Source organism: Hydrocarboniphaga sp. FW305-C-57 (assembly GCF_058783045.1).
In genome coordinates, this window is record NZ_JBYSYG010000004.1 from 1 (window position 1) to 112885 (window position 112885).

A 112885-nucleotide genomic window follows, 5' to 3' on the forward strand; every position below is an offset into this window, starting at 1 on the left:
TTGCTTATTCTGTTAAAGATCAGGGCTTTAGCTTCGCTTCAAACCGCGTCGCCGTCACCAGGGAGGCGCATTCTACGCAACTCCCGAAACCCGTCAACAACGTTTTTTGCGCTATTTATCAAATCTATGATTTATAAGGATTTATATATTCAAAAAGATCATTGCGCAGGTTGAAAGGCGGCGCCGTGCGTTTGGGGCGGGCAAAAAAGCAGCAGGTACCGCATGCCGGCTCGCTCGGGCGCACAATGACTATCTATATAGAGCCGCCAGCAGAGGAGAAGCCATGTCAGCGGACCCTTTCTTCACCGTCATCGGCCACCGTGGTGCTCGCGGGCATGCTCCCGAGAACACTTTGCTCGCGATCGACACGGGCATCCGGCTCGGTTCGCACATGGTCGAGATCGACGTGCAGCTGCACTCGGGCGAGTTGCTCGTCATTCACGATCTGCGCGTCGATCGCACGACCAACGGGCACGGACGAGTCGACGCCCTTTCCCTGGCGGAGCTGCGCGCCCTGGATGCGGGTCAGGGCCAGCGCATTCCGACGCTCGGCGAAGTGCTCGATCTCGTCGAAGGCCGGGTTCCGGTCAACATCGAGCTCAAGACCGGCGCCGGCACGGCCGCAGCGGTCGCCGCTCATCTGCTCGAGCGCCTGGAAGCCGATGCGACACCCGAGCAGTTCCTGGTCTCGTCCTTCCATCTGCCGGAGCTCTACGAGTTCCGCCAGCTATTGCCCCAGGTGCCGATCGGGGCGCTGCTCTGCGGTGTGCCGCTCGACTGGGCGGCCTGCGCGGCGGAGCTGCAGGCCGAATGCGTGAACCTGTCCGACGAGTTCGTCGACGAGCGCCTGGTTGCCGACATCAAGAACCAGGGACGGCGTGTCTACGTCTATACGGTCAACGAGCCGGAAGACATGCTTCGCTTGCGCGCCTTGGGCGTCGACGGGATCTTCACCGATTATCCGGACAGGGCTCTCGCGCTCATCGCGCAATGAATGAACCCAGGCTCGCCATGTAACGAGCCTGTCACGGCCACTCTCTCTACTGAGCGAGCGCTGCCCCTCAAAATGAATGCCATGGACGCTCCCTCCAAACTCGAATTCCAAGCCACCGATCTCTTCATCAACCGCGAGCTGTCGCTGCTCGAGTTCAACCAGCGCGTGCTCGAACAGGCCAAGGACGAGAGCGTTCCGCTACTCGAGCGGTTGAAGTTCCTGTGCATCTCGAGCTCGAACCTCGACGAATTCTTCGAGATTCGCGTCGCCGGCCTCATGCAGATGGCGGAAGCCGGCGGCACCGTGCAGCGCGGACCGGACGGCATTTCGCCTCAGGAAGCGCTCGGCGCCATCAGCACGCGCGCGCACACGCTCGTCGACGAGCAATACCGCGTCTTCAACGACGTGCTCGTGCCCGCGCTCGACAAGGAGCGCATCCGCTTTCTGCGCCGCTCGGAATGGACGCCCGAGCAGGAAGCCTGGCTGCGCCAGTACTTCAACACCGAGCTGCTGCCGGTACTGTCGCCGATCGGGCTCGATCCGGCGCATCCGTTTCCGCGCCTGCTCAACAAGTCGCTTAATTTCATTGTCTCGCTGTCGGGCAAGGACGCGTTCGGCCGCAACATCCAGTTCGCGATCGTGCAGGCGCCGCGCGCCCTGCCGCGCCTGATCCAGTTGCCGAAGGACTTGCCGGGCAGCGGGCCGCACGACTTCGCGTTCCTGTCCTCGGTGATTCACGCCTACGTCGACGACGCGTTTCCGGGCATGCAGGCGACGGGCTGCTATCAGTTCCGCGTCACGCGCAATTCGGATCTGTTCGTCGACGAGGAAGAAGCCACCGATCTCGCCGAGGCGCTCGAAGACGAGCTGTCGCAGCGCCAGTGGGGCGACACCGTGCGGCTCGAGGTGGCCGACAACTGCCCCGAGCCGCTGTGGACTTATCTCATGAAGGAGACGCAGCTCACGCCGGCCGACGTCTATCAGGTCAACGGCCCGGTGAATCTCATGCGCCTGATGGCGATTCCGGACCAGGTCGATCGGCCCGAACTCAAGTACACGCCATTCACGCCGCGCGTGCCGAAGGCGCTCACGGGCGATCTGTTCGCCGCGGTTCGCGAGCGCGATCATCTGCTGCATCACCCTTACGATTCGTTCACGCCGGTGCTCGAGCTGCTGCGCCAGGCCGCGCGCGATCCGAAGGTGCTCGCGATCAAGCAGACGCTGTATCGCACCGGCGCGAAGTCACCGGTCGTCGAAGCGCTCATGGAAGCGGCGCGCAACGGCAAGGAAGTCACCGTCGTCGTCGAGTTGCGCGCGCGATTCGACGAAGCCGATAACCTGAGCCTTGCCGAGAAGCTCGAAGAAGTCGGCGCGCACATCGTCTACGGCGTGGTCGGCTACAAGACACACGCGAAGATGTGCCTGATCGTGCGCCGCGAAGAAGCCACCGGCGGCAAGACACCGGGCCTGCGCTATTACGCCCACCTGGGCACCGGCAACTACCATCCGCGCACGGCGCGCATGTACACCGACTACGGCCTGTTCACGTCGGATCAGGAAGTCTGCCGCGACGTACATGCGGTGTTTTTGCAGCTCACGAGCCTCGGCCGCATCGGCAAGCTGCATTGCCTGCTGCAATCGCCGTTCACGCTGTTCGAGCAGATGATGGCGCGCATCGATCGCGAGATCGAGAATGCGAGGAAGGGCAAGCCCGCGCGGCTCATCGCCAAGATGAATTCGCTGGTCGAAGCCGAGATGATCAAGAAGCTCTACGAGGCTTCGCAGGCTGGCGTGCAGATCGACCTGATCGTGCGTGCGATGTGTTCCGTACGACCGGGCGTGCCGGGGCTATCGGAAAACATCCGCGTGCGATCGGTGATCGGGCGCTTCCTCGAACATCACCGCGTGTTCTATTTCCACAACGACGGCACCGGCGAGATCCTGCTGTCGAGCGCGGACTGGATGGAGCGCAACCTGTATCGGCGCGTCGAGATCGCGTTTCCGATTCGCGACAAGAAGCTGCGTGCGAAGGTGTTCGGACAGCTCGAAGCCTATCTGGCCGACAGCGCGCAGAGCTGGCTGCTGCAGTCGAACGGACAGTACGTTCGTGCGCTGCCAGCGAAGAATCAGGAAGCCGGCAAGCCGGTGCAGCTGCAGTTTCTTGAGGACAGCTGAGTGGAAGTCGCGCATCCTCGATAACGAAAAAGCCCCGCCAAAAGTGCGGGGCTTTTTTGCAGCATCGACCAACGCCGTTCGGTGCAACCCGCCGCATCGCTTGCGATGCGGCGGCCAAACGGTGCGCCGTATTTATTCCTTGTGAGCTTCGCTCACAAGGAATAATACATGTCGAACTCGATCGGATGCGTCGTCATGCGGAAACGCGTGACTTCCTGCATCTTGAGTTCGATGTAGGCGTCGATCAGATCGTCGGTGAACACGCCGCCCTTGGTCAGGAACGCGCGGTTCTTGTCGAGCGCTTCGAGCGCCATGTCGAGGCTGTGGCAGACGCGCGGGATCAGCGCATCTTCTTCCGGCGGCAGATGGTAGAGATCCTTGTCCGACGGATCGCCGGGGTGGATCTTGTTTTCGATGCCGTCGAGGCCGGCCATCATCATCGCCGCGAAGGCGAAGTACGGGTTGGCGGTCGAGTCGGGGAAGCGCACTTCGATGCGGCGGCCCTTCGGGTTCGCGACGTACGGAATGCGGATCGAGGCCGAGCGGTTGCGGGCCGAGTAGGCCAGCATGACCGGCGCTTCGAAGCCCGGAACCAGGCGCTTGTAGCTGTTGGTGCCCGGGTTGGTGAAGGCGTTGAGCGTCTTGGCGTGCTTGAGGATGCCGCCGATGTAGTACAGCGCGGTTTCGGACAGGCCGCCGTAACCGTCGCCCGAGAACAGGTTCTTGCCGTTCAGCGACAGCGACTGGTGCACGTGCATGCCGGAGCCGTTGTCACCGACGATCGGCTTGGGCATGAAGGTGGCCGTCTTGCCGAACGAGTGAGCCACGTTCTGCACGACGTACTTGAGCTTGAGGACGTCGTCGGCCTTCTGCAGCAGGGTGCCGAACTTGACGCCGATTTCGCACTGGCCGGCCGTGGCCACTTCGTGGTGGTGCACTTCGACCGACATGCCCACTTCTTCGAGCGTGTCGCACATGGCCGAGCGGATGTCCTGCAGCGCGTCGACCGGCGGGACGGGGAAGTAACCACCCTTCACGCCAGGACGGTGGCCGGTGTTGCCGGTTTCATAGACCTTGCCGGAGTTCCACGCCGCGTTCTCGGCGTCGATCTCGACGAAGCAGCCCTTCATGCCCGAATCCCAGCGGATCGAGTCGAAGATGAAGAATTCGTTTTCGGGGCCGAAGTAGGCGGTGTCGGCGATGCCGGTCGAGGCCAGATAGGCCTGGGCGCGCTTGGCAAGCGAGCGCGGGTCGCGCGAGTAGCCCTGCATGGTGGCCGGCTCGATGACGTCGCAGGTGATGACCAGCGTCGGCGTTTCGAAGAACGGATCGATGAAGACGGTGCTCGGGTCCGGCATCAGGATCATGTCGGACTCGTTGATGCCCTTCCAGCCGGCGATCGACGAACCGTCGAACATCTTGCCGTCGGTGAACACGGACTCGTCGACGGTCGAAGCCGGCACGGTCACGTGCTGCTCCTTACCGCGCGTGTCGCAGAAGCGGAAGTCAACGTACTTCACGCTCTTTTCGGAAATTAGTTTCAGTACTTCTTTACCCGAAGACATGTCTTCTCCTGCAAGGGTCGGGGGTGGATTTGAATGGGCCGCTGCGGGAGCCCCCTGCCCCGGTTCGGCGGGGCAGAGCGCAGCACGTTCTATGCCAGAGAAATCATCTAAGCATAGGGCGTAGCCGCAAGGGGCAGTCAGTGTGCAGTCAGCTTGACGGGCTGACAACCTCGGTGCCATTGCCGGCCAGCGTCGCCTTCACCGCCGCCTGGTAAGCGGCATTGAGGCCGTCGCGCGTGGACAGGGTGAGGTTCAGGTCGCGCAGCAGGCCGTCGCCGACGCCGTAGATCCAGGCATGCACGGTGAGCGGCTGGCCGCGCTCCCAGGCGCTCTGGACGACGTCGGACTGGCAGACGTTGATGACCTGCTCGAGAACGTTGAGCTCGCAAAGCCGGTCGTGGCGCTTCGGCAGCTCGGCGATCACGCTGAGCTGGTCGATATACATGTCCTGCACGTCGCGCACGTGGTAAAGCCAGTTCTCGACGAGGCCGAGCCCGCGGGCGCCCTCGACGACCGCGCGCACGCCGGCGCAGCCGTAGTGGCCGACGACCATGATGTGCTCGACCTTGAGCACGTCGACCGCGAACTGGATGACCGACTGCGCGTTGAAATCGCTATGGACGACGAGGTTGGCGACGTTGCGATGGACGAATACTTCGCCGGGCGGCAGGCCGAGGATTTCGTTGGCCGGCACGCGGGCGTCGGCGCAGCCGATCCACAGATACTTCGGCGCGTGCTGGGCGGCCAGCTTGTTGAAGTAATCCGGGTCTTCCTTGAGCCGGGCTTCACGCCAGTGGCGGTTGCTGGCGAACAGATCGTCGAGGTCGTTCATGGGCTCCGATCATAGCCGCAGCCGATGACGATCCGCTCCGGTATGGAATGCCCAGTCGCTATACTCCGCGGCCCCGCTGCACGCCACTTTCCGTCATGACCTTCCAAGACCTGATCCTCAAGCTGCAGACCTTCTGGGCCAGCCACGGCTGCACGATCGTCCAGCCGCTGGACATGGAGGTCGGCGCCGGCACCTTCCATTGGGCAACCTTCCTGCGCGCCCTCGGCCCCGAAGCCTGGAGCACCGCCTACGTGCAGCCGAGCCGCCGCCCGACCGACGGCCGCTATGGCGAGAACCCGAACCGCCTGCAGCACTACTACCAGTTCCAGGTGCTCATGAAGCCGAGCCCGCCGAACATCCAGCAGCTGTACCTGGACTCGCTGAAAGTCCTGGGCTTCGACCCGCTCGTGCATGACATCCGCTTCGTCGAGGACAACTGGGAATCGCCCACGCTCGGCGCCTGGGGCCTGGGCTGGGAGGTCTGGCTCAACGGCATGGAAGTCACCCAGTTCACCTACTTCCAGCAGGTCGGCGGCATCGAGTGCAAGCCGGTGTCGGGCGAAATCACCTACGGCCTCGAGCGCCTGGCGATGTACATCCAGGGCGTCGAGAGCGTCTACGACCTGGTCTGGTCGCGTGACCCCAAGACCGGCCGCGAGGTCACCTACGGCGACGTCTACCATCAGAACGAAGTCGAGCAGAGCACCTACAACTTCGAGCACGCCGACACCGCGACCCTGTTCGATCGCTTCACCAAGGCCGAGGCCGAGGCCCAGCGCCTGCTGGCCCTGCCGACGCCGCTGCCGCTGCCGGCCTACGAACGGACGATCCAGGCCAGCCACACTTTCAACCTGCTCGACGCGCGCGGCGCGATCAGCGTGACCGAGCGCGCGAGCTACATCCTGCGCGTGCGCACGCTGGCCCGCGGCTGCGCCGAGGCCTATTACAACTCGCGCGCCCGCATCGCCGGCTTCGCGCCGCTGCCGGCCGGCAAGGCCGCTTGAACCGCCTCTCGTACTTCAACAGCGGTTCAGCGAAACTCACGTCTGATCGCCTAGCCTCGGTTCGGCCGCTCCAATAGTCTCACACAATCGTTCAATAATTTAAGATCAATTTTATTTAACATTGGACGCGCATTATCGTGGGCGCACACCTCGCCACTTTTGCCAGGAGAAACCAATGTCGAACGATGCCAAGTGCCCCTTTTCCGGTTCCGCCGCGGGCGGCTCCAGCCCCAAGCCGGCGGTCCGTACCAACAAGGACTGGTGGCCGAATTCCCTCGATCTGAGCATCCTCAACACGCCGTCCGCCGGTCCGGAATCGGCTGATTCGGCCGGCTACGCCAAGGCCTTCAAGTCGCTCGACCTCGACGCCGTCGTCAAGGATCTGCATGCGCTGATGACCGATTCGCAGGACTGGTGGCCGGCCGACTACGGTCACTACGGCCCGCTGTTCATCCGCATGGCCTGGCACTCGGCCGGCACCTACCGCATCCACGACGGCCGCGGCGGCGCCTCGGCCGGCGAACAACGCTTCGCCCCGCTCAACAGCTGGCCGGACAACGGCAACCTCGACAAGGCACGTCGCCTGCTCTGGCCGATCAAGCAGAAATACGGCAGCAAGCTGTCCTGGGCCGACCTGATGATCCTGGCCGGCAACGTCGCGCTCGAATCGATGGGCTTCAAGACCTTCGGCTTCGGCGGCGGCCGTGCCGACGTCTGGGAGCCGCGCTTCACCAACTGGGGCGCCGAAACCGAATGGCTCGCCACGAGCGACAAGGCCAACAGCCGCTACTCGGGCGATCGCGTGCTCGAAAACCCGCTCGGCGCGGTGCAGATGGGCCTGATCTACGTGAACCCGGAAGGCCCGGATGGCAAGCCCGACCCGGTGGCCTCGGGCCGCGACATCCGCGACACCTTCGGCCGCATGGCGATGGACGACGAAGAGACCGTCGCGCTGGTCGCCGGCGGCCACACCTTCGGCAAGGCGCACGGCGCCGGTGACCCGAAGCTCGTCGGCGCCGAACCCGAGGGCGCGAACATCGAGCAGATGGGCCTGGGCTGGGCCAATACGTTCGAGTCCGGCATCGGCGGCCACACCACCACGAGTGGCATCGAAGGCGCCTGGAAGCCGAATCCGACGACCTGGGACAACGGCTACTTCGAAACCCTGTTCGGCTACGAGTGGGAGCTCACCAAGAGCCCGGCCGGCGCGCATCAGTGGAAGCCCAAGGGCGATGCCGGCGCCGGCACTGTGGTCGACGCGCACGACCCCAGCAAGCGCCACCAGCCGATGATGACCACGGCCGACCTCGCGCTGCGCTTCGACCCCGTCTACGAAAAGATTTCGCGCGATTTCATGGCCAACCCGGCCAAGTTCGCCGATGCCTTCGCGCGCGCCTGGTTCAAGCTCACGCATCGCGACATGGGCCCGAAGGTCCGCTACCTCGGCAAACTCGTGCCGAAGGAAGACCTGATCTGGCAGGACCCGGTGCCGGCCGTGAACCACGCGCTGGTCGACGCCGGCGACATCGCGACGCTCAAGACCAAACTGCTCGAATCGGGCCTGTCGCCCTCGCAACTCGTCAACACCGCCTGGGCCTCGGCCTCGACCTTCCGCGGCTCGGACCTGCGCGGCGGCGCCAACGGGGCGCGCATTCGCCTGGCCCCGCAAAAGGACTGGGAGGTCAACCAACCGGCCGAACTCGCGAAGATTCTCGGCACGCTCGAAGGCGTCCAGAAAGCCTTCAACGCGAGTGCCACCGGCGGCAAGCAGATCTCGCTGGCCGACCTGATCGTGCTCGGCGGCGCTGCCGGCATCGAGGCGGCCGCGAAGAAGGCCGGCCATGACGTGAAGGTGCCGTTCACGCCGGGCCGCACCGACGCCTCGGCCGAGCAGACCGACGCCGAGTCCTTCGCCGTGCTCGAGCCGGTGGTCGACGGCTTCCGCAACTACGTGCGCAAGGGCCTCGAAACCTCGGTGTCCGAGAAGCTCATCGACAAGGCCAGCCTGCTCAAGCTCAACACGGCCGAAATGACCGTGCTGGTCGGCGGCCTGCGCGCCCTCGACGCCAATGCGGGGCAGTCGAAGAACGGCGTCTTCACCAAGCGCCCGGGCTCGCTGACGAACGATTTCTTCGTCAACCTGCTCGACATGCGCACGGTCTGGAAGCCGACCGACAAGGACCCGCACCTGTTCGAAGGCCGCGACCGCAAGAGCGGCGAGCTGCGCTGGACCGCGACGATCGCCGACCTCGTGTTCGGCTCCAACGCCCAGCTGCGCGCGATCGCCGAGGTCTACGCCAGCGACGACAGCCAGGGCGCTTTCGTGAAGGACTTCGTGAGCGCCTGGAACAAGGTGATGGAGCTCGATCGCTTCGATCTGCGGGCGTAAGGCCGCCGTTCCCCCTCTCCCTCCGGGAGAGGGTCGGGGTGAGGGATTCTCCGTGATCGTTGAGCTTCGCTATCACTGCGAATCCCTCATCCGTCGCTACGCGACCCTTCTCCCGGAGGGCGAAGGGAAATGCGAGGTCCGCCGACGCCACAGTTGGCGCTGCCCGGTCGATCACCGACAATTGCGCCCCCTTTGATTCTGGTTTCACCGCATGCCGCTCGACCTGCTGTTCGAACTCGGCGCCGAAGACCTGCCGGCCCGCTTCGTCGCCCCCCTTTCCAAGGCGCTCACCGACGGCATCGCGGGCGGCCTGGCTCGTCGTGGCGTCGGCGTCGGCGCGGTCGAAAGCTTCGCTACCCCGCGCCGGCTCGCAGTGCTGATCCACGAGGTCGGCGCGCGCCAGCCCGACCAGCTGCAGGAGCGCTCGGGCCCGGCGCTCGCCGCCGCCTACAAGGACGGCAAGCCGACGCCGGCGGCGCTCGGTTTCGCGCGCTCCTGCGGTGTCGAGATCGAGGCCATCGGCGAGAAGGACGGCAAGCTGCACTTCTCCAGGACCCAGCCCGGCCAACCGACCGCCGAGCTGCTGCCGGCGATCTTCGAGGAGACGCTCAAGCAGATGGACGAGCTGGTACCCAAGCGCATGCGCTGGGGTTCGGGCACCGAGACCTTCGTACGCCCGGTGCAGTGGCTGCTGTGCCTGCTCGGCGGCGACGTGGTGCCGTTGAGCCGCTTCGGCCTCGAATCGGGCCGCATCAGCTACGGCCACCGCTTCCACGCGCCGGCCGCGATCGCGCTGTCGGAGCCGCGCGATTACGAAGCGGCGCTGCGCAAGGCCCACGTCTGGGCCGATTTCGCTTCGCGCCGCGACAACATCCGCAAGCAGATCGAATCCAAGGCCGCCCAGCTCGGCGGCCACGCGCGCATCACCGAGGACCTGCTCGACGAAGTCACCGCGCTCGTCGAATGGCCCGTCGTCATCGCGGGCGACATGGAACAGCGCTTCATGCGCCTGCCGCCCGAGGTCATCGTCTCGACGGTCGAGACCAACCAGCGCTATTTCACGCTGTTTTCGGACGCAGCCAACACTCAGTTGCTGCCGTTCTTCATCACGATCGCCAACATCGAATCGTCCGACGTCGGCCAGGTGATCGCCGGCAACGAGCGCGTGGTGCGCCCGCGCCTGACCGATGCGCTGTTCTTTTACGAGCAGGATCTCAAGCAGCCGCTGTCGGCCTATGTCGAGAAGCTCGCGAACGTGACCTTCCAGAAGGAGCTCGGCAGCATCGCCGAGAAGTCCGCGCGCGTGAGTAAGCTCGCGCAGAAGATCGCCTCGCTCGTCGACGCCTCGCTCGTCGCCGACGTCGGCCGCGCTGCCGACCTGGCCAAGGCCGATCTCGTCACCAAAGTCGTCTTCGAATTCCCCGAGCTGCAAGGCCTCATGGGCGGCTACTACGCGAGCGCCGGTGGCGAGCCGCAGGCCGTGGCGACCGCGATTCGCGAACACTACCTGCCGACCCAGCAAGGCACGCCGATTCCGTCGACGCGTGAAGGGCAGATCGTCGCGCTCGCCGACAAACTCGACACGCTGGCCGGCATCTTCGCGATCGGCCAGAAGCCGACCGCGAGCAAGGACCCGTTCGCGCTGCGCCGGGCCGCGCTCGGCGCGCTGCGCATCCTCGTCGAAGGCGAGCTCGACCTCGATCTGCAGGATCTGATCGAGCAGGCGCTGATCGCCCAGCCGGCCGGCACCCGCGCCGAAGCGACGATCGACGATCTGTGGCTATTTTGTGTTGCCCGCTTTGAGTCCCTGCTATCCGATCGACTGTGGGACGCCTCCAAGCAGCTCGACGCGAAACATGCATCGAGACTTCCAGACAGCCCTTCAGGAGTCACCGTTGATCTTCGCGACTGGCCTGTCGCCGAAATTCAACAGGCAGTGCTGGCGACCGGCAGCACCGTCCCACTCGATATCGATCGCAGAGCAAGAGCGGTCTATTTCTTCTTGCAGAAGGACGAGGCGAAGTCGCTAACAGCCGCCGACAAGCGCGCACGCAACATCCTGCGCCAAGCCGGCGACACGCCGACCGCGATCAAGCCCGAGCGCTTCGAAGTGCCGGCCGAACACGCGCTGTTCGAAACCCTGCATCGCGTCGAAGCCGCGCTCGCCCCGCTGCGGGCGGCGCGCGACTACGGCGCCATGCTCAGCGAACTCGCCACGCTCAAGCAGCCGGTCGACGCCTTCTTCGACGCGGTGATGGTGATGGCCGAAGACGCGCAGGTGCGCAGCAACCGCCTGGGGCTGCTGGCAAAACTCGATGCGCTGTGCCGCGAGGTCGCGGACCTGTCGCTGCTGCCGGGCTGATCGGACTCGACCGGCGATGAAGTTCGTTTTTCTCGATCGAGACGGCGTCATCAACGAGGACTCCGACGACTACATCAAGTCGGTGGCCGAGTGGCGGCCGATTCCGGGCAGCATCGAGGCCATCGCCAGGCTCTCGCAGGCCGGCTGGCGCATCTACATCGCCAGCAACCAGTCCGCGATCGGACGCGGCTACATGGATTTCGACGCCCTGTTCGCGATCCACGACCGGCTGCAGAAGCTCTGCGCCGAACTCGGCGGGCGCATCGACGGCATCGAATTCGCGCCCGAGCACCCGGACCATGCGAGCGAGATGCGCAAGCCCAATCCGGGCATGCTGCGCGACCTCGCCAAGCGGCTGCAGATCAAGCTCGACGAGGTCTACTTCGTGGGCGACAGCTATTCGGACATCCAGGCTGCGCAGGCAGCCGGCGCAAGCCCTGTTCTGGTGCGAACCGGCAATGGGCGGCGCACCGAAAGCAGCCATGCCATCGAGGGCGTACCGGTGTACGACGACTTGGCGCAGTTTGCGGCCATCTTGCTGGCCGGCTGACGGCGCACCAAATTAGCGCATTCCGCAGGCCGCGTAGTCCTCGCGCCGACGCTCGATCTCCACGCCGACGTCCTGCACCGGAATCGCGCCGGGCTTGTGGATGACCAGGCGAAGCTTCATCAGCAGCGGAAAGTCCTTGTACAGCGTGCGCGCGAGCTTCTCGGCCAGGGCTTCGAGCAGCGCTGGCCGGTATTCGGTGGCCACCTTCTCGACGGTGGCCTGGATCGCCGAGTAGTCGAGCGCGTCGCGCACGTGGTCGCTCGCGGCGGCGGCATTGAAATCGGTGCCGAGGTCGAGATCGAAGACCAGCGGACGCATGAGCCCGCGCTCCCAGTCGTGCACGCCGATGATGGTTTCGACCTTGAGGCCGCGAATGAAGACGGTGTCCATCTCAAGCTCCCACGGATACGGCAGATGACGAGGCTGACGGCGGGCGCAGCGATTCGAGCGGCCAGCGCGCGGTGGTGAACAGCTTGCCGGCGGCCGGCCGGGCTTCGGCCAGGCGGGCCCAGCCGGCGTAGGCGATCATCGCTGCGTTGTCGGTACAGAAGGCCGGGCGCGGAAAGAACAGGCCCGCGCCACGACGCCCGGCGAGTTCGGCGAGCCGGGCGCGCAGGCGCTGGTTGGCGCCGACGCCGCCCGCGACGACCAGCGCCGCATGGCCGGTCTGCTGCAGGGCGCGATCGCACTTGATCGCCAGGGTTTCGGTGACGGCCTCTTCGAAGCCGCGCGCAATGTCGGCCTTGTCCTGCTCGCTCGCGTCGGCCGGCAGCGCGGTCAGCACCGCGGTCTTGAGCCCGCTGAAGCTGAAATCGAGGCCCGGACGATCGGTCATCGGGCGCGGGAACTTGTAGCGCCCGGGCGTACCGCCTTCGGCGAGCCGGGCCAGGTGCGGACCGCCCGGATACGGCAGGCCCATCATCTTGGCGGTCTTGTCGAAAGCCTCGCCGACCGCGTCGTCGAGGCTTTCGCCGAGCAGCGTGTAGCGTCCGACGCCTTCGACCGACACGAGCAAGGTGTGCCCGCCCGACACCAGCAACGCGACGAACGGGAATTCGGGCTTCGGGTCTTCGAGCATCGGCGCGAGCAGATGCCCTTCCATGTGGTGGACCGGGATCAGCGGCAAATCGTGCGCGAGCGCGATGCCGGCGGCGACCGAGGCGCCGACCATGAGCGCCCCGATCAGCCCCGGTCCGGCCGTGTAGGCCACGCCCGAGAGATCGGAGAATTGCAGGTTCGCCTGCGCCAGGGCCTCGCGCAGCAGGGCGTTGACGCGGCGAATGTGATCGCGCGAAGCGAGTTCGGGCACCACGCCGCCGTATTGCGCATGCAGCGCGATCTGCGAATGCAGCGTGTGCGACAGCAATCCGCGCTCGCCGTCGTAGAGGGCAGCGGCGGTTTCGTCGCAGGAGGTTTCGAGGGCCAGGACAGGCATGGGGCGCGTATTGTGCCCATCGCCGCGGCGGCCGGCGAGCCGCGATCCACCCGCAGGGCTTTGCATTGCGCGCGGCTCGCGCATAAAATCGCCGCCCCTTTGGGCCCAGCCCTGTGTCAAGAGCGAGCTTCACCTTATGCCGACTGTCCGCGTCCGCGAAAACGAACCCTTCGAAGTTGCCCTGCGCCGCTTCAAGCGCACCTGTGAAAAGGCCGGTGTGCTGACCGACGTGCGCAAGCACGAGTTCTTCGAGAAGCCGAGCCAGGAGCGCAAGCGCAAGCGCGCTGCCGCCGTGAAGCGCCAGCTCAAGAAGGTTTCGCGCGACGTCACCCGCCGTCAGCGCCTGTATTAAGGCCTGACCCGCGTGAAGGGCCCCGCGCCGAGCGCGCGGGTTCCTCGATCGGCAGCCGCATTCGCCTTCTCGGCTCGGGCTGCATCCCTTCACGTTACGGAGTTTCCGATGTCCGATCTCAAGACTCGCGTCCTCGATGACGTGAAAGTGGCCATGCGCGCGGGCGAAAAAGATCGCCTGTCGGTGCTGCGCATGCTCAGCTCCGAGCTCAAGAACCGCGAAGTCATCGACGCGATCGAGGTCACCGACGCCGTGGTCACGGCCACCGTCGAGAAGATGGTCAAGCAGCGTCGCGACGCCGAAAGCCAGTTCCGCAACGGCAACCGGCCGGACCTCGCCGACAAGGAAGCCGCGGAGATCGCGGTTCTGATGGGCTACCTGCCGCAGCAGCTGTTCGAGGCCGAAGTGCTCGCCCTGATCGACCAGGCGATCGCCGAGACCGGCGCCGTCGGCGGCAAGGACATCGGCAAGGTCATGGGCTGGATCAAGCCCAAGGTCGCCGGCAAGACCGACATGGGCAAGCTGTCGGGCCTGATCAAGGCCAAGCTCGGCTGATCGCATATCCGGCGCCCAGGCGCCGGACTACACTCGCCCCGTGTCCGGGCGCATACCTCAAAATTTCATTCACGACCTCCTCGCGCGAACCGATATCGTCGAGGTGATCGGCTCGCGCCTGGAACTCAAGCGCGCGGGCCGTGAATACAAGGCGCTGTCGCCGTTCAGCAACGAGAAGTCGCCCTCGTTCTTCGTCTCGCCGACCAAGCAGTTCTTCCATTGCTTCTCCTCGGGCAAGCACGGCAACGCCGTCGGCTTCCTGATGGAGTACGACCGCCTGACCTTCGTCGAGGCGGTCGAGGAACTCGCCAAGCGCGCCGGCCTGGAAGTGCCGCGCGAAGGCGGCGGGGCTTTCGAACGTCTGGTGCTCGACGGCCCGCTCGACGCGATGGCCGCGGCCGAGCGCTTCTTCCGCGAACAGTTGCGCAAGCATCAGCCGGCGGTCGACTACCTCAAACAGCGCGGCGTCTCGGGCGATACCGCGAAAGTCTTCGGCATCGGCTACGCGCCGGAGAGCTGGGACGCGCTGACGCGTTTCTTCAGCGATCCCAAGCACGCGATCGAGGCCGGGCTGCTGATCCAGAAGGACGGCGGAGGTTGCTACGACCGCTTCCGCAACCGCGTGATGTTCCCGATCCGCGACACGCGCGGTCGCGTGATCGCCTTCGGCGGGCGCACGCTCGGAGGCGATCCGGCCAAGTACCTCAACTCGCCCGAAACGCCGCTGTTCCACAAGGGCCGCAACCTGTTCGGGCTCTACGAGGCCAAGCAGTCGACCAAGGCCGAGCTGCCGCAGCTGCTCGTGGTCGAGGGCTACATGGACGTGGTGATGCTGGCCCAGCATGGCATTCGCGAAGTGGTCGCCACGCTCGGCACCGCGACCACGCGCGATCACCTCGCGCTGCTCTACAAGTCCACGCGCAAAGTGGTGTTCTGCTTCGACGGCGATCGCGCCGGCCGCTCGGCCGCCTGGCGCGCGCTCGAACAGGCGCTGCCCGAGGTGCACGGCGACCGCGAGTGCGTGTTCATGTTCCTGCCCGAAGGCCACGATCCGGACACGCTGGTTCAGGAAATCGGCGCCGAGGCGTTTCGCGAGCGCATCGGGCAGGCGCAGACGCTCAGCGCCTTCCTGCTCGGCGAGCTGTCCAAGCAGACCAACCTCGGCACGCTCGATGGCCGCGCCAAGCTCGCCTCGCTCGCCAAGCCGCATCTCGACAAGCTGCGTCCGGGCCCGCTGCAGACGCTGATGATCGACGAGCTCGCCCGGCTCACGCGGCTGCGGCGCGAAGACCTGCAGGTAGCCACGCCGGCATCCGCGGAACAGGCGCCCGCGGCCTACGCGGCTTCGCGCAAATCGGCTCCGCCGCGCCTCGAAGCCGGTGGCACCCGCCCGGTGCGCAGGGCCTTGCAATTGCTGCTCGAGCGCCCAGATATGGCCGATAGCGTCGACCAGCTCGAATTGCTGGCCAGCGCGGATGTCCACGGCATCGCCGCCCTGGTCGAGGCCCTGGATTTCTTCCACGAGAACCAGGGCGCGAATGCCGGGCAGCTGCTCGAGTACTGGCGCGGAACCTCCAAGGCGACGGCGCTCGAACAGCTCATGCGGCAGGAGGTACAGCTCGATGACGCCGCGATCGAACGCGAATTCACCGACGTGATCCACCATTTGCGCCGCCGCGCGCTCAAAACGCGGCGCGACCACCTGCTCGCCGAAGCGCAGATTCGCTCGCTCAGCACGGCGGAGCTCGCCGAAGCCTCCGAACTGACGCGCCAACTTTCGAGCCGCCCTGCGGTCTAAGCCCACCTGTTGACACAAGATGCTGGCCTTATATCAGCATCGTCCAGTAAAATACGCAGTTCTCCGCCCAGTGCAACGGGCCGAGGCCTGCCCCGATACGAGCACCTGAATGAGCAATAGCGCCGAGAAGCAATCCCAGATCAAGGTTTTGATCGCCCTGGGCAAGGAAAAGGGCTATCTGACCTACGCCGAGGTCTCGGATCATCTGCCGGAAGTCGTCGATTCGGAGCAGATCGACGACGTCATCAGCATGATCCAGACCATGGGCATCCAGGTGCACGATGAAGCGCCGGATGAGGAGAGCCAGCTGTTCTCCGAGCCCGCCGTCGTCGCCTCGGCTGAAGAAGAGGAAGACGCCGCCGAGGAAGCCGCCGCCGCGCTTGCCGCGAGCGACGATCAGTTCGGCCGCACGACCGATCCGGTGCGCATGTACATGCGCGAGATGGGCAGTGTCGAACTGCTCGACCGCGAAGGTGAAATCCGCATCGCCAAGCGCATCGAGGAGGGCCTGAACGAAGCCCTCTACGCGATGGCGATCTACCCCGAAACCGTGAAGATCCTGCTCGACGCCTACGCTTCCGTGGGCGAGGGCAAGCGCCGCCTGGCCGAAGTGATCACCGGCTTCTTCGATCCGAACGCCGAGCCGGTCGCCGAAGCGCCGCCGCCGCCGGTCGAGGAGGAAGAGGAAGAAGAGGAAGAAGACGAGAACGCGGGCGGCGACGAGGAAGAGGAGGCCGTTGACACCGGTCCCGATCCGGAAGAGGCGCGCCTGAAGTTCGAAGAGCTGCAGGGCCTCTACGACACCGCCTGGAAAGCGCTCCAGAAGACCGGCGCCGACGACAAGAAGACGCTCGGCAAGCGCGAAGCGGTCGCCGACCTCATCATGACCTTCAAGCTGTCGCCGAAGATCGTCGACGAGATCAACCGCAACCTGCGCAACAAGATCGAGAACATCCGCGAGATCGAGCGCAGCGTCATGCGCATCTGCGTGATCGACGCGGGCATGTCGCGCGAGGAATTCCTCGGCAAGTACAAGGGCACCAAGCCTGACGATCACGATTGGCTCGAGAAGTCGATCCGCGCCAAGCGCAAGTACTCGGCCACGCTCGCCACGCGCCGCGACGAGATCGTCGAACTGCTCGGCCAGCTGACCAAGATCGAGAACGAATTCCTGATCGCGGTCGACGAGATCAAGGACATCAACCGCCGCATGAACGTCGGCGAGGCCAAGGCCCGCCGCGCGAAGAAGGAGATGGTCGAGGCCAACCTGCGCCTGGTCATCTCGATCGCCAAGAAGTACACGAATCGCGGCCTGCAGTTCCTCGACCTGATCCAGGAAGGCAACATCGGCCTCATGAAGGCGGTCGACAAGTTCGAATACCGCCGCGGCTACAAGTTCTCGACGTATGCGACCTGGTGGATTCGCCAGGCGATCACGCGCAGCATCGCCGATCAGGCGCGCACCATCCGCATCCCGGTGCACATGATCGAGACGATCAACAAGCTCAACCGCATCAGCCGCCAGATGCTGCAGGAAATGGGTCGCGAGCCCACGCCCGAAGAGCTGGCGGTGAAGATGGAGATGCCCGAGGACAAGATCCGCAAGGTCTTGAAGATCGCCAAGGAACCGATCTCGATGGAAACGCCGATCGGCGACGACGAGGACAGCCACCTCGGCGATTTCATCGAGGACACCGCCGCGGTGTCGCCGCTCGAATCGGCCACCTCGTCGAGCCTCGCCGAGGCCACGCACCAGATTCTCGCGAGCCTCACGCCGCGCGAAGCCAAGGTGCTGCGCATGCGCTTCGGCATCGACATGAACACCGACCACACGCTCGAGGAAGTCGGCAAGCAGTTCGACGTCACGCGCGAGCGCATCCGCCAGATAGAGGCCAAGGCCCTGCGCAAGCTGCGTCACCCGAGCCGCGCGAACTACCTGCGCAGCTTCCTCGACGAGTAGGGCTGCAGCCGCCGCAGGCCGCAAGTTCGGCCCCGGATGCCGGTGCCGCGAGTCGGCTCAACGAAAAAGCCCCGCCGAAGCGGGGCTTTTTCGTTGCTGCGATGCGAGAAGGCCCGAGCCTCAGAAGCTGAAACGAGCGCCCAGGCGAGCCTCGTCGAGGCGCACGTCCGGATTGTTGCCGCCCGCGAGGCTGGTGTAGCGATAGTCGGCGAAGATCGAGAAATGCTTGACGATCTCGACCGCGCCGCCGGCCGTGACTTCGAGGCCATCGACGTCGCCGATGTCGACGTAGCCGATCTCGGTCATCAGCGTGAGCTTGTCGTTGAGCACCTTGCCCTGGGCGCCGAGATGACCGCCCCAGCCTTCGGACTTGTCCTTGTCGGACTCCACCGAGCCGAACGGTCCGGGCAGTTCGACGCGAACCTTGGATTCGAAGCCGATGTATTCGCCATAGGTGTAGAACGGCGTTTCGGGAAAGCGGAAGCCCAGGCCGCCGCGATACTGCTCGGTGCGCAGCTCGGCAGCGCCGTCGCCGCCCAGGAAGCCGCCGTCGACGCCGATGTCGTCGAACTTGTTCTTCTCGTATTCACCGCTCAGGAAGAACAGGTCGGAAAGGCCAAACTTGCCCTTCACGCCCCAACCATCGCCGTCATCGAAATCCAGCGCGTCGTCGCCGCTGCCGATCTTGGCCGACGAGAACGGAATCCAGTAGCCGTCCAGATCGGCGGCCGCCTGAGCAGCGGTGAAGGGCACGGCGACCAGCGCCGATGCCGCGATGAGGGAAAGGCGAAACTTCCTGAGGCTTTGCATTGATCTCTCCTTATGAGGGGCATCCGGTCGCCTGTGACGTCTTGCTTGACTGGTGGCGACGGCTGCGGAGGATGAGACCGGGGCGCTGAACTCGGGCTGTATGTTCCGCAAACGAAAAGCCCCGGAAAATCCGGGGCTTCTCGATACTTCTTGATGCGGGAAACACTCTCTTTTAGAAGAGCACCCGTACACCGACGCGAACGTCCTGGAAAGTGAAATCCTGGTCGCCGAAGCCGGTGTCGGCGCTCAGGTTGCTCTGACGGAAATCGAGGAAGGCGCCGATGTTCGGCGTGAAGTCCACCGAAGCGCCGATCAGGAATTCCAGGCCGTCGATGTCGTAGTTGTCGTCGTCCTCGAGCCAGAGATAGCCGACCTGCCCGTAGATGTTCACCGACGGGGCGATCGGAAACACCAGGCGTCCGTGCACGCCGAGGCCATCGGCTTCCGAACCATCGAGGTCGATGTTGGCGTACTCACCGTAGACCGCGAACGTGCCGGTCGCCAGCGGCGTCTGCCAGCCTCCGCCGAGGCGCAACTGGTCGACGTCCCAATCGGAATCATCGAGCGTGACCGACTGGTATTCGCCGTTAAGGAAGAAATTCGATCCCAGCGGGACCATGCCCTTGACGCCGAAACCATCGCCGTCGTCGTCCCCCACACCGTCGATGTCCAAGTTGCTCGACGGGATGTAATACGCATCGACGTGCCCCTGCTCATTGGCCTGGGCGAGCGCCGGCACCGCCAATGGAGCAGCAAGCGCAGCCAGCATCAGCAGCTTTTTAGCTTTCATCCTAGTAATCTCCTGGGTAAATTCCTTGCGCCGATGAGGCCCGCTGAAAGCAGCGGTTCAGTCGGCCGCAGCCGTTTATCAAATCGAAACCCGCTGCCAAATGAACGTGCAGCACGCGGTCGATGCGGAGAGCGACATGGACTTTGCCGATCACGGTTCGCCTCGGGGTTTGCTGCGCAGCCCGTTTTGCCGTCCCCTCGCGACGAGCGCCAGCGCATGAAGACCATCGCGCTCTACAACATCAAGGGCGGCGTCGGGAAATCGGCCGGAGCGGTCAACCTCGCCTACTTCGCGGCCGCCAGCGGCTTGCGCACGGTGGTCTGGGATCTCGATTCGCAAGCCGCATCGAGCTGGTATCTGCACGGCGATGGCCAGGCCGCCAAGGCCAAGAGCGTGCTCGCGGGCGACACGCCACTCGGCCGGCTCGTGCGGCCCACGCCTTATGAAAAACTCTCGGTGATCCCGGCCGAGTTCAGTTACCGCTACTTCGACATCCTGCTCAAGAAGGTCGAGCCCCCGCGCGAGGCCTTCAAGCGCCTGCTCAAGCCGTTCTCCGAGCAGTATTCGCTCGCGGTGCTCGACTGCCCGCCCGCGCTGTCGCACCTGGCCGACAACGTCTTCACCGCGGCCGACCTGATCCTGGTTCCGGTGGTGCCGACGCACCTGTCGCTGCGCGCCTACGAACAGCTGCGCGAATATTTCCAGCAGGAAGGCTTTCCGCTGCGCAAGCTCATGCCGTTCTATTCGATGGCCGATCGCCGGCGCTCGCTGCATCGCGAGCTCATCGAGCAGCCGCCCGAGCTCATGAAGGGCATGGCGCAGTCGGTGATTCCGTATTCGTCGATGGTCGAGCGCATGGGCGAGCATCGCGCCCCGCTCGCGGCGTATGCGCCGAGCGATGATTACGCATTGAACGCATATGCCGAGCTCTGGCTCGAAGTCAGCGCGGCGCTGAAGCTGTAGGGCGGGGTCGAGAGCCGCCCTACGACCGCTAAATCTCGGCCGCGTCGGCCAAGTCGCTGAGCCGGGCGACACGCTCGGCGAGCGCTTCGGCGGTTGCGGCCGTCACCGTCGCATGCCCGACCTTGCGCTTGGGCTTGGCGGCCTTGTCGTAGAAGTGCACGTGCACGCCTTCGATCGCGGCCAGCGCGGCGGTGTCGGGCGCCGAGCCGATGAAATTCACCATCGCCGAATGCCCGCGCGCGGCGGTCGAACCGAGCGGCAGGCCGGCGACCGCGCGCAGATGGTTCTCGAACTGCGAGCAGACCGCGCCCTCGATGCTCCAGTGCCCGGAGTTGTGCACGCGCGGGGCGATTTCGTTGGCGAACAGCTGGCCGTCGGCGACGAAGAATTCGAAGGCCAGCACGCCGACGTAATCGAGCTTCTCGATCACCCGGCGCGCGTAATCCTCGGCCTGGGCTTGCAGCGGATCGGCAAGCTGCGGCGTCGACAGGCGCAGGATGCCATCGCGATGGCGGTTCTCGACGACCGGGTAGAACGCCAGCTCGCCCGCGCGGCCGCGCACGGCAAGGCAGGAGATTTCGCGCTCGAACGGCACGAAGGCTTCGAGGATCAGCGGCTGGGCGCCGAGCTGGGCCCAGGCGGCGTCGAGATCCTCGGGCTTGCGCAGCACCGCCTGACCCTTGCCGTCGTAGCCCATGCGGCGCGTCTTGAGCACCGCGGGCAGGCCGGTGATGCGCACGGCCATGTCGAGCGCCTCGCGCGTCGCCACCGGCAGGTAGCGCGGCACTGGAATGCCGAGGTCGTCGAACAGCTTCTTCTCGTTGAGCCGATCCTGCGCGGTCGCGAGCGCCTGCGGCGGCGGATACAGCGGCCGGCGCGCGGCGACGAACTCGGCCGTATGCGCGGGCACGTTCTCGAACTCGAAGGTGGCGACGTCGCAGCGCTCGCAGAAACCCTGCAGCGCGGTTTCGTCGAGGTACTGCGCCTGCAGGGTCTCGCCGAGCGCGGCGGCGCAGGCGTCTTCGGCCGGATCGACGAAGACGAAGCGCATGGCCAGCGGGTATCCCGCCAATGCAAGCATCCGGCCCAGCTGGCCGGCTCCGAGGATGCCGATCTTCATGAGGTTTCTTTCGACGTCAGGCCAACGGCGGCAGGCTCAGCGGCGCATCGTCGAGCACCTTGCTCGTCTGCTGGGCGCGGAAGTCTTCGAGCCGGGTGGCGAGGGCCGCGTCATGCGTGGCGAGCATGCTCGCGGCGAGCAGGCCGGCGTTGGTGGCCCCGGCGACGCCGATGGCCAGGGTTCCGACCGGAATGCCGGCCGGCATCTGCACGATCGAGAGCAGCGAATCGAGACCGTTGAAGGCCTTGGACTGCACCGGCACGCCGAGCACCGGCAGGCGCGTCTTGGCGGCGCACATGCCCGGCAGATGGGCGGCTCCGCCGGCACCCGCGATGATCACCTGCAGGCCGCGCGCGACCGCACTTTCGGCGTAGTCGAACAGCAGGTCGGGGGTGCGATGCGCCGAAACGACCTTGGCCTCGTACGGAATGCCGAGGTTCTCGAGGACGCGGACCGCATGCGCCATGGTCTCCCAATCGGAACGGGAACCCATGATCACGCCCACCAGCGGCGCTTCGGTTTTGATAGAGGAGGTCATGGCCGGCTTGGCAGCCCCGGCTGGAGAAAAGAGCCGGGGATTATTGCATCGCCGGATCACGGCTTCCAGCCGGGACGGCTTCGGGTCGGCTTTTCTTCCCTCTCCTGCCAGGAGAGAGACCGAGGGTGAGGGCTCGCCGCGCTAGCCCAGCCCTCTCCCGGAGGGAGAGGGAGTTGGAGAAGCCTACGGCGCCAGGTCGAACTCGGCGTTGACGCTCGCGCGGACGCGGATTTCGCCGGTACTGATGCCCATTTCGGCGTTGCCGTCGGCGGCCTGGACGCGCATCGCCATCGCCTTGACCATCGGCACCGGCGGCGAGGAGCCGTTCTCGGCGATGCTGCGCAGGCCGCCGAGCTTCACGCCGAGCGTGCTCGCAAGCAGCGCGGCCTTGGCCTGGGCGTCCTTGGCGGCCGCGGCGAGCGCCTGGTTCTCGAGGTCCTTGGCCTTGGACGATTCGAGCTGCGGCGGCTGCACCTGGTTCACACCCGCCTTGGTCCCGGCGAGCAGGAAGGCACCGAGCTTGTCGAGGCTCGTGATGCGCACTTCGATGTCGCGGCTCACGCGGTAACCGGTCAGCTGGTTGCGGCGCTCCTTCTCGTCCCAGACGTATTCGGGCTGGATGCTCACGCCCGTGGTGGTGATCTGCTCGTCCTTGGCACCGAGCTTCTTGGCCTCGGCCAGGTACGCGCGCACGACCTTGTTGACCTCGGCCTCGGCGGTGGCGACGTCGGCGCTGAGCTGGGTCACGCCGAGCTGCAGGCGCGCGCGATCGGGCACCGCGGAGACTTCACCGTCGCCGCTCACGGCGACGAAGCGCGGGCGCTCGGGCGGCGGCGGCAAGCCGGTCGCCTGGGCCAGCGCGCCGGCACTGAAGCTGGCGAGCAGGGTTCCGAGCAGCAGGCTCTTCATCGGGAATTTCATCGAGGGTTTCAGCGGAGTGCTCATGGCGCGTTTCGTTGCAGTCTTCATTTTTTCAGGACAGTCCTTTGTTCTTCGATTGACCGGTGATGCCGGGGCGATGTTCCCCGATCACCTTGACCGGATCGCCATCATGCAAAGTCTCGGCGCCGCGAACCACCACGGCCTCCTGCGGGCTCAGCGGACCTTCGACGGCGACCCATTCGCCCTGCGCCGAGCCGGTCTTCACGGGCACGCGCGCGGCCTTGCCCGAGCGCACCACGTAGACCGACAGGCCGTCCTCGCGTATCACCACGGCGTCGCGCGGCACCGCGAGCTTCTGCTGCGGCGACTCCAGCGGCAGCACCACCTGCAAGCTGCGGCCGACCGCGAAGCCGGCCTCCTGCTGCGGCAGGTCGATCAGGGCTTCGAAGCTCTGCGTGCGCGCATCGCCGACCGGCACGATCGCCCGGACCTGGCCCGCGACCGCGCGATCGGGCGCCAGTTGCACTTGCACCGAGCTGCCCGGCTGGATAGCGCGCACGTGCCGCAGCGGCAGGAACAGGCGCAGTTCGAGGTGCTCGGTGTCCTGCAGGCGGGCGATCACGTCGCCGCGATTGATCTCCTCGCCCTCGCGGCGCAGGCGCTCGGCGATCACGCCCGCGAACGGGGCGCGCACCTCGGCGCGGGCCAGCCGATCGTCGGTCTGGCGCAGGGTCGCGCGGGCGATTTCGAGATCGCTCTTGGCAAGGTCGCGCGTGTTCTCGGCCTGGTCGAGCTGGTAGCGGCTGACCGCGGTGCCCGAGGCACGCAGGCGTTCGAGCTCGCGCTCGGCCTGGCGCAGCGCGATTTCGCTGCGCGTGAGCCGCGCGCCCTGCTCGGCGCGCTGCAGCCGGATTTCGCCGGTATCGAGCCGGGCGATCACCTCGCCCTTCTTCACCGCGGTTCCGGGCTCGGCAACCCAGGCCAGCGGCCCGCTGGTGCCGGCCGCCATCTCGGCGCCCGAGCGCGACTGCACCTGGCCGGTCGCGGTGATCGACGGCGCGATGTCGCGCAAGGTCGCCGAGGCGGTTTCGACCGCCGAAGCCGGGCGCTCGGGCTGCGCGTGGGCGCTCGCCACAACACACAGCGCGAGACCGATCAGGGTTTTCTTCATGCAGCGCACTCCACCGGCCGGGCGCGGCCGATCGACGAAAGAGAAGGGGATGTTCATGCGCCGAGCACCTCGGCCTCGGCGGCCACCGGCTCGCGCGCCGGATGCCGCGCTTCGCCGAGCCGCAGCAGCGCCGGCATCAGGTACCAGGTGAACACGGTGCCGACGATCATGCCGCCCGAGACCACCGCGGCCAGGCCGCGATAGATCTTCGAGCCCAGGCCCGGCATCAGGATCAGCGGGGCCATGCCGAGCACGGCGGTCAGCGTCGACAGCACGATGGGCCGGGCGCGCGTTTCGAGCGCCTCGCGAACCGCGTCGATGCGCGCCATGCCGGCGTGTTCGCGCGCGCGCGTCTGGTCGACGAGCAGGATCGCCGCGTTGACAACCAGGCCGAGCAGGATGATGAAGCCGATCATCGTCAGCAGGTCCATGGCCTGGAAATCGAACACGCCGATCAGCCGCAGCGAGGCGACGCCGCCCGCGATCGAGACCGGAATCACGAGCATCACGAGCAGCGCGTCCCAGAGGCTGCGGAACAGCGCGCCCATCAGCGCGCAGAGCATCAGCAGGGCGAGCGCGAAGTTGGTCGCCATCGAACCGAGCGCGAGCTGCAGCTCGTTGGCCTTGCCGCCGTAGCTGAGCTGGATGCTCGGGCTCATGGTCTCGCGCAGCTGCGGCTCGACCCTGGCCTGCAGGATCGCCACCGCCTCGTCGAGCGTCATGGTGTCGGGCGGCTCGAAGTTCACCGACACCGTGCGCCGACCGTTGAAGCGCGCGAGCTGCGCCGGGCCGACCGTCTGGCTGATCTGCGCGAGCTCGCCGACGAGCTGGATGCCCGCGCCGGGCGTGGCGATCGGCAGCTCGGCGAGTTCTTCGGGCGTGTGCCAGTCCTGGCTGCGCACGATGATGTCGAGCCGCTCGTTGCCGTCGAAGTATTCGCCGGCCCAGAGCCCGCCCGTGAATGCGCGCAGGGCGCTCGACACACTGCTGCGATCGAGCCCGGCGCGCGAGACGCGCCATTCGTTGGGCCTGATCTGCAGCTCGGGCTGGTCGAGCTGCAAGGCCGGCAGGCTCTGCGGGAAGGTGCCCGGAATCGCCTCGGGGATCAGCCGCTCGGCGACGCGCGCGGCCTCCATGAGCGCATCGAGGTCGGGCCCTTGCAGGAACAGCTCGATGTTGCGCGCGTTGCTGCCGTCGAGATTGAACAGCGAGCCCTGGCTCGCGAACACGCGCACGTCGGGCAGGTCGACCAGGATCTTGTTGCGCAGCAGCTCGACGACGTCCTTGGTCTGGCGCGGATCGGCCGCGTAGGCGACGACCAGGCCACCGCCGCCGTTCCCCCAGGCCGAGAAGTTGTAGTACTTGATGCCCGGCTCGGCCTTGCCTTCGAGGTGCGGACGCAGGCGCTCGATGACCTTGGGCGCGATTTCGTGGCGCACGGTTTCGATGTTGCCACCCGGCGGCGTGCGGAAGTTGCCCCAGACGTTGTCGGTCTGCGCCACCGGCAGATAATCCGGCTTGGGCGCCGCGAACCAGCAGAACAGCAGGCAGCCCGGCACCAGCACGCCGATCCAGGCCATGCGCAGGGCCGTCGAGCCGGTCGCGCGCATCGCGCTGTGCGCCATCGCCTTCCACCAGTGCTCGTGCTGGTCGGCCGGAATCTGGCGCGCGAGCGCCCAGCGGTTGGCGGCCGGGATCACCGTCATCGCCACGAACAGCGAGGCCGCGTGGCTCACGCTCATGGTAATCGCCAGGTCCTTGAACAGCTGGCCTTCGAGCCCCTGCATGAACAGCACGGGCAGGAAGATCGCCACACTCGTGAGCATCGAGGCGAACAGCGCCGGAATGACTTCCTGCGTGCCCTCGATGGTCGCGTCCCAGGCGTTTTTGCCCTGCTGCAGGAAGCGGATGATGTTGCCCTGCACGATCAGCGCGGCGTCGGTGACGATGCCGGTGGAGAAGGCCAGGCCGGCCAGCGAAATGACGTTGAGGCTACGCCCGAGCAGATGCAGCGTGATGACCGCGAAGGCCAGCGACAGTGGAATCGTGGCCCCGATCACGAGCAGCGCGCGCGGCCCGCGCAGGAAGTACCAGAGCCCGCCGACCGCGAGCAGGATGCCGACCACGAGCGACTCCTGCACGAAGCCGATCGCCCGGTGCACGTAGATGCTCGCGTCCCAGGACAGGTCGGCGATGAGCTTTTCGCGCGCGAGCGGCCCGGCGTTGAGCTCGGCCAGCGCCTCCTTGACGCCGTCGAGCACGGTGACGATGTTCGCGGTCGAGTTGCGCTGGATCGTCAGGTAATAGCCCGGCACGCCGTTGCGGAACGAGAAGGCCTGCTGGTCCTGCAGGCCGACGCCGACATCGGCGACGTCGCGCAGGTACAAGGGCCGCTCGCCGTTCCAGCTCACGATCAGATTGCCGAGGTCGGCGATCGGCTCGCGCCCGGTCACGCGCACGGTGAACTGGCGGCGACCCATGTTGACGAAGCCGGCCGAGGTGTCGCGCGCCGCGATCACGGTGCTCGCGAGCTGCTGCGGGGTGATGCCGAGCGCCGCGAGCCGGTGCGCGTCGAAGCGGATCTGCACCTCGCTCGGACGCCCGCCCTCGAGATTGATCTGGCTCACGCCCTCGACGCGCGACAGCCGCGGCTCGACGACTTCCTCCATGAGCTTCTGGTACGCGGCCGCCATGTCGGCGGTGTCGTTGCCGGGCAGCGGACGCACGAGGATCGAGGCCGCGTTCTCGCGGTTCCACGGCGCGCCGTCGAACACCTGCGGCTCGTCGGCGTCGGGCGGCAGCGGCGGCAGGGTGTTGATGCGCGAGACCACGTCGAGCATCACGCGCGTCATGTCGGTGCCGATCTCGAAGGTCAGCGACACCCCGCCGCCGCCGCGATTGATCTGCGAGCGCATCTCGGTCATGCCCGACAGCCCGCGCATGGCCTCCTCGATCGGCTCGACGAGCGCCTCCTCGACCTCGCTCGGCGCGGCCTCGCGCCAGTTCACGCTGATCCAGATCTGCGGGTTCTTGGTGTCGGGCAGCAGCTGCACGGGCAGCCGCGTCAGCGACAGCAGGCCGAACAGCAGCACGATCAACGCCGCCGCGGCGATCGCGGCCGGATTGCGGGCCGAGAATCGTGTCGTTTTCATGGTCTCCCCTCGTCCCGTCCCTCTGCGGGCCCCAAGCTGCGCCTTGGATGCGACTCGGACCCCGGGGGTTTAAACTCGGTTCCCTGGCACCATCTTTCCCGGTGCCGTCCGGCGCCATTGGGCACCGGCGATTCGATCGCGAAAGCAGCAGGTTCCATGTCCGATTCCAACGAAACCGTCGCCCTCACCCGCGACGTGGTCGCCATCCTGATTCCCGCCGGAACCAAGGTCGAGCTGCCCGAAGGTGCCAGCGCCGAGATCACCCAGGCGCTCGGCGGCAGCTTCACGGTTCAGGTCCAGGGCCATCTGTTCCGCATCAACGGTGCGGACGCCGACGCGCTCGGCAAGGAAGTGCTGCGCGGCCCCGAAGTGGCCGACGATGCCTCCGACGAGGAACTCGAAAAAGCCGTCTGGGCCCAGCTCAAGACCTGCTACGACCCCGAGATTCCGATCAACATCGTCGAGCTCGGCCTGGTCTACGAATGCCGGCTCGAGCCGCTCGACGCGAGCAATCGCAAGGCCTACATCCGCATGACGCTGACCGCGCCGGGCTGCGGCATGGGCGAGATCCTCGTCAACGACGTCAAGACCAAGACGCTCGAAGTGCCGCGTGTCACCGAGGCCGACGTCGAACTGACCTTCGATCCGCCGTGGAGCCGCGACATGATGTCGGAATCGGCCCAGCTGCTGACCGGCATGTACTGAGTTCCACCGACTTCACCGCCGCGCTCACGGGAGAGAGCCACGATGTCCGACACCGTCACGCGGGGCATACGCATCGTGGTCAGGCCGCAGTACGTGGCCGAGCAGTCGCAGCCCGAGCGCGCGCATTTCTTCTTCGCGTATCACATCACCATCCGCAACGAGGGCAGCGTCGCGGCCCAGCTGCAATCGCGGCACTGGATCATCACCGACGGCGAAGGCCGCGCCGAGGAAGTGCGCGGCCCGGGCGTGGTCGGCCAGCAGCCCCGGCTCGCGCCCGGCGAGCAGTTCCAGTACACCAGCGCCTGTCCGCTGACGACGCCCGTCGGCACCATGCACGGCAGCTTCCACATGGTTCCCGAGGATGGCGAGCCGTTCGAGGCGCTGATTGCCCCGTTCCGTCTCGCGGTGCCGCGGATTCTCAATTGAGAGCGGCTGCCCGGCTGCCGAGCGCAGCAGCCCCCTCTCATTCCCGCCGGAGCGGGAATGGGGTTTCGACGCATCAGCCGCCGTTGATGACGCCGCAGGCGATCCGCCCGCCCGAATTACCGGCCGGCTGGCTCTGGTAATCGTCGGGCCCTTCGTGCACGACCACAGCCTTGCCGATCACGTCCTTGGCGCCGCCGGTGCCGATTTCGAGGCCTGGAAGCGTCACGCCGACTTCGGCGTTGCCGCTGTCGTCGGCCTTCACGTTCGGCGCGTCACCGGCGTGATGCGGGCCCTGGGCGACGTTGCCGTGGGGCTGCTGATCGGGGTTCAGGTGACCGCCCGCGCTGCTTGCGTCCGGCGCACTGCAATCGCCTTTCTCGTGCACGTGGAAGCCATGCTCGGCGCCCGGCTTGAGGCCCGACAGCGAGCCGCTGACCTTCACGCCGCCGTCGCCGGCCTCGAACTTGAGCGTGCCCTGCGCGGTCTTGCCCTCGGTCGGGGACAGCGTGGCGGTGGCCGAGGAGGCGCTGGTCGGCGCGTTGGTCGACATGCCGGCCGCCGGCGAAGCGGAGGTCACGGACGGGGTTTCCTGCTTGCAGGCCGACAGCGCGATGGCGGCGGCGAACGGCAGCAGGCTCAAGCGGTGGACGATCTTCATGGCGACTCCTGGGTCGATGTTCGGCGAGCGTCAGTTAAGACAAGCGCTGTGACGCACGCCTGAACCGTGGCCGGTAAACTTCCCCGATGAACGATTTCTCCGCTGTCGCGCATCTGGTCGATTCACTCAACGATGCGCAGAAACAGGCCGTCACCGCCCCACCCGAGCATCGCCTGGTGCTCGCGGGCGCCGGCTCCGGCAAGACGCGCGTGCTCGTGCATCGCATCGCCTGGCTCATCGCGGTCGAAGATGTCTCACCGCTGTCGATCCTCGCGGTCACCTTCACGAACAAGGCCGCGAACGAAATGCGCGGACGCATCGAGCAGCTGCTGACCACACCCGTGCGCCAGCTCTGGGTCGGCACCTTCCACGGCATCGCGCATCGCATGCTGCGACTGCACTGGAAGGAGGCGAAGCTGCGGCAGGATTTCCAGATCCTCGACGCCGACGATCAGCAGCGCCTGGTCAAGCGCCTGATCAAGCAGCTCGACCTGCCGGACGACCAGTGGCCGCACAAGATGGTCACCCACTGGATCAATTCGCAGAAGGAAGAAGGCCGTCGTCCGCATCACTTCGACGACCTCGGCGATTTCACGCAGCGCGCGCTCGTGCGCGTCTACACCGCCTACCAGCAGCAATGCGAAGCACAGGGCGTGGTCGATTTCGCCGAGCTGCTGCTGCGCGCCTACGAACTCTGCCGCGACAACGCCGAGATTCTCGCGCACTACCGGCGCAAGTTCCGCCATGTGCTCGTCGACGAATTCCAGGATACGAACACGCTGCAGTATCTCTGGCTCAAGCTGCTCGTCGGTGATCGCGGCGTGCTGTTCGCGGTCGGCGACGACGATCAGTCGGTCTACGGCTGGCGCGGCGCCAAGATCGAGAACATGCTGCGGCTCGAACGCGACCTGCGCGGCTGCGAGATCGTGCGCCTGGAACAGAACTATCGCTCGACCGGCACCATTCTCAAGGCCGCGAACGGGCTCATCGAGCGCAACAATGGACGTCTCGGCAAGAACCTCTGGACCGAGGGCTCCGAAGGCGCGCCGATCTCGCTCTACGCCGCGTTCAACGAGTACGACGAGGCCGAGTTCGTCGTCAATCGCATCAAGGATTACATCAACGGGCCGCATCGCTATTCGGACCTCGCGATCCTGTATCGCTCGAACGCGCAGTCGCGCGTGCTCGAAGAAATGCTGATCCGCGCGCGCCTGCCGTATCGCATCTACGGCGGCCTGCGCTTCTTCGAGCGCATGGAAGTGAAGGACGCATTGGCCTGGCTGCGGCTCATGCGCAACCGCGACGACGACATCAGCTTCGAGCGCGCACTCGCCACGCCTTCGCATGGCGTCGGCGCGACGAGCGTCGAAAAGCTGCGCGCCGCCGCGCGCGAATCGGGCACTTCGCTGTGGGCGACGGCCGTGCGCGAACCGGCGCTGGTCGGCCGCTCGGCCGGCGCGCTCAACAAGTTCGTCAACAAGGTCGAATCGATCGCCACGCAGACCGCCGACATGGCGCTCGGCAAGCTCATCGACGTGGTCGTCGCCAACAGCGGGCTGCGCGAGCACTACCAGAAGGAGAAAGGCGAACAGGCCGAGGGCCGGCTCGAGAACCTCGACGAAATCGTCAGCGCCGCGCGCAGCTTCGAGAAGCCCACGCCCGAGCAGGAGGAAGAAGGCATCGATCCGCTGTCGGCCTTCCTCGCGCACGCGGCGCTCGAGGCCGGCGAGGGCCAGGCCGCGGCCGGCGAGGATTCCGTGCAACTCATGACCCTGCATGCGGCCAAGGGCCTCGAATTCCCGATCGTGTTCATGGTCGGCATGGAGAACGGACTGTTCCCGTCGATGCGCGCGGTCGAGGAAGGCAATCTCGAGGAAGAGCGCCGGCTCTGCTACGTCGGCATCACGCGCGCGCGCCAGCAGCTGTACCTGAGCTACGCCGAGATCCGGCGCCTGCATGGCGTCGAACAGGTGGCGATGCCGTCGCAGTTCCTGAAGGAGATTCCGCCCGAATGCGTGATGGAAACGCGCCCGCGCGCGGGCGTGCTGCGGCCGCCGAGTTTCGGCGCCGGGCGTGAGTCTTCGCGCTACGGCGGTGGCGGTTATGGCGGCGGCAGCTCCTACGGTGGATCGTCGAGCGGCAGCGGCTATTCCGCGCCGATCCGTCGCAGCGCAGCGATCGCGGTGCCGAACTACGGCGGCTTCAAGCTCGGCCAGCGCGTCATGCACGACAAGTTCGGCGAAGGCACGATCCTGTCGTTCGAAGGCGAGGGCGAGAAGGCGCAGGTCGAAATCCGCTTCCGCCATTCGGGCGTCAAGCGGCTCGTGCTCGGCCTCGCCAAGCTGCAAGCAGTCTAGCGCTGGCGCGATCGAGATGTCGCAGGAAGCCATCGTCGCGATCGTCGTCGCGATCGCGCTGATCGTCGGGCCGCTGGCGACGCTGCGTGCGCTGTCGAGACGCGCGGCGGCGCAGACGCCGAAGTTGCGCAGCGAACTCGAAGTCAATCTCGAAACCGAATTGCGGACCCAGCTTCCAGTGCTCGCGCAACTCACGCCCGAGCTGCGGCAACGTCATGCCGAACGCGTGCGCGCCTTTCTAGCGAGCAAGCGCTTCATTGGTTGCGACGATTTGGAAGTGACCGACGAGATGAAGCTCGTCGTCGCCGGTCTCGCCTGCCTGCTCGTGCTGCGAGCGGATGCGCAGCTGTTTCCCGCGGTGAAAGCGGTGCTGCTGTATCCCGCCGCGTTTCTCGTGCCGGTGAACGAACCCGACGAATTCGGCCTCGTCGATGACGAGCCGCAGGAGCGCATCGGCGAATCCTGGCACGGCGATCGCGTAATCCTGTCGTGGCAAGACGTGCAGGCCGCGCTCGCGGGTGATGGCGTCAACGTGGTCGTGCACGAGTTCGCGCATCAGCTCGACGACGAATCGCCGTTCGAAGGCGCGCCGAATCTGCCGAACTATGAGCGCTGGTCACGCGTGATGCAGCGCGAATTCGAACGCCTGCAACGCCATCGCCGGCCGCCCGTGCTCGATCCCTACGGCGCCGAGAGTCCCGCGGAGTTTTTCGGCGTCGCGACCGAAGCCTTCATCCAGCGCGGAGCCGATCTCGCGCAGCATCACGCGGAGCTCTACGAGCTGCTGCGCGATTACTACGGCTACGAAACGCGAGACTGGGTTTGGAGTCCGTAAACCCTACGGAGCCGGCGCCGGTTCGACCAGCACCTCGTACTGGTCCACATCGACCAGCACCTGCTTGAGGAACATCACGACCGCGTTGTTGTAGACGTCGCGATTGGCCTTCTTGGCGAAGCCGTGGCCTTCGTCCTTGGCCATCAGGTACCAGACCGTGCCGCCGTTGTTCGCGCGGATGGTCTTGACCATCTGCTCGGCCTCGCTGCGCGGCACGCGCGGATCGTTGGCACCCTGCACGATGAACATCGGCCGGGTGATGCGCGCAGCGTTCGTGAGCGGCGAAATCGACTCGAGGAAGCTGCGCATTTCGGGGTCGCTCTCGTCGCCATATTCGGCGCGCCGCAGATCGCGCCGATAGTCCTGCGTGTTGCTCAGAAAGCTCACGAAGTTGCTGATGCCGACGATATCGATGCCACCGCGCAGGCGATCGTTGAAATGCGTCATCGAGGCCAGCGTCATGTAGCCACCGTAGGAACCGCCCATGACCGCGACGCGGCGCGCATCGAGCTCGGGCTGCCGGGCGATCCAGTCGAGCAGCGCGCCGATGTCGCGCACCGAATCCTCGCGCTTGCAGCCGTTGTCGAGCTCCAGATAACGCTTGCCGTAGCCCGACGAGCCGCGCACGTTCGGCACCAGCACGCTGATGCCGAGCTCGCGCGCGTAGAACTCGATCAGCGGGTTGAAGGTCGGCAGCGCCTGCGCCTCCGGCCCGCCGTGAATCTGGATCAGCACCGGGCGCGGGCCTTCGCCGACACCGCGGTAGTAGAAGGCCGGAACGCGCAGATCGTCGAAGCTGTTGAAGTGCACGAGCTCGGGTTCGATGAAGCGGCTCGCGTCGAGTCCGCCGGTTTCGCTGCGCGTCCAGCGCTTGAGCGCCTTGCTGCCGATCTCGAACGAGAACACGTCGGTCGGGCTGCGCGCGCTGTTGAAGCTGAAAGCCAGCTGCCTGCCCTTGGGATCGAAGCTCAGGCCGTGAACCACGCCGATCGGCAGCTTCGGCACCGGCACGAGCTTGCCGGTCTTGAGGTTCATCACGCGCAATTCGCTGATGCCATCGGCGTTGACGATGTAGGCGAGGTAGCTGCCGCGACGCGAAATCTCGAGGCCTTCGACGTCCCACTCGATCTTGTCGGTCAGCACGCGCGCAGCGTTGCCGTCGAGCTTCTCGTAGCGCAGGCGCTGGAAATCCGAGGCCTCGTCGGACACCGTGTAGACGCCGCGGCCATCGCGCGAAAAGCGGGCGTTGGTGAAGCTCACGGGCTCGGCGGTCTCGTGGAAGCGCGTGAGCGCCGGCAGGCCTTCTTCGTCGATCTTGCCGAGATCGGCGATGTAGAGCTCGCTCTGGTTGATCGAGATGTAGTGCAGCAGCAACAGGCGCCGGTCGTCCGGCGAGAAGTCGAGCGGAGCCCAGGCGCCTTCGCGCTGGCTCACACGCTGCAGGGGCCTGCCGTCGAGATGGCCGATGACGACGTCGGTGTCGCGACCGTTGCGGCGCGTGGTCGAGTAGGCGAACACATCGCCCTTGTTCGACCACAGCACGTCGGTGTTGCGCGAACGTCCGTCGCTGACGAGCCTGTAGTCGCCGGTCGCCAGGTCGAAGTTGTATATCTGGTAGAACTCGTCGCCGCCGCTGTCCTTGGTGAACAGGAAGCTGCGCCCGTCCGGCGCCGGCACGGCCGACGACACCGGCTCGGCGAAGAAAGTGAGCTGCGAGCGCATGCCTTCCGGCTTGGCGACGCGATGCACCTGCGCGGTGTCGCCGAAGCGCGTGCTGATCAGCAGGCCGTCTTCGGCGCGGCCGAGCCAGCCGGCGAGCACGGCCGAGCGCGTCTGCTGATAGCGATAGGTGCGATCGGCGATTTCGTCGGGCACCGGCGGCAGGTCTTCGAGCACCAGGTTGCCGCGCTCGATGCGCTCCACTGCGTCATGCGCATCCTTTGCCGCGAAAGCCGGCACCGCGACGAATGCACTCGTCAGGCCCAGCAGCAGCCCCCAAATCCCTTTGCTCATCGCACCCGCCCCCGGCGCTACGAACCTTCGCCCGAGCTGTGCGCTTGGGCGAAGGTTCCATTTGTGTGTTTGCTACTTCACCCGCACGAGCATTCCGCTGATGCCATTGGACTCGAGCTGGGCCAGCGTGTCGCGAGCCTTGGCTTCGTCCTTCACCGGACCGACGCGCACGCGGTAGTAGGTGTCGCGATTGTCGATCGTCACTTTCTCGATGCGCGATTCCACGCCGATCAGCGCGAGCGCGGCCTTCTGGCGCTCGGCTTCAGCCTCGGACTTGTACGAGGCCACCTGGATGATGAAGGTGTCGCTGCCGGGCTGCGCCTTCACGGCGCCCGGCGCGTTCGCGGCGGTGCTCGAACCGGGCGTCGCGGCGTTCGCGGGCGGAGGCGCCGCGCCCGGCCGCGTCTTGCCGTCGGCCTGGCTCGGAACCAGCACTTCCTGGCTCGGCAGCAGTTCATAGAACGTGAAGCGCGACTTTTCCTTCGGCGGCACCGCGATCTTGTCGTCCTTGTCGGCCGGCTTTTCGGCCTGCGACTTCGCCCTGGCCTTGGCTGCGGCGGCCTTGCGATCAGCGATGTCCTCGATCTCGTTGGGCTTGAAGCGCTTGCCGTTGACGAGCTCCGACGCGGTTTCCGGATCGCCCACGTCGAGCGAGGCGGAGGTTCCGCGCAGCGGCGTTTCGGTGGGCCGCGAGATGTAGACGAACACCGCGATCGCCAGCCCCACCGACAGTCCGACGAAGGCCCAGACCCAGCCCGGCAGGCCGCCACCGCCGGACGGCTTGCCGCGCGAGGACTTCCTGTTGCGCGCAGCGTAGTCGCGCGAGGCCATTTACATCTGCTCCGGGGCGCTCACGCCGAGCAGGGCGAGGCCGTTCTGCAGCACCTGCCGCGTCGCCGCCACGAGCGCGAGGCGCGCCTGCGTGAGCTTCGCGTCGTCGACGAGGAAGCGGATGCGCTGGCCCGAAGCATCGATCGCGTTGTAATAGCTGTGCAGCAGGTCGGCCAGATCGCGCAGGTAGAAGGCGATGGCGTGCGGAGCCGATTGCTCGGCGGCATTGGTGACGGTTTCGGGGAACTTGGCGAGATGCGTCAGCAGCTCCTTTTCAGGCGCTTCGGTCAGCAGCGACAGGTGCGCGCTGCTTGCGGCCACATCGAAGGCCACGCCGCGCTCGGCGGCCTGGCGGAACACCGAGCAGATGCGCGCATGCGCGTACTGGATGTAATAGACCGGGTTCTCGTCGGACTTGGACTTGGCGAGGTCGATGTCGAAGGTCAGCTGCGAGTCCGCTTTGCGCGCGATCAGGAAGTAACGCGTCGCATCGCGGCCCACTTCATCGATCAGATCACGCAGCGTCACGTAGCTGCCCGCGCGCTTGGAGATCTTCACCTCTTCGCCGCCGCGCATGACCGTGACCATCTGGTGCAGCACATAGTCCGGCCAGCCCTTCGGAATGCCGACATTCAATGCCTGCAGGCCGGCCCGCACGCGCGTGATGGTGCTGTGATGATCGGCGCCCTGCTCGTTGACCACGCGCTTGTAGCCACGATTCCACTTGACGTGGTGATAGGCGACGTCGGGCACGAAGTAGGTGTAACCGCCTTCGGTCTTGCGCATGACGCGGTCCTTGTCGTCACCGAAGTCGGTCGTGCGCAGCCACAGCGCGCCACCTTCCTCGAAGGTGTGACCGCTCGCGATCAGCGCCTTGACGGTCTCTTCGACCTTGCCCTCGCTGTAGAGCGAAGATTCGAGGTAATAGACGTCGAACTTGACGTCGAACGCCTTCAAGTCGGCGTCCTGCTCGCGGCGCAGATAGGCGACCGCGAAATCGCGAATCGCATCGACGTCGTCCGCGTCGGCCTTGCCCTTCACCTCGCGATCGTCGGCGGTGACGGTTTCGCCGTTCATGTAGGCGCGCGCGACGTCGGCGATGTACTGGCCGCGATAGCCGTCGGCCGGCCAGCCTGCGTCGTCGGGCGTCAGGCCCTTCACGCGTGCGAGCACCGAAGCCGCGAGATTGCTGATCTGCGCGCCCGCGTCGTTGTAGTAGAACTCGCGCGTGACCTCGTAGCCGACCGCCTCGTAGAGCCGCGCGAGCACGTCGCCGACCGCCGCGCCGCGGCCGTGGCCGACGTGCAGCGGGCCGGTCGGGTTGGCCGAGACGAACTCGACCATGAGCTTGCCGCGGCTCGCGCCCTCGCTGCGGCCGTACGCCGCGCCGGCCGCGATGATGTCGCTGACGATGGCCTGGAAGGCATCGGCCGCCAGCGTGAAGTTGATGAAGCCCGGCCCGGCGATCTCGACCTTGGCGACGCGGCTGGATGGCGGCAGCGCCTTGATCAGAGCCTCGGCGACGGCCCGCGGCGGCTTGCCGAGCGGCTTGGCGAGCAGCATCGCGAGGTTGCTCGCGAAATCGCCGTGCCGGGCGTCCTTGGTCGCCTCGATCTGGAAGGTCGAGGGCAGGGCAGCCTGAGACTGCGCTTCGGCCAGCACGGTCGTCGCCGCCTGGCTCATGAGGGACTGCAAATGGGCTTTCATCGGAAGAAACGGTCGGAACACACGACCCGGGAGTCGCAAGGGCACCAGTTTACCCGCCGCCCGGCACAGTCGCGAAAGCAAGCAATACCCTCTCCCTCCGGGAGGAGGGTTAGGGTGAGGGATTCGCCGTGATGGCCAAGCTTCGCTCCTGCGGACGGTCCCTCACCCGATGGGAGAGAGATGCACAAGCCGCTCCCTTGAAAGTCCCCTAGGATGCCGGGATGATTCCTCCGATCCTCATCATCGGCTGCGGCGACATCGGCCAGCGCGTCGGCGCCCGGCTGCTCGCCGACGGCCAGGCCGTGCGCGGGCAGGTGCGCAGCGAGACCAGTGCGGCGGCGCTCACGGCGGCCGGCATCGAACCCTTGCAGCGCGATCTCGACGAACCCGCCATCGACGACGGCGCCGATCAGGTCTACTGGTTCGCCCCGCCGCCGGCGAGCGGCGCCGGCGACCCGCGCCTGCGCGGCTGGCTCGCGGCGAACCGGCCCCGGCGCATCGTCTACATCAGCACCAGCGGCGTCTATGGCGACTGCGAGGGCCGCTGGATCGACGAGCGCGAGCCGCTCAAGCCGCAGAGCGATCGCGGCCGCCGTCGGCTCGATGCCGAACGCGCGCTCGCCGAACACGCGGCCGCGCACGGCACCGAAACCGTGATCCTGCGCGTGCCCGGAATCTACGGCCCCGGCCGCCTGCCGATCGCGCGCCTGCAAGCCGGCCACGCGGTGATCGACGAGCGCGAAAGCCCGCCGACCAACCGCATCCACGCCGACGATCTCGCGAGCGTCGCGGTCGCCGCAATGCGGCGCGGCGTGTCGGGCGCGGCCTACAACGTCAGCGACGGCTCGCCGACGACGATGACCGACTACTTCTGCCGCTGCGCCGCCCTGCTGGGCCTGCCCGAGCCCCGGCGCGTGAGTCTCGAAGAGGCTAACCGCACGTTCACACCGGCCATGCTTTCTTTCCTCGAGGAATCCAAGCGGCTCGTCACCGATCGCATGCGCCGCGAACTCGGCGTGACACCGCGTTATCCTGACCTGGCGACTGGTCTTCCGAGCTGTCTCTAGCCCGTCGCGCACACTTCCATCGCTCAAGAAAAAGGAGTCACTCGCATGAGCCTGGCGGCAGAATTCAAGAAGTTCGCAATGCGCGGCAACGTCATCGACCTCGCGGTCGGTGTGGTGATCGGCGCGGCCTTCGGCAAGATCGTGTCCTCGCTCGTCGCGGACGTGGTGATGCCTCCCCTGGGACTTCTGATCGGCAACGTGAACTTCTCCGACCTGGGCATCACGCTCCGGGAGGCCGTCGGCGATTCGCCCGCGGTGGTGCTGGCTTACGGCAAGTTCGTGCAGAACGTGTTCGACTTCCTGATCGTCGCGGCCGCCATCTTCGCGCTCGTGAAGGGCATCAACGCGCTCAAGCAGCCCGAGCCGCCGCCGCCCGAGGCCACGCCGGCCCCGCCCGAGACGCCGCCCGACGTGAAGCTGCTCGCCGAAATCCGCGACCTCCTCAAGGCTCAGCAGCACCCGCCGGCCTGAGCCGAGCAGCGCCGCTGTGGACCGCGACCCTCGCGTCTACTTCGCGGCCGAACGCACGCTGCTGGCCTGGATCCGGACCGGCATCGCGATCATCGGCCTGGGCTTCGTCGTCGCCCGCTTCGGTTTGTTCCTGCGCCTGCTCGGCGGTGCCACCGTGCAGGCGCAGCACTCCCACGGAGCCTCCTTGCTACTCGGCGTCGCGCTGACGCTCGCTGGCGCGCTCGCGATCTTCGCGGCGCTGCTGCAGCATCGGCAGTTCACGGCGACACTGCCGCCGCATGATCTGCCGGCCCGATACCAGCGCTCGGTCGCGTCGCTGCTCGCGCTGGTGCTCGGCTGCCTGGGCGTGGGACTCGCCATTTACCTGCTGCTCGACAGCCCACATGGAGCGGCGTTGATGCAGACGACCAGCCCTGCTGGCGGAATAGGTAATTTCCCCTAGCGCAGGCTTGGGCTAGACTTCGCCCCGTTTGCCTGCTGAACGCCGCGTGAGCGATTGCCGCAGCGCAAAACCACTAATTCAAAATTGGTCGAAGGGGAGCGTCTTAAATGCCGGTCAAAATCGCCGTGCTGAAGGAAACCCGCCCGAACGAGCGCCGCGTGGCCCTGGTGCCGGTCGTTGCGGACAAGCTCGCGAAGCTGGGCGCGGAGCTGCACATGCAGTCGGGAGCGGGCACCGCGGTGAAACTCGCCGACGCCGCCTACAAGAACGTGACGTTCGCCGCCAACCCGCAGGGTCTGGTTTCCGACGCCGACATCGTGCTGTCGGTGCAGCCGCCTTCGCTCGAAGTCATCAATGCAATGAAGGAAGGCAGCATCCTGCTGTCCTTCGTCTACGCGCACAAGGAAGTCGAAATCACCAAGGCGCTGCGCGACCGCAAGATCACGGCCTTCGCGATGGAACTGGTTCCGCGCATCACGCGCGCGCAGGCGATGGACGCGCTGTCCTCGCAGGCCGCGCTGGCTGGCTACTACGGCGTGCTGCTGGGCTCGATCAACATCGCCCGCATGATGCCGATGACGACCTTCGCGACGGGCTCGATCCGTCCAGGCACGATCCTGGTCATGGGCGCCGGCGTCGCCGGCCTGTCCGCCATCGCCACCGCGCGCCGCATCGGCGCCAAGGTCGAAGGCTACGACGTGCGTCCGGAAGTGAAGGAGCAGGTCGAATCGCTCGGCGCCAAGTTCATCGACACCGGTGTCGACGCGCGCGGCACCGGCGGTTATGCGCGTGAGCTCACGCAGGAAGAGAAGGACAAGATCGCGTCCGTCGTCACCAAGCATATCCAGGCGGCCGACATCATCATCACCACGGCCTCGATTCCGGGCCGTCCGTCGCCCAAGCTCATCACCAAGGCGCAGATCGACGGCATGAAGTCGGGCTCGGTGATCATCGACCTCGCGTCCGAAGGCGGCGGCAACACCGAAGCCACGGTGCCGGGCGAAACTGTGCAGGTCGGCCAGACGACCATCGTCGGTCCGCTCAACGTGCCTTCGCTGCTCGGCGAGCACGCCTCGGAGCTCTACGCGAAGAACCAGTACAACCTGATCGAGCTGTTCCTGAAGGACAAGGCGATCAGCATCGACTGGAACGACGAGGTGCTCGCCAAGAGCTGCCTCACGCACGCGGGCGAAATCAAGAACGAAGCCGCTGCCAAAGCGGTTGCCGGCTAATAAAGCTAAGGGGAGCGCGTCATGCTGACCGGTTTCATTGCGCTGTACATCTTCATGCTCGCAGCCTTCACGGGCTACGAGATCATCGGCCGCGTGCCGTCGATCCTGCACACGCCGCTGATGTCGGGTTCGAACTTCGTGCACGGCATCGTCGTGGTCGGCGCGCTGTACGCGCTGCTCAACGCCACCTCCGTCACCGAGCAGGTGATCGGTTTCGTCGGCGTGCTGCTCGGCGCGGGTAACGCGGCCGGCGGCTACGTGGTGACCGAGCGCATGCTGCAGATGTTCAAGTCGTCGGACAAGAAGAAGGCCTGATCGACATGAACGCTCTTTCCACGGCAACTCTGATCATCGACGCGGCGTTCCTCGCGGCGGCGTTTCTCTTCATCTACGGCCTCAAGCGCATGTCCTCGCCGGTCACGGCGGCTTCGGGCATTCGCGTCGCCGGTCTCGGCATGCTCGTCGCGGTGCTCGCGAGCTTCCTCTACGTGTTCGGCGTCTCCGAAGCGGCCAAGCCGCATCTGACCGTCAACGTCATCCTCGGTGCGGTCGCGCTCGTGCTGGGCCTCGGTTGGGCCTGGACCAGTGGCAAGAAGGTCGAAATGACCGCAATGCCGCAGATGGTCGCGCTCTACAACGGCATGGGCGGTGGCGCGGCAGCGGCGATCGGTGCGGTGGAGCTGTTCCGCACGAGCGCGGAGCACAGCACGATTCCGCTGGTCGTCACCATCATCGGCTCGCTGATCGGCGCGATCTCGCTGTCGGGTTCGCTGATCGCCTGGGCCAAGCTCGATGGCCGCGTGAACGGCACCTGGCGCTTCACGGGCCTGCAGCTCATGAACGGCACGGTGTTCTTCGCCACGCTCGCGCTGGGCCTGTACATCGCGCTCATCGCGCACGGCCACGCGCCGGTCTGGATGACCGCCGCGTTCTTCGTGCTCGCGCTGGTCTTCGGCGTGCTCATGACGATGCCGATCGGCGGCGCCGACATGCCCGTCGTGATCTCGCTGTACAACGCCTTCACGGGTCTGGCCGTGGGCTTCGAAGGCTTCGTGCTGCAGAACCCGTCGCTGATGATCGCGGGCATGGTGGTCGGCTCGGCCGGTACGCTGCTGACGCTGCTGATGGCCAAGGCGATGAACCGCTCGGTGAGCAACGTGATCTTCTCGAACTTCGGCGCCGCGGGCGACGAACAGCAGGGCGAGATCAAGGGCTCGATGAAGCCGGTCGATGCGGGCGACGCCGGCATCAACATGCGCTATGCGAGCAAGGTCATCATCGCGCCGGGCTACGGCCTGGCCGTCGCGCAGGCGCAGCACAAGCTGTTCGAGTTCGTGAAGCTCATCCAGGATCAGGGCGTGGAAGTGAAGTTCGCGATCCACCCGGTCGCGGGCCGCATGCCCGGTCACATGAACGTGCTGCTCGCCGAAGCCGGCGTGCCCTACGACATCATCTACGACATGGAAGACATCAACGGCGAGTTCAAGGAAGCCGACGTCGCCATCGTGATCGGCGCCAACGACACCGTGAACCCGGCCGCGCGCATCAACAAGAGCAGCCCGATCTACGGCATGCCGATCCTCAACGTCGACCAGGCCAAGCAGGTCTACGTCGTCAAGCGCGGCCAGGGCAAGGGCTACTCGGGCGTCGAGAACGAGCTGTTCTTCGCCGACAACACCAACATGGTCTACGGCGACGCGCAGAAGGTCATGGTGCAGATGATCCAGGCCGTCAAATCACTGGACGGCGGCGGGCACTGATTCGCCGAAGGGCATCGTGCCGCAAACGAAAAAGCCGCCGAAAGGCGGCTTTTTCGTGGGCCCGGTTCAGCGGCCCATACCCAACGCCTACACGCTTTCGAGCGGTGCGGACGCCACCGGCTCGGCGACGACGGGCCGCGCCGGAACGAAGCTCGACAAGGCGATCGGCGCGATCTGCATGTGCTGATCGTAGAACGCCTTCACCTGGCTGTCGGCTTCCTGGCGGCTGAGCGCATGACGCAGCTGCACCAGACCGGCGAGCACGTTGACGTCGCCATTGCTTCGGCTCAGTTCGGTGGCGTGCACCTTGCTCCAGGTGGTGCCGGCGATGCCGAGCACGGTCTTCCACTTGGCGACGCGCGCCTGCGCGATTGCATCGGCGTGCGCGCGCAGCTGGCTCTTGGTCGGCGAGCCGGGTGCGCGACGCACTTTAGGCGTGTCGTTGAGCAGCGGCTTACGGTTGTTCTTGGGTCTCATGCGGAAATCTCCTGGCTGAGAATGGATCGCGGCCATGCCGCGTACAAATCGGCGGCGCGTCGCATCGCGCCACCACTACGGCTGCCGGCAATCAGACCGGGCGAATCTTGGTGGCCTGCATGCCCTTGGGGCCGCGCGCTTCGACGTATTCGACGCGCTGGCCTTCGGCGAGCGACTTGAAGCCGTCGCCGACGATTTCCTTGAAGTGCGCGAACAGGTCTTCGCCGCCGTTGGCCGGCGTGATGAAGCCGAAGCCCTTGGCGTCGTTGAACCACTTGACGGTGCCGGTGAGGGTATTGCTCATGTGATGTGTTCCTGATGAAGAGAGACGGGCAGACCGCCCGCAGGGCGCAAACGGTCAAGGAACGCATCTGGAATTTCGCGCCGAAGAACCGCCGTGGCGCCAACTAGCTGAATACACTGCCTGATACTTGCGCGGGAGACGGTACGCGCATTTGGCCGGTCTGTCGAACCGATGCCCTGCGATCCAGGCCCGCGCGCCGCGATCCGACGCCAGCACAGGGCCTGCAAATCACCCCGACGAGGTCTTTTCGTGCGTCCGTCGGCGACGGCGGTTTTTACGGTAATCAGCGCGAGGCCAGCGCCACCGCCATGCCGGTGATCTTGCCGAACAGGCCATTCACCTTGCTCAGCTTCTGCTTGGCGAAATGGCCGATCAATCCCGAGCGCAACGCCGCCGTGCCGGCTGCCCTTACAGCCCGTCGTATGCCATCACCGGCACCGCATAGCGGGCGCTGAGTTCGCCATCGTTCTGCTCGAAATCGCGGCGCAGGCCTTCGTGCTCGTTGCGCAGGTAGTCGTACTCGCGCTCGAGGTCGCGCCGGGCCCGCCGTTCGAGCAACTGGGGAGGCGGCGGTGGCGGTTGCGGGTTCTTGCGCATCAGCGCGACGTAATCACGCGCGCGCTGGTCGTCGTCGGCGAGGATGCGGCCGATGTCGTCCAGGCGCGAGCGGCGCTGGTTCAGCGCGGCGAGCAGATCGGCCACATGACGGCCGTCCTGGTAGGCCGGACGGAAGCGGGCATCGAGATCGGCCGGGCAGACATCGCCGTAGCTACCGCCACGGCGGCCGATGTCGTAGCCGTTCGCAGCCGTGCAATAAACGCCGAGCCCCTGCGTGTAGCCGATCTTCCAGCCGGTTTCGTCGGAGCCGATGCCGTGCTCGGCGCAGGCCAGCCGCTCCTCTTCGTAACGCGCGGGCGAGCGACCGTTGACCCCGCTCTGATAGCCGATCTGCTGCCAGTTCGCGGTCTTGCACTGGTCCTTGCTGAGCGGCGCGCAGGCGCCGAGCAGCAGAAGTCCGCATGCGACCAAGCCGCTCCCGATCGACGCCCGCACGGCGGCCCTATCGGCACGTTTCATTCCCCCCGACATCGCCCTTTCCTCTATGCCGCTTCAAGCGGCTCGTTGAATCAATCGAAACGAACCGTCGAAAACAGCGAGTCGAACTGCGCCATCTTCCGAGCCGTGTTTCCGAACCCCTCGATCGTGAAAAACACCACTCCACCCCGCCCGGCCACCAGGTATTGCAGCAGGTAATACTCCTTGAAGAGCCGCTTGCCCTGGCTCGCGGTGGAGTAGATCACGGCGTCGTTCACGTTCGCCGAGGTCAGGGGCTTGATGACTTTGCCGTTCTTCTCGGCCGACGGAACCATGGCTTTCTGGCTCATGTCCTGCGCCATCGACAGCATCGCAGTCGATGTCTGCGAGTCCGGCGAATCCGAGCGTGGTCGCATGCTGCTGACGATCACGTGTTCGCCGTCCGCGCAGTCCATCGAGATCGTTCTTTCATCGGTCTTCGTTTGGCAATTCAGGTCCCAGCGAAGGCGCAGCGGACCAATTCGAGCAAGTCTCGCCTGTGACGAAGCAGCAATGGACTGCATGGCACCCGGCGAATGCAGATCAATGATCCGGCCGTCCGGCAGCTTGGTCGGGCCGACGAGATCGGGCTGCGACTTTCGGGCCTCGATCGCCATGAGCTTGACGGTCTCGAATTCGCCTTGAGCTTCGCGATATCTCGGCTTTGCCAGTATTCGCCTTCGTCGAAAATTTCGAGTGCCGCGAAGGACGGCTCTATCGCGCCGAACAAGTCGATGACGGCAACGTGCACCGTCGGCGGCGCGTACTGGGTCTTGACGAAATCTTCCGCCAGCATCGCGCCGGTGAATTTGAGGTGGATCGGTTCACACCAAGCATCGGGAAAAATCGTCAGTTCGCCACTTGCGCTTTGGTACGCCCATTTCTGCGTTCGGGCGAAAGCGGCGGCCTGGTCGAGGACGTACTTGGGCTCGACTCCTGGCTTGAGCGTTCCCGAGTAATGCACGGTAACGCCGGCAAATGCGGCCGGAGAAACACAGAACAGCAAAATGGCCAGCATGCGCAGCATGTCAGTCGTCCCCGATTTTCAGTTAAACGCGGGGCTCCCAGTCCTCCGCTAGCCGCCAGTCCACTGTTAGTGGCCTTCAGCAAGACTAGAGTGACCCATGCGGCAGCCAACGAACAAGACGCATCCGCCGCTTCGTCGCACGAGCGTCCTACTCTGCGCTAGAGCACCGGGCGCTCGGCACCGCCTTCAAGTCCGCCGAAGACACGCGTTGCAGCGTCAGCTACGAGAGCGGTTTCTTCCGGCCGGTCTTCGAGCAGGGCGCCGATCGGCTCATTCGTCGAGCACCGCAGCCGAATCGAGTTCGATGAAGGCGTTCGCATAGCGCTGCACGAGCGCCTGCGAAACGGTCGGCGCTTGCCAGCCGTCGGTGCCGAGCGTCGACAGCCAGATCGCGAGGCCATAAGCCTGCGAGGCGCGGTAGCGGTTCCAGATCTGCGCCGCGCCGGGCCGCTGCGATGCGGGCAGCTCCAGTGCGTCGCGATACTCGGCGAGCAGGCTTTTCTCGTGTTCGCGTCGATCCGCTTCGGTCAGCGCACCCGCGATGAAATAGCCGACGTCCTGCGACCATTCGCCGCGCCGGACCACCTGCCAGTCGAGAAAGCCGACGCGATCGCCCGGCAGCACGTAGGTGTTGCCGATGTGCGCATCGCCATGCAGCAGGGTCGTCGGACCGCGACCGAGGCTGTCGACGTAGCGGGACCAGAAATCGAGGATGCGTTCGCTGCCGTAGCTCGAAACGGCTCGCGGCAGCAGCCGCGCGGCGCGTTCGAGGCCGATCGGAATGCGCTTGCGCAGGCCCACTTTCCAGCCTTCGCTGGCCTCCCAGGTCTTCACCCAGCCCAGCGCCGGATGCGTTTCGGCGGAAAAATTCCAGTAGCGCGCGTGCAGGCGCGCGAGCCCGCGAACGCCATCGGCGACCTGCTGCGCGCTCATCGGACGCGTGGCGTCGCGCGGATCGGCGTCACGCTGCATGAGGTCTTCCATCACGAGCAAAAAGCCTCCCTGCTCGCGATCGGCGATGGCCTGGTAGACGACCGGATGATCGACCGGCAACGGCGTTGCGGAGGCGAACAGATCGGCCTCGTTGAACAGGTTGCCGTTGCGCAGATGCACCTCTCGATGCGCCGGATCGTTGGATTTCAGGAACAGCGTCCGCGGCCCTCGGCCTGCGGCGTAGCTCAGACCGAGCACGACACGCCGGTTGGTGCCGTCGTCGCGCTTCAGAATCTCCACGCGCTCCACGCGCGCGTCCGGGTGCCGCGCGGCGATCGCCGCGTTGATCCAGGCTGGCGAAATGTCCTCCCAGCTTTGCGGAATGCGGAGCGTCGTCATGGCGGTTCCTGCCGGCATCGCGTTCATGCGCATCGTGACATGGGGTCGATCGCGCGAAGCCTGCGCGATGACACGAGCGCGCAAAGGCTCGTGTCCCAGGCTGCGATGCCTTCAGCGCTGCGCGAGCGCCGTGAGCTTCAGGGTTTGCGGATGCGTCGGGCCGATCGCCTTCGCGTAGAGCGCACGCGCGGCCTCGTATTGCGCCTGCGCTTCGTCATGGCGTTTCTGCAGGGCGCGCAGATGGCCGAGGCTTTCGTGCAGATAACCGATGCGCAGGTTGTTCTCGGGCAGCACACGCTGCGCATGCGCGAGACCTTCGACGAGCAGGCCGTCGGCGCGTTCGTACTGGCCGAGCGCGATCAGCGCGTCGGCGAGCGTGCGCTGGATCAGCAGCACGTTCGGATGATCCGGTCCCTGCGCCTTCACGCTCTGTTCGTGCGCGCGTTCGAGCAGCGGCAGCGCTTCGTTCGCGAGACCGAGCTGCACGAGCGCTTCGCCGACCCGATTCGCCGAGTAGCGCGCCCAGACGTGATCGACGCCATGCGCGAGTACGCGGTTCTCGTAGGCGCGCCGCAGCAGCGGCAGCGCGGCGACCGGATCGCCGCGTTCGAGCATGAGCTGGCCGCGATAGTGCAGGGCCGTCAGCGTGTACGGATGGGTTTCGCCGACCGTCGCCGCGAGCCCTTCGTAGGCCTGGTCGAACAGCGCCGCGGCCTCGTCCCAGCGGCCCTGGATCATCAGCGCATCGCCGAGCGTGGTGCGCTGCCAGAGCGCACGCGGATGTTCCGCGCCCTGCAGCCGGCTCGTGGTGGCGATGACCTCGCGCATGAGCGCTTCGGCCTCGGCCGTGCGATTGAGCTCGAGATAGCAGTCGGCCAGGCTCCACTGCGCGCTCGTCAGGCCGGCTTCGTCGGCACCGCGATAGTCCTTGGCGAGCTGTTCGTACAAGGCGGCCGCTTGCGGATAGCGCCCGCGCTCGTATTGCAGCCAGGCCAGGCCGTCGCGCGCCGACAGCGTGCGCGCGTCGAGTTCGCCGAACTGCGCGCGCCGGGTGTCGTAGACGCGCCGGTACAGCGATTCCGAATCGTCGTAGCGGCTCTGCAGCAGCGCGAGCGAGCCGAGCCGCTCGGCGATCGTCAGCGTGAGTTCGGAGTTCTCGCCGTGCGCGGCCTCGGCTTCGGCGAGCGCCACTTCGAGCCGCTCGCGCGCCTTCGGCCAGTCGCCGAGCCCTTCGTAGGCGCGGCCCATCGCCAGGCCCATTTCGGCACGCATCGCTGGATAGTCGGCGAGCCGCGTCGCCAGCCTGGGCGCGGCTTCGTCGAGCAGGCCCTTGATGCTCAGGGTCGGGCGGCCGCCGCCGAACGGATCGGTGGCCGCGAGCACGTCTTCGCCCAGAAAACTGACGGCGGCGCGCGCTTCGGCGGCAGCGGCTTCGGCCCGGTGCTGGGCCTGGCGGGCGTTCCAGAAGCCCCAGCTCGACAGGCCCAGGCCGAGCGCGAGCACGGCGGCGATCGCGCGTTGCAGCTTGCGCCGGTGACGGCTGCGTTCGAGCGCCGCATGCAGCTTGGCGGCTTCGGCTTCGAGCTCGCGCTGGTGTTCGCGCTGGCGGCGGCGCTCGTCGAGTTCGCGCAAGCGGCGCGCGAGCTCGGCCGCATTGGTGAGCCGCCGCAACGGATCGCCGGCCGCGGCGGCGGCGACGTCTTCGCGCAGCAGCTCGTCGTCGAGCGTGCGCTCCCAGCCCGGCGCGAGCGGCCGGCGCCAGTCGCCGACCAGCAGCTGGTACAGCATCACGCCGAGCGCGTAGAGATCGGACTGCACGGTCGGCTGCTGGCCGGCGAGCAGTTCGGGCGCCAAATACAGCGGCGTGGTGCCGGCCTCGTCGTCGGCCGGCATCGCGGTGAAACCGAGCCGCGTGATTTCGAGCCGTTCGAGCCGCGCGAGATCGAGCACCCGGCCGCTGCCGAAATCGCCGAGCTTGAGCCGGGGTTCGGCGTCCGTGCCGGCGACGAGCACGTTGGCCGGCTTCAAATCCTTGTGCAGCACGCCGGCCGCGTGGGCCGCCGCGAGCACGTCGGCGAGTTGGATCGCGAGCGCGATGCGCTGGGCGATCGGCACCGCCGCCGGGCCGCCGCGCCGCTCGCTCCATTGCAGCAGGCTGCCGCCAGCGACATGCTCGGCCTCGACGAAGTAGGGCAGCGCTTCGAAATTCCAGTCGAGCAGGCGCAGCAGATCGTCGCGCGGGCCGTAGGTGGCCTGCAGCAGCCGGAACAGCGTGACCTCGCGCTTGAGCGCCGAAAGACCGGCCGCGTCGGTGGCGAACTTGAAGACGCGCCGCTCGCCGGTCTTGGCGTGTTCGGCAAGCCAGACTTCGCCGCCGCCACCCGCGCCGATGGCCTCGCGCAGCACCCACAGCGGGCGCTGCGGCGGATGCCCGCCTGCGGACAGGCCGGCGCGCAGCTCGGTGCTCGCGGCGAGCGGCGCGGCGTCGTGCTCGACCGTCACCGGCGCGATCAGCCGGTAGCCGAAGCCGTGCACGGTCTTGATGACCGACTGCGCCTCGTCGCCGAGCCCCTGGCGCAGCTTGGCGACGCACTTGGTCAGCACCGACTCGGACAGGATGCGGCCCGGCCACAGGCCTTCGAGCAGCTCGTCCTTGGTCAGCACCTCGTCGGGGTGGCGCAGCAGGAACATCAGCATGTCGAGCGGCTTGGGCTCGAGCCTGACGAGCTGGCCGCGCACCGTGAGTTCGAGCGTGCGGCCGTCGAGCACGCAATCGCCGAAGCGCCAGCGCGGGGCGCGGGCCTTGGCGTCGGGGCTGTCGGCGGCGGAGGTCTCGGTCACGGCGGGAGGTCCTTGATCGGGGACGAAGTTTGACCGCTCGCGCGAGCACGCGAAACGGCGCCGCCGCAATGGTCGGGAAATGGTCGGAAATCGATCGGGCTTCGGTCCGGATTCGCGCGGCTCCGCGCCTTAGCGTCGTGATGCCGGAGCCGACACCGAGCTCCGCCCTCACGGATCGATCTAGAAGGAGACCGCCCATGTCCCGCAAATCCAAGTTGCTGCTGCCGCTCGCCGTCCTGTTGCTCGGCCTCGCCGGAACCGCACAGGCCGAATGCGTGAACGAGCCTTACGAGGTCGAAGTGCTCGCAGCCGGCACCAAGACCAAGCTGCCCGACGGCCAGCAGGTGACCTCGGCGGCCAAGACTTCGGCCGGTCTGCTCGAAGCCCGCGCGCTCGTGAAGAAGGGCGTGATTGTCAGCAGCGGACTGTTCCTCGACGGCAAGGCCGGCACCGAAACGCCGTTCGAAAAGCTGCCGGCCGAGGCGCAGAAGTGCGCCAAGCTCAAGCCGGTGTCGCTCGCGCCGAAGCCTGCGCAGGCACTCACCGCGCTGCTCGACTTCGTGCTGCCGACCGCCGACGCCGCGCCCTGCCGCGCGGTGCTGATCTTCACCGCCGAGCACTGCAATTACGACAGCGGCGGCCGCGCCACCTGCGGCTACGCACGCGTCTATTACTCGACCTGCAGCGGCAAGTACTACGTGATGTAAGCCGGCCAGGCCAGCCAAGCCCAAAGCCCGCCATGCGCCCGATCGCCGTCCTTGCCTTGCTGCTGCTGTGCCTGCTGCTCGGCTCGACCGTCGCGCAGGCGCAGACGGCCGTGCCGGGCGCCTGCTTCGGCGCGGCCGGGCAAGGCTGTGCCACCGGAGGCGGCGGCCAGCCGGCCTACTGCAAGCCGGCTGGCGGGCAGCTCGAATGCATGGTGCACGCGGGCAGCATCGAGCACGACGTCTGCTGCGCCGCGCATCCGCAGGGCCAGGGCTGCGCCGCCGGCAAGGCTGGCGCCGCGGCCTACTGCGCCTACGAGTGGGAGAAGTCGCAGCAGCGCACCTCGCACGGCCTGTACTGGACCCGAAAGCTCGATCCGCAGAAACCCAATCGCAGCGGCATCGCCGACTTCAACGCCCTGTGCGCCCCGACCGGCAGCGTGATCGCGCCCGGCGACGAACGCTGGTGCTGCTCGCGCTCGGCCAGCGCGCTCGCCGAGCGCGACCTGCAAGGCGTCAACAAGCTGCGCTGCCGCTAGGCGCCGCATCAAGCAAAAGGAATCGCAACATGTTCATCGACAAGGATCGCAGGGATCGTGATGCACGACGCCCGAGATGGCGCTCGCTGCTCGCAGCCATCGCGCTGGCCACGCTGGCGGCTTGCAGTGGCGGCGGAGGAGACAACGACGACGACACCACGCCGGTCGATCCGCCCGTCACTGCCGTGCCCGCTCGCATCGAGATCATCGAAACCGGCCTGCTGCTGACCGAACGCGGGCAGACTCGGCTGCTGCGCGCGCGCGTTCTCGATGCGTCCGGCGCGACGATCGAAGCGCCGGTCAGCTGGAGCAGCTCCGACAGCGGTCGGCTGTCGATCGATTCGAGCGGTCTGCTCAAGGCCGAAGCGGCGAGCGGATCGAGCCAGATCGTCGCGACCACCGGAACGCTGCATTCGGCTCCGCTGCTGGCCGCCGTGGTCGGCGTCGCCGATGACACGCTGCTGGTGGACGACTCGCAAGTGGTTCGCGGCGCGCTCGAAACCGATCCGGACGCCGAGCCCGGTATCGACAACACCTACACCGTGATCGTCAGCGGCGTTGCGGCGCCCGAGCCCGGAACGCTCGTCGTCGGCACCGGATCGGAGCCGGTCGCCGGTCGCGTGGTCTCCACGCGGACGCGCCCCGAAGGCATCGAACTCACGCTCACGCTCGCGCCCCTGAACGAGTTGTTTCCGGGGCTGGAAATCAACCAGGTCTTCGATCTGTCGCAAGCGCCGGTCGACATTCCGGACGAGATCGCGGCCGATTACGAAATCGCTCGCGAGGGCAACACGTTTTCGTTCACGCCACGCGCGTCGGCCGCCGACGCGCTGATCGCCAAAGTTGGGGCGGCGGCCGGCACTTCGACGCTGGCTCGCGGCTGCGAAGTCTTCATTCCGGATTTTCGCGAAGGCTCGCCGCTGCCGATTTCGATCCTGGCTCCGCCGGCCTTGCGCGTGACCATCAACCCGAGCCTGGACGTGCTCTACACCGAAGCACGCGGACTCGAACGCCTGCTCGTGCGCGCCTCGCCGGTGGCGACCGTCGAAGGCGGGCTCAACATCGTTGCCGCGTTCGAAGGCAAGGTGGAATGCAAGGCCGATCTGTTCACCTTCCGCGTGCCGGTAGGCGGCGCGCTGTCGATGATCATCAGCGGTCTGGTGCCAGTCGGCGTTTCGCTGGAAATCGGCGGCAAGATCACCGTAGCGACGATGGGCATTTCGTTCAAGAACGAAACCCGCTTCAACGGCCGCGTCGGCCTGGAATGCAATGGCGATTGCAGCTTCGTTGCCGAAGCCGGCGACCTCACCAACACCATCACGCCGACGCTGAACCTGCCCGGCATCGAAGACCTGCGACTGGAGCCGAGCGTGCTCGCCTCGGCCACCGTCGGCGCGAGTCTCGGCAACCCGCTGCTCAAATCGCTGCGCTTCAACGCGTTTCAAGCGAAGGCCGGGCCGCGACTGTTCGGCAGCTTCGCGCCCAAGACCACGCAGCTGGCCGATCCGCTCTACAAATCCAACTACCGCATCTTCGCGGAGTTTCGCGCCGGACTCGGCACCGGTATCGAAGGCCTCGCCAAGCTCTTCAACATCATCCGGCTCACCGGGCTCGAGTTTCTGTCGCAGGTCGATCTCGCCAAATCACCGACCGGCGTTTTGAGCGCGGATCGCGCGAGCTTCGTCACCGGCGACGTGGTGCGCTTCGAACTCGATCTCGATTCGGAAGCAGTGTCGTTCCTCGGCGACTACAACGTGAAGGAAGTGGTGCTGATGCGCCGTTCCGGCGGGCTCAACGAGGTGAGCCGCATCACCGCAGAGGACGACCAGACCGCGTTTCGCTTCGACTTCACCGCGCCCAATGCAGGCGAAGTCGGCGAGTTCAGCTCCTTCGTGATCACACGCAAGCTGCCGTTCGAGCTGACCGCGCTCGAACTCGACACCGCGCGTGCGGACAACCAGCCGCCGACGGCCGTAGCCGATGCGGCGCAAACCGTCGGCAACGGTCTCGGGCAGGTGATCGACGTGCTCGCCAACGACACCGATCCGGACGGCGATGCGCTGAGCGTCGATGCGGTGACGCAGCCGCAGAACGGTCGCACTGAGATCGTCGGTGCCGGCGATGCGGTTCGCTACATTCCGAATACCGGCTTCGTCGGCGACGATGCCTTCAGCTACACCGTTAGCGACGGCAAGGGTGGCAGCGCACAAGGCACGGTGAGCGTGACCGTGGAACCACCGCCGACCGCGACCGCGCTGCTCCAGGAAACCGGCGTATCGGCCTTCGCCCGTGCACAGTCGTGCAGCAGCGGCGCGAGTTGCGGCAGCGTCGACTCGACCACTGCGGAGATTCGCCGCGCTACGCTGACCGACACACCGGAGACGGGTTTCCGCAGCAACGGGGGCTTCACCGTGCAGGCTGAGAAAAGCGGTGAGGGCCGCAGCGCATCGACGGTCGGCGGGGCCTCGTTCAATCTCGATCGCAGCGACGGCCGCGTCGGCGCCATCACGCTCAACTGCGACACCAGCGGCACGGTGCCACGAACGCCCGAAGGCTTCGCCACCGACAGCCAGGGCAACGGCAACGCCTACGTGCAGTTCGTCGTCGAGGGCGACAAGCCGCTGCGTTATCGCATCACGGGCGTCAGCGGCTCCGCCAGCGCAGGCCGCGGCGACGCAAACCTGGAGCTCTCGCTGGATCGCCTGTTCACGGCCGCCGCCAACAAGCGCGACGGCCTGATTCAGTTCGGCCCCACCGAAGGACTGCTGGAACCCGGCGTTCACGATCTGCACTTGAACTGCATCTCCATGGGCAACGGCCATCCAGACGGCGGCGACAACCTGAGCGTCAGCGGCAGCGTCGGGCTGGTGCTGGAAGTCGCGCCTTGAACACCGCTTTCGAAGTTCATCCGAAACACCGTTCCCACACCGGAGCAGCGCGCATGCCCAAGCTCAAGCTGATCATCACCACCGCGGTCATTCTCGCGACGTCGTCCATCCCCGCCATCGCGGTTGCACAGAAGCCCATCGATGCCGCCAAGCTGCTGCTCGGCCGCTGGGGCAGCACGACCACCGACAAGGAAACCGGCATCAGCGAAACCACGATGATCGAGTTTCGTCCCGATGGCCGCTACGTCACCGCGATTCGCGACAGCGCGTTCAAGCCGCTCAAGGATCAGCAGTCGAACCAGGGGCGCTACAGCATCGGCAAATCGGACAAGGCCGGTTTCGAACTCAAGATCGAACGCGACCAGAAGGAGCCCGAATCGGAGAAGTCCGATGCGAGCGAAACCATGCTCGTCAAGTTCGTCGACGACGACACCTTGCAGGCCGCCGACGGCTCGACCGTCAAGCGCATGCGCTGAAAAGCCCAGCATTCAACGGAGACTTTCGATGAAGACGATATTCACGCACGCTCGCAAATTGCTGGGTTCGCTACTGTTGCTCTCACTGCTCGGCAGCGCCACGCCGGCACTTGCGGAACGCTGCTTCGGCGCCGTCGGCCAGCAATGCGGTGGCTTTCATCAAGGCCAGTTCGCCGGCGTGGCGATGTGCCTGCCCGCGTCCAACGGCGCCGATCGCGCCAACTGCAAGGTCAGCGGCGGCAGCATGACGCACGACCCCTGCTGCGCCGCGAATCCGAATGGCGTGATGTGTGGCACTTCGCCCGAGAACAATCGCTGCAGCTCGGAGTGGGCCCGCGCCGTCAATCGCGCGATGTGGAGCTACCAGTGGACGCGCAACGTCAATGACGAAGTGGAGAACACCACCGGCAGCGTGCGTCGCCCGGACTACTGCGCACGGGACGGTGCCGGCGTGCATCGCAACGATCGCGACTTCTGCTGCTCCAACCGCAGCCATCGCGCCGGATTCTGGGATCGCATCGGCCGTCCGAATCTGTATCGCTGCGATTGATTTGCGCTCGACTTCGACTCGCTCACGGATCTTCACGCCATGCCTCGCCTGAACCCTCGCAAGCTGCGCGCATCGCTGATGCAATGCGCAGTCTTCACCACCACGCTCGCGCTCGCCGGCTGCGCGTCCAGCGTGGCTCGCCACACCCACAACGAACCGCCTTCCGACTGGCCGCTCGCCGAACGAGCGCTGCGTTCGGGCCAGTGGGAACAGGCGCAAGCGCCGATCGCGCGCCTGCTGCAGCAGGATTTGCGCAATGGCCAGCTGCAGTTCCTGCATGCGCTGACCGAAGAAGGCATCGGCCGCGAGCGCGATCGCGCGCGGCTCGATCTCGCGGCCGTCGGCTACGCGAACGCGGAGCGCTTCGCGCCAGGCAATTACTGGGCGCTGCTGCAACTCGGCTACATCGAACTCGAACGCGGCAATTACCGCGTGGCGCAATCGCGCTTCGCCGAGGCCGTGCTCGATCAACCGCGCCGCTGGGAAGCCTTCTACGGGCTCGGCGTCGCCTCTTACTACCGGCGCGATCTGCCGCTGATGCGCCTGGCCGCCGAACGCAGTTTTGCGCTTGCGCCCGAGCAGCGCGAATCGATCCGCCTGAATGCCTTCGCACTCGCGGTCGCAGGCGAACCCGAAGCGCAAGTGATGACGCAGAAGCTCGTCGCCAGCGGCGATGACGCCGATGCGCGCTACGCCATGCGCCGCGTCGCCGAATATCTCGAAGTGGCGCCCGCCGTGCGGCAGACGCCGATCGGCGACGAAAGCGGGAACTCCGCTCCGCTCGCGCCGCTGGCGCAGAACCCGGCGAGCGCACTGAATCAGGTCGTCGTCGAAGTGACGATCCTATTGAACTCGGTGCTCGATCAGGCCAATCGCGGCGTGAACCTGTTCGACGGCCTGCGCGTGCTTTACGGCTACACCAACACGCTCTCGCAGATCAGCGGCAGCCTGGGCCGCGAAAGCACGCGTACGATCACCTCGCAGATCTCGACGCCGCAGCTCGATTACAGCCTCAACCTGTTCAACGACTCGGGGCAGTATTACAGCGTCGTCGCGCGGCCCTCGATCACCGCGCACCTGGGCCGCGAATCGCAGTTCTTCGCCGGGCGCACGCTCAACGTCGCGGTCAGCGGCATCAACCTCGGCCAGCTGCAGCCGATCGATGTCGGCGTGCAGCTCAAGGTGACGCCCGAGTTCATCGACGACAAGCGCGTGGTGTTCAACCTCGATGCGGCGCGCTCGTTCCTGTCACAGGACCAGATCGGCAACTTCGACAGCTCGCTGACCACGTTCCGGCAGTCGGTGTCAGCGACGGCCGACGTCGAGTTCGGGCAGACGCTCGTGCTCAGCGCGCTGTCCGAGCAGGTCAACGACAAGTCGTTCTCGAAAGTGCCCGGCGTCGGCGACGTGCCGGTGGCGAACTGGTTCACCCGGCGCAGCACCGACCTGCGCCGCCAGGAATCGCTGATCATCCTCGTCACCCCGACCTTGCCGCTCAACATCTCCACGCCCGACACGCCCGAATCGCGCGAGCAATCGGTGAACCAGCTGCTCGCGCTCTGGAACCAGCGCATCGAGCCGACCTCGGACATCCCCGCCATCATTCGCCGGCTCAAGCAGTCGCGCTGGCTGCGCGCGCCGGAATCCGGCGACCTGCGAACGCGCCTGCCGCAAGCCGCTCAATGGCGGCGCGAGGCGATCGAGGAGAGTTTGCTGCTGGCGAAGCGCTGACGCGCGGGCGGCTTGCACGCTGAAAGAAGGGGCCTCAGTCCTCGCGCCCGGTCTGTTAAGGTTGGAGGGGCGCACCGTAGCGCTCCTCCGATTGCCGGCCCCATGCAGAGCTTCCGCTACTACGACTTCTTCGTCGGCGGCGTCGTCGCCGTGCTGCTGTGCTCCAACCTGATCGGGCCCGGCAAGGTCTGCGAGTACGACTTTCCGCTGATCGGCACGCTAGCGTTCTCGGCCGGCAACCTGTTCTTCCCGATCGGCTACATCTTCGGTGACGTGCTGACCGAGGTATACGGCTACGCGCGCACGCGCCGGGCGATCTGGGCCGGCTTCGCGGCGATGATCTTCGCCACCGTGATGACCTACGTGGTGCTCGCCATGCCGGTCGCCGACGATCCGTACAACAGGACGCTGCAGCCCGCGCTCGAAACCGTGTTCGGCAACACCTGGCGCATCGTCGTCGGCAGCATGGTCGCGTACTGGGTCGGCGACTTCCTGAACTCCTTCGTGATGGCGAAGATGAAGGTCTGGACGAAGGGCAAGCACCTGTGGTCGCGCACCATCGGCTCGACGGTGGTCGGCCAGTTCGCCGATTCGGCGCTGTTCTACCCGATCTCGTTCCTGGGCCTCTGGAGTACCCAGGCGCTGATCAGCGCGATCCTGTTCAACTTCGCGTTCAAGGTGCTGCTCGAAGTGGTGCTGACGCCGGTGACCTACGTGGTCGTCAACGCGCTCAAGCGCGCCGAAGGCGTCGACACCTACGACGCCAACACGAGCTTCAACCCGTTCTCGCTGCGCGACGAAGGCGAGCACAAGGCGCACGGCTGATGGGCGCGCGGCTGCTCGTCAACATCGACGTCGACGATCTGCCGCGCGCGATCGCGTTCTATACGCAGGCCTTCGGACTGAGCATCGGGCGTCGCTTCAGCGATAGAGGCATCGAGCTGCTCGGGGCCGAGGCGCCGATTTATCTGCTGGTCAAGGTGGCAGGCACGCAGGCCTGCTCGACCAGCGGGCAGACGCGAAGCTACCAGCGGCACTGGACGCCGGTGCACCTGGATTTCGTGGTCGATGACTTGCCTGCGGCGATCGATCGGGCCGTCGCCGCCGGAGCCGTGCTCGAAGACCCGATGCGAACGGCGAACTGGGGACGCATCGCGCATTTCGCCGATCCGTTCGGGAACGGGTTTTGTTTGCTGGAGTTTCTTGGGCGTGGGTATGACGAAATCGCGTCCGGCTGATCCGTACCCACGCTTTGGAGCTTTGGAAGAAGTTGGCTCAGACAATGGCGAGCGAGACGTTTATCGGATCAAATCGACAGCTTGGCCAAATCGTCGCGGCAGAACCGCTCGATGTTTAGCGAAGCAGTCGCTACCGCATTTGTTACCGCGCTCATTACCGCGCTTCTGAGACCACCGCTCACGCGCTGGATCGAGCGCGTTGCATCGCGGCGCTACTACATCCGTCCGCCAGACGATCCGTGCGTCCTGAAGCCACCGGCGGAGTCGTTTTATCTCTATGCCGCCTCAGGCATCTGCATGTCGCTCTGCTCTCTCGCGCTTCTCAGCAGCGGTGGTTTGGCCGCTATCGCAACATTGCTGACTTTGCCGATCGCCGTCGCCTGCCTCCTTCTCGCCAGAGGCGCGCGTCGCCTGACCTTACGCCTGAGGCCCACGGGCTTCGATTACATCGGCGTGATGCATCCTCCGATCAACGTGGAATGGAGGCATATCAGGAAGGTGGAGCTGGACGGGCCCTGGTTTGCGATCCGAACCGAGAGCGGGATTCGGCATCGGGTGTCGAGGAACCTCATTGGCGTAATGAATCTGGTGGACGCCGTGACGGCGAACGTGCCAGCAGAGCGCTTCTCCGAATCCGCGCTGAAAATGTGCGACGAGATGCGAGCCACGGCCAGTGCCGCGCGTGAAAGTCGCAGCTGATGCAAATCCCGTTACGCTCGGCAGGCCTTGCTTCGCGAGCACGGTCTTCTCGGCCTCTCGAACACGCCACGCCGCCAGCTTGGTTAGCATGCGCGCACGCCCGCCGAGGATCGTTCATCCACTCATGTGCCTCATCGCCTTCGCCTGGCAACACCCGCGCTACCGGCTCGTGCTGGCCGGCAATCGCGATGAATTCCATGGCCGTGCCAGCGCCGCGCTCGCGCGCTGGGACGAGGCGCCCGAGACCCTCGCGGGTCGCGATCTGCAGGCGCTCGGCACCTGGCTCGGCGTTTCCGAGCGCGGACGGCTTGCCGCGGTGACCAATGTGCGGCTGCCCGAGCCGCCGCCTCCGGGCCTGCTCTCGCGCGGCAAGCTCACGAGCGATTTCCTGCGCGGCGATGCAACCGCCCAGGCCCATGCGGACGCGCTCGTGCCGACACTGCCGCGCTACGGCGGCTGCAACCTGCTGCTGTTCGATCGCGAGCACGCGGTCTACGCGAGCAACCAGCCGAGCGCGCACGCGCAGTCGCTCGCGGCGGGCGTCTACGGGCTTTCGAACGCGGCGCTCGACACGCCATGGCCCAAAACCACGGCACTGCGCGAGGCGCTCGCCGGCTGGCTGCAGGCTGCGGACGACCGCGTCGAGCCGCTGTTCGAAGCGCTCGCCAACGAACACCAGCCCAGCGACGACGAACTGCCCGACACCGGCGTCGGACTCGAGCGCGAACGCCTGGTCGCCCCGGCCTTCATCCGCAACCCGGAATACGGCACGCGCTGCAGCACGGTGGTGACGATCGGCCATGACGGCGCCGGGCGCATCATCGAACGCCGCTTCGGCCGCGCTGGAATCTATCTGGGCGAAACCGGGCTGGACTTCCGCTTCGGCTGAATCGCGGCGCGCCGCCGCTGAACGATCCCTCGGCCAAGGCGTCCAAGCGGGCGTTCCTGTACCCTATGGAAGTCGATAAATAATCACAATCGGCCGCCGGCACGAAGCAAGCCGCTTCGGTCAGGCGGCCGCAACACCCCCGAGCAAGGAGCCCCGATGTCCGAGGCTGACACCCTGCTGTCGCTGCCGCGCCCGCCCGGACTGGGCTGGCTCAGCGCGATGGCCGAACGCGCGACTGGCCTGAACCAGATCGCGCGGCTGTACCGCGAAGCGCCGAGCGGCCTGAATCCGCAGGCTTTCGTCCGCTTCGCCCTCGAGAAGATCGATCTGAGCTGGGTGCTGGCCTCGGGCTCGCCGACGCTGATTCCGCAGAGCGGCCCGCTGATCATCGTCGCCAATCATCCCTACGGCGCCTCCGACGGCCTCGTGCTCGCCGACCTGCTGCTGCCGCGGCGACCGGACCTGATGCTGCTCGCCAACACGCTGCTGCGCCGCGTGCCCGAGATCGCCCCGCTGATAGCCCCGATCGACGTGTTCCGGCGCGGCGCAAGCGCGGCCGGCATCCGCATGGCGATGCGCCACTTGCAGGGCGGCGGCGCGCTCGTGGTGTTTCCGGCCGGCGAAGTCAGCCGCTGGGACTGGCGCGGTCAGCGCATCGCCGATCCGCCGTGGGCCGAGAGCGTGGCGATGCTCGCGCGGCGCAGCGGGGCGCAGATCCTGCCGATGCGCATCGGCGGCCATGCCTCCTGGGGTTCGCTGCTCGCCGGGGCGCTGCATCCGCGCCTGCGCACCGCCTGCCTCGCGCGCGATCTGCTGCGCCAGCGCGGCGACGTCGTGAAGCTGCACGTCGGCGAGCCGATCAAGGCCGCCGAACTCGAACGCCTGGAGCCGTCGACGCAGACCGCCTATCTGCGCCTGCTGACCTATTCGCTCGGCGGCCGTTCGCGGCTCGCACCAACCGCTGCACAGGCGCCCCTCGCCGACGCCATCGACGCCGACACGCTGGCCGCCGAAGTGGCCGCGCTGCCGGCCGAATGCAAGCTCGTCTCGCAGCCGCATTTCAGCGTGTTCCGCGCCCGCGCCGCGCAGATTCCGCAGCTGCTGCTCGAGATCGGCCGGTTACGCGAGCTGAGCTTTCGCCAGGTGCAGGAAGGCACCGGCCGCGCACGCGATCTCGACGCCTTCGATGCGCACTACGAGCATCTGTTCGTCTGGCACGAGACGCAGCGCGAAATCGTCGGCGCGTATCGGCTCGGCTTCACCGAAACGCTGACGCCCAGGCGCGGCGTGGCCGCGCTCTACACGCACACGCTGTTCGACTACGACGAGCGCCTGCTGCGCCGCATCGGCCCGGCCATCGAGCTCGGTCGCTCGTTCGTGCGCCCGGAGTGGCAGCGCAATTTCCGCGCGCTGCGCCTGCTCTGGAGCGGCATCGCGACGATCCTCGATCGCGAACCGCAGATTCGCTGCCTGTTCGGCCCGGTGAGCATCAGCCCGAGCTACAGCGCCGCCGGCCAGGCGCTCATCGAAGCGGCGCTGTCGGCGCATCACAGCGACGCGGAACTCGCCGCGCTCGTGCGTCCGCGCACGCCGCCGCAGCAGCCGCGCACGGCCGAGGAAACGCGCAACGTGGTATCGGCGCTGGCCGATCCGTCATTGCTCTCGCGCGTGCTCGCCCGGCTCGAACGCGGCGTCGGCCTGCCGGTGCTCGTGCGCCACTACGTCGAACTCAACGGACGCTTCGCGGGCTTCAACGTCGACGCCGATTTCGGCAGCACGCTCGACGGCCTGGTGTTCGTGCGCGTGGCGGACATTCCGCCGCGCGTGAGAGAGAAATTCGGAAGCGTGGAATCGGGAGTCGGGAATCGTTGAAGAAAGGGATTCGTTTCGACGATTCCCGTTTTTCCATTCCCGATCCCGCTTAAACCAATGAATCTGAATTCATGCCCGATACGGCGTTACTGCGTTGCGATAGCGCCTTTCCCGGCTGCTCGCAGGCGGGTATCGAAGCGTTCCGGAGACCGGATGGAATGGGCTCGTCGTGCTGCCCGCGGTCGACTGCGCAGTGTGATCGGGAGCGGCGCATGAAGTCGGCGCCGACCACGACCTCGCCGCACATGCGCAAGCTGCGCTGGCTCACTGATTCGCTCGGTGGGGCCGCGCTCGGCGCGATGGTCTACGCGATCTGGGCCGTTTGCGTGAACTGGCATGCGAGCCCGACGCTCGCGATCCGCTCGGGGCTCACGCACTGGGTCATCAGCACCGCACTGACGTACTGCGACGCGGCCAACATGCGCTACTTCTTCAGCCTCGGACGCACGCGGCTCGAAGGCATGGCGTTCGCGCTCTGCGCGGGACTCACGTTGACCTACTCGGTGCTGATCACCGCGCATCTGATCGTCGGCACGCCGCACATCCTGCTGACGCTCGCCGTCGGCGTGATTCCGAACATCGTCTACTGCGTGGGCTACACGCTGCTGCTGTCGCGCACCACGCACAAACCGAACTCGCGCCGTGAGGCGCGTGCCACTCGAAAGGACACGAGTCCATCGGAAGGCATCTGAAATGCAAGCCCGGTAAGCGAGGACGCTTCTCTACCAAATGGCCGGTACTCACCGGGCCGTTCAAGCTGCTGCGACGCTTTCGCGAAAACCTTCGGCGCGACGACAACCGGATCTGAGGCGGATCATGCGCGAATCGCGCCCGCGTGCTCTTCGTTACCAGCGGTTCAGTTTTGTATCGCGCTCGAACTTGCATGCTCCGTCGCATCGTCGCCGACCGGAACACGCTCATGACCGAGCCCAAGCAAGCGCAAGTTCTCTCAGGACAGAAAGCCCTCGTCACCGGCGGCAGCTCCGGCATCGGTGCCGGCGTCGCGCTCGCGCTCGCCCGCGCCGGGGCCGATGTCGTCGTCGCCTACCACTCGAGCGCCGAGGGCGCCAACGAGATCGTCACGCAGATCAAATCGCTCGGACGCTCTGCGCTCGCGATCAAGGCCGACATTTCCAGGCCCGACGAAGTCCAGGCGCTGTTCGATCAATCCGTCGCGGCGTTCGGCACGCTCGACATCCTGATCAGCAACGCCGGCCTGCAACGCGACGCGGCCTTCGTCGACATGTCGCTGGCCGACTGGAACGAGGTCATTGGTACGAACCTGACGGGCATGTTCCTGTGCTGCCAGCTCGCCGCGCGTGAATTCCTGCGCCGCGGCCCGCGCGAGGTGTCAAAGGCGCTCGGCAAGATCGTCTGCATGTCCTCGGTGCACGAGGTGATTCCATGGGCCGAGCGCGCGAACTACGCCGCGAGCAAGGGCGGCGTGAAGCTGCTCATGCAATCGATCGCGCAGGAACTCGCACCCAAGCGCATCCGCATCAACTCGATCGGCCCCGGCGCGATCAGGACGCCGATCAATCGCGAGGCCTGGGCGACGCCCGAAGCGCGCGAGAAGCTGCTCGAACTGATTCCGTACGGCCGCATCGGTGAACCCGAAGACATCGGCCAGGCCGCCGTCTGGCTGTGTTCTGACGCCGCCGACTACGTCACCGGCCAGACCCTGTTCGTCGACGGCGGCATGACGCTGTATCCGGAGTTCGCGGACAACGGCTGATTCGCATTCGACGGCTCATTTTTGATAACTATTGATAACGCGCGTACGCTTGAGCTTCAACCATCGCAGGCTCACACAATGATCAGTGCCGACCTCGGAAAGCAGCTCGAAGGCTATGTGCAGCAACTCGTGGACTCCGGCCGCTATGGCTCGAAAAGCGAAGTTCTGCGCGAAGGTGTACGGCTGATTCAGGATCGCGAAACGCGTCTTGCAGCGCTCGATGCCTCGATCACACGCGGTGTCGCCGATGCCGACGCAGGCCGCACGAAGCCGGCCGAAGCGGTGTTCGAACGCCTCGCCAAAAAGTACGGAGCGTGAAGGTCCGCATTACGGCGGAGGCGGAACGTGATCTCGAAGGCATCGCAGACTACATCGCGCGCGACAACCCTTCCAAAGCGCTCGCTTTCATCCACGAGCTGCGTGACAAATGCCTTGGCTTGGCGGAGATGCCGCTGGCATTTCCGAAACTCACTCGCTACGAGCCGTCCGGCATTCGGCGTCGCGTGCATGGCAGCTATCAGATCTTCTATCGCATCGACGGCCAGCAGGTGATCATTCTGCACATCCTGCATGGCGCCATGGACTACGCCACCATCCTCTTCGAATCCTGAGCGAACTCAGAGCGCCGCTGCGATTTCCCGCTGGATCGCCTGCGCCATCGCGCGCGGGTCGGCCGCATCGCGAATCGGGCGACCGATCACGAGGTAATCGGCGCCGGCCCTGACCGCATCGGCCGGCGTCATGATGCGCTTCTGGTCGGCGACGACGCGGTTCTCGACCGGTCGAATGCCCGGCGTCACGCAGATGAGCTCCTTCGGCGCTTCGAGCCGCAGCTTGGCGACTTCGAGGCCCGACGACACCACGCCGTCGCAACCGGCCTGCAGCGCGCGACGCGCACGCGAGAGCACCAGCGTCGGAATGTCGCAGCTAAAGCCGAGATCATCGAGATCGCCCTGGTCGAGGCTCGTCAGCGCGGTCACCGCGAGCACCTTGGTATCGCCGGTCTTGCCGGCTGCGGCGGCCTGCATGATCGACTGGTTGCCGTGCACGGTACAGAAGTCCGCGCCGCGCTCGGCGAGATTGCGCACCGCGCGCGACACCGTCTCGGGAATGTCGAAGAACTTCAGGTCGACGAAGACTTTCTTGCGTTCGCGCTTGAGCCAGTCGAGCAGCTCGAAGAAGCCCGGCGCCATGCACAGTTCCATGCCGATCTTGTAGAAGCTCACCGCGTCGCCGAGCGTCCCGACGAGGGCGCGCGCGGCCTCGGCGTCGGGCACGTCGAGGGCGGCGATCAGGCGGTCTTGGGCGGCGATGGCGGAGCGGGTCATGGCGGAATCTGCGTGAAGAGCTGCGTGGATTTTCTCACACCGCGAGCCGATAGCACGGCACATAGGCCTTGCCGGGCAATTTCATGCGGCTCTGCTTGACGAAGGCTTCGAGCAGCGCGTCGAGCGGCTTGAGCAGCGCCGCATCGCCGTGGATCTCGAACGGACCGAACTTCTGCACCGCCCTGATCGTATCGGCCTTGACGTTGCCGCCGACCACGCCCGAGAACGCGCGGCGCAAATTGGCCGCGAGCTGGTGCCTGGGCTGGTCGAGATGCAGGTCGAGCCTGGCCATCGCTTCGTGCGTCGGCACGAACGGACGCTGCAGATCGTGCGGAATCCGTAGGCCCCAGTTGAAGTAGTACGCGTCCTTGGCCTGCATGCGCAGCTGCTTGACGTTGCGCATCTCCTCGGCGACCACCTTGGCGACTTCGGCCGGATCGTCGAGGATGATGCGATAGAGCTTGCGCGCCTCTTCGCCGAGCGTGATGCGGATGAATTCGTCGATCTGCTGGAAGTAGGCCGCCGCGCTCGCCGGCCCGGTGAAGATCAGCGGCAAGCGCGTCTGCGCGTTGTCCGGATGCAGCAGGATGCCGAGCAGATACAGGATCTCCTCGCAGGTGCCGACGCCGCCCGGAAACACGGTGACGACGTGGCCCACGCGCACGAAGGCTTCTAGCCGCTTCTCGATGTCCGGGCAGATCACGAGTTCGTTGACGATGGCGTTCGGCGATTCCGCCGCGATGATGCCGGGCTCGGAAATGCCGATGTAGCGGCCACCGCGGATGCGCTGCTTGGCATGCGCGATCGTCGCGCCCTTCATCGGGCCCTTCATCGCACCGGGGCCGCAGCCCGTGCAGATGTTCAGGCCGCGCAGGCCCAATTCGTAGCCGACGCGCTTGCTGTAGTCGTACTCCTCACGCGAGATCGAATGCCCGCCCCAGCAGACGACGAGGTTCGGTTCGACGCGCGGACGCAGCAGGCCGGCGTTGCGCAGGATGTGGAACACCGCGTCGGTGGTGCCTTCGGAAGTCGACAGATCGAAGCTCGGGTTTTCGACGATCTCGGAGCTCGTGAACAGGATGTCGCGCAGCACGGCGAACAGGTGCTCGCGAATGCCGCGGATCATTTCGCCGTCGACGAAGGCGATCGCTGGTGCGCCGGTCATTTCGAGCTTGATGCCGCGCTCTTCCTGCACGATATGGATGTCGAATTCCGGATAGCGCTCGAGCAGCTCCTTGCCGTCGTCGAGGAAGCTGCCGCTGTTGAGCACGGCGAGCGCGCTGTTGCGGAACACCGGATAAAGGCCGCTCGTCCCGCTGTCGAGCAGCTTGGCGATTTCGGATTTGGAGAGCACGCGCAGCCGGCCTTCGGGTGCGACGCGCGCTTCGACGACGTGGGGGTCGATCATCTCGTTTTTCTCCTGGAATTTTCTTTTTGTTGTCGAGTCATAGGGGCGAGAACAGCGCTTCCAAGTCGGCCTCGTCGAAGCGCAGTTCGCTCGTCGCGCCGCCATCGAAGACGGCGCGCGCGAGTTCGGCCTTGCGCGCCTGCAAGGCCTGGATTTTCTCTTCGACCGTGCCCGCGCAGATCAGCCGGTAGACGAACACCGGCTTGTCCTGGCCGATGCGATACGCACGATCGGTGGCCTGCGATTCGACCGCCGGGTTCCACCACGGATCGTAGTGGATCACGGTGTCCGCGGCCGTGAGATTCAGGCCCATGCCGCCGGCCTTGAGGCTGATCAGGAACACCGGCGCTTCGCCGTTCTGGAAGCGCGCGACCACCGCTTCGCGATCATGCGTCTGGCCGGTCAGCATCAGGTGCTCGATGCGCTGAGCCGTGCAGGCTTCGGCGATGAGGTCGAGCATCTCGGTGAACTGCGAGAACACGAGCACGCGCCGGCCCTCGTCGACCACGCCATGCAGCATCGTCAGCAGCAGGTCGAGCTTGGCCGACTGCGGCACGCGCCGGGCGCCTTCGAGCTTGACGAGGCGCGGATCGCAGCAGACCTGGCGCAGCTTGAGCAGCGCATCGAGCACGATGATCCCGCTGCCTTCGACGCCACGATCGCTGACGACCTCGCGCACGCGCTCGTGCTGCGCGAGGCGCAGGGTTTCGTAGAGCTCGCGCTGGCGGCCTTCGAGTTCGACGAGGCGCTGGATCTCGGTCTTCGGCGGCAGATCGAGCAGCACATCTTCCTTGCGCCGGCGCAGCATCAGCGGGGCGATGCGCCGGTTGAGCTTGTCGCGCACTTCGGCATCGCCATGTTTTTCGATCGGCGTGCGGTAGTGGCGCACGAAGCGCTTCTCGTCGCCGAGCAGGCCGGGTTCGACGAGATCGAACTGCGCCCACAACTCGCCGAGATGGTTCTCCATCGGCGTGCCGGTCATCGACAGGCGGCGCTTGGCGCGCAAGCTGCGCGCGGCCTTGGCCGCGAGCGTGCGCGCGTTCTTGATCGCCTGCGCCTCGTCGAGTATCAGCAGCGCGAAACGCTGGGCCGCGAGCGCCTCGCGATCGCGGCCCAGCAAGGGATAGGTGCTGATGACGAGATCGACGTGCGTGATCGCCTTGAACTTGCGCTTGCGATCGTTGCCGTGCAGCACGAGCACGCGCAGGTCGGGCGCGAAGCGCTGCGCTTCCGCACGCCAGTTGCCGACCAGGCTCGTCGGGCAGATCACCAGCGCCGGGCCGGCTTCGCCGCCGATGCGTCCGCGCTGCTTCTCCGACAAGACATGAGCCAGAACTTGCACGGTCTTGCCGAGGCCCATGTCGTCGGCGAGGATGCCGCCGATGCCGGCTTCGGCCAGAAAGTTGAGCCAGCCGAGACCTTCGCGCTGATACGGACGCAGCTGTGCGTTGAAGCCCGGCGGCGCATCGGCGGCGGCCGCATTCGCACGCAGGGTTTCGAGCGTCTGGCGCAGGTCTTCGCCGCCCTTGCGCAGCACGCCGTTGCGCTCGATCTTGTCGAGCACGCCATGCTCGAGCTTGCTCAGGCGCAGGCGGCCGTTGTCGGCTGGAGTATCGAGCCATTCGAGCAGCGGTTCGAGCAGGCCGCGCAGGCGCGACAGCCGCAGCGGCACGCGTCGGCGCGCATCGATGGCGACGAGCCAGACCGCGTCCTCGGCCTCGTTGCGCAGCGGGCGCAGCGGAAAATCCGGATCGGCGATGAGCTTGCGCAGGATCGGCAACAGGTCGACGCGCTGGCCGTCGACATCGATGCCGAGGCTCAGGTCGAACCACTGGTTGTCGCCCTGCTCGACGTCCGCGCGCCAGGCATCGGGTTCACCCGTCACCGCATACGGAAACGCCGCGTCGAACTCGAGCTTGAAGCCCGCGGCCGAGAGGCGCGGCAGCAATACGAGCCAGTGATCGGCGTCGGCGAGTTCGTCGTGCGCGCGTTCGAACACGTAATCGCCCGCGACGAAGCCCGGGCCAAGCGGACGGATGCGCGTCGAGATCAGCCGTGCATCGGTCAGCCTCAGATGTTCCAGCGCTTCGCGCGCCTCGTTTTCGAGCGAGCGGCTGCGGCGCAGCTGCACGTCGTGCCCATCGGCCGCGTGCCGCGTCTCGTGCAGATCGCCTTCGGCCGAAATGCGCCAGCCGCCGTAGTCGAACGACAGCCGCGCATAGGCGGCCGTCGCGCGCAGCGTGTGCTGGCGCACGGTGCGCAGATAAGGCTGCTGGCGCAGCGTGAGCACCGCGCGCGGTACGGCTTCGATCTCTTCGATGTCGCCGCGCTCGCTCATCCGCCTTCCCTCAATGCGGCGTTGACGCGATCGGCGGTCGGCGAACCGACGGCCTTGAGCTCCTGCGCGAACGAGGCCACGCGCCATTCTTCGAGCAGCCAGCGCGCCGGATGAAACGGCGACGGCAGCCTGGCCGCGAGCTCGCGAATCGGAGCACTCAGTTCGACATCGCGCTGCGGCTTGTTCGGTAGGCGTTGCAGGCGAATGTCGGCCGCGCGCAGCCAGACCGCGACGCGCGACCATTGCGCTTCGGGCAGCGCTTCGATGAAGCCCGGCGCGAGCAAGGTGTCGATCTGCGCGGCGATGTCGTGCAAGGACTCGGGCCAGCGATTGCGCTGCTCGCGGATCGCGCGGCGCAGCGCGTGTGCGCTCTGCAGCCAGCCGACGACATCGTCGAGCAGCTTCACCGCGAGGCGGCCGAAATCGCCGCGATGCTGCAGCGCATCCTTGAACGCGGCCTCGCTGCGCAGCGTCGCGAGCGGCCAGCTTTGCCCGGCGGCGCGGCGCGCGACGGCAATGGCGAGCACTTCGGGCGCATGCACGCTACCGACGAGCGTGAGCCCGAGCTTGGATCTGGCGGTCTTGACCAGATCGCGCACGCGGTCGGACAGGCGCGCAAGCAGCAGCTCGCGCACGCCGATCGCATGCGCGGCAGCGGCCGCGGCGGGCGATTCGAACAGCGCGAGGCGCACTCGGCCTTCGCCGTGGCCGGCGATGGCGTTTGCCGGCACGCGTGGGAGCGCGGCGACCGGGACGTCGTTCGGGGTCGTTGCGTTCGTGGTGGCGGCCGCGCTGTTCACGGCGGTTTCGGCTGCGCGCTTCGCTGCCGGCGCAATCGGCGCCTCGGTCGGCAGCGTGCGGCCCGAGAGCGCGGAGAACAGCGCGGACCGCATGCTGTCGTTGCGACCGGCACCGTTGTTCGAGGTGGCGGCGGGTGGGCTGAGTTTCGAGCGTGCTGGCGCCGCCGAAATGGCAGCTGGTGGCGCCTGCTTGTCCCCTCTCCCGCTTGCGGGAGAGGGTCCCGGCGCAGCCGGGGGGAGAGGGACTTTCGTCGATCGAGCATCCGCGTTTCGGGCAGCCCCTCTCCCGGCGCCTGCGGCGCCACCCTCTCCCGCAAGCGGGAGAGGGGACAAGCCGTTCTTGCCATTGGCTGCACGCGTTGCGACGTTCTCCACCGTCAGCGCCGGATACGCCCGCGCTCCGCTCGCCAGATCCACATACGCCGGCAGATCACCGAAATCCCAATCGCGCACCTCGTCTCGCGTCCAGCGGCGCGCATCGTCGTCCCGCCTGGCCGTATCGGCGAGCGCCTTGCGCGCGGGCTCGGCGTAGCGCTGCTTGAGCTCGGCGAGCGAGCCGGCCTTGGCCATCTGCTTGCCGTGCGCATCGCACAGCACGAGCGTCGGCTTCAAATGCGCGGGCAGCTTGCTCTCGTCGAAATCCTCGGGCTTGAGCGGTACGCCGGTCATCGAGCGCATGTGCGCGCAGATGGCGACGAGGAAGTCCTTGTGCTCGGCCTCGTCGACGCTCTGCATGCGCGAGGCGAGCGCGTTCGCATACTCGGCGGCCGGCGTGCATTGGCGGCGCAGCTGCATCGGCAGGCTGCGGATCAGCGCTTCGATGCGCTGCGCGCGCAAGCCCGGCACGAGCCAGTCGAAGGGCTCGTCGGGCAGCTCGTAGAGCATCGTCAGCGGAACGTGGAAGCTAACGCCGTCCTCGTCCTCGCCGGGCTCGTGCTGATACGTGAGTTCGAGCGTGTGGCGGCCGATGGCCAGCAGATCGGGGAACAGCTGCTCGACGTCCGCGTTGGCACCGGGCTTGAGCACGTCGGTCTCGCTCATGCGCAGCACGCGACCCGGATCGCCCTTGTCCGCACTGGCCTGGCGCAGCCAGATCTTCAGGTTCGACGCGGTGCAGACGTCGGCCGGAATGCGCTCATCGTAAAAGGCGTAGCGCTGCGCTTCATCCGCGAGCAGATCGGGGCGGCGCAGGCGCGCTTCCTTGTCCTCGACTTCGGCGACGAGCTTGAGGTTGTCGGTCAAAAAGCGCGGCTTGGCCGTCCACTGCCCGCGCACGAGGCCTTCGAGAATGAAGATGCGCCGCGCCTCGACCGGATCGATCGAGCCGTAGTGCCGGTTGCGCTTGAGCAGCTGCAGGCCGAACAGCGTGTGGTATTCGGTGCATTGCACGTCGCCGCGCTCGGGATTCCAGACCGGATGCGTGACGGTTTTCTTGACCAGGTGCTCGCCGACATCGGCGAGCCATTCGGGCCGCACGTCGGCATTGATGCGCGCGAACAGCTGGCTGGTCTGCGCGAGCTGCGCGGACAGCACCCACTCGGGCGGCTTCTTGGCGAGCGTCGAACCCGGAAAAATGCGAAAGCGCCGTCCACGCGGGCCCTGGAACTCCGGGCGCTCGTTCTTCTCGGCCGGCAATCTCAGGCCGATGTGATCGATCAGGCCGGCGGCGAGGGCCTTGTGGATCGGGGGGTAGAGCTCTTCGAGCTTTTCGGGACTCCAGCTCCCCTCTCCCGCTCGCGGGAGAGGGGAAGAAGCGGCTGCTTGCGTGGACGGCACGCGAACCAGGTCGCGAATCTGCCGCCACACCGCCTCCCACTCCTCCATGCGCAGATAGCTCACGTAATGCTCGCGGCAGAGCTTGCGCAGCGCACGGTTCGACGAGTCCTCGCCCCACTGCTGCCAGAGACGCCAGAGGTTCAGCAGCGTGTAGAAATCGGAGCGCGCGTGGCGCCAGAGCGCGTGCTTCTGCCGCGCCTGCGTCTGCTGGTCGGGCGGCACTTCGTGCGGGTCCTGCACCGACAGCGCGGCGGCGAGCACGCAGACGGCGTCACGCTCCGCGCCTTTTGCAGCGGCGACGATGCGCGCGATGCGCGGATCGAGCGGCAGGCGCGCGATGTCGCGCCCGAGCGAGGTCAGCTTGCGATCGTCGTCGAGCGCGCCGAGCGTCTGCAGCAATCGGTAGCCGTCGGAGACGTGGCGATTCTCGGGCGGGTCGACCCACGGGAAGTCATCGACGTCGCCGAGGCCCAGCGAGGCCATCTGCAGGATCACGCCAGCGAGGTTCGAGCGCAGGATTTCGGGGTCGGTGAAAGCGTCGCGTCCGAGGAAATCCTGCTCGGAATACAGGCGCAGGCAGGTACCCGGGCCGACGCGTCCGCAACGGCCCGCGCGCTGGTTCGCGGCGGCCTGGCTGATCGGCTCGATCTGCAGCTGCTGCACGCCGAGGCGCGTCGAAAAGCGATTGATGCGCGCGGTGCCGGTGTCGACCACGTAGCGAATGCCCGGCACGGTGACCGAGGTTTCGGCGACGTTGGTCGCGAGCACGATGCGCGGCGCCGAGCCACGACCGAACACGCGGTCCTGCTGCTCGGCCGGCAGGCGCGAGTACAGCGGCAGCACTTCGGCGCGCGGAAAGCGTCCGGGCAGCGAGCGCGCGAGGTCGCGGATTTCGCGTTCGCCCGGAAGAAACACGAGCACGTCGCCCGGCCGGCCGCCGCCGGACCAGAGTTCGTCAATGCCGTCGGCGACCTGGCCTTCGAGATCGAGTTCGGGATCGGGCTCCTTGTAGCGGGTGGTGACCGGAAACGTGCGGCCTTCGACGAGCAGGATCGGCGAGGGCGTCTGCTCGCCGCCGAAATGCTTGGCGAGGCGCTCCGGATCGAGCGTCGCCGAGGTGACGATGAGCTTGAGGTCGGGCCGGCGCGGCAGCAGGCGCTTGAGCCAGCCGAGCAGAAAATCGATGTTGAGGCTGCGCTCGTGGGCCTCGTCGATGATGATCGTGTCGTAGGCCGTCAGCTCGCGGTCGCGCTGCAGTTCCGCGAGCAGGATGCCGTCGGTCATGAGCTTGATCAGGCTCGCATCCGAGACACGGCGGTCGAAGCGGGTTTCGTAGCCGACCAGCTGGCCGAGCGGGGAGCCGAGTTCCTGCGCGATGCGGTTCGCCACGCTGCGCGCCGCGAGCCGGCGCGGCTGCGTATGGCCGATCAGCCCGCGCGTGCCGCGCCCGATGTCGAGGCAGAGCTTGGGCAGCTGGGTGGTCTTGCCCGAGCCGGTTTCGCCGCACAGCACGATGACCTGATGCTCGGCGATGGCCTTGGCGATGGTCTCGCGGGCCTGCGACACCGGCAGGTCGGGCGGGAAATCGATCACGGCCGGCTTCAGCCGCAGGCGGTTCTCGGCACGCAGCACGGCGGCCGCGAGGTCGCGCTCGAAGCGGACCGCGTCCACGCTCTGGCCGCCGGCCACGCGACGCACCAGGCCGTCGAAGCGGCGCAGGTCGGCGACGAGCAGGCGCTCGCGCACCGGCGCCAGCAAGGCGAGCAGCTGGCTGCGCAGTTCAGCGGTGGGCGAGGTTCGTGGAGTAGACAAAAACGAAGGGCCGTGAAGAGTGTCGAGAAGGCTGTCGTACGGACACAGAGCCGGGCATTCTCGCTCGTGGCACTGAATGGAATCCAGCTGGAGATGGCGGCGCCGATGTCACCATTCAATACGCGACTCGATACCGACCCCACCGCGGACGAACTTGCATGCTCTTGATTGCACTGGCTTTGCCGACTCGCACCGGGGTGGCGGAATGATCCGCGCGGGGCGCTGGCTGGGCGCCGCGCTGCTGGTCGTGCTGCTCAGCGGCTGCAGCAGCTTCGGGCTCATCTACAACCGGCTCGACACCCTCGTGCACCTCGAAGTGGGCCGCTATATCGACCTCACGCCATCCCAGCGGGCCGATTTCGACCTGCGTTTCGCCGAGCTCTGGCGCTGGCACCGCAAGACCCAGCTCAAGCTCTATGCGGACGATCTGCGCGAGTTCGCCGAAACCGCGGCACTGCCGGTCTCGGCCGACCAGGTCGAGGCCCTGACCGAACGGCTGCGCGCGCATACGGTGCGGCTCGCGAACCAGTCCTTCGACGGCTTCGCCTCGGCCGTCGCCACGCTCAACGACGCGCAGGTCGACGATCTGCTGTCCGAGCTCGCGGCGCGCAACGCCAAGGAGCGCAAGAAGGCGCTCAAGCTCGACGACGATCAATGGCGCGAAAAGCGCGCGGACGAATCGATCGAGCGCCTCGACGACTGGGCCGGTTCGGTCACGCCCGAGCAGCGCCAGCGCATTCGCGAATGGGCCGCCGGGCTCGTGCGCAAGCTGCCGCCGGCCGATGCCTCGGCCTTGCAGCCCTTGCGCGAGCTGCTCGCCGGGCGCGGCGAGCCCGAGTTCCGCGAGCGTCTGGCGCGCTTGTTCATCGATCCCGAGCTCGCGCCCGAGGACCGGGCCGAGCTCGAAGCCGAACGCGCCGCCCGCAGCGCGATGCTCGCCGACCTCTCCGAACTCGCCACCGACGCCCAGCGTCGGCATCTGCAGAAGCGGCTGCTCGAAATCGCCCGGGAGCTCGACGGGCTCGCGGCCCGGCCGGTTTGAGCTTTTTTTCCTTCTTCCTCCGGGAAAGGGTCAGGGTGAGGGCTTTTCCGGCACAACCAGGCTTCGCTAATCCTGCGAGTCCCTCATCCGCCCTTCGGGCACCTTCTCCCGGCGGGAGAAGGGAGCAGCATTACGCCGCGGGCAGATCGAACAGCAGCAGCTCCGCGTCGGTCTCGGCGGTCAGCCTGAGCTCGCTTTCGTCGGCCAGCATCAGCGCATCGCCGTCGGACAGCTCGCGCTCGCCGAGCTTGATGCTGCCGCGCGCCACGTGCAGATAGTGCGGGCGCTTCGGGTTCAGCGCCTGACTGAGTTCGGTGCCGGCCGACGGCCAGGCGATCAGCAGGCGGGCGTCCTGGTGGATCGAAAACGGCGCGTTCTCCGCGGCCGGGGCGACGACGGTCGAAAAGCCCTGGCGCAGCGCCTCGTGATCGAGCGGCTTCTGCTGGTAGCCGGGCGCCACACCGCCGACGTTCGGGGTGATCCAGATCTGCAGGAAATGCACTTCGTCGCGCGTCGAGGCGTTCATCTCGCTGTGGGTGATGCCGCTGCCGGCAGACATCAGCTGCAGCTCGCCGGGCTGCAGCGTGGAGCCGCCGCCGGTGGAATCGCGATGTCCGAGGCTGCCGTCGAGCACGTAGCTGATGATCTCCATGTCGCGATGCGAATGCGGCGAGAAGCCGGCGGCCGGGTCGACGCGGTCGTCGTTGATCACGCGCAGGGCCGAATAGCCCATCCACTTCGGATCGTGATAGCCGCCGAACGAGAACGTGTGGTGGCTGTCGAGCCAGCCGTGCTGCACATGGCCACGGTCGGCGGCGGAACGAATCTGCTGCATGGTGGTTACTCCTTCAAAAGTCCTGAAGTGCAATTTAGGCTCTGAAAGCCAGCCTTGAAACCGGAATGTTCTGACCGGATCATTCAATCTGGTTGAACCACCAAGACCCCGCATGCGCCTGAGCCTGGACGCCCTCGAAACCCTCGACGCGATCATCGAATCGGGCAGCTTCGCGCGCGCCGCCGAGCGCCTGCACCGCGTGCCGTCGGCGCTGACCTACACGGTCAACAAGCTCGAATCCGACCTCGGCGTCGCCATCTTCGACCGCAGCGGCAAGCGCGCCGAACTCACGCCGGCCGGCCATGAACTGCTGGCCCAGGGCCGCGACCTGCTGCGCCAGGCCGAAACGCTCGAACGCCGGGTCAAGCGCGTGGCGCTCGGCTGGGAGACGCAGCTGACGATCGCCTACGACGAGGTGCTGCCGATCGAAGGCCTGTTCGACCTCGTGCGCGAATTCGACGCGCTGGCCAGCGGCACGCGGCTGCGCTTCACGCAGGAAATCTTCGGCGGCACCTGGGATGCGCTGATCGACAAGCGCGCCGACCTCGCGATCGCCGCCCCGGGCGACGCACCGGACGGCTTCGGCCTGCGCTCGGTCGAACTCGGCCGGCTCGACTTCGTCTACGCGGTCGCGCCCACGCATCCGCTCGCCGATGCGCCCGAGCCACTGCCGGCGGCCGTGATCGCGCGCCATCGCAGCATCGTCGCGGCCGACAGCTCGCGCCGCCTGCAGGCGCGCAGCCTCGGCGTGCAACCGAACCAGGACACGCTGATCGTGCCGACGCTCGCGGCCAAGCTGCAGGCGCAGATCGCCGGCCTCGGCGTCGGCTACCTGCCCAGACACCTCGTCGCCCCGCATGTGGCGGCCGGGCGGCTGCGCATCAAGGCGGTGGAAGAAGATCGCGATTCGGCGCTGCTGCGCGTGGCCTGGCGCGCAGGCGACGACGGCAAGGCGCTGGCGTGGTTTCGCGAGCGGGCGATAGGGATCGGTTTGCCGAGTGGTTCACGACTGGCATTGGGCGCCTCCGACTCCAGTGCCAGCTAAGGCCGATATCCACGTAGCGAATACGAGCTGACAGCCTTTTGGGCCCAGCGGCTAAAGAAGACACTTCAACATCTAGCTACTAACACAACGACACGAGGCGCACGACCATTGACGGTAACGTAGTGTTGCGCATTTAGCCTTCAATCAATTCGCATGGGGCCGAATCACTTCCATGACATGCTGATAGTTTGCGCATGGCTTGTCTTTGAGTTGCAGGTCCGGTCGTTCACGCTCAAGCCATTCGAAGAACCCCAACATATGAGCTGACGTGCGCTCTCCTGTCGGTCGAGACAGCCACAAAGCGAGTATCCGATCTACGGTCAATTTTCTAGCGTTCATTTTGCGGTTTCCTAAGCTAATCAAACTCTGCCGGCAGTGGCGGCGAAGGCGACGGCGGTAGGTTTGACGTCGAAATGAAGTGCTCTTTCAAAGGATGGCTGCACACCAGCTCACTCTGTGGGTTTCCGAATATGCCGTGCTGACAGCTAGCTATCGTCTCAACAAAAGTGTCTCCTGCTACCCTCGCTTTTACTTCTCGCCAACAGAAGCCAATGTCATGGCCGTAGCGATTTTCGACTGTGTTTCCTAATTTCCATTTAGGCTCCGACTCGTCGGTGAAAGTACAACCTCTCCCGCCTGTTTCCGCGCAACGGTCTAAAGCCGCTTTGTTGTAAGCCGCAACCTCAGTCGCATTTAGCCCGCAAGTTTTTTTGGAAAGAAATAGATAGGAGGCGCCCCAACCACCGCGAGTGAAAGCGAAATATTTACTGGTGTCTATGTCGATAGCAGAGCTGTTGGCAGCGAACGAGTAAATGCTAATGCCTAAGATAAAGTGTGCGGCTACATTCATTTGCTCGACCTCTGCTCGATATTGAATAAAGCTGTAGCACTTTTTCCTAAAGCGGGTGGGTAACAGGATTCTGAAATGTCATGCATCACGTCTTTCCCTCTGCGCGCCGCGAGCGCTTTTCCGACGACCTCGTCTACGAGACCCTGGATCGAATTACGCTCATCTCTGGCCCAATCTTTCAGCTCGCGCCAACGCTGTAGGGACACTCGGTAAGTAAGTGCTATCAAGTCTTGGTTGTTCTTCTTCATTGGTGCTCCGAATTGATTAGAAGTACGCGGTCATCCTTTGATAACGGCGTAATCGTGGCGTCACGACGAGGCGGCAGCCATATCAAGATGCCTCCAAGCATTACAAGCTTGGCATGCCGTGCATGAGCGCATCAGCACACTGAGAATAATCAGATTACTTGAGCAACCACGCCCTTCTCTCCACGGAAAATTTAGTTTGTCCTGACCGCCTTGGTCGCCTATTGGTCGAAGCTCCCAGCTGAATCAGCCTCGTAGCCCGGGGTGAAACCCGGGTTGCAACCGGGCTACGAGAGCTGATGAAAAGATTCAATGCGCAGCGTGTTCCTCCGCAATCCCGAGCCAGGTCACGCCGCTCGGCGCGAAGTCGAAGCGCAGGCGTTCGCGCTGGGCCAGCGTGTCGAGGTCGATCACGGCGATGCTGCGATCGGCCGGGTCGGTCACGAAGGCGAGGTCCTCGGACTGGCTCAACGTGATCACCGGCGGCTGGCCCTCGGCGAAGCTCGTGATTACCGGCAGCGAGCCGAGGCTGGCCCAGCCGTTCTCCGGATCGAGCACGCGCAGCGTGCCCGCGCTGTCGAGGATCAGAAAGCGCTCGCCTTCCGCGTCCATTGCATGCGCGATCCTGGTCACCGCGGCGCCGGCCGACCAGTCGACGCGGCTCATGCTGCCGGCGGCCGGATCGATGGCGTAGAGATCGTTGCCTGCGAAGCCGCCGAAGCCCGCGAGATCGTGATGTCCGACCACGGTGCCGATGCGCGCGCCAGCCGCCATGCCGGCGACGTTGGCGATCTTGCTTGCCGTGAACGCTTCGCCGTTCTGCTCGACCACGAGCACGCCGTCGGTGCAGCCGAACAGCGTGTAGTCGTCATTCGAGAAGCTGCCATGCAAACCCGGGCAGGGCTCGGCGATGCGTTCGACGAAGTCGTAGCTCGCGACGTTGCGCCTGTACAGATCCACCGCGCTCGGCAGCGTGCTTTCGGTGCCGGCTTCGCGATGCGTGGTCAGCAGAAAATTACCGCGCGGCTCGGCGGTGCCGTGCATCGCGATCGGCAGGTCGAGCTTGGCTTCCGTGGCCGAGCTGCCGAGGCTCGCGTCGGAAAATACCGTGACGCCTGCGTTCTGCGAGGTCGCCGCATTGCCGTCGTGAAACAGCGCGGCGAGCGTGTCGTGCACTTCGTAATGCGTGGGGCGCGCACCTTGCAGCTTGAGCGCGAGCAGCAGCGGATCTTCGGCGTAGTCGTGCAGATGATCGCCGTGATCTTCCTGCCACAAGCCGCCGTCGACGAACTGCACCTGATCGCTCGTGCGCTGCAGCAGCACGGCGTAGCGGCGATCGGGACTCGCGTAGATCGCACTCGCCGCGAAATCGAGCGTCAGCGACTTGAGCGTGCTGCCATCGTCGAGATTGACGACATGCGCGGTGGCGGGCGAAGCCTGGCCGACCACGAGGCGGCCTGCGGTCTCGACATGATCATGATCGTGATCGTCGACGGGAGGCAGCGTGTCCTTGTCGTTGCAGCCGACGAGCGCAAGCAGGGCGGCGGCGAACACGGCGGAAAGCGGGGAACGGGCGAAAGTGTTGCGGGACATGGATGTGTACTCCAGATAGAGAGATCGAACCGGGCGCGCGAAGGCTCCTCGGCGCCCGCAGGCCGATTCGAAGAAGCGGTGTGAATTACGGGATGAGCGTCAGACCGGTGGCGTGAAGTCGATGCGCAGGCCCGTGAAGATCGAGCGTCCGGGCAGCGGCGCGACGTCCTTCAGGAACGAAGTGCTCAGGCGAATCTTCTCGTCGAGCAGGTTGCGCCCGCGCAGGTAGAACGTCGCCTGCGCAGCGCCGAACTTGAGCACGTAGCCGAGATCGGCCGACAGCAGGTCGTAGCCCGGCGTATCGGTTTCGAGCGCGGCCGTGCGCTCCTGCCGCAGCGTGCGCTGATACGAGATGTCGCCCGTCAACGCCCCGATGCGCGCATCCGCGCCGATGCCTGCGCGCGCCGGCGTGATGCGCGGCAAGTCACCACCACTCGTGAACTCGCCACGCACCACGTCGCCGAACGTGCGCAGATTGAGCTTGAGCGGCCCGCTCGTGAGCAGCTTGTAGCCGGCCTGGATTTCGGCGCCGTAGAACTCGGCGTTGCGCTGCCGATGATCGACGAGCAACAGCTCGCCTTCGGCATCGAATTGGCCGGATTCGTCGACCCGATCGGCCAAGCCGTCGCTCGTCGCGGTGCCGCTGCCGTCCGCATCGAGGCCGGCGTCGACTTCCTGCAGGTAGACGTAGCGGTTGATGCGGTTGTAGTAGACGCTGCCTTCCCAGGTGAAGCGACCGCTGTCGCGCCCGAGCGTGAGCTCGAGGTTGTTCGCGGTTTCGGGATCGAGCGACTGATCGCCGCGCTCGAACGAGCTCGTCGCCAGATGCGGACCGTAGGCGTAGAGCTCTTCGGTCGACGGCGCGCGCTGCGCACGCTGCGCGTTGAGGCGCAGATGCAGGTGCTCGCCGAGCGCGAACGCGCTGCCGGCCGACAGGCTGTACGTGGTGAAACCCTGATCGCGCTGTACGAACGGCGCGTTCGAAACGCCATCGATCTCGTGTTCGACACGATCGACGCGTCCGCCGAGTTCGAGCCTGTGGCCCTCGCCGAACGGCCGCTGCTCGACGAGGAACACGCCGAGTCCGCGCGTCTGGGTCGGTGGCACGAAGGCTTCGGCGCCGACGGCCTCGAAATCGCGATCGGTGAGCTGCAGGCCCGTCACGCCTTTCCAGGCACCGAGCGGCTCGTGCGACAGCTGCAGGCGCGCCTCGACTTCGGTGACATCGAACTGCGTGCCGATGGCGCCGCTCTGCTCGATCTCCTTGTGCTGGTAGTCGTTGACGCCGATACGGGCTTCGAGTGCTTCGAAGCCGCTCAGCGGCGCGTAGAGCTTGCCGCGCAGATCGACACGCGTTTGCTTGAGGTCGATGCGCACGCCTTCGTGGCTGTGGCCGGCTTCTTCTTCCTCCTCCTCGCCCTCTTCGTGCTCATGCCCATGCTCGTGCGCATGGCCCGGAACGCCGTAGTTGGTTTCGAAGCGTGTCACCGCCGCGCCGAGCATGCCGCGACTGCCGACGAAGGCCGTCGACGCGCCGTAGCTTTCGGTGCGCAGGCTGCTGTTGTCGAGGATGTTGAAGCTGTCGGCTTCTTCGTGCGCATGATCGTCGTGCTCGTCTTCCTCGTGCGCGTGCTCGCTCTCCTCATGCTGGCGCGTGGCGAAACCGGGCACCGAAAAATCGCCGGCCGTGCGCAGCGAATACTGCGTGCCGAACTGCCACTGGCCGAGTCCGTAGCGCAGCTTGGCCGAGCGCGTCTTCTCATCCGCATTGCTGCCGTACGAGAAGTTGCCGCCCGCGCGCAGGCCCGGCGTGACGGCGTCGGGCAGCCGATCGTCGACCACGTTGACGAGGCCGGCCGAGGCGCCGCCGCCATAGATCAGCGTGGCCGGGCCCTTGATGATTTCGATCTGCTCCGCATTCTGCGGATCGACCGCCACCGCGTGATCGGCGCTGATCGACGAGGCGTCCATCGTGCCGATGCCGTTGTCGAGAATCTGCACGCGCGGCCCGCCCTGGCCGCGAATGACCGGACGGCCGACGCCTGGACCGAAGCTCGCGTTCGAAACGCCCGGACGATCGGCGAGCACATCGCCGATCGTTCCATTGCGACGGCGTTCGAGCGCTTCGCCGGACAGCACATCGACGGGTTGCACGAGCTCTTCGGAACTGCGCTTGAATGGACTCGCCTCGACGACGATGGTCGGCACCGCCGTGTCGTCGTCTTCGGCCTGCTGAGCGTGCGCGGGCAGGCTCCAGCTCAGGGCGAGCGCGAGCGAGCTCAAGCGAAACACGGGTAGCGAACTTCGAGATGAAGTGGAGGGAGATTGAAACGGCAGCGCAGCGATGCGAGCGCCAGATGCTCGCATGCCCGCTGCAGGCGCATGAGCGCGATGCAATGCGGACGACATAGAAATCGATCCTCGAATACGGCGAACGAACGCGCGGAGCTAGGGCTGCTCGCAAGCAAGCCTGTCGATCCGTGCAGATGTTGGTACTGGGCGGCGAGCCGCGTTCGCAGCTGGCTTTCGCAAGCGTGCGGGCGCAGGGCCGCCAAGGCGCAGGCCGTGAGGAGAACCGCTGGTTCAATGCCGCGCAGCAACTCGCACGATCGTGCGAATGCGCAGGCTAGGGCGAAGGTCTTCTCAGGCCGGGATGGCCGAAGGAGGACCGCGAATGAAGCAGGTGACGCAGCTCGCGACCGAGACGAGTACGGGTGGCGCCGCATCGGGCACTTCGTGCGAAGTCGGCACGAGCGTGATCGCGATGGCCGGCGGTAGCGCCGTGCCGAGCGACTGCACGTGCGAGCACAGATGGCAATCCTGATGATCGGCCGCCAGCGCCGGATGCTCGAAGGTATGCGCGGCCAGCAGCCACTGACCCAGCAACAGGGCCAGAGCGAGAAACAGCTTGCGGGCGGAGGTCAGGCGCATCGGCGATTGAGCGGGTCGCGGCGATGGATTTGCACGAGAGGACACGAAGTGTCGCGGCTTTCCGTCGAATTGCGCAAGTCTCGGAACCCAGAGATGGACTCCTGAAACCAAATCTTCGGGGTGCTGTCAGAGCGGCGATCGGCTGCATCGGCGATGCACCGGTATCGATCGACCACGCGACATCCTCGACCCAGCGCCCCTACACTGACGCCATGCGTCGCCGCCTTCCTCCGTTCCTGCTGCTGTTCGCGCTGCTGCTCACGCAGTGGCTGTCGGTGGCGCACGCGCTCGAGCATCCCGCGCTGGAACCCGAAAAGGCCTGTGCGATCTGTCTGTTCGATTCGGGGCTCGATTCGGCCGCACCGCTGCCGGCCGCACCGCTCATCGCGCATTGCTTCGGCACCGAAGCGCCGCCGGCGATCACCGCCAGCGCGACCGCCGAACTGCGGCGCGCACGTCCACGCGCTCGCGCTCCGCCGTCCTTCCTCGCCGCTTGATCCGCTTTCGTCACTACGGCGAGGCGCGCTGACGCGTCTCGCCGCGGTTTCTGATTTCATCCGGCGTGCAGCAGGCCTTCACATCCGATCGAGCGTCGACGCTCGCATTCGTCGGTGGCCGCGTGCGCTTTGCGAGGACTTTTTCCATGTCGCCGATCTTTCGCCGCTCCGCATTCATCACTTTTCGACGCTCCGCCTTTTCGAGCGCGCTTTCGTTGGCCTTCGCCGCGCCCCTCCACACCGCGTTCGCGGCCGATACCGACACGAATGTCGCCTCGAACGACACGAGCGCGGTACCCGAAATCATCGTGACCGCCGATCCGCTCGCACGCGCGGCCGACGAGCTCACGCAGCCCGTCGAGATCCTCGCGGGCGATGAACTCGATCGCCAGCGCGGGGCGTCGATCGGCGAGACGCTCGAACGCCAGCTCGGCGTATCGACGACCGATTTCGGTCGCGGCGCGGGACGCCCGCTGATTCGCGGCCAGGGCGGGCCGCGCGTGCTCGTGCTGTCCAACGGCGTGTCGTCGATGGATGCAAGCGACGTATCGACCGACCACGACGTCACCATCGATCCGGCGCATGCGACGCAGATCGAAGTGCTCAAGGGCCCGGCGACCCTGATCTACGGCAGCGCCGCGTCGGCCGGCGTCATCAACGTGGTCGACGATCGCTTGCCGGGCTCGGTCACGCCGGGCCTCTCGGGTGAAGCGGGCGGCGGCTACGGCAGCAACGGCGACGAGCGCTTCGGCAGCGCATCGGTCGGCTACGGCTTCGGCGAGTCCGACAACGGAACGCAGCTGCATGCGGACATCGCCGGCCGCCGCGCGGGCGACTACGACATTCCGGGCTATGCCAACGCCGACGGGACCGGCAGCCACGGCGTGCTCGCCAACAGCGGCACGCGCAAGGATTCGGGCTCGGTGTCGGCCGCGCAGTTCTGGGACGGCGGCTCGCTCGCGGCGAGCTTCAGCCGCGTGGTCTCGGTCTACGATCTGCCGGTCGAGGAAACCGCCTTCATCGACATGAGCCAGAGCCGCTGGGACATCGAAGGCCGCTTGAACAATCCGCTGCCCGGCATCGTCTCGCTGCGCCTGCGCAGCGGCTACAACGATTACGAGCACGTCGAATTCGAAGCGCCCGGCGAGCCCGGCACGCGCTTCGAAAACCAGCAGAGCGACACGCGCCTCGAAGCCGTGCACGAAGCCATCGCGGGCTGGCGCGGCGTGTTCGGTGTGCAGTACGGGCATCGCGATTTCTCCGCGATCGGCGAAGAGGCTTTCGTGCCGCCGACGATTTCGACGGGCCTCGGCGTGTTCGTCGTCGAGGAGCGTCCGGTGAATTGGGGCAAGCTCGAAGTCGGCGCGCGCATCGATCGCAACCAGAGCAAGCCGGACGATCTGCCGACGCGCAGTTTCACACCGCTGTCGTTCTCGGCCGGCACCACGATCGACCTCAGCGACGACTACCACCTGAAGGCCTACGCGACACGTTCGCAGCGCTCGCCGGTGACCGAGGAGCTCTACTCGTTCGGCCCGCACGGCGCGACCGAAACCTTCGAGCGCGGCAACGCCGATCTCGACATGGAGACCGCGAACAACTTCGAGATCGGCATCGACAAGCACGCGGGCCGCCTGCAATGGCGTGCGAACGTCTATTACGAGCGCATCAACGACTACATCTTCAGCCAGGAAACCGACCAGGGCCTCAACGCCGACGGCAGCGGCACGGCGAGCTCGGACGGCATCGCCGATCGCGTCGACGACGAAGGCAATTTCGATCCGAACGGCGAGCTGCTGCTCGTGCGCTATCGCCACGCGAACGCGAACTTCTACGGCGTCGAAGGCGAGATCGGCTACGCGCTGCTGCAAGGACCGATCAATCTGCAAGGCCGGCTGTTCGGCGATGCGGCTTACGGCGAACTCTCGGGCGGCGACGACCTGCCGCGCATGACGCCGATGCGCTTCGGCCTCGGCCTCACGGCCGATCGCGGTCCGCTCTCGGGCAGCCTCGATCTGATCCGCGTCGCCAAGCAGGATCGCGTCGCCGCACTCGAAACCGAGACCGACGGCTACACCCTGCTCAACGCCGACCTCGCGTACACGCTGCCGCTGGCGAGCGCGAACACCTCGATCTACCTGCGCGGCCGCAACCTGCTCGACGAGGAAGCGCGCCGCAGCACCTCGTTCATCAAGGATGAGGCGCCGCTGCCGGGCGCGAGCGTGATCGTGGGGTTTGAGGTCAAGCTGCTCTGAGTCGAGCGGCGCGCGGCGGCGCTCAGGGCGGGTTGTGCTCGCGGACGAAGTCGAGCGAAGCCTTGAGCGTCGCCATGCGCGTGGATTCGCGTGCCAGGCGCTGATCCTTGTCGTCGGGGGCGATCAGGGTCACCGGCTTGCCAGCCTTCCGCAGCGCCGCTTCCATGAGCCGGCTCTGCGCGATCGGCACCACGGTGTTGCCGCGGCCATGAATCAGCAGCACCGGCACGTCGACTTGCTTTGCGAATTCGACTGGAGAGACGCTACGCAGCTCCGCATTTTTTTCGACGAACCTGCGCTCGAGATCGCGAGCGTATCGGCTGGAGGGATCGAGCCCCAGCGACTTCCATTGCAGGAACGCGGCCGGGTCGGCGACGCCGTCCACCGAAACCGCGCATCGATAAATCTTGCGCTGCAGACTGACGCCAGCCAGCGCCGCGTAGCCACCGTAACCCGTGCCGACGATGCAAACCCTAGCGGGGTCTATGCGCTTGGCGTCGGCCAGTGCACGGACGCCATCGGACAAGTCGGTCTGCATCGACCGTCCCCATTGGCCGTACCCGGCTTCCAGAAACGACCGACCGAAGCCGGACGAGCCGCGATAATTGGGCTGCAGCACGGCGTAGCCCGCCGCCGCATATGCCTGCGCCCACGCGTCGAAGCCCAAGCGATCGCGCGTACCACCCGATTCGCCGACCGGCAGGTCGTGCGGCATCACCACCAGCGGCAAGGCCCGATCCGGCGCGGCGCCCGGCGGCAGCGTCAGCACGGCCTCGATGTCCAGCCCGTCGCCGCTCTTGTAGCGCAGCAGCGACGTGGGACCGACGGCAGCCGGGCCGATGCTGCTGTAGGCGCTGGCGATGGGGTCGGCCTTGCGGTTCGGCGGGTCCACCAGCCAGTAGGTGCCGGAGTCGTCGCCGCCGTCGGTGAAGACGATCATCCGGTCGAAGTCGGGCGTGAACGAGACCAATTCCATCTGCAAACCCGAAAACGCCTTACGCGTCGCCTCATAGCGCGCCTGCAGACGGGCGTCGAACAGCGCAGCGCCCGGTTCTTCGGTGACGAGCGCGCCGAGAAGCAGGCCGGTCTCGGGATCGAACAGCGGCTTTTCGACGCTGCGATCGCCGAACAATGCTTCGGACCGGCCGCTGGCAACCTCGACTTCATGCAAGACGACGCGTTCGCCGGTTCTGTCGCTCACCAGCACGTGATCCGCCGTGCGTCCAAGCCCGAGCAGCATGACTTCACCCGCAGACACCTGCTGGCGCTGGAATCGGTGCTTGCCCGTCTTGCCTTCGAACAGCGCCCAATCGCCGGATCGGCCGTCGTGTTCGGAATGCGCGACCACCTCGCCCTGCGGCGTCAACGCCCAGTCGTAGAAACGCTGGTCGCCGTAGGCGAGCAGAGCGGCCTTGCCGTCCGCGAGATTGACGCGATAAAGGTTGCGGCCGAGATGTTCGGGGTCGGGCCCCAGCCCGCCATCGCCACGGCGGATGTAGGCCAGGCCGCCGAAATAAGCGAAGCGCTGACCGCCGACCTCGCCGCTGCCGTAGCTGCCCAGGACCACCTTGCCCACCGTGCTGGCTTTATCGAACACCCCCGCCGATGTCTGTTTGAGCAGATCGACGTCGAGCACGCTGGTGAGCTCGTTGTCCCTGGCGCTGTAAGACGGTTGCCGATAGGTGGTGCTGACCGTGACCAGCAGGTGATCCTCGCCGGCCCAGTGCAGGTTGAGGACCTTGGCGGTGTCGATATCGGTCGCGAACAGGGGCTTGCCGCCGGCCTCGACGACACCAAGCCGGCGCTTGTCGCCCGCCACCGTAATGAAGGCGTAGCGCTTGCCGGAGGGCGCGATACGCAATAGCTCGACTTCGGGAAAGCGTCCGTAGACGGACGGGTCCGGCGCGGCCTGAAGCAGCCCGGACCCCAGCGCGAACAGCACCGCCATCCGGCGCGCCCAGCGGCCGATGCATTTACGTCCCATCGTGTCCCCAATTTGCGGCTCGCCGCACGAGCAGGGCGCCGTCCCGGCGGTGCCTGCGTTCGAACCTAGACCCAGCCGAAACGCCGCAGCAGCCCCGCGAACAGCACCACGAAGCCGCCGATCTCGGCGATCGTCAACGTCGCCATGAATAGCAGCAGCGCATGACGCGGTAATGGCAAGGCCCCGATGCGATGGGGGCGACGAAACTGGTTGTCGGTATCGCCGAGCAGGCCGTGCAGCACGTAGCCGCCGATCGCGAGCGCGAAGAAGGCCAGCGGAGCCGCCGTTGCCCAGAAGTTCACCGGCTCGCTCCAGGCCGACAGCCCCGCGAACACCGCGATCAGCAGCGCCGCGAAGCTGTAGAACAGCGCGGCGCGGTGGGCGATGTCGACGTAGACCGGAGCCTGTGCGGCCGGCGTGCGGGCCATGTGCGCGTATTTCCAGACGCCGGTCAGCAGGCCGCTCAGGAAGAACACGCCCGCCGAGGCCAGCGCGAGCCTGACCGAACCGCCATCCTAGTTGAGCATGAGCATCGTCGAGTTCCTGTGAAAGATGTTTTTATCGATCTATTTAAATATCTTCAATCAATAAATAATCAAGAACACTTGTGACTATTTATATGCTTACTCTGCTAAATTTATTTAAATATCAATTTATGAGATTTAATCTTAGCTTTAACAGGATTGGTTAAGTTTTTAAAACTAGAACTTAGTTTCAGTTATGCATCTTCTATCTCGCACTTTCGTGTGATTATCTAATTCAAAAAACTCTTCATTACAATAAATAATCACTTCCCACTCCGCCGGCTATGTGACAATAGCGGCTCAATGTTGAATATATAGCGATTTAAATATCTTTAGTCGATATTAAATCACGCCGCATGCTCGCACTCGTTCTCTCCGCCATCTCGGTATTCGCCGCTGCGGCCTTGTTCGTCGCCGGGCAGATGCTGCTCGGCACGCAGCTCTCGCTGTCGCTCTCCGCCGCCGGCTTCGGCTCGGCCCATGTCAGCCTGGTACTGCTGTTCTACTCGCTCGGCTTCATGCTCGGTTCGCTGATGGGGCCGCGGCTGATCGGACGCGTCGGCCATATTCGCGTGTTCGCGGCCTTCGCCGCGCTGATCTGCTGCTGCGCGCTGCTGCACGGGGCCTTCCTCGACGACCTGCTGTGGATGGTGCTGCGCGCGATCTCGGGATTCTGCGGCGCGTTGCTGCTGATCGTGCTCGAAAGCTGGATCAATGCGCATGCGACGCCGCAGCGGCGCGGCCGGCTCATGAGCCTCTACATGGTCAATTACTACCTCGCGGGCGCCGGCGGGCAGCTGTTCATCGGCGTGTTCGATACCGGCGATGCGCGCGTCTTCATGCTCGCGGCCGGGCTGCTGGTGCTGTCGTCGGTGCCACTGAGCCTGACCTCGCGGCCGGCGCCGCCGATTCCGGCCTCGGGCCGGCTCGCGTTTCGCGAGCTGTTCGAAGCCTCGCGCATCAGCGTGCTCGGGGCCGCCGCAGCCGGGTTCGCGATGGCCTCGTTCTACCAGCTGTCGCCGATCTCGGTGAAGCAGCTCGGCCACGACCTCGATACGGTGGCGCGCTACATGGCGTTCGCGGTGCTGGCCTCGATGGTCCTGCAGTACCCGATCGGCCGGCTGTCGGACCGGCTCGACCGGCGTCGCGTGATCCTGGGCATCTCGATCGCGGTCGGCGCGGCCTCGCTGCTCGCGGCGACGCTCGGGCAGCTGTCGCTGGCGATGCTGTTCGCAGCGAGCATGCTGTTCACGGCCACCGCTTCGTGCCTCTATCCGGCCTGTCTCGCCCGGCTCAACGACCGCACCGCCGGGCGCAATCCGGTGGCCGCCAACGCCAGCCTGCTGCTCTGCTACGGCATCGGCCAGTGCGTCGGCCCGCTGTGCAGCGCCGCGCTCATGGGCCTGATCGGCCCGGGCGGGCTCTACGTGTCGATCTTCCTGGTGCTGGCGGCTTATGCGGCCTACAGCTTGCATCGGCTGCGCTTCGCCGATACCGCGGTGATCGACCAGCAGCCCTACCTGCCGATGTCGGCCGACTCGACGCCGGTCATCGTCAACGTCGAGACGCCGCCGCAGAGCGCGCCGCCGCAGACTCAGCAACAATAGAAAGATGAACGCCAGCCCAGCCGCGCAACAAAGAACCCTCGCCAACGACCGCTTCCTGCGCGCCCTGCGCCGCGAGCCCGTGGATCGCACGCCGGTCTGGATGATGCGCCAGGCCGGCCGCTACCTGCCCGAATACCGCGCGAGCCGCGCCAAGGCCGGCGGCTTCATGGACCTGTGCCGCAACCCCGAGCTCTGCTGCGAAGTGACGATGCAGCCGATCGCGCGCTACGGCCTCGACGCCGCGATCCTGTTCTCGGACATCCTGACGATTCCGGACGCGATGGGCCTGGGCCTGTCGTTCACCGAGGGCGAAGGCCCGCGCTTCGAAAGCCCGCTGCGCACGTCCGCCGACGTCGACAGGCTCGGCGTGCCGGACCCGGAAGGCGAGCTGCGCTACGTGATGGACGCGGTGCGCAGCATTCGCGCGGCGCTGGGCGACTCGCTGCCGCTGATCGGCTTCTCGGGCAGCCCGTGGACGCTCGCGACCTACATGGTCGAAGGCAGCGGCAGCAAGGAATTCGCGAAGATCAAGGCGATGGCCTATGGCGACCCCGATCTGCTCGATCGCCTGCTCGCCACGCTCGTGCAGTCCGTGACCCAGTACCTGCTCGCCCAGATCGCGGCCGGCGCCGACGCGGTGATGGTGTTCGATACCTGGGGCGGCGTGCTGCCACCGGCCACGTATCGCCGCCACTCGCTCGAGCCGATGGCGCGCATCGTCGCCGCGCTGAAGGCCAAGGCGCCCGGCATTCCGGTGATCCTGTTCACCAAGAACGGCGGCCAGCACCTGTCGCAGATGGCCGATACGGGCTGTGACGCCCTGGGCGTCGACTGGACCACCGATCTGGCCGATGCCCGCGCGCGCGTCGGCGGCCGTGTCGCCCTGCAGGGCAACCTCGACCCGACCGTGCTGTTCGCCAAGCCCGAGCGCATCCGATCAGCGGTCGCCGCGGTATTGGAGAGCTATGGGCCGGGCAGCGGCCACGTCTTCAACCTCGGCCACGGCATCCTGCAGCACACGCCGCCCGAGCACGCCGGCGCGATGATCGAAGCGGTTCGCGAGCTGAGCCCGGCTTATCACCGATAAGAACGGCTGCTGGGACGGCTGGCCGACGGCCGCCGGAGTTTTCGAGCAGGAGGTCGCATGCTGTCGATGCTATTGCCGGCGCCGCTGATCGGTGTGCTGACGGTTTGCCTGATGCTGGTCAACCTGATCGGCATCGGGGCCGTGCTGGCGCCCGGAATCCTGATCAAGGCGCTGGTTCCGATTCCAGCGGTCCGCCGCCAGGCGACGCGCTACCTGCTCGCCATCGCCGATCTGTGGGTGCTCTTCAACGGGCTCATTTACCGGCTGTTGCAGGACGTTCGCTGGCAGATCGAGATCGATGGCCGGATCGAGCCGGGCCGCAGCTACCTGATCGTCTGCAATCACCAATCCTGGGCCGACATCCTCGTGCTCGCCGACGCGCTGCACGGCCACACCTGGTTTCCACGCTTCTTCCTCAAGCGCGAACTGATCTGGGTGCCGATCGTCGGCGTCGCCTGCTGGGCCCTGGACATGCCGTTCATGCGCCGGCATTCGCGCGAAGCCGTGGCCAGAAACCCCAGGCTGCGCGAAGACGACCTGCGCGCGACCCGCGAGTTCTGCGAGAAGTACCGCAGCGAGCCGATCGCGGCGGTGAATTTCCTCGAGGGCACCCGCATCACCGAGCACAAGCGCCTCGCGAGCGGCTCGCCGTACCGCCATCTGCTCAAGCCCAAATCGGCGGGCTTGTCGTTCACGCTCAACGCGATGGGCGAGCAGTTCGCCGGGCTCGTCGACGTCAGCATCGCCTACAAGCCACCGGCCAAGGCGGGCGGCAGCCTGGTCTGGAGCTGGCTCTGCGGGCAGCAGCAGACGCTGGTGCTGCAGGCCGAAGTACGGCCGATTCCGCAGGCCATGGTCCATGGCGACTACGAAAACGACGCGCGCTTCCGCGCCGATTTCCAGAACTGGGTCAGCGAGCTGTGGGCGCGCAAGGATGCGCGGCTCGACGAGCTCAAGATTCGGGCGAAGGACGGCCTTACCCGTCCGGCGGCGCCTTCCACGAGCCACTGATCGGGGCTGGCGGCGCGCTCGCAGTAATGCGGACTTCTACTTAAAGCGGGGCATTGGCTAGACTGGTGTCACATTCCCCCAGCCTGTCGCAGAGCCCGCCATGAAAATGCTCATCGCCATCATCAAGCCGTTCAAGCTCGACGCGGTCCGCGAGGCGCTCTCCGATATCGGCGTCCAGGGCATGACGGTCACCGAAGTGCGCGGTTTCGGCCGCCAGAAGGGCCATACCGAGCTCTATCGCGGCGCCGAATACACGGTCGATTTGCTGCCCAAGATCAAGCTCGAAGTCGCCCTCGCCCCCGAAACCGTCGATGCCGCCATCGACGCGATCGCCAAGGCCGCGCGCACCGGCCAGATCGGCGACGGCAAGATCTTCGTCTACGACCTCGGCCAGACCGTGCGCATCCGCACCGGCGAAGCGGGCGTCAACGCGGTCTGATCCGCTCGCCTGGTTTCAGCCGTAGCCCCGCGCGGGCTCCGGTGTCCGCTCGATCAGGCGGAAGCGAAAGCCCAGCAGCTGCGGCCAGTCGCCGACCCGGTAGAGCGAGAGGTCCCTGAGAATCACGTCGTCGCCGGGCGGATCGAGATCGATCGCCGCCCGCCGCGGATCGCGAATGTAGGCGCGCAGCGCCGCGCTGGACGCGTCATCCCATTTCCATCGTTCGTGCGCCGCTCGCCGGTCGAGCTCGCCGATGAGCGCCTGCGCGGCCATCTCGGGCGACAGCTGCAGTTTGCTCGCCCAATACTGCCGGTAGCGCGGCATCAGCCCGCGATCCTCGATCTCGAGGTTCAGCCTGCGCAGGCCGATCTGGTCCGGAGCCCGCTGCAGCCGGCCGAGGTCCGCGTCGAGCTGCAGGCCGAAGCGCAGATTGGCGAAATCGGCGCCCTGCGCATCGCCGTCGAGCAGTAGCAGCCCCGAAGCCGCGACCTGCCGCCAATGCAGCCGTCCATCCAGATGCAGCGCGTCGTAGCCGAGCGAAGCGAGCGCCGGCGGAGCCTGGCGACCGCGCAGGCGATAGGCGTCTTCCATCGGCAGCGCGAGATCGGTGTAGCGCAGGCGCAGCTCGGCCAGGCTGCCGTCGTCGGCGAAGCTCGGACGGTCGAAGTCGAGCCGTCCGATGCTGAGCCGGTAGCCGAGCGGCGTACCGAGCGCAGCCTGCGTAAGCCCGGTCGGCTCGAAGCTCAGCTTCCACACCGAGCCGCTGCCCCAGAGCCAGACCCAGATGCGCTCGTAATGCAGCCGGCCATAGCCCTGCCATTGGGCGGCGATCTGCTGGGCGACGAATTCGGCGCGCTGCAGCAGCCACCACTGCGCCGCGCCGGCGGCGATGCCCGCGAGCAACAGCAAGCGCAGCAGCAAGGCACCCAGGCTCACGAGTACGCTCCGGCGGAGAACTGCGGACGATTGTAGGATCGGGCGATGCGGTCCGGTCATCGTCGCGGACGATCCGCTCGTCCAGGCCCGACCGGCGGCCAACCCGCCTGTCGCCACACTCGGAGCACCATGCGTCCAAGTCCCCGCCACTGGCTGTTCGTCACGCTGCTCGCGCTGGCCGTGCCGGCCGCGAACGCCGGCGTCTACAAGTGGGTCGACGCGAAGGGACAGACGCATTACGACGATCGCAGCGTCTCGGGCCAGCTCGTCACGCGCGAAGTCATCAACCAGCGCGTGATCGCGGCCGCGCCGGATTGGGCAAGCGCCGCGGTGCCGGCCGATTACGCGCAGCGGGTCGGCGCGCGCTGCGCGGAGCTCGGCGCCCGGCTGCAGGCGTATCGCTCGGCCGTGCAGCTGTTCGGCCGCGATCCGGACGGACAGGTCTACGCGATGTCGAGCAGGCAGGCGGGCCTGGCGATCGCCGAAACCAAGCGCGACGCCCGGCTCTATTGCGCGCCGGACGCCGCTCGCCAGCTATATGCCCAGGGCAGGACGCCCTGAGCCGAGCCGTCCGGCTCAGGCCGGGCCGATCGCCTTGGCAACGTAGTTCGGTACCGCGAAGGCGCCGCGGTGGATCGCGGCGTTGTAGTACAGCGTGTCGAGCTTCGCGACGGCGGCTGCGTCGAGGCGCTCGACCAGCGGGGCCGACGACTTGCTCGCGATCGAACCCGACCACCAGCCCGACGGATACAAGGGCTGCGGGAAATGGAACAGTCGGGTCTGCGCGAAGCCGGCGACGCGCATGGTCTCGTGCATTTCCTTGATCAGCTCCAGGTGCAGCAGCGGCGATTCCGACTGCTGCACGAGCATGCCGTCGGGCTTCAGCGCCTTGATGCAGTCGAGGTAGAAGCGGCGGCCGAACAGGCCTTCGGCCGGTCCGACCGGGTCGGTCGAGTCGATGATGATGAGATCGATCGATTCCGGCGCCGCATCCTTCATCCACTGGATGCCGTCGCCGAAGAACAGCGTCGCGCGCGGGTCGTCGTTGGCGGTGCAGAGCTCGGGGAAATACTGCTCGGCCAGGCGCGTCACGCGTTCGTCGATCTCGACCTGGGTGGCGCTGGTGACTTCCGGGTGCTTGAGCACTTCGCGCAGGGTGCCGCAGTCGCCGCCGCCGACCACCACGACGTTTTTCGGGTTCGGGTGCGAGTTCAGCGCCACGTGCGACATCATCTCGTGGTAGAGGAAATTGTCGCGCGTGGAGACCATCGTGCAGCCGTCGATGGTCATCAGATAGCCGAAGCTCTCGGTCTTGAAGATCTCGATCTTCTGGTACGGGGTCTGTTCCTCGTGCAGCTTCTCGCCGAGCTTGAGCGAGAACGCGGTGCCGGTGGCTTCGACCGGCTCGGTGAACCAGGACTTGTCCAGTGCCATGCAAAACTCCATCACGCAACGTAAAGAGGCGCGAGTATAAAGGCTGGCCCGCTGCCCCCGGGTGACATTGCTGCGACAATGCGCGCCCCGCAAAACCTTCCGCCGTCCGCCCGAGGCCCGATCGTCACGATGAAACAAGCCCCCTGGTCCGCCGCCCGCGCCCGCGAGCTCTACAACCTGCCGCAATGGGGCGAGGGTTATTTCGACGTCAGCGAAGGCGGCGACCTGCTGGTTCGCCCGTTCCGCGAGGCCAACACCACCGCGGTGAACCTGCACGAAATCGCCCAGCGCCTGCCGCTCGAAGGCCTGGAACTGCCGGTGCTCGTGCGCTTCAACAACATTCTCGAAGACCGCGTCGACGCGCTGACCGGCGCGTTCGCGCACGAGATCGAAGATCTCGGTTACACGGGCCGCTACACCGCCGTGTATCCGATCAAGGTCAACCAGCAGGCCGACGTGGTGAAGACCATCGTGCGCCACGGCCGCGACCGCACGGGCCTCGAAGCGGGCAGCAAGCCCGAGCTCGCCGCCGTGCTCGGCCTCGCGCCGGCCGGTTGCATCATCGTCTGCAACGGCTACAAGGACCGCGGCTACATCCGCCGCGCCCTGATCGGGCAGAAGCTCGGCCACACCGTCTACATCGTCGTCGAGAAGCTCTCCGAGCTGCCGATCGTGATCGCCGAATCCAAGGCGCTGAACGTGGCGCCGATCATCGGCCTGCGCGTGCGCCTGGCCTCGGAATCGGCGAGCACGCAGCAGAACACCGGCGGTGAAAAAGCCAAGTTCGGCCTCGCCACGCCGCAGGTGCTCGAAGCGCTCGAGATGATGCGCGAGGCCGGCCACATCGACGCCGTGCAGATGGTGCATTTCCATCTCGGCTCGCAGGTCGCCAACGTGCAGGAAATCGCGCGCGGCCTGCGCGAAGCGGCGCGCTTCTACGTCGAGCTGCGTCGGCTCGGCGCCCCGATCGACACCGTCGACGTCGGCGGCGGCCTCGGCGTCGACTACGAAGGCACGCGCTCGCGCAGCTACTGCTCGATGAACTACGGCCTGCGCGAATACGCGCGCAACATCCTCAGGACGCTGCGCGAAGTCTGCGCCGAGGCCGGCGAGCCCGAGCCGAACGTGATCTCCGAATCCGGCCGCGCGCTGACCGCGCATCACGCGGTGCTCGTGACGTCCGTGATCGATCAGGAAGTGGTGCCGACCTCGGCGATCGAAGCGCCCGAAGCCGATGCGCCCGACGCGCTCAACGAGCTCTACGCGCTGCTCTCGCAGATCGACACGCGCGGCCCGATCGAATGCCTGCACGACGCCGTGCATTTCCTCGCCGAAGCGCAGGGCCACTACGCCGAAGGCCTGCTCACGCTCAAGCAGCGCGCCTGGGCCGAGCGCGCCTACTTCGCGGTCGCGCGCGCGGTGCAGCCACAGCTCGATCCGAGCATCCGCGCGCAGCGCGAGGCGATCGATGCGCTCAACGAAAAACTGAGCGCCAAATACTTCTGCAACTTCTCGGTGTTCCAGTCGGTGCCCGATGCCTGGGCGATCGAGCAGGTATTTCCGATCCTGCCGATTCATCGCCTGGCCGAGCGTCCTGCGATTCGCGCGCGCTTGTGCGATCTGACCTGCGATTCCGACGGCCGGCTCGATCGCTACGTCGATCGCGAAGGCGTGACGCCGACGCTCGCGGTGCATGAACTCAAGCCCGGCGAGCCGTACATGCTCGGCATCTTCATGGTCGGCGCGTACCAGGAAATTCTCGGCGACATCCACAACCTGTTCGGCGACACCAACGCCGTCAACGTCGTGCTCGACGCGAATGCGCCGGACGGCTGGCGGCTCGAAGGCGCCGAACACGGCGATCGCACCGACGAACTGCTGCGCTACGTGCACCTGGCGCCCGAGGAACTCGCGCAGAGCTATCGCAAGAAGTTCGCGGGGCTGAGTTCGGTGACGGCGAGCGAGCGAGCGGCGCTGCTCGCGGAACTCGAGGCGGGGCTTTCGGGGTACACGTATCTGAGCTGAGCTGCTACATCCGGTCCCGGCGGACAAACAAAAGGCGGCGCGATCGCTCGCGCCGCCTTTTGTACCGAGAGCTGCCGGTTTACTTGATCGAAGCCGCGTAGATCTCGTCGATCGCCGACTTCAGCGAGGCGTTGAATTCCGCATCGCTCATCTGGTGGCGCAGGTCTTCGAGCAGCGCGCGCGAGAAGCTCGCGATGATGCCCGGGTTCTTGGCGAGTTCGACGCAGGCTTCCGGGCGCTTGAAGCCGCCCGAGAGCGCGACCACGCGCAGCACGCGCGGGTGCTTGACGAGCGGCTCGAACAGGCCCGGCTTGGTCGGCAGCGAGAGCTTGAGCATGACCTTGTCGGTGCCCGGCATCGCGTCAAGGTTCTTGATCAGCTCTTCAAGCAGGATCTGGTCGGCCGCGGCGCGTTCCGGGCTCTTGATGTTGACCTCGGGCTCGATGATCGGCACGAGACCGCCGGCGAGCACCTGCTGGCCGACTTCGAACTGCTGCTTGACCACGGCGGCGATGCCTTCGCGATTGGCGAGGTTGATCACCGAGCGCTCCTTGGTGCCGAACACGCCGAGCGCCTTCGACTTCTTGAGCAGCGCATCGAGCGTCGGCATCGGCTTGAGCAGCTGCACGCCGTTGGCTTCGTCTTCGAGGCCCTTGTCGATCTTGATGAACGGCACCACGCCGCGTTCGATCAGCACGGTCGGAACCGGCTTGCCGTCGATGCTGCCGTCCATGGTGCGCTCGAACAGGATCGCGCCGAGCACCTTGTCACCCGTGAACGCGGGCGAGGTGATGATGCGCGAGCGCATCTGGTGGATCAGGCCGAACATTTCTTCTTCGGTCGACCACGCGCCTTCTTCGATACCGTAGCCCTTGAGCGCCTTCGGGGTCGAGCCACCGCTCTGGTCCAGCGCCGCGATGAAGCCGCTGCCGCTGGCAATTTTCTTCAACATGTCCTGATGCTGCATGCAAGTCGCCTCGTTTGGTTTGAGTATCTGAAGTACGCAGGCCGCCAGACCTGCGCCGTACAGCATGTGCCGCTGCATGGCGGACAAGCGCTTGCGAGACCGCCGACGACTACGCCGCAATGGCCGGCCAGCGGCGTCGTTCACCCTCAATGATACATTCCGGGGCGACCCGGCAGCGGCTTTTTTGTGGGGGACGTTCCGGCTTCGGGCGGCCTTTCGTGCCGTCGGCCGCCGGATTTGCAGCTGCGATCCGGTTCAGCTTGGATAGCCGACGCCGGCTGAACCGGATCGCAGCCCTGGCGATATTCCCGGGCTAGGGCGGTGTGACACCGCGTATCGCCTCGACCTCGATCTGCAGCGCGCGGACCGACATCTGGATCTCGCGCAGCGACAGCAGCAGCGAGGCGAGCATGCACAGCAGGGCCAGGCCGAACGCGAGCTGCGCGAGCCGCTCCATGCCCAGGAACAGCAGGAACAGGCTCGCGACGCAGAAGATCAGGCTCAGCACACCCAGGGCCTGGGTGTGGCGGATCAGCGACAGGCGGCGGCTCAGGCTGTCGATCTGCCGCATTAGCGCGTGGCTGGGCTGCTCATGGTGCTTGGCGATCAGCCCGCGCACCAGGCTCGCGAGCCCGAGGAAGCGGTTGGTGTAGGCCAGCATCAGCAGGGAAATGGCTGGAAACAGCAGGCCCACGGTGTTGTACGAAAGCGTGCTCATCGACTCGTTGCAGGGTGTGGAAGGCGTCCACGATGCACGAACCGCTCCGGCCCGGCCGATTCAGCCCGCCACGAGCACCGCCTTGGTTTCGAGATAGGCCTCCATTCCCCAGCGCCCGTTCTCGCGGCCCAGGCCGGATTGCTTCATGCCGCCGAACGGCGCCTGCGGCTCGTGCGCGAGCGTGTTGACGAGCACGCGGCCGGCGTCGATCTGCGCGGCCACGCGTTCGCCGCGCGCCGGGTCCGCCGTGATCACGAGCGCACTGAGGCCGTAGCGCGTGTCGTTGGCGATTGCGATGGCCTCGGCTTCGTCGCGATACGGAATGATCGCGAGCACCGGGCCGAATATCTCGTCGCGCGCGATCGTCATGTCGTTGCGCACGTCGCCGAACAGCGTGGGCCGCACGAACCAGCCGCGCTGCAGGCCTTCGGGACGGCCTTCGCCGCCGGCGAGCAGGGTCGCGCCCTCGTCGAGGCCGATGCGGATGTAGCGCTGCACGCGCTGCCACTGGCGCTCGCTGACCATCGGGCCGACCTGCGTATCGGCGTCGCGCGGATCGCCGGAGGTCGTGTTGCGCACCGCCTCGGCGATCGCGCGCTCGAACTCGGCCTTGCGCGATTGCGGCACCAGGATGCGCGTGCCGGCGATGCAGGCCTGGCCGCTGTTCATGAAGCCCGCACCGATCACGAGCGGAATCGCCTGCGCGACGTCGGCATCGTCGAGGATCACGGTCGGCGACTTGCCGCCGAGTTCGAGCGTGACGCGCTTGAAGCTCTCGGCACCGCTGCGCAGGATCGCCTGGCCGACCGCGGTCGAGCCCGTGAACGAAATCTTCGCCACGTCGGGGCTCGCGCTGATGGCGGCGCCGACCACCTCGCCGCGACCCGTGACGATGTTGAACACGCCCGGCGGCAGCCCGGCCGCGTGCAAGGCCTGCGTGACGACGCGCGTCTGCAGCGCGGACAGTTCGCTCGGCTTGATCACCGCCGTGCAGCCCGCCGCGAGCGCGGTCGCGAGCTTGCCGCAGATGAAGCCCGCATCGCTGTTCCACGGCGTGATGAGTCCGGCGACGCCGACCGGCTCGAGCCGCACGGTGGCGCTGCCCGCGCGGCGCTCGAACTCGAAGTGGCGCAGCGTCTCGATGGCCTGGTCGATCACCATCACCGGGTATTCGGCCATCCAGCGCGAACGCGCGGCCGGGGCGCCGTATTCCTCGACGATGGCCTCGAGCAGCTCGTCCTCGCGCGCCGCGACCGCCGCGCGCATGCGCTGCAGCAGGTCGATGCGCTGCTGTCGGCTCGTATGCTCCATCGCCGGCAGCGCGGCCTTGGCCGCGGCGATCGCACGCCGCGCGTCCTCGGCGTCAGCCAGGCGCACGCGGCCGATGGGCCGCTCGGTCGCCGGGTTGTGCAGCTCGAACCACTCGCTGCCGTGCGGTACGACGAACTGGCCGTCGATGTACACCTGGTCGATGTCGGAATACGCGGTGTCTTGCATGGAGTTCTTCCTCGAAAAAGCCGTGCAAGCAGTCTGGTGGCCGCGAATCGTTTCGATAAGCCGGCTTATGCGGCATAGTCTGCCCCGGCTATCAGGACAATCATCGCCATGCGTCGCTCCGGCTTCACCGAACTCGAAGCGGTACTCGCCGTCGCCCGGCGCGGCAGCTTTCGCGCTGCGGCCCGGGAACTCGGCATGTCGACGACTGCGATCAGCGCGGCCGTCGCCGGGCTCGAAGCGCGTTTGCAGGCGCGGCTGTTCAACCGCACCACGCGCTCGGTGGCGCTGACCGAGGCCGGGCAGCGCTACGTGCAGCGCATCGCCCCGGCGCTCGCCGAAATCCACGGCGCGGCCGAGGAAATCCACAGCCAGCCCGAAGCCCCGGCCGGCACGCTGCGCATCAACGCGCCGAGCGAAACCGTGCAGATGATCTTCGAGCCGCTGCTGCTCGAATTCCTGCGCCGGCATCCGCAGATGCGGCTCGACATCGTCACCGAGCCGAGGCTCGTCGACATCGTCGCCGACGGTTTCGACGCCGGCATCCGGCTCGCCGAATCGGTGCCGCAGGACATGGTCGCGCTGCCGATCAGCCCGGATCTGCGGCTCGTCGTGGTCGGCTCGCCCGCATATTTCGCCGAGCATGGCCGGCCGCGGACACCCGATGATCTCGCGCAGCACCAGAGCATCCGGCTGCGGCTTTCGCACGGTGGCATCTACCGCTGGGAGCTCGAACGCCGGGGCCAGAGCGTGCTCGCCGATCCGCCCGGACGCGTCGTGCTCAACGAAATGCCGGCGATCCGCGCGGCCGCCTGCGCGGGCGCCGGGCTCGCGTTCCTGTCGGAGTGGCATATCGCCGACGATCTCGCCGCCGGCCGCCTGCTTCGCGTGCTCGAAGACTGGTGCCCGCCATTTCCGGGCTTGCGGCTGTACTACCCGGGTCGGCGTCATCTGCCACCCGGATTGAAAGCGCTCGTCGCGCTCATACATGAATTGCGTCCGGGCGAGCCGCGTCGGGACGAAGCCGGGCAGTGAATTCAGCTCGCTTCGCTATAGTCGCGAACGACGCAACGAGGAGATTCTGATGGGCGTGATCAGCGTGTTGTGGGGCATCCTGAGCCTGCTGTGGGCCATGCTCGCGTTCATTCCGCTGCTCGGCTGGGGCAACTGGTTCATGATCCCGTTCGCGGTCGTCGGCGCGATCATCGGCGGCTTCGGCACGCTGCTCGGAGACAACCCCCGCGCCAAGGCCGGGCTCGTGCTCAACGTGCTCGCGATCGCCATCGGCGTGTTCCGGCTGACCATCGGCGGCGGCCTGATCTGAGCCAGCCGATGAGCCCTGTGCTCGCGCGTCCGCAGGTGCTGCTGTTCGACTGGCACGCCACGCTCGCCGACACCATGGACGCGATGTACTACGCGCTCGACGAAGTGCTGCCACGGCTCGGCCCGCTGGGCCTGCTCGATCGCCTGGTGTCGCCACAGGATTCCAAGACCGTCGAGGACGCGCGCCTGGTCCGCTACGTACGCGAGCATGGCCGGCTGCATCCGAAGATCACCGCGCAGCGGCGCATCTCACGCACCGACATCTTCGAGCTGCTGTTCGGCGGCGACGAAGAAGCGAAGAAGATCGCGCATGCGGAGTTCGATGCGCTCTACGAGCGCCACTTCGGCCCGGTGAAACCGATGGAAGCCGATGCGCGCGAACAGCTGCTGGCACTGCGCGCGCTCGGGCTCAAGCTCGGCGTGTTGTCGAACCGCGCGCGTCGCTTCATGGCGCACGAGATCTACGTGATCGACGGCAGCGGCTGGCACGAGCTGTTCGATGCGATCGTCTGCGGCGACGACGTCGAAAGGCGCAAGCCCTTCCCCGATCTGATCCTCAAGGCGCTCGCCGACATCGGCGCTCCGGCCGATGCGCATTGCTGGTACGTCGGCGACAGCACGGCCGACATCGTCGCCGGCAAGAACGCCGACGTGACCGCGATCTTCTACAACGGCGTCGGCTGGGATCAGGCCTGGATCGACAAGATTTTCCCGGGCACCGAGCGCCATCCGCAGCGGCCCGACGCGGTGATCCGGCGCCTGCCCGAGCTCGTGCGGCTCGTTCGCGATTCGCTGGCCACGGGCCACTGAGCGGCAGCGGTCACCTCGCGGCAAGCGGCCCGAGCTATGTTTCCGATGCAGGTCTCGATGCATTCGTCGAGCCCATCATCGGAGCCTGTCATGGATGACGAACTGAACTTCGCGCGATTCTGCGCCATCGCGTTTCCGATCCTGATGGCGCTGGCCGCCATCGGCGTGCTGTTGCGCATCAAGATCACGCGACGCCTGCAGCCGCACACGCGCAACACGATCGACCAGACCGTGCCGGCCGATCCGCTTTCTGCGGACGACGCGCGAACCATGTGGCGGCGCTATTGGTGGAGCGTGATCGTCGCACTCGTCCTGATCGCGATCGGCGCCCTCGCGACCTTCGCCTGAATGCTCTGAATTCAGGCCGCGCACACGCGGGCGGGCGCTAACTGCATCGCAGGCGCAAGCCCATCGCATGCACCGTCAACCCCATAGGAGCGGAGCCATGAATGCACATGAACCCGGCTCGAAGCCTGTCGATCCCGACACGCCCGAAACGGACGAGGAACTCGTGCGCAAGCGCGACATGCCCGGCAATCCGCTGGGGCCCGACCATCCCGAAAAACCGGATCAATCCACTCGTCGTGAATCGTGATCGACGACAACGCACGAGAGCTGAGAACGAGGAGCCAACATGAGCGCAAGAAAGCCCCAATCCATATCGAACCGTCCCGCTGCCGACGATGCCCGCGCGCCGTCACGCCGTTCGCACGACGAAGTACGTGCAGAAGGCGATCCGCAACGCCTGCGCTTCGATCGCGGCGACGAGCGTGGCGGACGCACGGGCGACCTGCGCGCCCGCGTCGCGAGCAACGAGGAATTCCCGCCCGAACGTGTACGACAGGCCGGCCGGACCGGAGGCGAAACCATCGACTCCGACGTGACGGCCGATGATCTGTCGCCCGAGACCCTGCTCGACTCCGAGGCCTCGCGCAGCCCATCGGCACGGGAAGGCCGAATCGCCAGCGATCGTGACCTGAACATCATTGAAGAGCCACTAGGCCTCGGCGGCGGACTCGACGAAGCCGAAGATGCGGAACGCGATCCGGTCGGGCAGACCGAGGCTGCGAAGCTGCGCGAGAAAAGCCGCGAGCACGCGTCGGATCCGAATTACTTCGAACCCAACGAAGCCGCAGTGCAGGCCGAGCTCGCTCGCGAGCAGGCCCAGGATTCAGGCAGGGACCGGGGCTCGCAGTCCCGCAAGGCAAAATCGAAGCGATAAGGACTTCGCGAAAAGAAAAAGGGCGCCTCGAAGGGCGCCCTTTTTGTAGCCTGTCGATTCAAGACGCCTTCTTGCGACGCGCCGTCTTGCCGGCTTTCTTGCTCGCGGATTTGCGGGCCGACTTCTTGACCGACGCGGCAGCCGGCGTGCGCTGGTTCGAATCGATGCTCTTGCGCAGCAGGGCCATGAAGTCGACCACCTTCTCGTTGCCCTGAGCCGCTTCATCGGCTTTGGCGACTTTCTTCGACACCTTCTTGCCCTTGCTCTTGAGGCGCCGATCGATCGCCGCGCGCAGCTTCTCGCGCGTCTCGTCGTGGTACTGCGAGGGATCGAAATCGGTGCTCATCGATTCGACGAGCTGCTCGGCCATCGCACGTTCTTTCGGATTGATGCGGTTGCTCTTGGTGTCGGCCGCCGGAAACTCGTAGGCGTCCGCGGCGACGACTTCCTGCGGATAGCGCAGCACGAGCAATTGCAGCGCATCACCCTGCGGGCGCACGAGCGCGAGCCGCTCGCGCGTGCGAATGACCACGCGCGCGACCGCGACCTTGCCGAGCTTCACGAGCGTGTCGCGCAGCAGCACATAGCCCTTGTGAGCCTTGCCGGTCGGCACCAGAAAGTACGGTCGATCGAAGTACTCCGGCCCGATCTGCTCGGGCTCGACGAAGGCTTCGATATCGACCGACTCGTGACTCTCGGGCGCGGCGTTGGCGAAGTCCTCTTTTTCGAGCACCACGTAATTGCCCTTCTCGTACTCGAAGGCCCGCGCGATCTTGTTCCAGGGCACCTCGTCTCCGGTCTCCTCGCTGACGCGCTCGTAGCGCACGCGCGACTGGTCGCGCATGTCGACGAGGTGGAAGTGCAGATCCATGCTGCGCTCGCCCGGCACGAGCTGCACTGGAATGTTGAGCAGCCCGAACGAGATCGCGCCGTTCCAAAGTGGCCGTGCCATGCGAGGCTCCGAAGTAAGCCGAATGCGGAGGCGCAGTGTTTTGCGGCCGTACTGAGTCGCTCCTGAACTGCGGTCAGGCCTTGCGCAGCTGATCGAGCAGCAGACTGCGCGCAACGCGGTTCTGCAGGCCTTTCGGCTCGTCGAGCCCCAGGCGCTGCAGATCGGCCCGCTCGGCTTCATCGACCGGCTGCAGCGGTCTTGCGCCGCGCAACAGCAGCTTGAGCTTGGGCGTCGTCGCCACCGTGGCCTGCACGGCCTTGAGCCCCTTGGCGAGCCGCAGTTCCTGCTCGGTGAAATCGTGGCCGAGCGGAAACGCTGGAAACAAGGCATCGGCTTCGCCGCCGACTTCGATCACGCGTGCGAGGCGCTCGGGCGTGTTGTTTTTGCAGCGCTCGGGCAGTCGGTAGCTGCGCGCGAGCTTGCCGGCCTGCTGCGTCTTTTCGATCAGCTCGGGCTGGAAGCGCGAATCGGCGATCTCGATCAGCGCTCGCGCCACCTGCTCGTCGGTCTGCGCACGCAGATCGGCGATGCCGTACTCGGTGACGACGATGTCGCGCAGATGGCGCGGAATCGTGCAGTGGCCGTAGTCGAACAGGATGTTGCTGCTGGCCTTGCCATCCGCATCGCGCACCGCGCGCAACAGCAGGATCGAGCGTCCCGTCAGCAGCTGATGCGCCTGTGCGACGAAGTTGTACTGCCCGCCGACGCCCGACACTACGCGGCCATTTTCGAGGCCGTCCGAAATAATCGCGCCCGACAGCGTCGCCATCATCGCGGTATTGATGAAGCGCGCATGCAGGCGTTGCGCCTTGTAGAGCCGCGGGTTCAGGTCGAGCTGGTTGATGCGCTCGACGCCGGTCATGCAGATGCGATTGCGCTGCTGCTCGGGCATGTCGCGCAGCGCCTGATAGAAGCTGCGCGGCCCGAGGAAGAAGCCGCCGTGCAGCACGATGCCGTTGCGCAGCCGCGCGCCGAGGCAGCTTTCGGCGATCGCCGTGCGCGATCGCGGATTCGCGAGGTTCGCCGGAATGCGCTCGCCCGACGGCGCGATGATCTCGCCGTCCTCGTAGCCGGCTTCGTCGACGAACAGGCCGTGGTGGCGCAGGCGTTCGAAATCCTGCGTGCGCAGCAGGCGCACGCCCTGTTCGGCGAGCGCCTCGAGCACGCCGGCATTGAGCTCGCGCGGATCGCAAAGCCCTTCGTCGACGAGCTGCTGCAAGGCCCAGAAGTCGTAGACCTCGCGCTTGATGACACCCGCATCGAGCAGATGCAGGAAGCCGTCGACGATCATCTCGCTCGCACCGTAGAGACCACGCTCGAAACGCTGCAAGCCGCCGAAGCCGTCGATGAGTTCGCGCCACGGCGCGATCGCGTCGAGCGCGTTCAGGCTGCGCTGATACTCGGCGTTGCGGCGCTCACGCAACGCGAGTGCATGCGAGACCGCATCGCCGAGCGTGCCAATGCCAATCTGCAAGCTGCCACCGTCGCGCACGAGCGTCGATACGCGCAGGCCGATCGCATGATCGGCCACCGACACCGGCGTCTTCGGCACCGAGAACAGCGCGCTCGAGTAGCGTGGATGGTCGATCACGAAATCGAAGTTCGAGGGCTCGACCTCCGCATCGTTGCCCATGTACGGCAGCTGCTGGTTGACCTGCGCGATCACCGCGATGCGCCGCTCGCCGCGCGCTTCGGCCGCGCGCAGCAGGCGCTCGAGTTCGGGCCCGGTGTCCGGGTTGCAGCTCAGGCTGTAGCGCAGGCCTTGCGCGGCTTCTCTCTTGGCGACGATCTGTGCGATCACGTTGCAGCCCTGCGCGTAGACATCGCGCGCCGCGAAGGTGTAGTTGGTGCTGATGTAGTCGCGCTGCGCCTGATCGTCCTTGAGCCGCGCGCCGGTCTGGAAGAAGAATTCGAGCACGCGCACGTTGGGCGGCAGCTGGCCGGCGTTCTGGTCGCGCACGTAGTCGAGCTCGATCACGCCTTCGTAGACGCGTTCGAGAAACGGATTGAGCAGCGCGCCTTCGAGTCCGCTCGGATAAGGCCGTTGCAGCGACAGCGCGGTCAGCACGGTCAGCTTGAGATTCGGATCGCGCTTGGCGCGCGCATACAACGCATTGATCAGTTCGACCGGCTTGCCGAGCCCGAGCGGAACGCCGAGCCGGATGTCGTGTCCGACGCGCTCGACGAGCGCGTCGACGCAGGCATCGACTTCATCGAGATAACGAGGCTGCCTCGTCGGTTTGCTGTCGGCCATGCAGGTTCCCCGGGTCGTTATGATGTGAGCCTACCCCACTCAAGCCACCCATGATCGACCGCAACTACGCGCTGCGCATGGCAGCCTACAACCGCTGGATGAACCAGAACCTCTACGCTTGTGCGGCCCGTCTGACGGACGAGCAGCGGCGCGAGGACCGCGGCGCTTTCTTCAAGTCGCTGCACGGCACCTTCGAGCATCTGGTGTCGACCGACACGATCTGGATGGACCGGTTCAAGCTCCGCCAGGTCGGCCCGATGAAGCCGCTCGGCTTGAGCTTCGAGGCCTTGCGCAGCCGTCGCGCAGCGCTCGACGAGGAGATCATCGAATGGGCCGGCTCGCTCGAAGCCGACTGGCTGGCCGGCGATTTCAGCTATTACAGCTACGCCTATGCGGCGCACTACAGCAAACCCGGCTGGCAGCTCGCGGCTCACCTGTTCAATCATCAAACGCATCATCGCGGACAGGCGACGACACTGCTGATGCAGTTCGGCATCGATCCTGGCCCCACCGATCTGCTGGTATCGCCGGAATAAAGGCCATCGCCGACGCGAGCTCAGCCCTTCTGCACCTTCATGCCCGCGAAGGCCTGCACCACCGGCATCAGCGAGATGGTGTTGATGTTGACGTGCGCGGGGCGCGCGGCGATCCAGTGGACGACGTCGGCGATGTCGTCGGCGGTCAGCGGCGTGGTGTTGGCGTAAACGTTCTCGGCCTTGGCGTCATCGCCGTGGAAGCGCACGTTGGAGAATTCGGTGCCGCCGCAAAGGCCCGGTTCGACGTTGCTCACGCGCACCGGCGTGCCGGCCAGGTCGGCCTTGAGGTTCAGCGAGAACTGGCGCACGAAGGCCTTGGTCGCGCCGTAGACGTTGCCGCCCGGATACGGCCACTCGCCCGCGATCGAGCCGATGTTGACGACGTGCCCGCGACCGCGCTCGACCATGCCGGGCAGCACCGCGCGCGTGACCGTCATGAGACCCTTCACGTTGGTGTCGACCATGGTTTCCCAGTCGTCGAGCGAGGCTTCGTGCGCGGGCTCGAGGCCCAGCGCGAGCCCGGCGTTGTTGACCAGCACGTCGATGCCCGCGAAGTCCGCCGGCAGGTTGGCGATCTCGAATTCCACTGCCGCGCGATTGCGCACGTCGAGCTCGATGGCGTGCGCGCGTTCGCCGATCTCGGCGGCCAGCGCTTCGATGCGATCGAGCCGGCGCGCCGCGAGCACCACGCGCGCGCCGTCCTCGGCGAAGCGGCGGGCGATGGCGGAACCGAAGCCGGCGCTGGCGCCGGTGACGAGGATGACGTTGGCGCGGCTCACGGCTTGGCACTCCTGGCTCGGGCGATGGCGGCGCGCACCTGTTCGGGCGCGGTGCCACCGTAGGTCTTGCGGGCGGACACCGAGGCTTCGAGCGTGATGTGCTCGTAGACGTCGGCTTCGATGATCGGCGAGAAACCTTGCAGGGTTTCGAGCGAGAGCTCGGCGATGTCGCAGTCCTGCTTCGCAGCCAGGCCAACGACGGCGCCGACGACATGATGCGCATCGCGGAACGGCAGGCCCTTGCGCGCGAGGTAGTCGGCCAGGTCGGTCGCGGTCGAGAAGCCCTTGGCGGCGGCCGCGCGGCAAGTCTCGCGCTTGCAGACGATGTGCGGAACCATGTCGGCGTAGACGCGCAGGCACATCGTCACCGTGTCGATGGCGTCGAACAGCGGCTCCTTGTCCTCCTGGTTGTCGCGGTTGTACGCGAGCGGCTGGCCCTTCATTAGCACGAGCAGGGCGTTGAGGTCGCCGATCACGCGGCCGGTCTTGCCGCGCACGAGTTCGGGCACGTCCGGGTTCTTCTTCTGCGGCATGATCGAGCTGCCGGTGCAGAAGCGATCGGGCAGGGCGACGAAGCCGAACATCGGCGTCGACCAGATGATCAGCTCCTCGCTCCAGCGCGACAGGTGCACGAGGATCAGGCTGGCCGCGGCGCAGAATTCGATGGCGAAATCACGATCGCTGACGGCGTCGAGCGAATTCTCGGTGACGCCGTCGAAGCCGAGCTGCTGCGCCACGTAGTGACGATCGAGCGGATAGACCGTGCCCGCGAGCGCGGCCGAGCCGAGCGGCAGCAGGTTCAGGCGGCGACGCGCATCGACCAGCCGCGAGCGGTCACGCAGCACCTGCTCGCGCCAGGCCAGCATGTGATGGCCGAAGGTCACCGGCTGGGCGATCTGCAGGTGCGTGAAGCCCGGCATGATGCTGTCGGCTTCCTGCTCCGCAAGCCCGAGCAGGCCGTCGGCGAGCGTATCGAGCAGCTGCAGCAGCACGTCGATGCTGTCGCGCACGTAGAGACGGATGTCGGTGGCGACCTGGTCGTTGCGGCTGCGGCCCGTGTGCAGGCGCTTGCCGGCGTCGCCGACGAGCTCGGTCAGCCGGGCCTCGATGTTCATGTGCACATCTTCGAGCGCGGTCTTCCATTCGAAGGCTCCGCCTTCGATCTCGGTGAGCACGCGGTTCAGGCCGTCGACGATCGCGTCCGCATCTGACTGCGAGATCACGCCGACCTTGGCGAGCATGCGCGCATGCGCCTGGCTGCCGGCGATGTCCTGGCGATAGAGCCGGCTGTCGTAGCTGACCGATTCGCTGAAGGCAGCGACGAGCTCGGAGGTCGATTCCGAGAAGCGGCCGCTCCACATGGGGTTCTTGGCGTCGGGCGAGGCGGACTTCATCGGCGGGTCGGAGGTGAGGGCAAAGGGGCGGAATTATAGCCTCCGACCAGCGGCAGCCCTGGCCGTTTCGGGGGCGGACCCAAAAGCCGCCGCCATGCCTACAATTCGGACCTGTCGAATTTTTGGCTGCCCATGCTCCAGGTCAAGACCAATCCGGCGACACGCATTCGCCTGATTCCCAACTTCTGCACGGTGCCCGTGGCGCTGTCGCTGGCCCTGGCAATGGAGCTCGTCGCCCTGTGCTTCACGCTGGCCGGTCCGATCCGCACCGGCGACATCCTGCAGAAGCTCGTGCTGCTGTCGCTCTACATGCAGTGGATCGGCCTCTGCGGGGCCGCGCTGCTGTGCTGGTTGCGCCGCTTTTTGACCATCGCTAGGCCCGGGCTGGTGTTCTTCGTCTGCTGGGCTTCGCTGGTGCTCGCGGTGATGCTGCTGTCGAACCTCGCCTGGATCATCGGCACCAATCCGCGCTGGGGCGTGCTCGACCCCAACGAGCCGCGGCTCTGGTTCACGCTGCGGCACTCGGGCATCGCGGCGATCGTCTCGCTGCTGCTGCTGCGCTACTTCTGGACGCGCCACCAGTGGCGCGAACAGGTTCGCGCCGAATCCGAAAGCCGCTACCAGGCGCTCAATGCGCGCATTCGCCCGCACTTCCTGTTCAACGCGCTGAACAGCCTCGCCGCGCTGATCAGCGTGCGGCCGAACGATGCCGAAGGCCTGGTCGAAGACTTGGCCGACGTGTTCCGCGCGAGCCTCGAAAAGCCCGGCCAGATGGCCCCGCTGGTCGACGAGATCAGCATCTGCAACGCCTACCTGCGCATCGAGAAGGCCCGCCTCGACGAGCGCCTGCAGGTGGATTGGGACGTCGCCGAAGACATGCTCGAGAAGCCGGTTCCGTCGCTGATCATCCAGCCGCTGGTCGAGAACGCGGTGCATCACGGCGTCTCCAAGCGCAAGGACGGCGGCACCATCCACGTTCGCGCGTACAAGGACGCCGGCACGCTCGCGATCGAGGTCACCAATCCGCTCGCCCCCCAGGACGAGTCCGCGGCGGGTGGTCGGGCGCACAGCGGCAATCAGGTCGCGGTCGATAATATTGCGAGCCGTCTCAGCCTCATTTACGGTGAGAGGGGCAAGCTGGAGCTGGGCATCGAAGACGGGCTTTACAAGGCGAGGTTGCGACTGCCGCTGTAAGCAACGTGTCATCGTCCCCGCGCCAGCCTGTTTCGACAGGACGAGCGCACCGAAGGGAGCCAGACGATGAGAGTGGTGATCGTGGACGACGAGCCGCTGGCGCGCGAGCGCCTTCGCCGACTGCTGTCCGAGTTCCCGGGTTACGAAATCGTCGGTGAAGCCGGTGACGGCGAATCGGCGCTCGAAGTCGTCGACAACGAAGAGCCCGATCTGGTGCTGCTCGACATCCGCATGGGCGGCGTCGACGGCCTGCAGGTCGCGCGCCAGCTCGCCGAATACGATCCGCCGCCGGCGATCATCTTCACCACCGCCTACTCCGAACACGCGCTGTCGGCCTTCGACGCCAACGCCGACGCCTACCTGCTCAAGCCGATCCGCGTCGAAAAGCTCAAGGAAGCGCTGCTGCGCGCCCGCCGCCCGACGCGCGCCCACAAGTCGCCGGCCACCACCGCGGTCAGCAACGAGCGCCCCAAGCGCGAGTTCGTGCTCGCCACCACGCGCGAAGGCCTGGTGCGCATTCCGGCCGAGGACATCGTCTATTTCCTCGCCGACCAGAAATACACCACCGTCTGCCACCTGCACGGCGAGGTGCTCATCGAGGAGTCGCTCAAGACGCTCGAGGAGGATTTCGCGCCGTGGTTCCTGCGCATCCACCGCAAGGCCCTGGTGGCGACGCGCTTCATCGCGAGCCTCGAGCGCGAGCGCACCGGCGAGCAGCACCACTGGCTGCGCATGAAGCACGCGGCCAAGCCGCTGCCGGTGTCGAGGCGCAGGCTGGCGGAGGTTCGGCGGTTTTTGACCGAATCCTGATCGTCGTTCCTCTCTCCCGCTTGCGGGAGAGAGTCCCGTCGAAGACGGGGAGAGAGGGGCTTTCTGTTCAGCGCGCTCACTCTTCGAGCAGCCCCTCACCCGGTCCTTCGGACCACCCTCTCCCACAAGTGGGAGAAGGGACAGCCAAGGCCGTGCGACGGCCATTCCGCCACCATTCCCCCGACTTCCCTAAACTGGGCGCTCTTCGCCCGCCGACCGGTGGCGGGCGTGACCAACCAAGGAGCTGCTCATGCTGGACCCGTTCACCGCCGCCGAGGAAAAGGACGACGCCGTGACCCCGAAGCGTCCCAACAGCCTTGAGGAAAGACTGTTCAAGGCGCGCACGATCCTGATCTACGGCGGCATCAACCAGAAGCTCGCCGAAGCCGTCACCAGCCGCCTGCTCGCGATGCAGTCCGAGTCGCTGGACCCGATCACCATCTTCATCAACAGCCAGGGCGGCCACGTCGAATCCGGCGACACGATCTACGACATGATCAAGTTCGTGAAACCCGAGATCAAAATGGTCGGCACCGGCTGGTGCGCGAGCGCCGGCTCGCTGATCTATTCAGCCGCCAAGCCGCAGAACCGCTACGCGCTGACCAACACGCGCTTCCTGCTGCACCAGCCCTCCGGCGGCATGGGCGGCACGGCCAGCGACATCGCGATCGCGGCCAAGGAAATCGTGCGCATGCGCCAGCGCCTCAACGAGATCTACGCCAAGGAGACCGGCCAGCCGGTCGAGCGCATCGCCGCCGACACCGAGCGCGATCACTGGATGAGCGCCGAAGAGGCCAAGGCCTACGGCCTGGTCGGCAAGGTCATCTCCAGCGCCTCCGAAGTTGTTTAAGGCGTGCCCGGCCTGATCCGCATCGCCACGCGCGAGTCTCCGCTCGCGCTGTGGCAGGCCTACCACGTGCGCGACCGCCTGCTCGCGCTCGGCGAGGGCCTGTCGGTGGAACTCGTGCCGATGACCACCCAGGGCGACCAGCTGCTCGGCAGCCCGCTGTCGGCGATCGGCGGCAAGGGCCTGTTCGTCAAGGAACTCGAGCAGGCCATGCTCGAAGGCCGGGCCGACATCGCCGTGCATTCGATGAAAGACGTACCGGCGCAGCAGCCGGACGGTCTCTGCCTGAGCGCCTTTCTGGCCGGTGAAGACCCGCGCGACGCCTTCGTCTCGAACACTTACGGCTCGCTCACCGAGCTGCCGCAGGGCGCGCACGTGGGCACTTCGAGCCTGCGCCGCCAGACCCAGCTGCGCGCGCTGCGCCCGGACCTCAGGATTTCGCCCTTGCGCGGCAACGTCGGCACGCGCCTGCGCAAGCTCGACGAGGGCCAGTACGACGCCATCCTGCTCGCCGCGGCCGGGCTGATCCGGCTCGGACTGCAGGAGCGCATTCGCGAATCGCTCGACGTGGATGCCTTCGTGCCCGCGATCGGCCAGGGCATCGTCGGCATCGAATGCCGCACCGCGGACGCCGCGACGCGCGCGATCCTCGACCGACTGCACGACGAGCCGAGCACCCAGCGGCTGACGGCCGAACGCGCGCTCAACGCCCGCCTCGGCGGCGCCTGCCAAGTACCGGTCGCCGGCCATGCGCGCATCGCCAGCGGTGAGCTGCACCTGAAAGCGGTGGTCGGAGATCCGAACGGCCCGCTGATGCTGCGCGACGAGATTCGCGGGCCGGTCGATCAGGCCGCCACGCTCGGCAACACGCTGGCCGAGCGCCTGCTCGACGCCGGGGCGCGCGGAATCCTGCAGGGTCTGGGTGTCATCGCATGAGCATCGCCGAATGAACGGGGCGCTGCGCGGGCTGCGGGTGCTGGTGACGCGTCCGGCGCACCAGGCCGACGGCCTGTGCGAGCGCCTCGAGGCGGAAGGCGCCGAAGCCGCGAAGCTGCCGCTGTTCGAAATCGAGCCGATCGGCGAAGCCGCGCTGCACGCGCAACGGCTCACGGAGGCCCAGGGCTACGACGGCTGGATCTTCACGAGCACCAACGCGGTCCGCCACGCGGCCGAGTTGCACGCCGGCCCGTGGCCGACGAGCTATGCGGTCGGCGCGGCGACGGCGTCCGCCCTGCAAGCGCTCGGGCGTGGCAGCGTGATCGCGCCCGAGGCGGGCAGTTCGAGCGAGGCGCTGCTCCAACGCCCCGAGCTCGCCTCCGTGAGCGGCCAGCGCTTTCTGATCGTCACCGGCGAAGAAGGTCGCGACCTGCTGGCGACCACGCTCGAATCGCGCGGAGCGAGCGTGGAAGCGCTTGCGCTGTACCGGCGCCGGGCGGTCGAGCACGAAGCCCATCGCGTGATCGCCGAGATCGAACTCGCCGACGCCGTGGTGCTCACGAGCGGTGAAGCGCTCGATCGCCTGTGGGCGCTGACGCCGCCCGTTTCGCATGCCTCGCTGCTCGGTCGTACGCTGGTCGTGCCGAGCGCGCGGGTCCAAGACAAGGCCCGGGAGCTCGGCTTCGCCGCGCCGCTGGTGCCCGAGACCGTCAGCGACGAGGCCATCGTTCGCTGTCTGCTCAGCTGGCGTGAGGCCGAATCCAAAGCCAACACCATGACCGACACTCCGACTCCTCCCTCCGCCGAGCCGACGCCGGCCCCGTCCCCGACGGCCGAGCGCGCGGCCGCGCCTCCACTGCCCGCTGCCGCCAGGCGCCCGAGTCGCGCCGGCGCGGTGATCGCCTGGTTCCTCGTGCTCGTGCTCGCCGGGGCGCTCGGCTACGGCGGCTGGTTGTTCTGGGATCTGCGCCAGAACCAGCTGAGCCTGGCCCAGGCCCATGAACATGCGCTGCGCGCGCTGTCGCGCCAGGCCGCCGAACTCGAAAACACCACCGAGCAGCTGTCGACGCGCCAGTCCGACCTCGCCCGCGTGCTGCAGCGCGAAAGCACCGATGTCGCCGGCCTGCAGGGCCGCATCGAGAATTCCGAACAGCTCATGGGCCGCATCAGCGATGAGCTGCAGGGCGGCCGCACGCGCTTCGCGATGGCCTCGGTCGAACAGCTGCTGCTGCTCGCCAACGACCGCCTGCTGCTCGAACGCGACGTGCGCTCGGCGCTGGTGGCCCTGCAACTCGCCGACGAGCGCCTCGGACAGATCAACGACCCGCGCCTGTTCCGCGTGCGCGAGGCGATCGCCGAGGAGCGCACGCGCCTGCAGGCGCTGCCGCGCCCGGACCTGACCTCGGCCTCGCTGACGCTGTCGAGCCTGATCGACCGCGCCGAAAACCTGCCGCTGCGCGCCCGCGTCGCCCCGAAGCAGTTCGGCGGCAGCACGCGCCGCAGCGCGATCGAGAGCCCCGACCAGCACTGGACCCAGCGCATCTGGAGCGCGGTGCGCGAGGCGGTGGCGAGCCTGTTCCTGGTTCGCCGTGACGACAATTCCGCGACCCTGCGACTGCTGCCGGCCGAGGACGAGGCGGTGCTCGTGCACGTGCTCGTGCTCAAGCTCGAGTCGGCCCGCGTCGCCCTGCTGCGTGGCGAGACGGCGGCGTTCCGCGAATCGACGCGCTCGGCCGCCGACTGGCTGCGCCGCTACTTCCGCACCGAGGACCCCGGCGTGATCGCGGCGCTAGCTGAGATCGAGCGCCTGCAGCCGCTCGAACTGTCGGCTCCGCCGCCCGACATCACCGCCTCGCTGACCCTGCTGAGGCAGGCGCTCGACCAGACCTCGCCGCAAAGCGGCAACCGCGAGTGAGCACCGCATGATCCGCGCCTGGCTGCTGATCCTGCTCGTGCTCGCCGCCGGTGCCGCGGGCGCCTGGGCGCTGCGCGGCGACGCCGGTTACGTCCTGCTCAACTACGGGCCATGGGTGCTCGAAACCTCGCTGCTCGGGCTTTTCGTCAGCATGGCGCTCGCGCTATTCGCGCTGGTCTACGGCCTGCGCCTGGTCGCCGCCGCGATCCGCCTGCCGACGACCTTGCGCCAGGTCTTCGACCGCCGTCGCCGCGACAAGGCGCGCGACAGCTTTGAGGCCGGCCTGCGCCGGCTCATGGAAGGCAACTGGAAGCGCGCCGAGATCGACCTCGTGCGCCGTGCTTCGGACCATCACGCGGCCCAGCTCAACTATCTCGGCGCGGCGCGCGCCGCGCAGAAGCTCGGCGCCCCGGATCGCCGCGACCATTACCTGCAGCTCGCGACGCAGGCCGCGCCCGCGCATGACCTCGCGGTGCTGATCACGCAGGCCGAGCTGCAGCTCGAACGCGGCGAATTCGCCCAGGCGCGCGAAACCGCACTGCTGCTGCGCGAGCGCGACGCCAAGAGCGGCTACGCGATCGAACTGCTCGCCCAGGCCTTCGTCGGCTTGCGCGACTGGGAGGCGCTGCGCGGCCTGCTCGTCGAGACCGACAAG

The 112885-nt window shown here is 66.5% G+C and carries 101 protein-coding genes (1 of these 101 cut by a window edge); 59 read left to right on the plus strand and 42 right to left on the minus strand.

Annotation, left to right across the window (positions count from 1 at the left end):
• Nucleotides 1-283: 283 nt before the first annotated feature.
• Nucleotides 284-994, plus strand: a complete 711-nt coding sequence (locus AC3WUM_RS09485) for a glycerophosphodiester phosphodiesterase (protein WP_492410002.1) — start codon at nt 284-286, stop codon at nt 992-994.
• An 81-nt stretch (nt 995-1075) separates the two neighbouring features.
• Entirely contained in the window at nt 1076-3169 is a 2094-nt protein-coding gene (gene ppk1, locus AC3WUM_RS09490) for a polyphosphate kinase 1 (RefSeq protein ID WP_492410003.1), read from the plus strand.
• Nucleotides 3170-3321: 152 nt separating this feature from the next.
• Here the strand turns inward: ppk1 and glnA are convergent, their stop codons facing one another.
• Both glnA and can read right to left on the minus strand, forming a co-directional pair.
• A complete protein-coding gene (gene glnA, locus AC3WUM_RS09495; protein WP_492410004.1) occupies nt 3322-4734 on the minus strand; it encodes a type I glutamate--ammonia ligase in 1413 nt (470 codons plus the stop codon).
• 148 nt (nt 4735-4882) lie between these two features.
• Nucleotides 4883-5566 (minus strand): carbonate dehydratase, encoded by a 684-nt coding sequence (can, locus tag AC3WUM_RS09500; protein ID WP_492410005.1) that lies wholly within the window; start codon nt 5564-5566, stop codon nt 4883-4885.
• 95 nt (nt 5567-5661) lie between these two features.
• Here can and glyQ point away from each other — a divergent pair, with 95 nt between their 5' ends.
• The 4 genes from glyQ (at nt 5662) to gmhB (ending at nt 11871) form a co-directional block, all read left to right on the plus strand.
• Complete coding sequence (glyQ, locus tag AC3WUM_RS09505; RefSeq protein ID WP_492410006.1) at nt 5662-6570, plus strand: glycine--tRNA ligase subunit alpha; 909 nt, start codon at nt 5662-5664, stop codon at nt 6568-6570.
• A 175-nt stretch (nt 6571-6745) separates the two neighbouring features.
• Nucleotides 6746-8959 (plus strand): catalase/peroxidase HPI, encoded by a 2214-nt coding sequence (katG, locus tag AC3WUM_RS09510; RefSeq protein ID WP_492410007.1) that lies wholly within the window; start codon nt 6746-6748, stop codon nt 8957-8959.
• 211 nt (nt 8960-9170) lie between these two features.
• Nucleotides 9171-11321, plus strand: a complete 2151-nt coding sequence (gene glyS / locus AC3WUM_RS09515) for a glycine--tRNA ligase subunit beta (protein WP_492410008.1) — start codon at nt 9171-9173, stop codon at nt 11319-11321.
• Between the two features lie 16 nt (nt 11322-11337).
• Nucleotides 11338-11871 (plus strand): D-glycero-beta-D-manno-heptose 1,7-bisphosphate 7-phosphatase, encoded by a 534-nt coding sequence (gmhB, locus tag AC3WUM_RS09520; protein ID WP_492410009.1) that lies wholly within the window; start codon nt 11338-11340, stop codon nt 11869-11871.
• A 12-nt stretch (nt 11872-11883) separates the two neighbouring features.
• On the opposite strand, the gene folB is transcribed toward gmhB, so the two are convergent.
• The gene (gene folB / locus AC3WUM_RS09525; protein ID WP_492410010.1) at nt 11884-12261 is read right to left on the minus strand and encodes a dihydroneopterin aldolase; all 378 of its coding nucleotides are present in this window, start codon (nt 12259-12261) and stop codon (nt 11884-11886) included.
• Nucleotide 12262: 1 nt separating this feature from the next.
• Nucleotides 12263-13306, minus strand: coding sequence for a tRNA (adenosine(37)-N6)-threonylcarbamoyltransferase complex transferase subunit TsaD (gene tsaD / locus AC3WUM_RS09530; protein ID WP_492410011.1), 1044 nt, complete (start codon nt 13304-13306; stop codon nt 12263-12265).
• Nucleotides 13307-13442: 136 nt separating this feature from the next.
• On the opposite strand from tsaD, the gene rpsU reads away from it, so the two are divergent.
• From rpsU to rpoD, 4 genes are all read left to right on the plus strand, one after another.
• Nucleotides 13443-13658 carry a 30S ribosomal protein S21 gene (gene rpsU / locus AC3WUM_RS09535; RefSeq protein WP_007184921.1) on the plus strand — a complete coding sequence of 72 codons (216 nt, stop codon included), beginning with the start codon at nt 13443-13445 and terminating at the stop codon, nt 13656-13658.
• Between the two features lie 108 nt (nt 13659-13766).
• Entirely contained in the window at nt 13767-14213 is a 447-nt protein-coding gene (locus AC3WUM_RS09540) for a GatB/YqeY domain-containing protein (protein ID WP_492410012.1), read from the plus strand.
• A 40-nt stretch (nt 14214-14253) separates the two neighbouring features.
• Nucleotides 14254-16011, plus strand: a complete 1758-nt coding sequence (gene dnaG, locus AC3WUM_RS09545) for a DNA primase (protein WP_492410013.1) — start codon at nt 14254-14256, stop codon at nt 16009-16011.
• A 109-nt stretch (nt 16012-16120) separates the two neighbouring features.
• Nucleotides 16121-17971: an RNA polymerase sigma factor RpoD gene (gene rpoD / locus AC3WUM_RS09550; protein ID WP_492410014.1), complete on the plus strand. Its 1851-nt coding sequence runs from the start codon at nt 16121-16123 to the stop codon at nt 17969-17971.
• Between the two features lie 120 nt (nt 17972-18091).
• On the opposite strand, the gene AC3WUM_RS09555 is transcribed toward rpoD, so the two are convergent.
• Together AC3WUM_RS09555 and AC3WUM_RS09560 are read right to left on the minus strand one after the other, a co-directional pair.
• The gene (locus tag AC3WUM_RS09555; RefSeq protein WP_492410015.1) at nt 18092-18781 is read right to left on the minus strand and encodes an outer membrane beta-barrel protein; all 690 of its coding nucleotides are present in this window, start codon (nt 18779-18781) and stop codon (nt 18092-18094) included.
• Between the two features lie 172 nt (nt 18782-18953).
• Nucleotides 18954-19571: an outer membrane protein gene (locus tag AC3WUM_RS09560; RefSeq protein ID WP_492410016.1), complete on the minus strand. Its 618-nt coding sequence runs from the start codon at nt 19569-19571 to the stop codon at nt 18954-18956.
• Nucleotides 19572-19787: 216 nt separating this feature from the next.
• On the opposite strand from AC3WUM_RS09560, the gene AC3WUM_RS09565 reads away from it, so the two are divergent.
• Nucleotides 19788-20534: a ParA family protein gene (locus AC3WUM_RS09565; RefSeq protein WP_492410018.1), complete on the plus strand. Its 747-nt coding sequence runs from the start codon at nt 19788-19790 to the stop codon at nt 20532-20534.
• 28 nt (nt 20535-20562) lie between these two features.
• On the opposite strand, the gene AC3WUM_RS09570 is transcribed toward AC3WUM_RS09565, so the two are convergent.
• The 5 genes from AC3WUM_RS09570 to AC3WUM_RS09590 form a co-directional block, all read right to left on the minus strand.
• Nucleotides 20563-21654, minus strand: coding sequence for a 5-(carboxyamino)imidazole ribonucleotide synthase (locus AC3WUM_RS09570; RefSeq protein WP_492410020.1), 1092 nt, complete (start codon nt 21652-21654; stop codon nt 20563-20565).
• A gap of 16 nt (nt 21655-21670) precedes the next feature.
• Entirely contained in the window at nt 21671-22192 is a 522-nt protein-coding gene (gene purE, locus AC3WUM_RS09575) for a 5-(carboxyamino)imidazole ribonucleotide mutase (RefSeq protein ID WP_492410021.1), read from the minus strand.
• A 183-nt stretch (nt 22193-22375) separates the two neighbouring features.
• Entirely contained in the window at nt 22376-23137 is a 762-nt protein-coding gene (locus AC3WUM_RS09580; RefSeq protein ID WP_492410022.1) for an SIMPL domain-containing protein, read from the minus strand.
• Nucleotides 23138-23165: 28 nt separating this feature from the next.
• Nucleotides 23166-24245: an efflux RND transporter periplasmic adaptor subunit gene (locus tag AC3WUM_RS09585; RefSeq protein ID WP_492410023.1), complete on the minus strand. Its 1080-nt coding sequence runs from the start codon at nt 24243-24245 to the stop codon at nt 23166-23168.
• Nucleotides 24246-24298: 53 nt separating this feature from the next.
• Nucleotides 24299-27397: an efflux RND transporter permease subunit gene (locus AC3WUM_RS09590; RefSeq protein WP_492410024.1), complete on the minus strand. Its 3099-nt coding sequence runs from the start codon at nt 27395-27397 to the stop codon at nt 24299-24301.
• 156 nt (nt 27398-27553) lie between these two features.
• Between AC3WUM_RS09590 and sufT the strand changes: the two genes are divergently transcribed.
• Together sufT and apaG are read left to right on the plus strand one after the other, a co-directional pair.
• Entirely contained in the window at nt 27554-28102 is a 549-nt protein-coding gene (sufT, locus tag AC3WUM_RS09595; protein WP_492410026.1) for a putative Fe-S cluster assembly protein SufT, read from the plus strand.
• A gap of 42 nt (nt 28103-28144) precedes the next feature.
• The gene (gene apaG, locus AC3WUM_RS09600) at nt 28145-28528 is read left to right on the plus strand and encodes a Co2+/Mg2+ efflux protein ApaG (RefSeq protein ID WP_492410028.1); all 384 of its coding nucleotides are present in this window, start codon (nt 28145-28147) and stop codon (nt 28526-28528) included.
• 73 nt (nt 28529-28601) lie between these two features.
• Here the strand turns inward: apaG and AC3WUM_RS09605 are convergent, their stop codons facing one another.
• The gene (locus tag AC3WUM_RS09605) at nt 28602-29186 is read right to left on the minus strand and encodes a superoxide dismutase family protein (RefSeq protein ID WP_492410029.1); all 585 of its coding nucleotides are present in this window, start codon (nt 29184-29186) and stop codon (nt 28602-28604) included.
• Between the two features lie 86 nt (nt 29187-29272).
• Here AC3WUM_RS09605 and uvrD point away from each other — a divergent pair, with 86 nt between their 5' ends.
• Both uvrD and AC3WUM_RS09615 read left to right on the plus strand, forming a co-directional pair.
• Nucleotides 29273-31543: a DNA helicase II gene (gene uvrD / locus AC3WUM_RS09610; protein ID WP_492410030.1), complete on the plus strand. Its 2271-nt coding sequence runs from the start codon at nt 29273-29275 to the stop codon at nt 31541-31543.
• 16 nt (nt 31544-31559) lie between these two features.
• Nucleotides 31560-32378, plus strand: coding sequence for a M90 family metallopeptidase (locus AC3WUM_RS09615; RefSeq protein ID WP_492410032.1), 819 nt, complete (start codon nt 31560-31562; stop codon nt 32376-32378).
• 3 nt (nt 32379-32381) lie between these two features.
• On the opposite strand, the gene AC3WUM_RS09620 is transcribed toward AC3WUM_RS09615, so the two are convergent.
• The 3 genes from AC3WUM_RS09620 to argS all read right to left on the minus strand — a co-directional run bounded on the left by AC3WUM_RS09620 (nt 32382) and on the right by argS (nt 36929).
• Nucleotides 32382-34391: a S9 family peptidase gene (locus tag AC3WUM_RS09620; RefSeq protein WP_492410033.1), complete on the minus strand. Its 2010-nt coding sequence runs from the start codon at nt 34389-34391 to the stop codon at nt 32382-32384.
• A 72-nt stretch (nt 34392-34463) separates the two neighbouring features.
• Nucleotides 34464-35222: an SPOR domain-containing protein gene (locus AC3WUM_RS09625; RefSeq protein WP_492410034.1), complete on the minus strand. Its 759-nt coding sequence runs from the start codon at nt 35220-35222 to the stop codon at nt 34464-34466.
• Nucleotides 35223-36929, minus strand: a complete 1707-nt coding sequence (gene argS, locus AC3WUM_RS09630; protein WP_492410036.1) for an arginine--tRNA ligase — start codon at nt 36927-36929, stop codon at nt 35223-35225.
• A 221-nt stretch (nt 36930-37150) separates the two neighbouring features.
• On the opposite strand from argS, the gene AC3WUM_RS09635 reads away from it, so the two are divergent.
• From AC3WUM_RS09635 to AC3WUM_RS09660, 6 genes are all read left to right on the plus strand, one after another.
• Entirely contained in the window at nt 37151-37996 is an 846-nt protein-coding gene (locus tag AC3WUM_RS09635) for an SDR family oxidoreductase (protein ID WP_492410037.1), read from the plus strand.
• Nucleotides 37997-38041: 45 nt separating this feature from the next.
• Nucleotides 38042-38467 carry a large-conductance mechanosensitive channel protein MscL gene (gene mscL, locus AC3WUM_RS09640; RefSeq protein WP_492410038.1) on the plus strand — a complete coding sequence of 142 codons (426 nt, stop codon included), beginning with the start codon at nt 38042-38044 and terminating at the stop codon, nt 38465-38467.
• A gap of 16 nt (nt 38468-38483) precedes the next feature.
• A complete protein-coding gene (locus AC3WUM_RS09645) occupies nt 38484-38909 on the plus strand; it encodes a YidH family protein (protein WP_492410039.1) in 426 nt (141 codons plus the stop codon).
• 107 nt (nt 38910-39016) lie between these two features.
• A complete protein-coding gene (locus AC3WUM_RS09650; RefSeq protein ID WP_492410041.1) occupies nt 39017-40141 on the plus strand; it encodes an NAD(P) transhydrogenase subunit alpha in 1125 nt (374 codons plus the stop codon).
• Between the two features lie 21 nt (nt 40142-40162).
• Nucleotides 40163-40456, plus strand: a complete 294-nt coding sequence (locus AC3WUM_RS09655) for an NAD(P) transhydrogenase subunit alpha part 2 (protein WP_007184895.1) — start codon at nt 40163-40165, stop codon at nt 40454-40456.
• A gap of 5 nt (nt 40457-40461) precedes the next feature.
• Nucleotides 40462-41901, plus strand: a complete 1440-nt coding sequence (locus AC3WUM_RS09660) for an NAD(P)(+) transhydrogenase (Re/Si-specific) subunit beta (protein WP_492410042.1) — start codon at nt 40462-40464, stop codon at nt 41899-41901.
• An 87-nt stretch (nt 41902-41988) separates the two neighbouring features.
• Here AC3WUM_RS09660 and AC3WUM_RS09665 read toward each other — a convergent pair whose 3' ends face one another.
• The 6 genes from AC3WUM_RS09665 to AC3WUM_RS09690 all read right to left on the minus strand — a co-directional run bounded on the left by AC3WUM_RS09665 (nt 41989) and on the right by AC3WUM_RS09690 (nt 48956).
• A complete protein-coding gene (locus AC3WUM_RS09665; protein ID WP_492410043.1) occupies nt 41989-42378 on the minus strand; it encodes a hypothetical protein in 390 nt (129 codons plus the stop codon).
• 91 nt (nt 42379-42469) lie between these two features.
• Nucleotides 42470-42682, minus strand: a complete 213-nt coding sequence (locus AC3WUM_RS09670; RefSeq protein WP_492410044.1) for a cold-shock protein — start codon at nt 42680-42682, stop codon at nt 42470-42472.
• 408 nt (nt 42683-43090) lie between these two features.
• Nucleotides 43091-43711, minus strand: a complete 621-nt coding sequence (locus AC3WUM_RS09675) for a DUF2799 domain-containing protein (protein ID WP_492410045.1) — start codon at nt 43709-43711, stop codon at nt 43091-43093.
• A gap of 496 nt (nt 43712-44207) precedes the next feature.
• Nucleotides 44208-44783, minus strand: a complete 576-nt coding sequence (locus AC3WUM_RS09680; RefSeq protein WP_492410046.1) for a hypothetical protein — start codon at nt 44781-44783, stop codon at nt 44208-44210.
• 270 nt (nt 44784-45053) lie between these two features.
• Nucleotides 45054-46115: a phosphotransferase gene (locus tag AC3WUM_RS09685; RefSeq protein ID WP_492410047.1), complete on the minus strand. Its 1062-nt coding sequence runs from the start codon at nt 46113-46115 to the stop codon at nt 45054-45056.
• Nucleotides 46116-46226: 111 nt separating this feature from the next.
• Nucleotides 46227-48956 (minus strand): tetratricopeptide repeat protein, encoded by a 2730-nt coding sequence (locus tag AC3WUM_RS09690; RefSeq protein WP_492410048.1) that lies wholly within the window; start codon nt 48954-48956, stop codon nt 46227-46229.
• 197 nt (nt 48957-49153) lie between these two features.
• On the opposite strand from AC3WUM_RS09690, the gene AC3WUM_RS09695 reads away from it, so the two are divergent.
• The 15 genes from AC3WUM_RS09695 (at nt 49154) to AC3WUM_RS09765 (ending at nt 62888) form a co-directional block, all read left to right on the plus strand.
• A complete protein-coding gene (locus AC3WUM_RS09695) occupies nt 49154-49663 on the plus strand; it encodes a hypothetical protein (RefSeq protein ID WP_492410049.1) in 510 nt (169 codons plus the stop codon).
• Between the two features lie 32 nt (nt 49664-49695).
• The gene (locus AC3WUM_RS09700) at nt 49696-50199 is read left to right on the plus strand and encodes a hypothetical protein (protein ID WP_492410050.1); all 504 of its coding nucleotides are present in this window, start codon (nt 49696-49698) and stop codon (nt 50197-50199) included.
• 29 nt (nt 50200-50228) lie between these two features.
• Complete coding sequence (locus AC3WUM_RS09705) at nt 50229-53087, plus strand: Ig-like domain-containing protein (RefSeq protein WP_492410051.1); 2859 nt, start codon at nt 50229-50231, stop codon at nt 53085-53087.
• A 53-nt stretch (nt 53088-53140) separates the two neighbouring features.
• Nucleotides 53141-53563 carry a hypothetical protein gene (locus AC3WUM_RS09710; protein ID WP_492410052.1) on the plus strand — a complete coding sequence of 141 codons (423 nt, stop codon included), beginning with the start codon at nt 53141-53143 and terminating at the stop codon, nt 53561-53563.
• 28 nt (nt 53564-53591) lie between these two features.
• A complete protein-coding gene (locus tag AC3WUM_RS09715; RefSeq protein WP_492410053.1) occupies nt 53592-54113 on the plus strand; it encodes a hypothetical protein in 522 nt (173 codons plus the stop codon).
• 39 nt (nt 54114-54152) lie between these two features.
• Nucleotides 54153-55844, plus strand: a complete 1692-nt coding sequence (locus AC3WUM_RS09720; protein ID WP_492410054.1) for a secretin GspD/PilQ domain-containing protein — start codon at nt 54153-54155, stop codon at nt 55842-55844.
• A 102-nt stretch (nt 55845-55946) separates the two neighbouring features.
• Nucleotides 55947-56669: a queuosine precursor transporter gene (locus AC3WUM_RS09725; protein ID WP_492410055.1), complete on the plus strand. Its 723-nt coding sequence runs from the start codon at nt 55947-55949 to the stop codon at nt 56667-56669.
• Nucleotides 56669-57082: a VOC family protein gene (locus tag AC3WUM_RS09730; RefSeq protein WP_492410056.1), complete on the plus strand. Its 414-nt coding sequence runs from the start codon at nt 56669-56671 to the stop codon at nt 57080-57082. Before AC3WUM_RS09725 ends, AC3WUM_RS09730 begins: the two co-directional genes overlap by 1 nt.
• 81 nt (nt 57083-57163) lie before the next feature.
• The gene (locus tag AC3WUM_RS09735) at nt 57164-57781 is read left to right on the plus strand and encodes a hypothetical protein (protein ID WP_492410057.1); all 618 of its coding nucleotides are present in this window, start codon (nt 57164-57166) and stop codon (nt 57779-57781) included.
• 124 nt (nt 57782-57905) lie between these two features.
• The gene (locus AC3WUM_RS09740) at nt 57906-58670 is read left to right on the plus strand and encodes an NRDE family protein (RefSeq protein WP_492410058.1); all 765 of its coding nucleotides are present in this window, start codon (nt 57906-57908) and stop codon (nt 58668-58670) included.
• A gap of 156 nt (nt 58671-58826) precedes the next feature.
• On the plus strand, nt 58827-60542 hold the full coding sequence (locus AC3WUM_RS09745; protein ID WP_492410060.1) for a bifunctional lysophospholipid acyltransferase family protein/GNAT family N-acetyltransferase: 1716 nt from the start codon (nt 58827-58829) through the stop codon (nt 60540-60542).
• Between the two features lie 212 nt (nt 60543-60754).
• Nucleotides 60755-61234 (plus strand): hypothetical protein, encoded by a 480-nt coding sequence (locus AC3WUM_RS09750; RefSeq protein ID WP_492410062.1) that lies wholly within the window; start codon nt 60755-60757, stop codon nt 61232-61234.
• A gap of 227 nt (nt 61235-61461) precedes the next feature.
• On the plus strand, nt 61462-62277 hold the full coding sequence (locus AC3WUM_RS09755) for an SDR family oxidoreductase (RefSeq protein WP_492410431.1): 816 nt from the start codon (nt 61462-61464) through the stop codon (nt 62275-62277).
• Between the two features lie 78 nt (nt 62278-62355).
• Nucleotides 62356-62595 (plus strand): type II toxin-antitoxin system ParD family antitoxin, encoded by a 240-nt coding sequence (locus AC3WUM_RS09760; RefSeq protein WP_492410063.1) that lies wholly within the window; start codon nt 62356-62358, stop codon nt 62593-62595.
• Nucleotides 62592-62888 (plus strand): type II toxin-antitoxin system RelE/ParE family toxin, encoded by a 297-nt coding sequence (locus tag AC3WUM_RS09765; RefSeq protein WP_492410065.1) that lies wholly within the window; start codon nt 62592-62594, stop codon nt 62886-62888. The genes AC3WUM_RS09760 and AC3WUM_RS09765 overlap by 4 nt, the downstream gene beginning before the upstream one ends.
• A gap of 6 nt (nt 62889-62894) precedes the next feature.
• Here the strand turns inward: AC3WUM_RS09765 and pyrF are convergent, their stop codons facing one another.
• From pyrF to hrpA, 4 genes are read right to left on the minus strand one after another with little or no spacing between them, the layout of a single operon-like run.
• Complete coding sequence (gene pyrF / locus AC3WUM_RS09770) at nt 62895-63605, minus strand: orotidine-5'-phosphate decarboxylase (protein ID WP_492410066.1); 711 nt, start codon at nt 63603-63605, stop codon at nt 62895-62897.
• A 34-nt stretch (nt 63606-63639) separates the two neighbouring features.
• A complete protein-coding gene (gene ppnN, locus AC3WUM_RS09775; protein ID WP_492410068.1) occupies nt 63640-65013 on the minus strand; it encodes a nucleotide 5'-monophosphate nucleosidase PpnN in 1374 nt (457 codons plus the stop codon).
• A 37-nt stretch (nt 65014-65050) separates the two neighbouring features.
• On the minus strand, nt 65051-67351 hold the full coding sequence (locus tag AC3WUM_RS09780; protein WP_492410069.1) for a DEAD/DEAH box helicase: 2301 nt from the start codon (nt 67349-67351) through the stop codon (nt 65051-65053).
• Entirely contained in the window at nt 67348-71739 is a 4392-nt protein-coding gene (gene hrpA / locus AC3WUM_RS09785) for an ATP-dependent RNA helicase HrpA (RefSeq protein WP_492410070.1), read from the minus strand. Before hrpA ends, AC3WUM_RS09780 begins: the two co-directional genes overlap by 4 nt.
• Nucleotides 71740-71944: 205 nt before the next feature.
• On the opposite strand from hrpA, the gene AC3WUM_RS09790 reads away from it, so the two are divergent.
• Nucleotides 71945-72781, plus strand: a complete 837-nt coding sequence (locus AC3WUM_RS09790; protein WP_492410071.1) for a DUF6279 family lipoprotein — start codon at nt 71945-71947, stop codon at nt 72779-72781.
• 130 nt (nt 72782-72911) lie between these two features.
• On the opposite strand, the gene AC3WUM_RS09795 is transcribed toward AC3WUM_RS09790, so the two are convergent.
• Complete coding sequence (locus AC3WUM_RS09795; RefSeq protein WP_492410072.1) at nt 72912-73616, minus strand: pirin family protein; 705 nt, start codon at nt 73614-73616, stop codon at nt 72912-72914.
• A gap of 112 nt (nt 73617-73728) precedes the next feature.
• On the opposite strand from AC3WUM_RS09795, the gene AC3WUM_RS09800 reads away from it, so the two are divergent.
• Entirely contained in the window at nt 73729-74661 is a 933-nt protein-coding gene (locus AC3WUM_RS09800; RefSeq protein ID WP_492410074.1) for a LysR family transcriptional regulator, read from the plus strand.
• 846 nt (nt 74662-75507) lie between these two features.
• Here AC3WUM_RS09800 and AC3WUM_RS09805 read toward each other — a convergent pair.
• From AC3WUM_RS09805 to AC3WUM_RS09820, 4 genes are all read right to left on the minus strand, one after another.
• Nucleotides 75508-75759: a hypothetical protein gene (locus tag AC3WUM_RS09805; protein ID WP_492410075.1), complete on the minus strand. Its 252-nt coding sequence runs from the start codon at nt 75757-75759 to the stop codon at nt 75508-75510.
• A 306-nt stretch (nt 75760-76065) separates the two neighbouring features.
• Complete coding sequence (locus tag AC3WUM_RS09810) at nt 76066-77349, minus strand: hypothetical protein (RefSeq protein WP_492410076.1); 1284 nt, start codon at nt 77347-77349, stop codon at nt 76066-76068.
• Nucleotides 77350-77448: 99 nt separating this feature from the next.
• Entirely contained in the window at nt 77449-79641 is a 2193-nt protein-coding gene (locus tag AC3WUM_RS09815; protein ID WP_492410077.1) for a TonB-dependent receptor, read from the minus strand.
• Between the two features lie 351 nt (nt 79642-79992).
• On the minus strand, nt 79993-80280 hold the full coding sequence (locus tag AC3WUM_RS09820; protein ID WP_492410078.1) for a hypothetical protein: 288 nt from the start codon (nt 80278-80280) through the stop codon (nt 79993-79995).
• Nucleotides 80281-80492: 212 nt separating this feature from the next.
• On the opposite strand from AC3WUM_RS09820, the gene AC3WUM_RS09825 reads away from it, so the two are divergent.
• Entirely contained in the window at nt 80493-80777 is a 285-nt protein-coding gene (locus AC3WUM_RS09825) for a hypothetical protein (protein ID WP_492410080.1), read from the plus strand.
• 13 nt (nt 80778-80790) lie between these two features.
• Here AC3WUM_RS09825 and AC3WUM_RS09830 read toward each other — a convergent pair whose 3' ends face one another.
• Nucleotides 80791-81084, minus strand: a complete 294-nt coding sequence (locus AC3WUM_RS09830) for a hypothetical protein (RefSeq protein WP_492410081.1) — start codon at nt 81082-81084, stop codon at nt 80791-80793.
• Between the two features lies 1 nt (nt 81085).
• On the opposite strand from AC3WUM_RS09830, the gene AC3WUM_RS09835 reads away from it, so the two are divergent.
• Nucleotides 81086-83032 (plus strand): TonB-dependent receptor, encoded by a 1947-nt coding sequence (locus AC3WUM_RS09835; protein WP_492410082.1) that lies wholly within the window; start codon nt 81086-81088, stop codon nt 83030-83032.
• Between the two features lie 22 nt (nt 83033-83054).
• On the opposite strand, the gene AC3WUM_RS09840 is transcribed toward AC3WUM_RS09835, so the two are convergent.
• Together AC3WUM_RS09840 and AC3WUM_RS09845 are read right to left on the minus strand one after the other, a co-directional pair.
• Nucleotides 83055-84980: an alpha/beta hydrolase family protein gene (locus AC3WUM_RS09840; protein ID WP_492410083.1), complete on the minus strand. Its 1926-nt coding sequence runs from the start codon at nt 84978-84980 to the stop codon at nt 83055-83057.
• A 101-nt stretch (nt 84981-85081) separates the two neighbouring features.
• Complete coding sequence (locus tag AC3WUM_RS09845) at nt 85082-85492, minus strand: hypothetical protein (protein ID WP_492410084.1); 411 nt, start codon at nt 85490-85492, stop codon at nt 85082-85084.
• A 404-nt stretch (nt 85493-85896) separates the two neighbouring features.
• Here AC3WUM_RS09845 and AC3WUM_RS09850 point away from each other — a divergent pair, with 404 nt between their 5' ends.
• The 4 genes from AC3WUM_RS09850 to AC3WUM_RS09865 all read left to right on the plus strand — a co-directional run bounded on the left by AC3WUM_RS09850 (nt 85897) and on the right by AC3WUM_RS09865 (nt 89684).
• A complete protein-coding gene (locus AC3WUM_RS09850) occupies nt 85897-87147 on the plus strand; it encodes an MFS transporter (protein WP_492410086.1) in 1251 nt (416 codons plus the stop codon).
• Nucleotides 87148-87151: 4 nt separating this feature from the next.
• Nucleotides 87152-88234 carry a uroporphyrinogen decarboxylase gene (hemE, locus tag AC3WUM_RS09855; RefSeq protein ID WP_492410088.1) on the plus strand — a complete coding sequence of 361 codons (1083 nt, stop codon included), beginning with the start codon at nt 87152-87154 and terminating at the stop codon, nt 88232-88234.
• 57 nt (nt 88235-88291) lie between these two features.
• Nucleotides 88292-89245, plus strand: a complete 954-nt coding sequence (gene yihG, locus AC3WUM_RS09860) for a 1-acylglycerol-3-phosphate O-acyltransferase, YihG family (RefSeq protein WP_492410090.1) — start codon at nt 88292-88294, stop codon at nt 89243-89245.
• A gap of 100 nt (nt 89246-89345) precedes the next feature.
• Nucleotides 89346-89684, plus strand: a complete 339-nt coding sequence (locus tag AC3WUM_RS09865) for a P-II family nitrogen regulator (protein ID WP_492410091.1) — start codon at nt 89346-89348, stop codon at nt 89682-89684.
• 15 nt (nt 89685-89699) lie between these two features.
• On the opposite strand, the gene AC3WUM_RS09870 is transcribed toward AC3WUM_RS09865, so the two are convergent.
• The gene (locus tag AC3WUM_RS09870) at nt 89700-90620 is read right to left on the minus strand and encodes an aq_1923 C-terminal domain (protein WP_492410092.1); all 921 of its coding nucleotides are present in this window, start codon (nt 90618-90620) and stop codon (nt 89700-89702) included.
• A gap of 129 nt (nt 90621-90749) precedes the next feature.
• Between AC3WUM_RS09870 and AC3WUM_RS09875 the strand changes: the two genes are divergently transcribed.
• Nucleotides 90750-91181: a DUF4124 domain-containing protein gene (locus tag AC3WUM_RS09875; RefSeq protein ID WP_492410093.1), complete on the plus strand. Its 432-nt coding sequence runs from the start codon at nt 90750-90752 to the stop codon at nt 91179-91181.
• Between the two features lie 15 nt (nt 91182-91196).
• Here AC3WUM_RS09875 and speE read toward each other — a convergent pair whose 3' ends face one another.
• A complete protein-coding gene (speE, locus tag AC3WUM_RS09880; RefSeq protein ID WP_492410094.1) occupies nt 91197-92054 on the minus strand; it encodes a polyamine aminopropyltransferase in 858 nt (285 codons plus the stop codon).
• A 129-nt stretch (nt 92055-92183) separates the two neighbouring features.
• Between speE and speA the strand changes: the two genes are divergently transcribed.
• On the plus strand, nt 92184-94079 hold the full coding sequence (speA, locus tag AC3WUM_RS09885; RefSeq protein ID WP_492410096.1) for a biosynthetic arginine decarboxylase: 1896 nt from the start codon (nt 92184-92186) through the stop codon (nt 94077-94079).
• Between the two features lie 79 nt (nt 94080-94158).
• Here speA and AC3WUM_RS09890 read toward each other — a convergent pair whose 3' ends face one another.
• From AC3WUM_RS09890 to AC3WUM_RS09900, 3 genes are all read right to left on the minus strand, one after another.
• Complete coding sequence (locus tag AC3WUM_RS09890) at nt 94159-95046, minus strand: fructose bisphosphate aldolase (protein ID WP_492410097.1); 888 nt, start codon at nt 95044-95046, stop codon at nt 94159-94161.
• Nucleotides 95047-95359: 313 nt separating this feature from the next.
• Nucleotides 95360-95764, minus strand: a complete 405-nt coding sequence (locus tag AC3WUM_RS09895; protein WP_492410098.1) for a DUF2721 domain-containing protein — start codon at nt 95762-95764, stop codon at nt 95360-95362.
• Between the two features lie 60 nt (nt 95765-95824).
• A complete protein-coding gene (locus AC3WUM_RS09900; RefSeq protein ID WP_492410099.1) occupies nt 95825-97261 on the minus strand; it encodes an aldehyde dehydrogenase family protein in 1437 nt (478 codons plus the stop codon).
• 108 nt (nt 97262-97369) lie between these two features.
• Between AC3WUM_RS09900 and AC3WUM_RS09905 the strand changes: the two genes are divergently transcribed.
• The 6 genes from AC3WUM_RS09905 (at nt 97370) to AC3WUM_RS09930 (ending at nt 100613) form a co-directional block, all read left to right on the plus strand.
• The gene (locus AC3WUM_RS09905; protein WP_492410101.1) at nt 97370-98293 is read left to right on the plus strand and encodes a LysR family transcriptional regulator; all 924 of its coding nucleotides are present in this window, start codon (nt 97370-97372) and stop codon (nt 98291-98293) included.
• Between the two features lie 49 nt (nt 98294-98342).
• A complete protein-coding gene (locus AC3WUM_RS09910) occupies nt 98343-98582 on the plus strand; it encodes a hypothetical protein (RefSeq protein ID WP_492410102.1) in 240 nt (79 codons plus the stop codon).
• Between the two features lie 8 nt (nt 98583-98590).
• On the plus strand, nt 98591-99391 hold the full coding sequence (locus AC3WUM_RS09915) for an HAD family hydrolase (RefSeq protein WP_492410104.1): 801 nt from the start codon (nt 98591-98593) through the stop codon (nt 99389-99391).
• A gap of 90 nt (nt 99392-99481) precedes the next feature.
• Nucleotides 99482-99739: a hypothetical protein gene (locus AC3WUM_RS09920; RefSeq protein WP_492410105.1), complete on the plus strand. Its 258-nt coding sequence runs from the start codon at nt 99482-99484 to the stop codon at nt 99737-99739.
• A 97-nt stretch (nt 99740-99836) separates the two neighbouring features.
• Nucleotides 99837-99986 (plus strand): hypothetical protein, encoded by a 150-nt coding sequence (locus tag AC3WUM_RS09925; protein ID WP_492410106.1) that lies wholly within the window; start codon nt 99837-99839, stop codon nt 99984-99986.
• 39 nt (nt 99987-100025) lie between these two features.
• Nucleotides 100026-100613 (plus strand): hypothetical protein, encoded by a 588-nt coding sequence (locus AC3WUM_RS09930; protein WP_492410107.1) that lies wholly within the window; start codon nt 100026-100028, stop codon nt 100611-100613.
• Nucleotides 100614-100671: 58 nt separating this feature from the next.
• Here the strand turns inward: AC3WUM_RS09930 and ku are convergent, their stop codons facing one another.
• Nucleotides 100672-101565: a non-homologous end joining protein Ku gene (ku, locus tag AC3WUM_RS09935; RefSeq protein ID WP_492410108.1), complete on the minus strand. Its 894-nt coding sequence runs from the start codon at nt 101563-101565 to the stop codon at nt 100672-100674.
• 73 nt (nt 101566-101638) lie between these two features.
• Nucleotides 101639-103819, minus strand: a complete 2181-nt coding sequence (locus AC3WUM_RS09940; protein WP_492410109.1) for an acetyl-CoA hydrolase/transferase C-terminal domain-containing protein — start codon at nt 103817-103819, stop codon at nt 101639-101641.
• A 50-nt stretch (nt 103820-103869) separates the two neighbouring features.
• On the opposite strand from AC3WUM_RS09940, the gene AC3WUM_RS09945 reads away from it, so the two are divergent.
• Nucleotides 103870-104355 (plus strand): DinB family protein, encoded by a 486-nt coding sequence (locus AC3WUM_RS09945; RefSeq protein ID WP_492410110.1) that lies wholly within the window; start codon nt 103870-103872, stop codon nt 104353-104355.
• Between the two features lie 20 nt (nt 104356-104375).
• Here the strand turns inward: AC3WUM_RS09945 and AC3WUM_RS09950 are convergent, their stop codons facing one another.
• Nucleotides 104376-105134, minus strand: coding sequence for an SDR family oxidoreductase (locus AC3WUM_RS09950; protein ID WP_492410111.1), 759 nt, complete (start codon nt 105132-105134; stop codon nt 104376-104378).
• A complete protein-coding gene (argH, locus tag AC3WUM_RS09955; protein WP_492410113.1) occupies nt 105131-106528 on the minus strand; it encodes an argininosuccinate lyase in 1398 nt (465 codons plus the stop codon). Before argH ends, AC3WUM_RS09950 begins: the two co-directional genes overlap by 4 nt.
• A gap of 132 nt (nt 106529-106660) precedes the next feature.
• On the opposite strand from argH, the gene AC3WUM_RS09960 reads away from it, so the two are divergent.
• The 6 genes from AC3WUM_RS09960 to AC3WUM_RS09985 all read left to right on the plus strand — a co-directional run.
• Complete coding sequence (locus AC3WUM_RS09960; RefSeq protein WP_492410115.1) at nt 106661-107722, plus strand: sensor histidine kinase; 1062 nt, start codon at nt 106661-106663, stop codon at nt 107720-107722.
• Between the two features lie 66 nt (nt 107723-107788).
• Nucleotides 107789-108532, plus strand: a complete 744-nt coding sequence (locus AC3WUM_RS09965) for a LytR/AlgR family response regulator transcription factor (protein ID WP_492410117.1) — start codon at nt 107789-107791, stop codon at nt 108530-108532.
• Between the two features lie 250 nt (nt 108533-108782).
• Nucleotides 108783-109382 (plus strand): ATP-dependent Clp protease proteolytic subunit, encoded by a 600-nt coding sequence (locus AC3WUM_RS09970; RefSeq protein ID WP_492410118.1) that lies wholly within the window; start codon nt 108783-108785, stop codon nt 109380-109382.
• 3 nt (nt 109383-109385) lie between these two features.
• Nucleotides 109386-110315 carry a hydroxymethylbilane synthase gene (gene hemC / locus AC3WUM_RS09975; RefSeq protein WP_492410120.1) on the plus strand — a complete coding sequence of 310 codons (930 nt, stop codon included), beginning with the start codon at nt 109386-109388 and terminating at the stop codon, nt 110313-110315.
• Between the two features lie 10 nt (nt 110316-110325).
• Complete coding sequence (locus AC3WUM_RS09980) at nt 110326-112230, plus strand: uroporphyrinogen-III C-methyltransferase (protein WP_492410121.1); 1905 nt, start codon at nt 110326-110328, stop codon at nt 112228-112230.
• Nucleotides 112231-112237: 7 nt separating this feature from the next.
• Nucleotides 112238-112885 carry the 5' portion of a heme biosynthesis HemY N-terminal domain-containing protein gene (locus tag AC3WUM_RS09985; RefSeq protein WP_492410122.1) on the plus strand. It continues 537 nt past the right edge of the window, so only the first 648 of its 1185 coding nucleotides appear in the window; it begins with the start codon at nt 112238-112240; its stop codon lies off the right edge, out of view.

What these genes read in the sequence shown, in the direction of transcription:
- AC3WUM_RS09665 (WP_492410043.1), bottom strand. Translation starts at nt 42,378, where the DNA reads ATGAGACCCAAGAACAACCGTAAGCCGCTGCTCAACGACACGCCTAAA.
- uvrD (WP_492410030.1), top strand. Translation starts at nt 29,273, where the DNA reads ATGAACGATTTCTCCGCTGTCGCGCATCTGGTCGATTCACTCAACGAT.
- ku (WP_492410108.1), bottom strand. Translation starts at nt 101,565, where the DNA reads ATGGCACGGCCACTTTGGAACGGCGCGATCTCGTTCGGGCTGCTCAAC.
- AC3WUM_RS09625 (WP_492410034.1), bottom strand. Translation starts at nt 35,222, where the DNA reads ATGGCCTCGCGCGACTACGCTGCGCGCAACAGGAAGTCCTCGCGCGGC.
- AC3WUM_RS09720 (WP_492410054.1), top strand. Translation starts at nt 54,153, where the DNA reads ATGCCTCGCCTGAACCCTCGCAAGCTGCGCGCATCGCTGATGCAATGC.
- AC3WUM_RS09830 (WP_492410081.1), bottom strand. Translation starts at nt 81,084, where the DNA reads ATGATTTCGGGTACCGCGCTCGTGTCGTTCGAGGCGACATTCGTGTCG.
- argS (WP_492410036.1), bottom strand. Translation starts at nt 36,929, where the DNA reads ATGAAAGCCCATTTGCAGTCCCTCATGAGCCAGGCGGCGACGACCGTG.
- AC3WUM_RS09705 (WP_492410051.1), top strand. Translation starts at nt 50,229, where the DNA reads ATGTTCATCGACAAGGATCGCAGGGATCGTGATGCACGACGCCCGAGA.
- AC3WUM_RS09695 (WP_492410049.1), top strand. Translation starts at nt 49,154, where the DNA reads ATGTCCCGCAAATCCAAGTTGCTGCTGCCGCTCGCCGTCCTGTTGCTC.
- AC3WUM_RS09710 (WP_492410052.1), top strand. Translation starts at nt 53,141, where the DNA reads ATGCCCAAGCTCAAGCTGATCATCACCACCGCGGTCATTCTCGCGACG.
- ppnN (WP_492410068.1), bottom strand. Translation starts at nt 65,013, where the DNA reads ATGATCGACCCCCACGTCGTCGAAGCGCGCGTCGCACCCGAAGGCCGG.
- AC3WUM_RS09805 (WP_492410075.1), bottom strand. Translation starts at nt 75,759, where the DNA reads ATGAAGAAGAACAACCAAGACTTGATAGCACTTACTTACCGAGTGTCC.
- ppk1 (WP_492410003.1), top strand. Translation starts at nt 1,076, where the DNA reads ATGGACGCTCCCTCCAAACTCGAATTCCAAGCCACCGATCTCTTCATC.
- AC3WUM_RS09750 (WP_492410062.1), top strand. Translation starts at nt 60,755, where the DNA reads ATGAAGTCGGCGCCGACCACGACCTCGCCGCACATGCGCAAGCTGCGC.
- AC3WUM_RS09865 (WP_492410091.1), top strand. Translation starts at nt 89,346, where the DNA reads ATGAAAATGCTCATCGCCATCATCAAGCCGTTCAAGCTCGACGCGGTC.
- rpoD (WP_492410014.1), top strand. Translation starts at nt 16,121, where the DNA reads ATGAGCAATAGCGCCGAGAAGCAATCCCAGATCAAGGTTTTGATCGCC.
- tsaD (WP_492410011.1), bottom strand. Translation starts at nt 13,306, where the DNA reads ATGCCTGTCCTGGCCCTCGAAACCTCCTGCGACGAAACCGCCGCTGCC.
- AC3WUM_RS09780 (WP_492410069.1), bottom strand. Translation starts at nt 67,351, where the DNA reads ATGAGCGAGCGCGGCGACATCGAAGAGATCGAAGCCGTACCGCGCGCG.
- AC3WUM_RS09920 (WP_492410105.1), top strand. Translation starts at nt 99,482, where the DNA reads ATGGATGACGAACTGAACTTCGCGCGATTCTGCGCCATCGCGTTTCCG.
- hemE (WP_492410088.1), top strand. Translation starts at nt 87,152, where the DNA reads ATGAACGCCAGCCCAGCCGCGCAACAAAGAACCCTCGCCAACGACCGC.
- purE (WP_492410021.1), bottom strand. Translation starts at nt 22,192, where the DNA reads ATGACCTCCTCTATCAAAACCGAAGCGCCGCTGGTGGGCGTGATCATG.
- AC3WUM_RS09740 (WP_492410058.1), top strand. Translation starts at nt 57,906, where the DNA reads ATGTGCCTCATCGCCTTCGCCTGGCAACACCCGCGCTACCGGCTCGTG.
- AC3WUM_RS09810 (WP_492410076.1), bottom strand. Translation starts at nt 77,349, where the DNA reads ATGTCCCGCAACACTTTCGCCCGTTCCCCGCTTTCCGCCGTGTTCGCC.
- AC3WUM_RS09940 (WP_492410109.1), bottom strand. Translation starts at nt 103,819, where the DNA reads ATGGCCGACAGCAAACCGACGAGGCAGCCTCGTTATCTCGATGAAGTC.
- katG (WP_492410007.1), top strand. Translation starts at nt 6,746, where the DNA reads ATGTCGAACGATGCCAAGTGCCCCTTTTCCGGTTCCGCCGCGGGCGGC.
- AC3WUM_RS09620 (WP_492410033.1), bottom strand. Translation starts at nt 34,391, where the DNA reads ATGAGCAAAGGGATTTGGGGGCTGCTGCTGGGCCTGACGAGTGCATTC.
- AC3WUM_RS09760 (WP_492410063.1), top strand. Translation starts at nt 62,356, where the DNA reads ATGATCAGTGCCGACCTCGGAAAGCAGCTCGAAGGCTATGTGCAGCAA.
- AC3WUM_RS09895 (WP_492410098.1), bottom strand. Translation starts at nt 95,764, where the DNA reads ATGAGCACGCTTTCGTACAACACCGTGGGCCTGCTGTTTCCAGCCATT.
- AC3WUM_RS09800 (WP_492410074.1), top strand. Translation starts at nt 73,729, where the DNA reads ATGCGCCTGAGCCTGGACGCCCTCGAAACCCTCGACGCGATCATCGAA.
- AC3WUM_RS09875 (WP_492410093.1), top strand. Translation starts at nt 90,750, where the DNA reads ATGCGTCCAAGTCCCCGCCACTGGCTGTTCGTCACGCTGCTCGCGCTG.
- AC3WUM_RS09680 (WP_492410046.1), bottom strand. Translation starts at nt 44,783, where the DNA reads ATGCTGCGCATGCTGGCCATTTTGCTGTTCTGTGTTTCTCCGGCCGCA.
- speE (WP_492410094.1), bottom strand. Translation starts at nt 92,054, where the DNA reads ATGGCACTGGACAAGTCCTGGTTCACCGAGCCGGTCGAAGCCACCGGC.
- AC3WUM_RS09905 (WP_492410101.1), top strand. Translation starts at nt 97,370, where the DNA reads ATGCGTCGCTCCGGCTTCACCGAACTCGAAGCGGTACTCGCCGTCGCC.
- AC3WUM_RS09790 (WP_492410071.1), top strand. Translation starts at nt 71,945, where the DNA reads ATGATCCGCGCGGGGCGCTGGCTGGGCGCCGCGCTGCTGGTCGTGCTG.
- AC3WUM_RS09540 (WP_492410012.1), top strand. Translation starts at nt 13,767, where the DNA reads ATGTCCGATCTCAAGACTCGCGTCCTCGATGACGTGAAAGTGGCCATG.
- AC3WUM_RS09820 (WP_492410078.1), bottom strand. Translation starts at nt 80,280, where the DNA reads ATGCGCCTGACCTCCGCCCGCAAGCTGTTTCTCGCTCTGGCCCTGTTG.
- AC3WUM_RS09795 (WP_492410072.1), bottom strand. Translation starts at nt 73,616, where the DNA reads ATGCAGCAGATTCGTTCCGCCGCCGACCGTGGCCATGTGCAGCACGGC.
- AC3WUM_RS09900 (WP_492410099.1), bottom strand. Translation starts at nt 97,261, where the DNA reads ATGCAAGACACCGCGTATTCCGACATCGACCAGGTGTACATCGACGGC.
- AC3WUM_RS09980 (WP_492410121.1), top strand. Translation starts at nt 110,326, where the DNA reads ATGAACGGGGCGCTGCGCGGGCTGCGGGTGCTGGTGACGCGTCCGGCG.
- AC3WUM_RS09745 (WP_492410060.1), top strand. Translation starts at nt 58,827, where the DNA reads ATGTCCGAGGCTGACACCCTGCTGTCGCTGCCGCGCCCGCCCGGACTG.
- yihG (WP_492410090.1), top strand. Translation starts at nt 88,292, where the DNA reads ATGCTGTCGATGCTATTGCCGGCGCCGCTGATCGGTGTGCTGACGGTT.
- folB (WP_492410010.1), bottom strand. Translation starts at nt 12,261, where the DNA reads ATGGACACCGTCTTCATTCGCGGCCTCAAGGTCGAAACCATCATCGGC.
- AC3WUM_RS09635 (WP_492410037.1), top strand. Translation starts at nt 37,151, where the DNA reads ATGATTCCTCCGATCCTCATCATCGGCTGCGGCGACATCGGCCAGCGC.
- AC3WUM_RS09560 (WP_492410016.1), bottom strand. Translation starts at nt 19,571, where the DNA reads ATGAAAGCTAAAAAGCTGCTGATGCTGGCTGCGCTTGCTGCTCCATTG.
- AC3WUM_RS09590 (WP_492410024.1), bottom strand. Translation starts at nt 27,397, where the DNA reads ATGAAAACGACACGATTCTCGGCCCGCAATCCGGCCGCGATCGCCGCG.
- AC3WUM_RS09700 (WP_492410050.1), top strand. Translation starts at nt 49,696, where the DNA reads ATGCGCCCGATCGCCGTCCTTGCCTTGCTGCTGCTGTGCCTGCTGCTC.
- AC3WUM_RS09925 (WP_492410106.1), top strand. Translation starts at nt 99,837, where the DNA reads ATGAATGCACATGAACCCGGCTCGAAGCCTGTCGATCCCGACACGCCC.
- glnA (WP_492410004.1), bottom strand. Translation starts at nt 4,734, where the DNA reads ATGTCTTCGGGTAAAGAAGTACTGAAACTAATTTCCGAAAAGAGCGTG.
- AC3WUM_RS09580 (WP_492410022.1), bottom strand. Translation starts at nt 23,137, where the DNA reads ATGAGCACTCCGCTGAAACCCTCGATGAAATTCCCGATGAAGAGCCTG.
- AC3WUM_RS09570 (WP_492410020.1), bottom strand. Translation starts at nt 21,654, where the DNA reads ATGAAGATCGGCATCCTCGGAGCCGGCCAGCTGGGCCGGATGCTTGCA.
- AC3WUM_RS09650 (WP_492410041.1), top strand. Translation starts at nt 39,017, where the DNA reads ATGCCGGTCAAAATCGCCGTGCTGAAGGAAACCCGCCCGAACGAGCGC.
- AC3WUM_RS09565 (WP_492410018.1), top strand. Translation starts at nt 19,788, where the DNA reads ATGAAGACCATCGCGCTCTACAACATCAAGGGCGGCGTCGGGAAATCG.
- AC3WUM_RS09850 (WP_492410086.1), top strand. Translation starts at nt 85,897, where the DNA reads ATGCTCGCACTCGTTCTCTCCGCCATCTCGGTATTCGCCGCTGCGGCC.
- AC3WUM_RS09715 (WP_492410053.1), top strand. Translation starts at nt 53,592, where the DNA reads ATGAAGACGATATTCACGCACGCTCGCAAATTGCTGGGTTCGCTACTG.
- AC3WUM_RS09725 (WP_492410055.1), top strand. Translation starts at nt 55,947, where the DNA reads ATGCAGAGCTTCCGCTACTACGACTTCTTCGTCGGCGGCGTCGTCGCC.
- AC3WUM_RS09910 (WP_492410102.1), top strand. Translation starts at nt 98,343, where the DNA reads ATGGGCGTGATCAGCGTGTTGTGGGGCATCCTGAGCCTGCTGTGGGCC.
- AC3WUM_RS09965 (WP_492410117.1), top strand. Translation starts at nt 107,789, where the DNA reads ATGAGAGTGGTGATCGTGGACGACGAGCCGCTGGCGCGCGAGCGCCTT.
- sufT (WP_492410026.1), top strand. Translation starts at nt 27,554, where the DNA reads ATGTCCGATTCCAACGAAACCGTCGCCCTCACCCGCGACGTGGTCGCC.
- AC3WUM_RS09890 (WP_492410097.1), bottom strand. Translation starts at nt 95,046, where the DNA reads ATGCAGCATCAGGACATGTTGAAGAAAATTGCCAGCGGCAGCGGCTTC.
- gmhB (WP_492410009.1), top strand. Translation starts at nt 11,338, where the DNA reads ATGAAGTTCGTTTTTCTCGATCGAGACGGCGTCATCAACGAGGACTCC.
- AC3WUM_RS09655 (WP_007184895.1), top strand. Translation starts at nt 40,163, where the DNA reads ATGCTGACCGGTTTCATTGCGCTGTACATCTTCATGCTCGCAGCCTTC.
- AC3WUM_RS09960 (WP_492410115.1), top strand. Translation starts at nt 106,661, where the DNA reads ATGCTCCAGGTCAAGACCAATCCGGCGACACGCATTCGCCTGATTCCC.
- glyQ (WP_492410006.1), top strand. Translation starts at nt 5,662, where the DNA reads ATGACCTTCCAAGACCTGATCCTCAAGCTGCAGACCTTCTGGGCCAGC.
- AC3WUM_RS09970 (WP_492410118.1), top strand. Translation starts at nt 108,783, where the DNA reads ATGCTGGACCCGTTCACCGCCGCCGAGGAAAAGGACGACGCCGTGACC.
- AC3WUM_RS09485 (WP_492410002.1), top strand. Translation starts at nt 284, where the DNA reads ATGTCAGCGGACCCTTTCTTCACCGTCATCGGCCACCGTGGTGCTCGC.
- AC3WUM_RS09585 (WP_492410023.1), bottom strand. Translation starts at nt 24,245, where the DNA reads ATGAAGAAAACCCTGATCGGTCTCGCGCTGTGTGTTGTGGCGAGCGCC.
- glyS (WP_492410008.1), top strand. Translation starts at nt 9,171, where the DNA reads ATGCCGCTCGACCTGCTGTTCGAACTCGGCGCCGAAGACCTGCCGGCC.
- pyrF (WP_492410066.1), bottom strand. Translation starts at nt 63,605, where the DNA reads ATGACCCGCTCCGCCATCGCCGCCCAAGACCGCCTGATCGCCGCCCTC.
- AC3WUM_RS09605 (WP_492410029.1), bottom strand. Translation starts at nt 29,186, where the DNA reads ATGAAGATCGTCCACCGCTTGAGCCTGCTGCCGTTCGCCGCCGCCATC.
- apaG (WP_492410028.1), top strand. Translation starts at nt 28,145, where the DNA reads ATGTCCGACACCGTCACGCGGGGCATACGCATCGTGGTCAGGCCGCAG.
- AC3WUM_RS09660 (WP_492410042.1), top strand. Translation starts at nt 40,462, where the DNA reads ATGAACGCTCTTTCCACGGCAACTCTGATCATCGACGCGGCGTTCCTC.
- rpsU (WP_007184921.1), top strand. Translation starts at nt 13,443, where the DNA reads ATGCCGACTGTCCGCGTCCGCGAAAACGAACCCTTCGAAGTTGCCCTG.
- argH (WP_492410113.1), bottom strand. Translation starts at nt 106,528, where the DNA reads ATGAAGTCCGCCTCGCCCGACGCCAAGAACCCCATGTGGAGCGGCCGC.
- AC3WUM_RS09730 (WP_492410056.1), top strand. Translation starts at nt 56,669, where the DNA reads ATGGGCGCGCGGCTGCTCGTCAACATCGACGTCGACGATCTGCCGCGC.
- AC3WUM_RS09930 (WP_492410107.1), top strand. Translation starts at nt 100,026, where the DNA reads ATGAGCGCAAGAAAGCCCCAATCCATATCGAACCGTCCCGCTGCCGAC.
- AC3WUM_RS09615 (WP_492410032.1), top strand. Translation starts at nt 31,560, where the DNA reads ATGTCGCAGGAAGCCATCGTCGCGATCGTCGTCGCGATCGCGCTGATC.
- can (WP_492410005.1), bottom strand. Translation starts at nt 5,566, where the DNA reads ATGAACGACCTCGACGATCTGTTCGCCAGCAACCGCCACTGGCGTGAA.
- mscL (WP_492410038.1), top strand. Translation starts at nt 38,042, where the DNA reads ATGAGCCTGGCGGCAGAATTCAAGAAGTTCGCAATGCGCGGCAACGTC.
- AC3WUM_RS09825 (WP_492410080.1), top strand. Translation starts at nt 80,493, where the DNA reads ATGCGTCGCCGCCTTCCTCCGTTCCTGCTGCTGTTCGCGCTGCTGCTC.
- AC3WUM_RS09840 (WP_492410083.1), bottom strand. Translation starts at nt 84,980, where the DNA reads ATGGCGGTGCTGTTCGCGCTGGGGTCCGGGCTGCTTCAGGCCGCGCCG.
- AC3WUM_RS09915 (WP_492410104.1), top strand. Translation starts at nt 98,591, where the DNA reads ATGAGCCCTGTGCTCGCGCGTCCGCAGGTGCTGCTGTTCGACTGGCAC.
- AC3WUM_RS09555 (WP_492410015.1), bottom strand. Translation starts at nt 18,781, where the DNA reads ATGCAAAGCCTCAGGAAGTTTCGCCTTTCCCTCATCGCGGCATCGGCG.
- AC3WUM_RS09670 (WP_492410044.1), bottom strand. Translation starts at nt 42,682, where the DNA reads ATGAGCAATACCCTCACCGGCACCGTCAAGTGGTTCAACGACGCCAAG.
- AC3WUM_RS09945 (WP_492410110.1), top strand. Translation starts at nt 103,870, where the DNA reads ATGATCGACCGCAACTACGCGCTGCGCATGGCAGCCTACAACCGCTGG.
- AC3WUM_RS09755 (WP_492410431.1), top strand. Translation starts at nt 61,462, where the DNA reads ATGACCGAGCCCAAGCAAGCGCAAGTTCTCTCAGGACAGAAAGCCCTC.
- speA (WP_492410096.1), top strand. Translation starts at nt 92,184, where the DNA reads ATGAAACAAGCCCCCTGGTCCGCCGCCCGCGCCCGCGAGCTCTACAAC.
- AC3WUM_RS09685 (WP_492410047.1), bottom strand. Translation starts at nt 46,115, where the DNA reads ATGACGACGCTCCGCATTCCGCAAAGCTGGGAGGACATTTCGCCAGCC.